This window comes from Actinomadura sp. 3N407 (assembly GCF_052245875.1).
Classification (GTDB): domain Bacteria; phylum Actinomycetota; class Actinomycetes; order Streptosporangiales; family Streptosporangiaceae; genus Spirillospora.
Map to the genome: position 1 here is coordinate 56,335 of NZ_JBQQBP010000007.1, position 115,343 is coordinate 171,677.

A 115,343-nucleotide genomic window follows, 5' to 3' on the forward strand; every position below is an offset into this window, starting at 1 on the left:
GATGGTGCCCGGCAGCCGCACCTACCTGTGCTGGAAGGACGGCCTGACCCCCACCGGGCAGATCATCCCGAACAACCCCGCCTGCGCGGCGGCGATCGCGCAGAGCGGCACCAGCTCGCTCTACAACTGGTTCGCGGTGCTGCGCTCGGACGGCGCCGGCCGCACCCGCGGCTTCATCCCGGACGGCGAGCTGTGCAGCGGCGGCGCGGTCGTCTACGACTTCAGCGGCTACGACCTGCCCCGCGACGACTGGCCGGTCACGCACCTCACGTCCGGCGCGAACCTGGAGTTCAGGTACAACAAGTGGGCGGCCCACCCGGGAACGTTCCGCACCTACATCACCAAGGACTCCTGGAGCCCGACGAGCCCGCTGTCCTGGGACGACCTGGAGGCGGAGCCGTTCTACAGCGCCACCGACCCGCCGAGCGTCGGGTCGCCAGGCAACGAGGACTCCTACTACCACTGGAACGCCCGGCTCCCGTCCGGCAAGAGCGGCCGCCACATCATCTACACCGTGTGGGAACGCTCTGACAGCGCCGAGACCTTCTACGGCTGCTCCGACGTCGTCTTCGACGGCGGCAACGGCGAGGTCACCGGGATCGGCGACGGAGACGGGGAACCGACGGACCCGCCCACCGATCCCCCCGGCGACCCGGGCATGGTCTGCACCGCCGCCTACCGCTCCGTCAACAGCTGGGACGGCGGCTACCAGGGCGAGATCACCGTCACCAACACCGGCACGCTGCCGATCAACGGCTGGATGGCCCACCTCACCTTCGCCAACGGCGAGACGATCGCGAGCCTCTGGAACGGCACCTACACCCAGTCCGGCCCCGACGTCACCGTCGGCAACGCCGCCTGGAACGGCGCGCTGGACGTGGGCGACACGGCCACGTTCGGGTTCACGGTGAACACGTCCGGTGCGGCGACCGATCTCGACCCGCACTGCATGACCTCATGACCTCATGACCTCATGACCTCCTGACACGGCACGGCTTCCGGAACGACATCCGACTGGAAGGCTCCCGACAACAGCTGAAGGCTCCCGACAACAGAACGTGGCCCGCGGCGTCCGGACAGGGGACGCCGCGGGCCGCTTCGTTTCCCACGAGTTCCTCCTCGGCGCCGGGTCGTCCCCGGACAGGGAGAGGCCCCGTGACCGGAGCGGATCACGGGGCCCTTTTCCCTTGTGGCCGGTTACCGGCTACCGGTATCGGTCACCGGTTACTGGACGGGCGGGTTGGCGTTCCGGAGCAGCTCCTGGAACTGGGCGGAGAACCAGTGGCCGGAGATCGGCGCGTCCGGCAGGGCACCGCTCGGGTTGCCGCCGTTGCGGGGGTTGCCGCCGTACGCAGGGTCGCACATCTCGTCGAAGCCCTTGCCCTCGTCGTTCGGGATCTCTTCGCTGGCCCCGTCCGACTCGCCCGGAGGCTTGATCCAGACATAGGCGTCGATGCCCGGCTCGGGGGCCGCCGTCGGCCGCTCGCCGAGACCCGCGCCCGACTGGTTGCACCAGTTGCCGAGGTGGATGCGCCGGTCGGTGCGGCCGCCGTCGACGTAGGCGTCCACGTCCGTCGTCGGGCCGGGGCCGGTCGGGCGGTCGGCACCGCCCCAGCCGTTGCGGCTGGTGTCGATGAGCATCCCGATGCCGTCGTCGAAACCGTTGCCGACGAGCTCCTGCCGGTACGCCTGCGCGTACGACAGCTCGTCGACGTAGCGGTTCCAGTCGACCCACGAGGACTGGCGGACGGACGTGCCGTTGACGGAGTCGTTGATGGAGAAGTACGGCTCCGTCAGCGCCCCGTAGTTGGCGGTGTTGGTGATGAAGCCGGTGATGTTGCCGAGCGAGCCGGACATCTGGGCGACCTCGGTGAGCAGGTCGGCGGACGAGGAGAAGTTGTCGTCCCAGCCGAGCCAGCCGTGGTGGCCGATGTCGATGTAGTTGTAGACGTTCGGGATGGCGCCGAGCTCCTGCAGCGCGTAGGCGATGCCCTCCTGGTAGTTGCCGTTCTCCAGCATCTCGTTGCAGTTCTCGGTGGCCACGTCCCCGTCGCCGACGTTGGTGATGAGGTTCGGCAGCGAGTCGATCTCGACGACCGTGACGATCCGCAGGCCGGCGTACTTCTCGTCGCCGAGGATGTCCGCGATCGGGTCGATGAACTCGGTCTTGTACCTGCCGATCTCGTCCGGGCCGAGCTCGCCGTTGGACGCGAGCGCCGCGCAGTCGCGTCCGGGCAGGTTGTAGACGACGACCTGGACCAGGTCGTCGCCCTGGTCGAGCGCGGTGTCGAGATGGTCGCGCAGGCCCATTTTGCCGTTCGCGCCCTCGATCGCGGCGATCCGGTCCATCCACACACCGGTCGGCTCGTCGGCGATCGCGCCGCCGCCGGGTTCGGCGGCGGCATTGGCCGCCCACTGGGGGTTCACGTACACCTCTGCCCCCGCGTACGGGTTATCGGCCCGGTCACCGGGCGGATCGGTCGGCGGGTCGGTGGTCGGCGGGTCGGTCGGTCCCGTGGACCCGGTGCAGAGGACCCCGTTCAGGGTGAACTCGGCGGGAGCCGCGTTGTCGCCCGAGTAGGTGGCCTGGAAGCCCGGGCTGACCGTCGCGTCGGTGCCGAGCGTGCTGCTCCAGCCCGGGTTCGTCACCGTGACGTGGCTGCCGGACTGCGAGAACGTCCCGCTCCAGCCCGAGGTCACCTGCTGGTTGCCGGCGAAGTCCCACTCCAGCGTCCAGCCGCCGGTGATCGGGTCGCCGAGGTTGGTGACCGAGACGGTGGCGGTGAAGCCGCTGTCCCACGAGTTGGCGGTGTAGTCGACCTTGCAGCCGGCGGCCGCGCTGGCCTGGGCCTGAGCCAGCGCGACCGTGCCTGAGGCGAGCAGGAGGGCGGCCGACGCGGCCGCCACGCCGCGGCGGGCGCCGCGTCTCCTGCGCACTGGGGGGTGTCTCATCCGGTGTTCCTCCTCTGGTTGGGGCGGATGTCTTTCCGGTGGGGGTCAGGGAGCGGACAGCAGGTGGTCGCGGAGCCCGGCGCCGTACGGGGTCGGCGTGCCGTCGTAGGAGCTGATCAGCGAGGGGCCGGCGGCGCAGTCCCAGGTGTTCCACGTCCAGCCGAGATAGGAAGCGCCGTGCGCGTCGAGCCACGCCATCAGGGTGTCGACGTAGCCGTGGGAGCAGGTGTCCTCGCCGAACTCGCCGGCGACGAGCGGGACCTGCGCGGCGACGGGCGCGATCTGCTCGTCCCAGCAGGACGCGTCGCTGCAGTAGTTGAAGTTGTAGGAGTGCCAGGAGGCGGCGAGGTTCCCGGTCGGGTCCGACGGCTTCATCGCGAGCCACCGGCTGAGGTCGTTGGAGTAGCTGTTGCCGCCGACCATGACGACGTTCGCGGCGCCGGTTCCCCGGACGGCGTCGAGAAGGTCCTGCATCCCGGCCGCCTCGTAGGTCAGGCCCGTGCAGGCCGGGCCGCCGTCACGCCAGCACTGCCAGGACCGGTCGTAGTCCATGACTTCGAGGTTGTTCGGGTACGGCTCGTTGAACAGGTCGAAGACGACCGCCGTGTCGTTCTTGAACGCGTCGGCCATCTGCCTCCAGAACTCGGGCGCGTACTCGGCGTCCGGCATGGGCTTCAGGCATTCGGCGTCGGCCGTCTCGCAGTGGCTGTCGTGACCGGTCCACAGTCCGTGGCTCCAGTGCAGTTCCAGGATCGGCGTGATGCCGTTCTCTTCGAGCAGGGCGACGTAGTCCTTGACCGCGTTCTGGTACGCGGTGCCGCGGTAGGCGGGTTCGACGTTGTCCAGGCCCAGCCAGCAGTCGGAGTTGAGCGGCACCCGGACGGCGTTGGCGTTCCAGCTCCTGATGGCCGCGACGGACGCGGCGTCCATCGGGCCGTCCCAGATCCCGTTGCCCTGGACGCAGGCGAACTCACCGCCGGACCTGTTCACCCCGCGCAGCCGGACGGCGTCGCCGTCGGCGTCCACCAGGGTGTTCCCCGAGACCTTCAGCTCGGGAGCCGTCCCGCCGGGCGGGGGAGTGGTGGGCGGGTCGGTCGGTTCGTCGCCGTCGCAGGCCGTCCCGTTCACGGCGAAGCCGGCGGGGGCCGCGTTGGCGCCGCTGTAGGTGAACTGCGCACCCACGTTGACCTCCGCGCCCGTGGCCAGGGACCCGTTCCAGTTCTCGTTGACGACCGTGATCGTGCTTCCGGACTGGGACCACCGCCCGTTCCATCCGTTCGTGAGGCGCTGGTTCCCGGCGTAGGAGTACGTCAGCGTCCAGCCGTCCATCGCCGATCCCCGGTTGGTGATCGTGATGGCGGCGGTGAAGCCCGTGCCCCAGTCGTTCGTGGAGTAGTCGACCTGGCAGCCGACGGCGGCGTGGGCGGCGGGCGTGCCGAGTGCGTCGCCGGCGGTGACGAGCGAGCCCGCGAGGCAGAGGGCTCCGGTCAGCGCGGCCACCGCGGCGGTGCGCGGGGTGGGCGATCTCATGCGATCTCCGCTTTCACTGATTCCGCTTTCACTTCGGTGCGTTCGGCTTGGGAGCGCTCCCACTCCTGGACTGACGGTGAACGTAGAACGCCCCGGCGTAGAGGGAGAAGCCTTGTTTCATTACTTTCACGAATTTTCACCGCCCCTCGCGCGCGCGGTGAGGGGACTCGGGAGCCGGGTCGAATCGGTCGCCCGGCGACCCTTGACACGGCACGCGTCCGAACGGATTCTTGGGAGCGCTCCCACTACTCCCCGACCCGGCCTACCCCCCGCACGGCCGGGAACCCCCGAAGGGAGTGCCTAGCGTGACCGTCACCCACCCCCCAGAAGACCCCGTCCTCCCAGAAGACCCAGTCCTTTCCGGAGAATCAGCCCTCCCCAGCCGCCGCCCCCCCACCCTCGCGCACGTCGCGCAGCTCGCCGGAGTCTCCCCGGCGACCGCGTCCCGCGTCCTGAACGGCTCCGCCCGGGTGAGCCGGACCGCCCGGCTCCAGGTCGAGGCCGCCGTCGAACGGCTCGGCTACGTCCGCCGCCGGACCGGCTCCCCCGACCGCGTCTCGTCCGGGACCATCGCCGCCGTCATGTGCGAGGACGGCTGCCGCGTCCTCGGCGACCCGTACTTCGCGCGCCTGCTGTGGGGCGTGCGGCGGGAACTCGCCGGCCGCGCGCCGCTCGTCGTCCTGATGGCCGGCCGCGCGGAGGAGTGGCGGGCCACCACCGGCTACCTGCGCGGCGGGCAGGCCGAGGGCGTCCTGCTCGTCGGCGCCCGCCGCGCCCACCTCGCGCCGCTGGTGCAGGCGGCCGCCGGCGCCCCGGTCGTGCTGGCCGGACGGCCCCTGGAGGAGGTGGCGCTGCCGTACGTCGACGTCGACAACCTCGGCGGGGCGCAGGCCGCCGTCCGGCACCTGCTCGCCTCCGGGCGCCGCCGCATCGGCACCATCGCCGGCCCCGCCGACATGGGCGCCGGCGTCGACCGGCTGGCCGGCTACCGGCTCGCCGTGCAGGAGGCCGGGATGGGCGTCAACGGGCTGGTCTGCCAGGGCGACTTCGGGCGGCTGTCCGGTGAGCGGGCGATGCGCCGGCTGCTGGAACGCCGCCCGGACCTCGACGCCGTCCTCGCCGCGTCCGACCAGATGGCCGTGGGCGCCCTCAGCGCGCTGCGCCGCGCCGGGCGCCGCGTCCCCGACGACGTCGCCGTCGTCGGCTTCGACGACGCGCCGGTCGCCCGGCAGGTCCGCCCCCGGCTGACGACCGTCCAGCAGCCGGCCGAGGACCTCGGCGCCCGGCTGGCCCGCGAACTGCGGGCCTGCACCGGCGGCCGGCCCGCCGGCGATCGCGCCGTCGTGCTCCGCACCAAGTTGATCATCCGAGAGTCCGGCTGACACTCCCCGGACCAGCGCGCCCGCCCCGGGCGCGGCCACCCGAACGCCATCGCCGGACTCCGCCGGTGGTGGAGCCCGGTATGCCCGGACTCGGGCACGCTAGGAAGGAACGAAGGTGTGAGAAGACGGCAACGATGGCGCGCGTTCACCGCCGTGAGCGCCATGCTGACCCTGCTCTGCGGCGGCCTGGGGGCCGTGGTGCCCGCGCAGGCCGCCGCGGCGTCCTGCAAGGTCGTCTACGAAAAGAACGACTGGGGCAGCGGCTTCACGGCGAACATCGGCATCACCAACCAGGGCGACCCGGTCGACTCCTGGGAGCTGGTCTATTCCTATTCCGGGAACCAGCGGCTGACCAGTGGCTGGTCGGGCAGGTGGTCACAGTCCGGCTCCGAGGTCACCGTCCAGAACGAGAGCTGGAACGGGTCCCTGGCCACGGGCGCGACGATCAGCGTGGGCGCGCAGTTCACCTACAGCGGGACGAACACCGACCCCACCTCGTTCACCCTCAACGGCACGCCCTGCAACGAGAGCACGCCCGCCCCGACGGTCGTGCTGACCAGCCCGTCCGCCGGTGCGACGTACTCGGTGGGCGCCTCGGTGCCGCTGGCGGCCACCGCGGAGGCCGCGGACGGGGCGTCCATCACCGAGGTCGAGTTCTACGACCAGGACGGGCCGCTCGCGGACGGCGACACCACCGCCCCCTACAGCCTGGACTGGACGCCCTCGGAGGCGGGTGACTACTCCGTCTACGCCAGGGCGACCGACAGCAACGGCGCGACCGCCCAGTCCACGCCGGTCGGCATCACCGTCACCGCGGAGGCGAGCGTCGTGGCGAGCCCGGCGGCGCTGACCGTCGCGCAGGGCGCCACCGCCACGTACGGCGTGAAGCTCACCGAGGCGCCGTCCGCGAACGTGACCGTGACGACCACCCGCACCGCGGGCAACAGCGGCCTGTCCGTCACCGGCGGCGGGACGCTCACGTTCACGCCGCAGAACTGGTCCGCCGCGCAGGACGTGGAGATCACCGCGAACGACACCGGCACCGGCACGGCGACGTTCACCTCGACCGCGCCCGGCTACGCGGACGCCGAGGTGACCGCGACGCAGGTGGAGACCGGCGGCACCTACACCCAGCGTTTCCTCGACCAGTACAACAAGATCAAGGATCCGGCGAACGGGTACTTCAGCCCCGAGGGCATCCCGTACCACTCGGTCGAGACGTTCCTGGTCGAGGCCCCGGACCACGGGCACGAGACCACGTCGGAGGCCTACAGCTACCTCATCTGGCTGGAGGCCATGTACGGCAGGGTCACGCAGAACTGGGAGCCGTTCAACGACTCCTGGGCGCTGATGGAGAGGTACATGATCCCGACGAGCGAGGATCAGCCGACCAACTCCTTCTACGATCCGTCCGCGCCCGCCACCTACGCCGCCGAGCACCCCGAGCCGAGCGACTACCCGTCGGCGATCGACGACGGCGTCCCCGTCGGGCAGGACCCGATCGCGGCCGAGCTCGAGTCCGCGTACGGGACCGACGACATCTACGGCATGCACTGGCTGCAGGACGTGGACAACGTCTACGGCTACGGCAACACGCCGGGCGGCGGCTGCGAAGAGGGGCCCGGCGCCGACGGTCCCTCGTACATCAACACCTACCAGCGCGGCTCCCAGGAGTCGGTGTTCGAGACCGTCCCGCAGCCGACGTGCGACAGGTTCGAGTACGGCGGCACGAACGGGTTCCTCGACCTGTTCATCGACGACGACTCCTACGCCGAGCAGTGGAAGTTCACCAACGCGCCGGACGCCGACGCGCGCGCCATCCAGGCCGCGTACTGGGCGAACGTCTGGGCCGAGGACCAGGGCAAGACCGGTGAGATCTCGGCCACCGTCGCGAAGGCGGGCAAGATGGGCGACTATCTGCGCTACGCCTTCTTCGACAAGTACTTCAAGCAGATCGGCGACTGCCATCCGGCCTCGTCCTGCCCTGGCGCGTCGGGCAAGGGCAGCGCGCACTACCTGCTGTCCTGGTACTACGCGTGGGGCGGCGCCCTGGACACCAGCGCCGGCTGGGCCTGGCGCATCGGCGACGGCGCCTCGCACTTCGGCTACCAGAACCCCCTCGCCGCGTGGGCGCTGGTGAACGATCCGGCCCTCGCACCGGACGGCGCGACGGCCAAGGCCGACTGGGAGACCAGCCTCACCCGGCAGCTGCAGCTCTACAAGTGGCTGCAGTCCGCCGAGGGCGCGATCGCCGGCGGGGTCACCAACAGCTGGGAGGGCAGCTACAGCACACCGCCCTCCGACCTGACGAAGTTCTTCGGCATGGCCTACGACTGGCAGCCCGTCTACCACGACCCGCCGAGCAACCAGTGGTTCGGGTTCCAGGCGTGGTCGATGGAACGCGTCGCCGAGCTGTACCAGGTCACCGGTAACGCCGACGCCGAGGCGATCCTCGACAAGTGGGTCGGCTGGGCGCTGTCGGAGACGACGGTCGACCCGTCCACGGGCAGCATCCAGATCCCGTCCACGATGACGTGGTCCGGGGCTCCGGACGCGAACTGGTCGTCCTCGACGGGCATGCCGCCGGCAAACACCGGCCTGCACGTCACCGTGGAGGAGTACACCAACGACGTCGGCGTCACCGCCGCGTACGCCAGGACCCTGGCGTACTACGCCGCCAGGTCCGGCGACGAAGCCGCCAAGCAGACCGCCAAGGACCTCCTCGACGCTCTGTGGCGGCACACCGACGCCAAGGGCATCGCGGTCGAGGAGACCAGGGCCGACTACGACCGCGTCAACGACCCGGTCTACATCCCGCCCGGCTGGACCGGGACCATGCCGAACGGCGACCCGATCAACTCCGAGTCGACGTTCATGTCCATCCGCTCCTTCTACGAAGACGACCCCGACTTCGAGCGGGTCTGGGCCTACGCCAACGGCACCAGCTCCACCCCGCCGGTGTTCACCTACCACCGGTTCTGGGCGCAGGCCGACATCGCACTCGCGATGGCGGACTACGGCCGCCTCTTCAACGAGTGACCCTTCGGGGCCTGTGGCGGGCGATCCCCGCCGCAGGCCCCGCCGGGGCCGCGAACCCGGAAAGGGCATCGGCGAGCAGCGCCGGATCCTCCAGCATCGCCATATGCCCCTGACCGGGAAGGACGGCGACGTCCGCGCCTGCACGGAGCCGCTCCATCACCTCCGGTGAGGCGACCTCGCCGAAGACCCTGAACCCGATGACGCTGCCGTCCCCGGACTCCACATGCCGGCTCCCGTCATACCGGACCTCGTCCATTCCGGGAGCGTACAGCGACACACGGCGGCGACTATGCGAACATATGTTCGTGTCCGGAAGCGCCACGATCCTGCACGCCGACCTGGACGCGTTCTACGCGTCGGTCGAGCAGCGCGACGATCCCGGTCTGCGGGGACGGCCGGTGATCGTCGGGGCGGGCGTGGTGCTGGCGGCCAGCTACGAGGCCAAGGCGCACGGGGTCCGCACCGCGATGAGCGGCGGGCAGGCCCGGCGGCTCTGCCCGCGCGCGATCGTCGTCCGGCCCCGCATGAGCGCCTACACCGAGGCGAGCAAGGCGGTGTTCGCCGTCTTCCGCGCCACGACGCCGCTGGTGGAGGGCCTGTCGATCGACGAGGCGTTCCTCGACGTGGACGGGCTGCACCGGCCGCCCGCGGGCGTCGCCGCGCGGCTGCGCCGGGAGATCGCCGAGGAGATCGGGCTGCCGATCACGGTCGGCGTGGCGCGCACCAAGTTCCTCGCCAAGGTCGCCAGCGGCGTCGCCAAGCCCGACGGGCTGCTGGTGGTGCCGCCCGACGGTGAGGCGGAATTCCTGCGCCCCCTCCCGGTGCGGCGGCTGTGGGGGGTCGGCCGGGCCACCGCCGCCAAGCTCGCCGGGTACGGCGTCACGACCGTCGGGGACGTGGCGGACATGCCGGAGGCGACGCTGGTGTCGCTGCTCGGCCCCGGCGCCGGCCGCCACCTGCACGCCCTGGCGCGCAACCGCGACCCGCGCCCGGTGCGCACCGGCGTCCGGCGCCGCTCGATGGGCGCGCAGCGGGCGCTGGGACGCCGCCGGCGGTCCCCCGAGGAACTGGACGCGATGCTCGTCGGCCTCGCCGACCGCCTCGGGGGCAGGCTGCGGGGCGCCGGGCGGGTGTGCCGGACGGTCACGCTCCGGCTCCGGTTCGGCGACTTCGCCCGCGCCACCCGCTCGCACACCCTGCCGCAGGCCACCGCCGAGACCCCGCGGATCCTCGCCGCGGCGAGGGCCCTGCTCGCGGCCGCCGCGCCGGTGATCGAGAGCCGTGGCCTGACCCTGATCGGCGTCTCGCTCGGCAACCTGCACGACGACCGGGCCGTCCAGCTCGCGCTCCCGTTCGAGCAGGCGCCGTTCGAGGGGGGCGGGGCCGTCGACGAGGCGGTCGACGGCGTCCGCGGCCGCTTCGGCTCGGCCGCGATCACCCGCGCCGTCCTGCTCGGCCGCGACCAGGGGACGTCCGTCCCGATGCTCCCCGACTGAGCGCGGTCCGCGCGTGCCCTGGTGCTCCGTGCTTGCTCCCGTGCTTGCTTCCGTGCTTGCTCCCGTGGTTCCTGCCGTGGTTCCTGCCGTGGTCGCGGTCGGCGAGAATGATGGGCCGGTACGGGGAATCGCGAACGACCGGGGGTTCGGCCGAAGGATGAGGAGAACCGGGTGAGTTCCGCGAGGAAGCTGGACCGGACCAGGGAGAGCAAGGTCGAGTTCTGCTACGGGCTGCTGCGGTCGCGCATCCTGGAGGGCACTTACGTGCCCGGGTACCGGCTGGTCATCAACCAGCTCGCCCAGGAGACCGGGGTCAGCACGATCCCGCTGCGCGAGGCGCTGCGCCGCCTGCAGTCCGACGGGCTCGTGGAACTGGTGCGCAACGTCGGCGCCCGCGTCGCCGTGTTCGACGCCGCGCAGGTGGAGCACACCCTGCAGCTCCTGGCCCGGATTGAGGGCTACGCCACCGCGATCTCCGCCCCGTGCATGACGGCCGCGGCGGTCGGCCGCTCCCGCGCGATCAACGACCGCATGATCGAGGCGCTGGAGGCGTTCGACCCCACCGCGTTCACCGCGCTCAACCGCGAGTTCCACTTCTCGATCTACGAGCACTGCCCGGACGCGCACCTGCGGTCCCTGCTGGAGGCCGAGTGGACGCGCCTGGACCACATGCGGCGCCCCGCGTCCGGCTACGTCCCCGGCCGGGCCCGCCGCTCGGTGGCCGAGCACGGGCGGATCCTCGACCTCATCGCCGGGCGCGCCCGCCCCGACGAGATCGAGCGCGTCGCCTGCGCCCACAAGAACGCCACCGCCGGCGCCGTGCACGGCGCCCCGGCCGTGTCGGACAAGTGATCCGCCGGGCCCGGCGGTGCCGATTTGCGCTCCATGAGACGATCGTTTCTCCGGGGACGAGTGGAGTCACGATGGCTGATGAGGAGTGGTCGCCCGCCGGCGTCGACCTGACGACGCCCAACACGGCGCGGATCTACGACTATCTTCTCGGCGGCAAGGACAATTACGCCGCCGACCGCGAGGTGGCCGAACAGCTGATCGAGGTCATCCCGGAGGCGCGGATGGCGGCGCGGGAGAACCACGCCTTCATCGGGCGCGCGGTCCGCTTCCTCGCCGGTGAGGGCGTCCGCCAGTTCATCGACATCGGCACCAAGCTTCCCGCGCGCGGGAACGTCCACGAGATCGCCGCCGAGGTCGCACCGGACGCGACGGTCGTGTTCGCCGACGGCGACCCCGTCGTCCTGGTGCACGCCCGGGCCCTGCTCGCCGGGACGCCGCGCACGGCCGCCGTCCGGTGCGACCCGCACCGCCCCGAGGCCGTCACCGCCGACCCGGAGGTCCGCGAGCTCATCGACTTCGAGCAGCCGGTGGCGTGCGTGCTGGACCGGGTCCTGCACTTCATCGGCGACCCCGCCGAGGCGGCCGCCGCCGTCCGGCGCCTGCACGAGGCCCTGCCGGCGGGCAGCCACCTGGTGTTCACGCACATCACCCACGACCCGGAACCGGAGTCGGGCGGCGACGTCGGCGAGGTGTTCAAGCCGACCAGCGGTCACTTCTGGGGCCGGAGCCGCGCCGAGATCCTCGACATCGTCGGGTCCTTCGAGCTCGTCGAACCGGGCCTGACCTACACCTCGCTGTGGCGGCCCGTCCCGTCCCGCCCGGCCGTCGCGCACCCGGAGCGCACCTTCACCCTGGCGGGCGTCGGCCGCCGCCGCTGACGGGCGCGCTCACACGGCGAGCCTGTTCAGCAGCCGTCTCGTCCTGGCGGCCAGCCCCGGGGACGCGTCCGGCCCCGCGGGGGCGAGGGCGGCGGTGGCGTCGTGGACCCAGCCCTGGTGCGCGCGGCCGGTGACCCGCAGCTGCACGAGCGGGGCGTAGGAGTCCGCCCGGATGCCCTCGTAGCCGTGCCGCACGATGGAGTGGTAGATGTCGTCGGACACCACCAGCACCAGCGGCGCGCCGGTACGCCGCAGCGCGCTCTTCGCCGCCGGCGAGTCCAGCAGCCGGAAGGCGACGTCGAGGGCCTCGCCGAAATTGCCGCGGCCGTCATTGTGCACCTCTCCGGCGTGCACGACGACGCGAATGCGAATTCGCCGGTCGCCGCCCGCAGCGATCACCGGCTCCGAATTGTATTCGGCCATCAGGGCGGACAGGATCGGCACGACCGGGTACAGCAGCAGCGTTTTGGGGACCTCGTCGAAAGGATGGACGAGAACGAGCATCCCGTCGCCGCGGTCGACATACGCCTCCCGGTAGCGCTCCTCGATTCCGGCGCGGTTGAACGCCTCTTCCAGCAGCCGGTACAGCACCTGCCGCAGCTCGGCCTTCACCGCGTCGGTGCGGGTGGTGGAGCTCTCGATGTCCACCGCCAGGATGGTGCGGTAGCGCGGCCGGAGCCGGGCCGGGTCCACGACCGGGAGCCTCGGGCCGGACGCGTCGACGAGCACGGGCCGCCGGGCCGCCGCCCGCGTCCATCCCGGCCCCGCGTCCGGTGCCGTGCCCTCTGCCGTGCTCGGTGCGGTGCCCTCTGCCGTGTTCGGTCCCGCCTGCGGTGCCGTGTCCGGCTCGGCGCCCGGCCGCGGGCCCGTCCACGCGGCCGTCTCTCGGTTCATTTCCCCCGTGCCCCTTTCCCGGGAAGTCCCCCACCATCGCCGAAACGATCCTCGCAGTGCGGGGCCGAAACGGCAATCCAGATGTTCCCGGTGGCGGACCCAGGGTTTTCCCGGTGAATGTGAATTCCTTTCACTGGACGGCGAAAGGGCCGAATGGAGCCCTCCACGGATTCGGTCCCCGTGTCAAGGGCGGCGCGTCCCGGATGAGCCCGGTCGCGCGGGGCGTCCGTCCCGCATGATCGGGACGGAGACGCCCCGGGAGGGGCCGCATCGATCGGATAACGCCACTACAGGTCCGCGGCGCGGTCCGGGAAACTTCCCGTGCGCCCGGCGCGGCCGGCCGCGCGGCGGCGCCGCGTCCGGGAAAGCACGGACCGCCGCCCCGTGGGTTTCCGGTGGCAGGACGTGTCCGCAGGTCCGAGCATGGAGAGGGTGGCCGTGGTGATTTCCGCCCCGCGGCGGCGCAGGTCGCCGCCGTGGTTCGGCGCGGAGACGAGGCGCGCCCTCGCGGCCGGGCTCGCGGTGGCGGGGCTGGCGCTCCTCGCGGGCTGGCCGTACTGGCGCGACCACCCGGCCGCCGCCGCGATCACGCTGGTGAGCTGCGCCGCGATCGCGGTGGTGGGCGTCCTGCTGGCGACCGGCGGGCGGACCCGGCGCACCGGGCTGCTGTTCGTGACCGCGTCGGTGTGCTGGGCGGCCAACTGGGCGGCGAGCTGGGACGCCGGCATCGGGCCGATGATGTCGCCGTACGCGCAGGCCGAGTTCTACCTCGCGCTCGCCGTGGGCGTCCTGCTGTACCCGAGCGGACGGCTGGAGTACCTGGCCGACCGGATCTGGACGGTCATGGCGTGCGTCATCCTGCTGGGCTGCCCGACGGCGCTGTGGATGACCTCGGAGCCGGAGTGGGCCGCGTTCCGGGGCGAGTCGGTCTGGTGGCCCGCGCCGTTCCCCGACTTCGGCGTGTTCCAGGTCGTCCTGACGGTCTCCGCGGCGCTGTACCTCCTGCTCGCCCTGTCGTTCGCCGTCGTGCTGCTGCTCCGGCTGCCGCGGATGGACCGGCTGCGGCGGCTGCTCACCCTCCCGGTGACCGGCGCGCTGGCCTTCGTCGGGATCTCCGCCGCGCTGACCCAGAAGCCGATCATGGAGACCTCGATCCCGCTGGACGACCTTCTGGAGGTGTACGTCGTCCAGGGCGCGGTCGTCGTCCTCGTGCCGCTGACGCTGCTGGCGTCGGGGCTGCGGGTCCGCATCAGCGAGCTGGCCGTCGCCGGCCGGATGCTCCGGCTCACCGCGCCGGTGTCGGTGGAGCGGGTCCGCGACGCCCTGCGGGACGTCCTGCACGACCCGACCCTGGAGCTGTGGTTCTGGGCGCCGATGGAGGAGACCTACGTCGACACCGCCGGACGTCCCGTCGACATCGATCCCGTCGGGGACACCGGCGCGGGGGAGCGGGCCGGGGGCGAGGGACGGTGGCGGCACCGGGTGCTCAGCGCGTCCGGCGACCCGCTCGCCGTCGTGGAGCTCGGCGGCGCGCTCCGCGACCACGGGTCCCTGGTCGAGGCCGCGCTGGCCGCGGGCGGCCGGGCGCTGGAGACCGCGCGGCTGCAGGCCGGCGTGCACGCGGGCCTCGAACAGGTCCGCTCCGCCTACCGCCGCCTCGTCCGGGCCGAGACCGTCGAACGCGAGCGTCTCGCCCGCGACCTGCACGACGGCGCGCAGCAGCGGCTGCTGGCGCTCGGAGCGATGCTCGGGACGCTGGAGGCGGTGACCGCCGACCAGGTGGTGAAGGAGCACGCCCGGACGTGCCGCGCCGAGCTGATGGAGGCCCTCGCGGAACTGCGGGCGCTCGCCCGCGAGGTCCAGCCGGCGCTGCTCGTCCAGGACGGTCTCGGGCCGGCGCTGGAGGTCGTCGCGGAGCGGCTCGGTACCCGCGTCAAGCTCGACGTCACCCCGCGGCGGTTCTCCCGGGAGATCGAGTCCACGCTTTACTCCGTGCTTTGCGAGACGTTGTCGTACGCTGTCGAACGCGCGCGTGCGACAGAGGTGTCCGTGCGGGTCGGCGCCGAGGACGGCCGGCTCGTCGCGGAGGTGAGCGAAAGCGGCGGCCCCGGCGATCCGGCCGCCGATCCCGCCGCCGATCTGGCCGGGCTGTCCGGCCGGATCAGGGCGCTGCGCGGCAACGTGGACGTCGGCGGCGGTCCCGGACGGGGCACGACGGTGAGGATGGATCTGCCATGCGAGTAGCCGTGGCGGAGGACAGCGGGATCTTCCGGCAGGCGCTGGTCACCCTGCTCACCACGGTCGGCATCGAGGTCGTCGTGTCCGCCGGCTCCGGTGAGGAGCTCCTCGCCCGCGTCGCCGGCGACCCGCCCGACGTGGCGATCGTCGACCTGCACATGCCCCCGACGTACAGCACCGAGGGCGTCGTCGCGGCGCGCCGTCTTCTGGAGCGCCATCCCGGCCTCGGCGTGCTCGTCCTGTCGGCCTACAACGAGACGCCGCAGGCGATGGAGCTGTTCCGCGACCGGCCGCGCGGCGTCGGCTACCTGCTGAAGGACCACGTCACGGACGTGGAGAACCTGCGGTCCGCGCTGGAGCGCGTCATGCGGGGCGAGGTCGTCATCGACCCGGACGTGGTGAGCAGGCTCGTGGAGGCCCGGCACCGGGAGCACGAGCTGGCCCGGCTGTCGGCGCGCGAGCGGGAGGTGCTGGCGCTGATGGCCGAGGGCCACTCCAACGCGGGGATCGGCAAGCGGCTGCACCTGTCCGCCCGGACCGTCGAGGACCATGTGCGGGCGATCTTCACCAAGCTCAGGATCACCTCGTCGGGAGGGCCGCCGGGGCCGCAGGACAGCAACAAGCGCGTCCTCGCCGTCCTCACCTGGCTGCGGGCCGCCGAGGCCCGCTGAGGCCCGCCGAACTCCGCCGGCCGGTTCCGCCCGCGCCTCCGCGCCTCCGCGTTCAGTCAGGCCCGCGCATCAATCGGATAACGGGCCCTCGCGCCCGGCCCACCCGGTGAGGAAAACTGACCGGATCGGTCGGGTCGCGTCAGGTGGCCCGGTGGTGGCCCCCGCACGCCACCGCCGCATTCACATCGGTCCCGGGCCCCGGGACCGCGCCCGGCCCGCTCCATGCTCCCGGTGCCGTCTCCCTCGCACATCCGGGAAAACCCCGTTCCCGGCCCCAGGTCGCCCGGGACGACACGGAAGGGACACCGGTGAGCCCCGTGCCCTGGCGGCCGCCCCTGTGGCTCGGCGCGCCGGTCCGCCGCGCCCTGTGCGCGGGCGCCGCCGTCGCCGCGGGCGCGCTGGCGTGCGGCTGGCCGTACTGGCGCGCGCAGCCCGCCGCCGCCGCGGTCACCCTCGCCTGCTGCGGCGGGTTCGCGGCCGCGGGCGGGCTGCTGGCCGCGGGACGGCGCGGCCGCCGGACGGGCGCGGCGTTCATCGTCGCCGCGGCCGCGTGGGCGGCGACCTGGGCGGCGGCCTGGAACGCCGGCGCGGGCCCGCTCGTCTCGGTGTTCGCCCAGTCGGTGTTCTTCACCGCGATCGGCATCGGCGTCCTGCTGTACCCGGGAGGACGCCTGGACGGTCCGGCCGCCCGGCTGTGGACGGCCGCCGCCGTCGTGATCATGGTCGGCGGGCAGGCCGTCCTGTGCGCCGTCTCGCGGCCCCGGTGGAACGGTTTCGCCGCCACCGCGGCGTGGCCGGCGCTGCACCCCGGCCATGAGGCGTTCGAGGCCGTCCAGCGCGTGATGACGGCCCTGATGATGGCCCTGGCCGGCGCCCTGGTGATCATCCTTCTGGCGCGGCTGCCGCGGATCGGGCGGCTGGACCGGACGCTCACCGTCCCGGTCGCGGTCACGGTGACGATCGGCGTCGCCGGGGCCCTGGCGATCCAGGGCACGCTCCTGCGCGCCGGGGTGGAGCTGGACGACGTCCTGCGCGTCTACCTCGTCCAGGGGATCTTCGCCACGATGGTGCCGCTCGCCTTCCTCGGCACCGCGCTGCGCACCCGGCTGGCCGAGCTGACCGTCGCCGAGCGGATGCAGCGCCTCACCGACCCCGTCTCCGTGGAGAAGGTCCGCGACGCCCTGCGCAGCGTCCTGCGCGACGACACCCTCGACCTGTGGCTGTGGGCCGGCGGCGGCTATGTCGACGTGGCCGGGCGGCCGGTGGACGCCTGCCTCGACGACACCGCGCCGGGCGACGCCCCGGGACGCTGGCGGCACGAGGTCAGGACGTCCGGCGGCGAACCCCTCGCCACCGTGGACGCCGCCGCCGTGCTCCGCGACCACGAGCCGCTCGTCGAGGCCGCGCTCGTCGCCGGGGGCCGCGCGCTGGAGACCGCCCGGCTGGAGGCGGCGGCCCAGGGCAACCTCGAACGGGCCCGCGACGCACGGGAGCTTCTCGTCCGCGTCCAGGCGGCCGAGCGCGAGCGGCTGGCCGCCGACCTGCAGCACAGCGCCCAGCAGCGGCTGCGCGCACTGGAGGGGATGCTCGCGGAACTGGAGTCCGCGGCCGCGGACCCGCGGGCACGGGAACAGGCCCGGACCTGCCGCCGCGAGCTGGCCGAGGCGGTCTCCGAACTGGACGGCCTCGCCCGCGGGGTGCATCCCGCGATCCTCGCCGACGCCGGCCTGGCCCCGGCCATGGGGCTGGTCGCCGCGCGCGCCGCCGTCCCCGTCCGGCTCGACCTGCCCGCCCGCCGCTTTCCGCCCGAGTTCGAGTCGACGCTCTACTTCGCTCTCTGCGAGGCCCTCACCAACGCCGTCAAGCACGCGCGGGCCGGCTCCATCGAGCTGAGCGTCCGCCCCGGCGCCGGCGGGATCGTCGCCGAGGTCCGCGACGACGGCGTCGGAGGCGTCGCACCGTCCGCCGGCGGCGGCCTCGCCGGCCTCACCGACCGCGTCCGCGCCCTCCGCGGCGACGTCACCGTGGACAGCCCGCCCGGCGAAGGCACCACCCTCAGGATCACACTCCCGGACCCGGGCTAGCGGCGGTGCAGGTGCGAGAGCGCGGCGCCGGCGGACGCCGCTGAAACGCAGGCGATGGCCAGCCAGGCCGACCACGCCAGGTGCTCGCCCAGCAGGACGAGCCCGGCGGCGGCGCCCGCGGCGGGTTCGAGGCTGACCATCACGGCGACCACGCGATCGGGGAGCCGTCGGAGCGCCGCCAGATCCAGCGACCACGGGACGACGGCGGAGAGCAGGGCGACACCGAGCCCGGCGAGGAGGACGTCCGGCCTCAGCAGCGCCCGGCCCGCCGCCGGCGCGAGGAGAAGGACGAGCAGCGCCGCGAACGCCGCGGCCCAGGCGAGCGGTGCGCCGTCCGTGGTTCCGGCGCGCTTGTTCAGGACGAGATAGGCCGCCATGCAGGCGCCCGAGGCGAGGGCGAACGCGATCCCGGCCGGTGGCAGCGCGGCGCCGGACGGGCGGGAGAGCAGCAGGACGCCGATGCCCGCCAGCGCGGCCCACAGCAGATCGGCCCACCGCCGCGCCCTCACGAGAGCGAGCGCGAGGGGGCCGAGGAACTGGAGCGTGGAGGCGACGCCCACCGGCAGCCGCTCCATCGCCGGGTAGATGAGGTGCATCCCGGCGATCGCCGCGCCCAGGCCGGCGATCAGGCCCAGCGAGTCGCGGCGCGGCAGGCGTGGACGGCGGACGAGGAGCATCACGAGTGCCGCGAACGTCAGCCGGAGCACGATCACGCCCGATGCCCCGGCCATCCCGAACATCGCCTTGCCGCACGCCTGGCCCGCCTGGATCGAGACGACGCTGCCGAGCACCAGCAGCGGAGCGGGGACCCGCCCGGCCGCCCCGGTGTCCGCGCGCTCCATGGCGCGGCGGTCCGTCCTGATCGCCATGCGGCCAGTCTGCGAGGCGGCGATCGTGCGGGTCCATCGAAAGATTCCGCACATCATCATGTTGAATGGCCATATGATCGACCATCGCCTGCAGACGCTCCGGGTGCTGCGGGAGCGGGGCACGGTGACCGCCGCCGCCGAGGCGCTGCACCTGACGCCGTCGACGGTGTCGCAGCAGCTCCGGCAGCTCTCCCGCGAACTCGGCGTCGACCTGCTGGAGGCGCAGGGACGGCGGGTGCGGCTCACCGCCGCCGCGCACACGGTCCTGCGCCACGCCGACGTCCTGTCCGCCCAGTGGGAGCTCGCCCGCGCCGACCTCGCCGGCCACCGGGCCGGGACGGCGGGGCACGTCCGTTTCTGCAGCGTGTCCAGCGCCCTCGCCGCGCTGGTCGCCCCGGCGGCCGCGCTGCTGCGCGAGGAACACCCGCGCCTCACCGTGCACATGAGCGAGAAGGAGAGCGACGACACCGCCCACCTGCTCCTCGCCCGGCACTGCGACATCGCCGTGGTCATCCCCACCGGGGCGACCCCCGCGCCGGACGACGCGCGGTTCGCCCAGTGGCCGCTGCTCGACGAGCCGCAGGACCTGCTCGTCCCGGCCGGGCACCCGCTGGCGGCGCGCGGGACGGCGCTGCTGTCGGACGCGGCGGCCGAGCCGTGGATCGGCTCGCCGGATCGCTCCGACCAGCACCAGCTGATGCTCGCCTCCTGCGCGGCGGCCGGCTACGCGCCCCGCATCGCGCACGAGGCCAACGAGTGGTTCGCGGTCTCGGCGCTCGTGGCGCGCGGGTTCGGCGTCGGCCTGGTGCCCCGGCTCGCCCCGCTGCCGCCCGAGGACCAGGTGGTCAGGGTCCCCCTGCGCGGCGCGGTGGTGCCGACGCGGCGCATCGTCGCCTGCGTCCGGCGGGGCAGTGACGGGCAGCGGCCCATCGCCCGGGGCCTGGAGGCGCTGCGCGAGGCGGCGCGGAACCGCGGTTAGCCGCGGGCGTCAGCCCCGCGGGTTGCCGACCATGGGGAGGAGGTAGCGGCGCGCGAAGTCGCGGGCGCCCTCGTCGTCGAGCGGGATGTGGCCTTCGGGGGTCAGCATCAGGGAATGGGTGAGGCGGATGAGGATCTCGGCGACGACCTCGGGGTCGACGTGCGGCGGGGCGGCCCCGAGGCGCTGCGCGGTGCGCAGCCGCCCGGCGAGGTAGCCGCGGGCGGCGGCCAGCAGCGGCCCGGCCTTGACCGTGGCGTGCGGGAGGGCCAGCTCGGGCTCGACGACCATCAGGCGGGTCATCAGGCGCTGCTCGCGGCTGATCCGCAGCGTGACGGCGAACCCCTCGACCAGGCGCTCCTCCAGGGTGGGCAGCGCCGCGACGGCGTCGTCCAGCTCGGCGAAGAACCGCCGCGCCTCCCGTAGCAGGACGCCTGTGACCAGGTCGCCCTTGGTGGGGAACCGGCGGTAGATGGTGGCGCGGCCGAGCCCGGACTCGCGGGCGACGTCGTCCATGGTGGTGCGGCGCGGCCCGTAGGTCTCGAACGACCTGAGGGCGGCGTCCAGGATCCGGTCGGTCTGGGGTTCGCTCTCCGCGCCGCCGGTGAGCAGGCTGCGCAGGAGTTCGTCGTCGCTCGTCGGTTCGTCGCTCGTCATGGTGCCGCCGACTCTAGTCCGGTGCCCGCCGCGCGGAGCGCATGGCGCGGGCGGCGATGGGGGACAGGAGCAGCCGGTCGGGCGTCACGGCGCCGGCGGCGCGCACGGTCCGCGCGAACAGCTCGAAGCGGAGCCGGTCGGCCGCCGTCCAGCGCAGCCCGAACCGCTCCCGCAGGACGGGCGGGAGCGTGGCGATGCCCGTCTCGCGCAGCAGCCGGGTCGGCGGGAGCGCGAGGCCCGTCCAGGCCGCCTTCGGCAGCGGCCACTTCGGGGGCGGCGGCAGCGGCGTGCGGTCGAGCCGGATGAGCAGTTCCACGGTCTCGTTGCCCTCGAGGCGGTTCTCGACCATGTCGTCGAAGTAGTCGCGGAAGGCGGCGGGACCGGACGGCAGGTGGCGCTCGGTGACGCCGAGAGCGAGCGCGAGGTCGCGCCACTCCCGGAAGAGGGCCTTCTCCTCGGCGGGGCCGATGGCGCGGCCGAACACGCGTTGCGTGTGCACCATGCCGTGGAAGAGCGTCGCGTGCACCCAGAGGTACGCCTCGGGGTTCAGCGCGTGGTACCGGCGGCCTTCGGCGTCCACGCCCTTGATGTCCCTGTGGATCTCGCGGAGCCGGGCCGCCTCGTCACGGCCGCGTCCCTCGCCGCGGTAGCCGAGGAAGTCGTTCGCCGACTCCAGGGTGCGTCGCAGGCGCCCCCAGCGGTCCTCCACGAATTCGGAGTGGTCGGCGACGCCCGCGCCGACCATGGGGTGCGCGACCTGCAGCAGCAGCGTCGACCGGCCGGTGAACACGCCGCGCCAGTCGCCCGCGTACCGCCAGGTGAGCGAGGACGGCCCCGGGATGGCGCCCGCCGGGCGGTGCGCGGCGCCGGGCGCCGGCCGGCCGTGGTCAGCGTGGTCGGCGTCGTCGCCAGGGTCGCCAGGGGCGCCAGGGTCGGCGTGGTCGGCGTGGTCGGCGTGGTCGGCGTGGGAGGTGCGGGTGTCGAGGCGTTCCATGGGAACCTCACCCTCATGAGACGTTAATACGGAATGCGTATCATCATCTGGGTGAGGCGGCAAGCGGCCCCGGCCCCTCAGGGCTCGGTCAGGGCGGCGATGGCCTTCTCCCGTGTCGGGTGGGCGATCAGATGGCGGTCCAGGCCGCTGCGCTCGATGATGGTGCGGAACCGCCGCTCCGGGCGGGCGAGGACGAACTCGCCGCCGGCCCTGTGCGCGTTCTTCCAGATGACGATCAGGGCGTTGAGGCCCGAGGAGTCGCAGAAGTCGACCTCGCCGACGTCCAGCACGACCCGCGGCGGCCCGCCGAGGCCGCGCATGTCCGCCAGGACGTGTTCGCGCAGCTGGTCGGCCGTGAGGATCGTGAGTTCCCCCTCCGCCTCCACGACCAGGCAGGCGTCGCGGACACGGCTGCGGATCCGCAGCGGCTCGCGTGGGACCCTGTCCGGCGGCCCGTCCGCTCCGAGAGACATGCCGATCACCTTCCGTCATCGCAGGCACCTCGCGTACCCGCGAACGGGCAGGTCATTCCACTTGTCCACGGAGAGGGCCCGTCGACGGAGAAGGCCTGTCCACGGAGAAGGCCTGTCCACGGAGAGGGCGGGAGGGATCAGCCCAGCCGGACGAACTCGATGGCCTCGTCGGCGAGGCGCCGGGCGGGAGCCCGGTAGCGGTCGCGCAGCTCCATCAGGACCTGCTGCCCCCGGACGGCGGGCCAGCCCGCCGGCAGGTGCTCGACGGGAAGCCGGGGATCGGCGCGGACGAGCTGCAGCCACTCGGTGGTCATCCACAGGTAGCGGGCGAGGTCGTCGGGGGCGTGGGGCAGCGGGTCCGGGCGGTCCCAGCGGTCGAGGAACGCGCGGTAGCCGCCCGCCAGGCCGTCCAGGTCGAACGCCTCCCGCAGCATGCCGGCGACGTCCGTCGGCTGCTCGGCCCGGCCGGCGAAGACCTTGAGGTGGCCGTTCAGGCCGAGGCCCGCGACGATCGGGCGGACGTCCACCCGGGACGGCGCGATCCACGTGCCGTTGCCGAGGGACCCGAAGCCGGCCCAGGTGAGCCGTGCGCGCAGGTCGTGCCGGACGCGCTGCCACGACTCGGGCATGGAGAACGCGAGCACGGTCCAGTCGCCGTCCCAGTCGGTGTTGAGCACGCCGCGGCGCCAGACGCGGTCGTCGCCGTCGCGCAGGATGCCCTCCGACCGCTGGGTCAGCCCGAAGTGCATGCGGCGGCCCTCCCGGTGCCGCTCCAGCAGGCCGCGGCCGACCATGCGGGTGAGCGTCGACCGGACGGCGTGCTCGCCGACGCCGAGCCGGGCGAAGGTGTCGATGAAGCTGCCGGAGAACACGGCGATGTCGCGGCCGAGCACGTAGTTGCCGAGATAGGTCAGCATCAGCGACTGTGGCCGGAGCCTCGGGGACGGCTCACCGGCCGCAGTCGGCCCGGCAGCGCTCTGTGCGTTCACCTGTTCGGCCACCCGTTCGGCTCCCGTCATCCCGTCAGCGTAACGACGGCGCGGGCGCCGCCCGGCCCCACCGCCCGGCCCCACCGCCGTGGCTGCCGCCACAGCTCTGGTGACACGACCCCGGCGCCACGTCGATGTTCGGCAAATCATTGACCACTGTGGAGAATACGCCTAACTTCGGCCGTACGCCCACCCCGGGAGAGGACAGCCCCGAATGCGCAACGAAGGACTCGGGTCATGGCCGGCGCGCCGCGCCCGCAAGACCCCTCGGGCGGCCGCCCTGGTCCACGACGGACGGACGCTCACCTACGCCGCCCTGCTCGGCCGCGTCTCGCGCCTCGCGCACGCTCTGCGCGGCCTCGGGATCCGGCCCGGCGACAGGGTCGCCTACCTCGGCCCCAACCATCCGTCCTTCCTGGAGACGCTGTTCGCCACCGGAATGCTCGGCGGCGTGTTCGTCCCGCTCAACACCCGGCTCACCGGCCCCGAGATCGCCTACCAGCTGGACGACTCGGGCGCCTCGGTGCTGGTGCACGGGCCGTCCCACGCCGGGCTGGTGGACGGCATCCGCGGCAGCACCCCGGTCCGGGAGCACGTCGCGCTCGACGACCCGGGGGAGCGCGGGTACGAGGCGCTTCTCACCGCCGCGGACGACGCCCCGCTCGACGTGCCCGTCGCTCTCGACGACCCCTGCATGATCATGTACACGTCCGGGACGACCGGTGTGCCGAAGGGTGCCACGCTCACCCACGGCAACATCACCTGGAACGCGATCAACGTCCTCATCGACCACGATCTGGTGGCGGGCGAGGTGGCGCTCGTGTCCGCGCCGCTGTTCCACACCGCCGGGCTCAACATGCTCACGCTGCCGGTGCTGCTCAAGGGCGGGACATGCGTGCTCGTCGCCGCGTTCGACCCCGCCGCGACCCTCGATATGATCGCCGAGCACAGGGTCACGTTCATGTTCGGGGTGCCGACGATGTTCCAGCGGGTCGCGCGGGAACCGGGCTGGGCCGGCGCCGACCTGTCCTCGCTGCGCATCCTCACCTGCGGCGGCGCCCCGGTGCCGCCGTCACTGATCGAGACCTACCAGAAGCGGGGCCTGACGTTCCTGCAGGGCTACGGGATGACAGAGGCCGCCCCCGGCGTCCTGTTCCTCGACGCCTCCCGCGCGGTGTCCAAGGTGGGCTCGGCCGGGGTGCCGCACTTCTTCAGCGACGTGCGCGTCGTCGGCCCCGACATGGCGGACGTGGCGCCCGGCGAGACCGGTGAGGTCGTCGTCCAGGGCCCGCACGTCATGCGCGGCTACTGGGGACGTCCCGACGACACCGCCGCGGTGCTCGCCGACGGCTGGTTCCACAGCGGCGACGCGGCGCGCCTCGACGAGGACGGCTACGCCTTCATCGTCGACCGGATCAAGGATGTGATCATCTCCGGCGGCGAGAACGTGTACCCGGCCGAGGTGGAGAACGCGATCCTCGCCGATCCCGACGTGCTGGAATGCGCGGTCATCGGCGTCCCGGACGACACGTGGGGCGAGGTCGGCCGCGCCGTCCTGGTCCCGCGGCCGGGCGCGGACGTGGACCCCGGCAAGGTCCTGGACGCGCTGTCGGGGCGGCTCGCCCGCTACAAGATCCCCAAGTCGGCGGTGCTGGCCGACGAGATCCCGCGCAACGCCGCCGGCAAGATCCTCAAGACGCGGCTGCGGGAGGAGCACGGCATGCCATGACGGCGTCCGACCGGCCGGCGTCCGGCAAGGCGGCGTCCAGCGGGCCCAGCGGGCCCACCGGCGGCGGCGGGGGGCGGCCCACCGTCACCAGCCGCGTCCTGGACATCCTCGAGGCGTTCTCCGCCGAGCGCACCGCGCTGAACATCACCCAGATCAGCCGGCACGCCGGCCTGCCGCTGTCCACCGCGCACCGGCTGGTCGGCGAGCTGACCCACTGGGGCGCCCTCGAACGCGAGCCCGGCGGCATGTACCGGATCGGGCTGCGGCTCTTCGAGGTCGCCGCGCTCGCACCCCGCGGGCCCGTGCTGCGCGACGCCGCGATGCCGTTCCTGGAGGACCTCTACGAGGCGACGCACGAGAACGTCCACCTCGCCGTGCTGGACGGCCTGGAGGTCGTCTACATCGAGCGGATCTCCGCCCGCGACGCCGTGCACGTCCTGTCCCGCGTCGGGGGACGCTGGCCCGCCCACGCGACGGGCGTCGGCCTCGCGATGCTCGCGCACGCCGACACCGAACTCCAGGAACGCGCCATCGCGGGACCCCTCCGCCGCTTCACCGACAAGACGATCGCGTCCGGTCCCGAACTGCGCCGCGTCCTCGCCGAGGTCCGCCGGACCGGCGTGGCGATCAGCGACGGCCAGGTCGAGACGTTCGCGCTGTCGGTCGGCGCGCCGGTCTTCGGCCCGGACGACGCCGTCGTCGCCGCCGTCGCGATCGTCGTCCCGTCCGACGGCTGGGAGGCGCGGACGCTCATCCCCGTCGTCCGCGCCAGCGCGCGCGGCATCTCCCGGGCGCTCGGCGCGCCCCGTGCCCTGCGTCCTCCGGAGACCGCGCTGCACAGCCGCTGACGAGCGCGTTCTTCCGTTGGACGGAATGGGTGTGGCCCACCTCACCGGAACGTCGAGATGGTCGACGGGACCCGTCGTCCACTCATCGTTCACCGGAGGAACGGCCTCATGGTCTTCGCACGCAACCAGTGGTACGTAGCCGCCTACAGCCAGGAGGTGGGCGACGACCTGCTCGCCCGGACCATCTGCGGCGAACCCCTCGTCATGTACCGGACGCAGGCCGGGGAGGCGGTCGCCCTCACCGACCGCTGTGTGCACAGGCGCTTCCCCCTGTCGGAGAGCAACCGCGACGGTGACCGCATCGTCTGCGGCTACCACGGCTTCACCTATGCGCCCGACGGGGTGTGCGTCGCCGTGCCGGGGCAGACCCGGATCCCGCGCACCGCCCGCGTCCCCGCCTTCCAGGTCGTCGAGCAGGACTCGCTCGTCTGGGTGTGGATCGGGGACGGGGAGGGCGAAGCCACCGCGATCCCGCGCGCCCCCTGGCTGGACGCGCCCGGTTATATGACCGTCCGCGGCATGGAGCCCCTCGCAGCACGCTACGAGCTGCTCGTCGACAACCTCCTCGACCTGTCCCACGAGACGTACCTGCACGCCGGCTACATCGGCACCCCGGAGGTGGCGCAGACGCCCATCACCACGGAGGTGGACGACGAGGCGGGCGTCGTGTACGTCAGCCGCCGCATGAAGGACGTCGAGTGCCCGTCCTTTTACGCCGAGTCCACCGGCATCGAGGGCCGTATCGACCGCTGGCAGGACATCGAGTACCACCCGCCGTGCCTCTACCTCCTGCACAGCCGCATCGCCCCCACCGGCGTCGAGCCCGGCCCGGACGGCGACGACTCCAGGGCCTGCCACGCCGAGATCGTCTATGCCATCACCCCCGAGACGGAGACGACCACGCACGACTTCTGGATGGTCGCCCGCGACTTCGCCCTGGACGACGAGAACGTCTCGGCGTTCCTCGCCGAGAGCAACCGCACGGTCGTCCTCCAGGATGTGGAGGCGCTGAACACCCTCGAGAAGGTCATAGCCACCGAACCCGAGGGCTACCAGGAACTGTCCATCAACATCGACACCGGCGGCCTCGCCGCCCGCCGCATCCTCCAGCGGCAGACCACCCGATGAGCCCACCCCGCCCGAGCAGCACGGCGCCACCGAGCAGCCCACCCCGCCCGAGCAGCGCGGCGCCCCCGAGCAGCGCGGCGCTCCCGAGCAGTACGGACCGTCCGGTGACCGCAGGCCGCCTGCGCGTTGAATGGTCACCGGGCTCCGACCGCCTCACCGGCATCTGCCACTGCGGCGCCCAGCACACCGCCGAGGATCCGGCCGAGATCTGGACGTGGCTGCTGGCGCATCCCGACCACGCGGCCGGGCTTCACCAAGGTTGTTAGCTTAGGCTAGCCTCATATTGTGTTGTCCCCCGCGCGGATACGGCCGCTGAGACCCCCGGCGCAGGCGGACGAACCGCGCGGTGCAGGCCGCCGTGCCGGTCGTCGAGCCCACCGGTGGTGGCTGGCACTGCTGGCCGGGGCGCTGCTGGCGACGGTCGTGGCCAGCCTCGCGATCGGTGCCGGGGACGTCCCGCTCGGGCGGGTGCTGCCCGGCGTGTTGTCCCCGGACGACGAGTCGCGGGCCGAGTTGATCGTGCATGAGCTGCGGCTGCCGCGCACGCTCCTCGGGATCGTGGTCGGGATGGCGCTCGGGCTCGCCGGCGCGGTGATGCAGGCGCTCACCCGCAACCCCCTCGCCGAGCCGGGGCTGCTCGGCGTGAACGGCGGGGCGGCGCTCGCGGTGGTCATCGTCATCGGCGCGTTCCAGGTGGACGACCCGCTCGTCTACGTCTGGGCGGCGTTCGCCGGCGCGGCGGGCGCGGCGGCGGTCGTCTACATGATCGGCGCGCGGGGGCGGGGCGGCGCGTCGCCCGCGCGGCTGGTGCTCGCCGGCGCCGCGGTCAACGCCGTGTTCAGCGCCCTGACGGCCGGTCTGATGCTGCTCAGCCCGCACAGCTTCAACGGCTTCCGGTTCTGGCAGGTCGGTTCCCTCGGCGGACGCGAGATATCGGTCTTCGTCCGGATCCTCCCGTTCGTCGTCGCCGGCATCGTGCTGGCGCTGCTGCTCGCCCGCCCGCTGAACGCTCTCGCCATGGGCGACGACGCGGGCCGGGCCCTCGGCTCGCGTCCGGGGCGGACCCGGGCGCTCGGGGCCCTCGCGATCGTGGTGCTGTGCGGCGCCGCGACGGCGTCGGCGGGGCCGATCGCGTTCCTCGGGCTGGCCGTCCCGTTCATCGTCCGGACGCTGGTCGGGCCCGACCTGCGGCTCGTCCTGCCCTACTCGCTGCTGCTCGCGCCCGTCCTGCTGCTCGGCGCCGACATCATCGGCCGCATCATCACCCCCGGCGAGCTGGAGACCGGCATCGTCACCGCGTTCCTCGGCGCGCCGCTGTTCGCGGTGATGGTCCGGCGGGGGAGGACGCGCGACCTGTGAAGAGCATGCGGGTGAGAGTCCTGCGGACGGGCGCGCTCTCGGTCCGGTGGGAGCCGCGCGCCGCGGCGGTGTGCGGCGTGCTGTCGGCGGTCGCCGTCGGCGCCGCGGTCCTCGTCGTCGGCTCCGGGGAGTTCCCCATCTCGCCGCCGGAGGTGGTGCGGGCCCTCCTCGGGCAGGGCGACCGCGCCACCGAGTTCATCGTCACGACCCTGCGGCTGCCGCGCGCCGTCACCGGGCTGCTCGCGGGCCTGGCCCTCGGGCTCAGCGGCGCGATCTTCCAGAGCATCTCCCGCAACCCGCTCGGCAGCCCCGACATCATCGGTTTCACCACCGGTTCGGCGACCGGCGCGCTGCTGCAGATCCTGGTGTTCGGCGGCGGCGCCGTCGCCATCACGACCAGCTCCGTGGCGGGCGCCTTCCTCACCGCGCTGGGCGTCTACCTGGTCGCCTACCGCCGCGGCGGCGGCGTCCACGGCGTCCGCCTCGTGCTGATCGGCGTCGCCGCGGCGGCGATGCTGCAGGCGCTGAACTTCTACCTCATCACCCGCGCGGAGCTGCGCGAAGGATACGAGGCCGCGTTCTGGCTGACCGGCAGCCTGAACGGGCGGGACTGGGACCAGGCCGTCCCGCTTGCCCTCGCGCTGGCCGTGCTGGTCCCGGCGGCGCTGCTGCTCGCCCGGCCCCTCGGCATGGGGGAACTGGGCGACGACGCCGCGCAGGCGCTCGGCGTCCCCGTCCAGAGGACCCGGGCGCTGCTCACGGTCGCCGGGGTCGGTCTCGTCGCCTCCGCGACCGCGGCGGTCGGGCCGGTCCCGTTCGTCGCGCTCGCCGCGCCGCAGCTCGCCCGGCGGCTGACCCGGCGGCCCGGCGCGCAGTTGCTGCCCGCCGCGCTGACCGGGGCCGCGCTCCTGACCACGGCCGATCTCATCTCGCTTCACATGCCGGTCGCGATGCCGGTGGGCGTCGTCACCGGCGTCCTCGGCGGCGTGTACCTGGCATGGCTGCTGTCCACCACCGCACGGAAGGGGACGACGTGACGAATTTGCGCGCGGAAGGTCTCACGCTGGCGTACGAGAAACGCGTCGTCGCCGAACGGCTCGGGGTGCGGATCCCGGACGAGTCCTTCACCGTCATCGTCGGGCCCAACGCGTGCGGGAAGTCGACGCTGCTGCGCGCTCTCGCCCGCCTGCTGCGTCCCAGGGAGGGAACCGTCCTCCTGGACGGCGACGCGATCGGCGCCCTGCCCGCCAAGCGCCTCGCGCGGCGGCTCGGGCTGCTGCCCCAGTCGCCGCTCACCCCGGAGGGAATCACGGTCGGCGACCTCGTCGCGCGCGGCCGGTACCCGTACCAGGGGCTGCTGCGGCAGTGGTCGCGGGAGGACGAGGCCGCGGTCGAGGCCGCGATGGCCGCCGTCGGCGTCACCGACCTCGCGAGCCGCGTCGTGGACGAGCTGTCCGGGGGGCAGCGCCAGCGGGTCTGGCTCGCGCTCGTGCTGGCCCAGCAGACCGGCATCATGCTGCTGGACGAGCCGACGACGTTCCTGGACATCGCGCACCAGATCGAGGTGCTCGACCTGTGCGCGCGCCTCCACGAGGAGGGGCGCACCCTCGTCGCGGTCCTGCACGACCTCAACCACGCCTGCCGGTACGCCACGCACCTGATCGCGATGCGCGGCGGCGAGGTGCTCGCCGCGGGCGCGCCCGCCGACATCGTCACCGCCGATCTCGTGGAGCGCGTGTTCGGCCTGCCGTGCCGCGTCATCCCCGACCCGGAGACCGACACGCCGCTGATCGTCCCGGCCGACCGGCGGCGGGCGTTGACGGCGAAAACCGTCTGAATTAGGTTAGCCTTACCTAACTTGAGGGGAGTGGCGTGTCCGATTCAGGGCTGACCTGGGAAGATCTGCACACCGCACTGGCCGAGGTGCTGGGCGAGCCCGCGGCGGCGGACGACAACCTCATCGAGCTCGGAATGGACTCGATCCGCCTCATGCAGCTGACCGGCCGGCTGCGCCGCCGCGGCGTCGAGATCCGCTTCGCCGAGCTGGCCGAACGCCCCACGCTCGCCGGCTGGTGGGACCTCCTCGCGGAGAAGGGCCAGGTCGAGGCGACCCTGGGCCCCGGCGCCGGTGGCACCCCGGCGGACCTCGGCCCGGCCGACCTCGACCCGGCCGACCTCGACCCGGCGGACATCGAGCCGGACGGGCCGTTCGCGCTGGCGCTGATGCAGCACGCGTACTGGATCGGCCGCGACTCCGGCCAGTCGCTCGGCTCCGTCGCCGCGCACCTGTACGTCGAGCTGGACGGCCGCGCGATCGACCCCGACCGGTTCGAGCGGGCCGTCCGGGCCCTGGCGAAGCGGCACCCCATGCTGCGCGTCGCGGTGTCCGACGACGGCGCGCAGCGCATCCTGCCCGAACGTCCCGAGCCCGCGGTGACCGTCCATGACCTGCGCGGTGTCGCCGACGCGGAAACCGAGCTGGAGGCGATCCGCGCGGAGATGTCGGTGCAGCGGCTCCCGATCGAGGACGGCCGCGTCTTCGACGCCCGGCTCAGCCTGCTTCCGGCCGGGACCGCCCGCCTCCACCTGGACGTCGACATGGTCGCCGCCGACGCGATGAGCTACCGCGTCATGCTGGCCGACCTCGCCGCGCTGTACGAGGGCGAGACCCTCGCGCCGATCCGCTACGGTTACGCCCGCTACCTCGCCGACGACCCCCGCGCGGAGGCCCGCGAGCAGGACCGGCGGTGGTGGGCCGAGCGGCTCGCCGCCCTGCCCGGCCCGCCCGAGCTGCCGGTCGTCCCCGAGCCCGGAGACCGCGTCGAGCGCATGCACCACTGGCTGCCGCCGGACGACAAGGACCGGCTCCTCGCCCGAGCCCACGCCGAAGGCGTCACCCCGGCCATGGCCCTCGCGGCGGTGTTCGCCGAGGTGATCGGCGCCTGGTCGGCGACACCCCGCTTCCTGCTCAACCTGCCGCTGTTCCACCGCGAGCCCGTCCACCCAGACGTGGACCACGTCGTCGGCGACTTCACCGGATCCATCATGCTGGAGGCCGACCTCACCACCGACCTCCCGTTCGTCGAGCGCGCCCGCGCCGTCCAGGCGAACCTGCACACCGCCGGCGCGCACAGCGACTACTCCGGCCTGGAGGTGCTGCGCGACCTGTCCAGGCTGCGCGGCGAGCAGGTCCTCGCCCCGATCGTCTACACCAGTGCGCTCAACCTCGGCGAACTGTTCGGCGGTGCCGTCGGCGAACGCTTCGGCGAACCGGAGTGGATCATCTCGCAGGGCCCGCAGGTGCTGCTCGACGCGCAGGTGACCGAGGTGTCCGGCGGGCTGCTGCTGAACTGGGACGTCCGCCGCCCCGCGTTCCCGGAGGGCGTCGCCGAGGCGATGTTCGACGCCTACACGGCCGCCATCACGCGTCTCGGGGCGCCCGGCGCCGACTGGGACGTGCCGCTCGGCATCGCCGCGACGCCGTCCCAGCTCCGCGTCCGGCACCGGCTCAACGCCACCCCGGCACCGCCGCCCCGCACCCTGACCGAGGGATTCTTCGACCACGCCCGCCGCCGCCCGGACGCCCCCGCCCTGCACTGGGGCGACGACGGGACGCTGACCTACGGCGAGCTGGCCGAACGCGCCCTGCGCATCGCGTCCGCCCTCGCCGCCGGAGGCGTCCGGCCGGGCGACCGCGTATCGATCGAGATCCCGAAAGGCCCGGACCAGGCCGCCGCGGCGCTCGGCGTCCTCGCCGCCGGCGCCGCCTACGTCCCGATCGGCCCCGAGCAGCCCGAGGCCCGCCGCACCAAGATCCGCGGCGCGGCCGAAGTGGCGGCGTCCCTCACCCCGGACGGGATCGTCGACGCCGAGCCTCGGGGCGGGCAGCTGGGCGAGCCGCCGGCCGGGCCGCCGGGCGGGCCGCTGGGCGGGCCGGTGAGTGAGCCGTTGGGCGGGCCGGTCGGGGTGCGTCCCGACCAGGTGGCGTACGTGTTGTTCACGTCCGGATCGACGGGTGAGCCCAAGGGCGTCGAGGTGTCGCACGGCGCGGCGATGAACACCATCGGCGACCTGGTCGAGCGGTTCGAGATCGGCCCGGGCGACGTCACGTTCGGGATATCGGCGCTCGACTTCGACCTGTCGGTGTTCGACCTGTTCGCCCCCTGGTCGGCGGGCGGCGCGATCGTCCTTCCCAGCGAGGACGAGCGGCGTGACGCCGCCCGCTGGGGGGAACTGGTCCGGCGCCGGTCGGTGACCGTGCTGAACTGCGTCCCGTCCGTGCTGGAGATGCTGCTGCGGACGGGCCCGGCGGAGAGCCTGCGGCTGGTCCTGCTCGGCGGCGACTGGGTCGGCACGCACCTGCCCGCGCTGCTGGAGGAACGCGCGCCCGGATGCCGCTTCGTGGCCCTCGGCGGGACGACCGAGACCGCGATCCACTCCACCGTGCAGGAGGTCGCGGGGGAGGTGCCGTCCGACTGGCACGCCGTCCCGTACGGGGTGCCGCTGCGCGGCGTCGCGTGCCGGGTCGTGGACGAACTGGGCCGCGACCGCCCCGACTGGGTGACGGGCGAGCTGTGGATCGGCGGCGGAGGCGTCGCCGACGGCTACGCCGCGGACGCCGCCCGCACCGCGGACCGGTTCGTCGTCCGCGACGGCACCCGCTGGTACCGGACCGGCGACCTGGCCCGCTACCGGCCGGACGGAACGCTGGAGTTCCTCGGCCGCCGCGACCACCAGGTCAAGGTGCGCGGCTTCCGGATCGAGCTCGGCGAGGTCGAGGCCGCGCTGCGGGAGCATCCCGCCGTCGGACGTGCCGTCGCGCTGCTCGCGAACGGCCGCCTGGCCGCCGTCGCCGTCGCGTCCCCGGATCTGGACCGGGACGCGGTGCTCGCGCACGTCCGCGACCTCCTGCCGCCGCACATGGTGCCCGAACTGCTCGTCCGCGTGGACGAGCTGCCGCTCACCGCCAACGGCAAGGTCGACCGCAAGGCGCTCACCGCCCTGGCCGCCGCCGAGGCCGGAGACGCGGCCGACGCCTATGTCGAGCCGAGGACGTCGCTGGAGAAGGTGCTGGCCCGGATCGTCGCCGGGGTGCTCGGGAAGGAGCGCGTCGGCGCGGACGCCGACTTCTTCGCGCTCGGCGGCGACTCCGTCCTCGCCACCACCGTGATCGCGCGGCTGCGCGAGGCGCTCGACACCACCGCGCTGCCGGTCAGGGTGCTGTTCGCCGAGCGGACCGTCGCGCGCGTCTCCCAGCGCTTCACCGAGCTGGAGGAGGCGCCGGGACGGCTGGAGGCCGTCGCCGAGATCTGGCTGGAGGTCGAGTCCATGACCGAGGACGAACTGGCCGCCCGCCTCGGATGACGGCCGCACGAGCCGGAGCCGGGATCAGCTCGGTTCCGGCCGTGGCGCCGTCTCCGGCTCGGGCTTCGTTTCGGGTCCCGGTTCGGGCTTCGTTTCGGGTCCTGGTTCGGGCTTCGATTCTGGGCTCGGTTCGGATTTCTTTTGGGGTTTCGGCCGGATGGTCGCGGTGCGCAGCCCGGTGAGGGTCAGCGCCAGCACGAGCGCGAGAGCGGCGCTGACCGCCCCGTAGACCACGATGGCCGCGCCCGGCGCCAGGTAACGGCCGAGAGCCCCGGCACCCAGCGACCCGATGGCGCCGCCGCCCGTTTCCTGCGCGGCCCACAGCGCGTTGACACGTCCCAGGTGCGAGTCGGGCGTGTGCGACTGGATCAGCCCGTACCGCAGGATCTCCTCGACCGACTCGACGAACCCGTACGCGAACAGGATCGCGACGGCGAGCGCGGGGTGACGGGCAAAGCCCAGGCAGGCGAGCGCCGTGAAGCCCGTGACGGACGCGACGAGCAGCGCGAGCCCCGGCCGCTGGAACGACCCGGCCCAGCCGCTGGTCACGGACGCCAGAACCGCCCCGCAGGCCGGCGCGGCGAACAGCAGCCCGACCGTGGTGGGCCCGCCGTCCAGGCTGTGCGTCGCGAACGCGGGCATCAGAACCGGAATTCCGCCCGCGACCATGAACAGCAGGCCGAGAAGCATGAGGGAACCGACCACACGATGCGAGGCGACGAAGCGGAAACCGTCCCCGATGGCCTTCAGCGGATTCGTCTCCGGCTCGTCGTCGACGGCCGGCTTGAGCGGCGGCAGCCCGACCAGCAGGGCGATCGTGCCGAGGGTCCCGGCCGCCGCGGCGGCGTAGTTCCACCCGACGCCGAACGCCGACACGACGAGCCCGCCGAGCGCGGGCGACGCCATCGACCCGAGCCGGACGGTCAGCGCGTTCAGCGCCCCCGCCGCCACCAGCTTGTCCGGCGCCACCAGGGACGGCGTCGCGGCCAGCAGGGCGGTGACGCTGACACCGGTCGCGAGGCCGTCCCACGCCGCCAGCACGTACAGGGCGGCGAGCGACGGGGACGGCAGGAAGGCGTTGACCGCCAGCAGGACGAATCCCACACCGGCGGCCGTCCGGGCGCGCAGCATCAGCCGCCGCCGGTCGTACCGGTCCGCCAGCACCCCGCCCCACAGGAAACCCGCGAGAAGCGCGAAACCCTCGGCGGCGGCCACCGCGCCGACGTGCACGGTCGACCCCGTCAGCGCATAGACCTGCACCGGCAGCGCGACCGCCAGCATGCCGATCCCGAAGACCGAGACGGTGCGGGCGATGAACACATTGCGGAACGGCCTGCTGTCGCGCAACGGACCGATGTCCATCACCAGTCGCCGGAGCATCGTCGGGGGTTCTCCTCTGCCGCGGTGTAGCTAAGTGCCGGGGGAAGTAGCTAAGGTAAGCCTAGCCTTAGTTGGTCTTGAGGAAGAGGGCGAACCGGTGCAGCGGATGCTGATGAACGGAAAGATCCACCGTGCGACCGTGACCCAGGCGGACCTGCATTACGTGGGCTCCCTGACGATCGACGCGGACCTGATGGAGGCCGCGGACATCGTCGAGGGCGAACAGGTCCATGTCGTCGACATCACCAACGGCTCCCGTCTCGTCACCTACGCCATCACCGGCGAGGCGGGCAGCGGCGTCATCGGAATCAACGGCGCGGCGGCCCGCCAGGTCCAGCCCGGCGACATGGTCATCATCATCACCTACACGTCCGTGGACGACGCCGCCCGGGACCGCCACGAGCCCCGCGTCGTCCACGTCGACGCCGCCAACCGCATCGTCGCACTCGGCTCCGACCCGGCCGAACCGGTCCCCGGCGCCCCGGCCCAGCTCGCCGGGCGGTGACCGTGGACGGCTTCACTCCCTGGCCAGAGGAACTGGAAGCGCGCTACAAGGCCGAGGGCTACTGGACCGACCGCCTCCTGGGCGACGTCCTGCGCGGCGACCCGGACCGGACCGCCCTGATCGCCGGCGACGACCGCCTCACCTACGCAGAACTCGACGACCGCGCCTCCCGCACCGCCGCCGGCTTCCTCCGGCTCGGCCTTCGCCGCGGCGACCGAATCGTCGTCCAGATCCCGAACACCACGGGCTTCGTCGTCGCGTTCCTCGCCCTGGTGCGGATCGGCGCCGCGCCCGTCCTCGCCCTCCCCGCCCACCGTGAGAGCGAGATCCGCTACCTGTGCGAGCTGTCCGAGGCGCGCGCCTACATCTGCGCCGACCGCGACGGCGACTTCGACTACCGCACGATGGCCCGCACCCTCCCCGTCGAGCATGTGATCGTGGACGGCGACGCAGCGGAGTTCACCGCGCTCGCCTCGATCGATGCCGACCCGGTGGAGGTCGACGGTCCCGCCCCGTCCGACATCGGCGTCTTCCTGCTGTCCGGTGGCACCACGGGCCTTCCGAAGCTCATCCCGCGGACGCACCGCGACTACGTCTACAACCTGGAGGCCAGCGCGGGCGTCTGCGGCTTCACGCGCGACACCGTCTACCTGGTCGTCCTCCCCGCCGCCCACAACTTCGCCCTGGCCTGCCCCGGCATCCTCGGCGTCTTCGCCAACGGCGGCACGGTCGTCCTGTCCCCGTCCGGCTCCCCGGACGAGGCCTTCCCGCTCATCGAACGCGAACGGGCGACGGTGTGTGCGATGGTCCCGCCGATCGCCCTCCTCTGGCTGGACGCCGTGACATGGTCGGAAGAGGACGTGTCCTCGCTCGAACTGCTCCAGGTCGGCGGCGCCAAGTTCGCCGCCGAACGCGCCGCCGAGGTGCCGGAGGTCCTCGGCTGCCAGGTCCAGCAGGTCTTCGGCATGGCCGAGGGCCTGCTCAACTACACCCGCCTGGACGACCCCCGCGACCTCGTGGAACGAACCCAGGGCCGCCCGCTGTCCCCGGCCGACGAGATCCGCGTGGTGGACGCCGACGGCAAGCAGGTCGCGCCCGGTGAAGTGGGGGAACTCCTCACCCGTGGCCCGTACACCCTCCGCGGCTACTACCGCGCGCCCGAGCACAACGCCCGCTCGTTCACCCCGGACGGCTTCTACCGCACCGGCGACCTCGTCCGCGAACTCCCGTCCGGCCACCTGATCGTCGAGGGCCGCGAGAAGGACCAGATCAACCGCGGCGGCGACAAGATCTCCGCCGAGGAGCTCGAGAATCATCTCCTGGCCCACTCCGCGATCCACGACGCCGCGGTGGTCGGGCTGCCCGACCCGATGATGGGCGAACGCACTTGCGCGTTCCTCATCATCAGGGAGGGCGGTAAGGCCCCCGCCCTTCGGGAGATCAAGGACTTCCTACGCGAGCGAGGCGTCGCCGCGTACAAGTTCCCGGATCGTATTGAGCTGGTGGATTCCTTCCCGCGCACGCCGGTCGGCAAGATCAGCAAGAAGGTGCTCGGCGCGAGTGTCGGCTGAGATTGTTCAGTGGAGTCTTCGTCGCGCGGGAATGGCTGTTGATCGGGGCGATAGCTGGTCATCAGCTGATCGCTAATCGGTTGCTGAGCGGTCGCTAGTCGGTTGCTAGTCGGTTGCTGAGCGGTTGCTGATCTTGCTGATCGGTTGCTGGCTGGTTGCTCAGTCGTCGTTCCGTTTGGTGTTTCGAGAATTGGTTATTCGGCGGTGGGGGCGGCGCAGCGTACGGGGCAGGCTACGCCTGCCCCGCCTGGTCGCGCCGCCCCCACCGCCCAGCCACGGACCGCCAAGTCATGGGCCGCCAAGTCATGGATCGCCAAGTCATGGGCCGGTCGGTTAGAACTGGCGAGGGGGAATGGTCTATTTGTGCTTTATGGCCGCTTCCCGGCGTCCCGCCGACTATCTGTTTGGTGACAAAAATCCAACCCTGATCCAGGTCGTCAGGCCGTATCGTGATGCTGGGATGCGCTATCATTCGTACATGTGTTCGATGACGATCGGCCTCGATGAAGCGTCCACCATGGAATTGGTGGACGCCCTTTCGAAGATCGCCACCGAACTCGCCGGGCGTGCCGCACCCGAATCCGCGGCGGCGTGCCTGGAACTCACCGAAACTCTCGCCGCCGCCACCGACAAGCAGGAGGCCGCCCTCGCCGGATTCATCGGCGTGGTGGACAACGGCGGCGAAGTCCGGCGATGGGGATACCCGTCAACGCAGTCTTGGCTGCGCAACCGGCTCGGCATGCGCGACTCCCGCGCCAAGGAACGTCTCACCCTGGCCCGCCAACGGCACCGCCTGGCCGAGATGACCGGCCGGTGGGCATCGGGGTCGCTGTCCTTCGGGTACGCCGCCACCATCGCCGGTGCGGTCGCCCGCCTGGACGAGACCGACTCCGCCGCCGCCGAAGAGATCCTGCTCGGCATGGTCGATCAGGACTTCTCCGCGGGAAAGGTCGCCTCGTTCGGACGCCGTATCCGTGACGTCATCGCCGAACGCGACGGTACAGAGACTCCCGATGCCGACTCCCGGCACGGGTATGAGCGGTCCTGGATCGACTCCACCCGGTCGCTGGACGGCGGCCGATACATCAAGGGCTGGCTGAACGCCGAAGACACCGCGATCTGGGACGGCACCCTCGGCCCGCTGGCCAAGCCGGCCGGTTCCGACGACCGCCGTGACCTGTCGGAACGCATGGCGGCCGCGCTGTCGAGTGTGCTGTCGGGCGGGCACAAGGCCACCAAGGTCACCGTCGTCTGCGATCTGGACACCCTCACCGGCGGTCAGGCGCCCGGGCGGCTCACCGACGGGACGCCCATTCCCGCCGTCCAGGCCCGCCGTATCGCGCTCAGCGCCGGGGTCTCGCCGCTGCTGCTGGGACGCGGCCACCTGCCGCTCTACCTCGGGCACCGGGAACGGTTCGCCACCTCGGGCCAGCGCCGCGTCCTGGAAGCCCTCTACCCCACCTGTGCGGTCCAGGGCTGCGAAGTCCCCGGCACATTGTGCGAGGTCGATCATGTGCACGGCTGGGCGCTCGGCAACAGCCCCACCGACATCGACCAGCTCGCCCTGACCTGCGGCTGGCACAACCGCTGGAAGGCTGGCAACCCAGCTCAAGTCACCATTACCAAGAACTTGGACGGCCGCTACAGCTACCGCGTCCTGCCTCCCGACGGCGCGGGCCTCACCCCTCAGCCGGTTTGGCCGTCGGCCGACGCTCCCCGGCCCGTTGCGTCACACGCCCCATCGGACAGTTCACCGGACGCCGGGCAGAGCACCCCGAACCTGTGGGACCAGCCGCCAATATCGACTACAGCCCGCGCACCCCACCGGGATCGGCTCCGTCGTCGGTACGCGCACACCAGGGGCGGGCCCACCCGCCAGCGACGGCTCCGCGGACAACGTGAAACCGGTGGTCCCTGACCAGCCCAATCCCTTTGGACCGCACCCACCACTCGCCGGCGCGGAGCCCCTGTTGATAACGGCGCCCGGTCGGTAGCGGCGCCCTGCCCAGGTCTCGGCATCCGGTGCTGTCGCCCGTGATGTTGTTCAGCCGTTGGGCTGATCGGCGACCTCGGCTACTAGCGACACGACGTCGGGGAGGTGATCCGAAGTGGTCAGGTGGCCCATGGCGGGGAAGACCCGCAGGTCGAGGTCCATGGTCCGGCGCAGTGCCGGTGCGAGCCGCCGAGGTGGGAGGAACCGGTCATGCTCTCCCGCCCCGACAACGCAGGGCTGGTCGGCGCGGCGGGCCGGCAGTTCGGCCGGCAGGGGCGGCGGGGCCAGGGTGGTGCGGCAACTGGCGGCCATGAGGGTCATCCATTTCACTTCGGTCTCAGGCGGGTCCTCACCGGGGGCGACGAACAACCGGAGCATGCGGCGGGTGTGTTCGGCCGTGGGACGCAGCAGCCACCGGGCGGAAGCCAACGCCAGTGTCGGGTCCACCGTGAGACGGATGAAACCGGCGAAAGAGACGAGCGCCCGCGCCGCGATCCGGGGTGAGTCGGCGGCCAGGGCCACCGCCGCTCCCAGCGAGTTGCCCACCAGCACAACCCGGTCCAGGTCCGCGACCTCCAGGACCTCGTCCAGGACCCGGCCGTACCAGGCCAACCGGCCGCGCCGAGGCCGGTATGGGTCGCTGAGCCCGGGCTGACCGGGCAGATCCACCACCGTGGTCGCCCAGCGCGCCGGCAGCGCCCGGAGCCACGGCAAGGCCACCGCGGCGTTGAAGCCCGTGCCGGGCACCACGACGATCCGCGGCTCTCCGCGTCCGGCCGACGCTGGTGTCCACCGTCGCAGTCGTGAGTGGGAAGTCGGCCCGCGCCAACGCGTCCGAACACCACTGCCGTACCGCGAGTCGGCCGCTCGAACTCTTGTACACGCTGGGCACTGCGCCAGCGTGCCCGACGCCACAGGGTCCGTCCAGCCTCCCGACTCCACCAGTGATGCCGGATCTCCGAGGACCGTCCACGTGTGGATCGAAGGCGCATATCCGCAAGTCGTCCCCCCGGAACCGTTGCCGACTGCGGCGGCGCCCGACCTTGCCGGGACGGAGACTCTGCCCCCGCCTTGGCGTCGGACGCAACGGCCGCCGCTGACGATGACCCGGCCGGGCCGGACGACCGCTCTCCAAGGGACGGCCCCCGGCATCTCCGGCTTCCTCGCCGCCTACGGTCTTCGGGCGCATCCGGTCGGCCGGATGCGCCCGAAGCTTGGCGTCGCGCCGACGCGCCGGGTATGGCCAGGGCGCGGGTCAGCCCCTCCTGCTGTCTTCGAGTCTTTCGAGTACTGCGAGTACTGCGAGTACTTCGACAAGGCTTCATCGGCCGTCCGGTGGCCTCGCCGCCCGACATCGCGTTGTCATCGAATGCAACGTCGGCGTCCGGGGAGGCGGCATCCAGCGGCCGGTTCGCTTAGATGAGGGGGACTACGTGGGGGGCGATGCTGGAGAATTTCTCGCAGGTTTCCTCGTATTCGCGGTCCGGGGTCGAGGCGCTGACTATGCCGGCGCCTGCGCGGAGCCAGGCGCGGCCGTCTTCGTTGTAGAGGGCGCGTAGGACGAGTGCCGAGTCGAGGGCGCCGTTGTGGGAGACGGTGACGACGGCGCCCGAATAGAGGCCGCGGCGTTCCTCCAGGCGGGTGATGGCCTCGATCGCCTCGGGCTTCGGGATGCCGGACGCGGTGACGCCGGGGAACAGGGCGTCCAGGACGTCCCACGCTGTGCGGCCGGGGGCGAGGACGCCGCTGACGCTGGAACCGAGGTGCTGGACGCTGCCCCGTTCCTTCACGGTCATGAAGCCGGTGACCTGGACGGTTCCGGGGTCGCAGACCCGGTACAGCTCGTCCTGTGAGGTGCGGACGGAGACGGCGTGCTCGTAGATTTCCTTGGGGTCGGTTTCCAGGTCGTGGCGGGTGCGCGCGTCGGCGTCGGTGCCGAGGCCGAACGCGCGGGTGCCGGCGAGTGGCTGCGTCATGACGCGGCCTTCGGCGTCGACGCTCGCGAGGACTTCGGGGCTGAAACCGGTGGCCTGGAAGCCGCGGAGGTCGAGCAGGAACGAGCGCGCCGGGGTGTTCGCGCGGCGGCCGCGCACGTAGGTCGACACGACGTCGACGGGGTAAGAGATGTCCAGCCTCCGGGACACAATGACCTTCTGGTAGCGGCCCGCGTTGATATCGGCCACCGCTTCGGCGACCCGTGCGCGGTAACGGTCGCCGTCGACTCGGACGTCGACCGGGGACGGGACGCCCGCGGGTGGTGCGTCGGCATCGGTCAGCAGCTTGGCGACCTGTTCCGTCTCGGCCGTGTCGATGCCGGTGATGGTGGCGCGGCCGTCCTGGGCCCGGACCTCGGTGCGGGGGACGATCAGGTGCGCGAGGCGCCCGGCGGGACGGGACGCGGCGAACTCGAACGCGAGCCAGCCGTAGGCGGTCCAGGTGGGGAGCGGTGCTTCGGCGAAGGTGTCGCGGAGCGCGTCGGCGGGCCGTCCCGTCCAGGAGCGGCTGGTGGGGGGCTGGTCCGGCCAGTGGGCGTGGACGGTTTCGGTGTCGAGGACGACCTCGCCGAGCGTGCCGCCCGCGAACGTCCACGAGCCGGGTCTCTCGTATACGACGTAGTCGTCGAACAGCCCGGATCCGGCCAGCCGGGACATGAGCGTGAGCGGGTCCGAGGTGTACTCGACCACCAGCTCGGTGAGTGTCGCATCAGTGCGCAGGCCATCGGTGTGCAGGCCATCAGCGCGCAGAGCAGAGGACAAGGCAGCCAACTCCCTTTCGCGGGCCGGGACGTCCCAAACTTAGGTAAGGCTAACCTTGTGTGATTTTCATAGGCAAGGCTAACCTAACCGGCGGTGGCGAAGCCGACGAACGAAAGAGTTGAGCGTGCAGGAGCAGACGACGACGGCACGGCGACGCGAACTGATGCGGCGGATGATGGCCGAGGCGGGTCTCGGCCCGGACACCGCCGGGCTCACCCCACGAAGGTCCGGCGGGCCGGCGCCCCTGTCGTACGCACAGCAGAGCATGTGGCTGCACCACCGCACGTTCCCGGACAGTCCCGCCTACAACGTGTGCCTGCTCGTCCGCATGTCGGGGCCGCTCGACACGGGCGCGTTCCGTGAGGCTCTGCGCGGGCTGATCCGGCGCCACGCCGTCCTCCGGACGACCTACGCGGATCGGGAGGACGCCGGTCCCGTGCAGGTCGTCGGTGAGGACGATTCGCTGGACCTGACGCCGGTCGAGTGCTCGGACGCCGGCGGGCGGGCGGGGGAACTGGCGGCGATGCCGTTCGACCTGCGGAACGAGCGGCCCATCCGGCTTGAGCTGCTCCGGCTCGGCGAGGACGAGCACGCGCTCGTTCTCGTGGTGCATCACATCGCGTGGGACGGCATGACGTGGGGTTCGCTGTCGCGTGACCTGTCGGCGCTCTACCGCGCGGCCGTGACGGGGGAGCCGGACGGGCTGCCTGAGCTGGACGTCCAGTACGCCGACTACGCCGAGTGGGAGCAGCGGCGGCCGGTCGACGAGGACGCACTCGCGTACTGGCGCGCCCGTCTCGATCCGCCGCCCGCGCCTCTCGACCTGCCCGCCGACCATCCGCGCGGCGCCGGGGTCTCCGAGCGGGGCGGACGCCGGGCGCGGCTCTTCGACGACGCCGTGACGGAGGGGATGAAGAAGCTCGCCGCCGAGGAGAACATCACCCCGTTCACGGTGATGCTCGCCGCCTACGCCGTCCTCCTGCACCGCTACACCGGCGCCGACGACGTGGCGATCGGGTCGGCGGTGATGAACCGGGAGCACGCCGGGATCGAGCGGCTCGTCGGCAACTTCGGCAACACGCTCGTGATGCGGACGGACCTCTCGGGCGCGCCGACGTTCCGGGAGGCCCTGCGCCGCACCAGCCGGACGTGCGCGGAAGGCTTCGCGCACCAGGCGCTGCCCTACGACCGCATCGTTCAGGAGTTGCGGCCGGCTCGCGGGAGGGGGCGTTCCGCGTTCTTCGACACCATGCTGCTGTTCCTCGCCCAGGAGATCGGCGAGCTCGACCTGCCCGGTGTCACGTCGAGCTGGACGCACGTCCACAACGGCACCACGCACTTCGACCTGTCGCTGGAGGCGTTCGTCAGGCCGCAGGGCATGACGGTCGAGGCGACGTTCCGCCGCGAGTTGTTCGACGACGAGCGCATCGACGCGCTGCTCGGGCACCTGGAGACGCTCCTGAACGACGCGCTCGCCGATCCCGACCGTCCGATCGGCGCGCTGGAGATCATGGACGCCGGTGAGCGCGCACTGATCGAGGACGCGAACGCCACCGGCCGTCCCGTTCCGGACACGAACGTGGTCGCGTTGTTCGAGGAGCAGGTGGCGCGCGCACCGGATGTGACGGCGATCGAAGCGGGAGAGGAGTCGCTCACCTACGCCGAGCTCGATGTGCGGTCGTCGGCGCTCGCGGCGGAACTCCGCGCGCGGGGCGCCGGGCCGGAGAGCGTGGTCGCGCTCGCTCTGCCGCGCACGCCCGATCTGCCGGTGGCCCTGCTCGGCGTCCTGAAGGCGGGTGCCGCGTACCTGCCGCTCGACCTGGACCATCCCGCCGACCGGCTCGCCTACATGCTGGACGACGCCGGGCCTCTGTGCGCGGTCGTCACCAGCGAGACCGCGAACCTGCTGCCAGAGGGGACCGGCCTCCTCGTTCTCGATGGTGATCGACATGACGCGCCGGCGGTGCCGTCCGCCGAACCGCGCGGGGACGACCTCGCCTACGTCATCTACACCTCCGGGTCGACCGGGCGTCCCAAGGGTGTCGCCATCCCGCACGGTGCACTGACCAACTTCCTGCTGACGACGCGCTCGCAAGTGAACCTCGGCGAGGGCGACCGGCTCGTCGCGGTGACGACGATCGCGTTCGACATCGCCGCCCTGGAGCTGTTCGCTCCGCTCATCAGCGACGCGACGGTCGTCCTCGCCGGGCGGAAGGCCGTCCGTGACCCCGCCGCGCTCGCCGTCCTGCTGGAGGACGCCACCGTCGTGCAGGGCACCCCGTCGCTGCTCGGCACGCTCGACCCCGCCGCGCTGAAGGGGCTGCGGGTGCTGGTCGGCGGTGAGGCGCTGCCCGCCGCGCTCGCCGGGTCCCTTGAGGCGTCGGCGTCGCTCGCGACCAACATGTACGGGCCGACGGAGGCGACGATCTGGGCGACGTCCGCCGACCTGCCCGCGTCCGGCATCGGCGGCCCGTTCTGGAACACCCGGGCGCACGTCCTGGACGCGTCGCTTCGTCCCGTCCCGCCCGGTGTGCCCGGCGAGCTGTATCTGGCGGGCGCGCAGCTCGCCCGCGGCTACGTCGGCCGCCCCGACCTGACGGCGGAACGGTTCGTCGCCGACCCGTTCGGCCCGCCCGGCTCCCGCATGTACCGGACGGGCGACCTGGCGCGGCGCGGCCGGGACGGGACCATCGAGTACCTCGGCCGCACCGACGACCAGGTGAAGATCCGCGGGTTCCGGATCGAGCCCGCCGAGGCGCAGGCCGTCCTGGCCGCGCGGCCGGGCGTCGCGCAGGCCGCCGTCGTCGTGCGCGAGGACCGCCCCGGCGAACCCCGGCTCGTGGGCTACTACGTCCCCGAAGGCGACCCGGACGCGGCCGGACTGCGGGACGCGCTCGCCGAGGCGCTTCCCGAGTACATGGTGCCGTCCGCCCTCGTCGCCCTGGAGGCGCTGCCTCGGACGGTCAACGGCAAGCTCGACCGCGCCGCGCTCCCCGCCCCCGAGGCCCTGCGGTCAGCAAGCGCGGCCTCCCGGGCGCCGCGCGACGCCCGGGAGGCCGCGCTCTGCGCGATCTTCGCGGAGCTGCTCGGGGTCGAGGGGATCGGCGTCGACGACGACTTCTTCGCCCTCGGCGGGCACTCGCTGCTCGCCACCCGCGTCGCGGCCAAGGCCCGCGCCGTCCTGGGCGGGTCGCTGTCCATCGCGGACGTGTTCGAGGCGCCGACCGTCGCCGCGCTGGCCCCGAGGCTGGTCGCGGCCGACGGGGTACGCGTCCGCGACGTCGAACGGCCGGAGATCGTCCCCGCGTCGGCCGCGCAGCGGGGGCTGTGGCTGGAGGAACGCCTCCGCGGCCCCTCCGCCTCGTACGCGCTGCCGCTCGGGCTTCGCCTCCGCGGCCCCGTGGACGAGGCCGCGCTGGACGCCGCGTTCGCCGATGTCGTCGCCCGTCATGAGGCGCTGCGCACGCTGCTCGTCGAAGGGCCGGACGGGCTGCCCGTCCAGCGCGTCCTTGAACCGGACATTCCCGTACACCTCGCGGTCCTCGACGTGCGGGCCGAGACGCCGCGGCGGCGCGCGGCCATCGAGAGGGACGCCACCGCGCACGTCTTCGACATCGGCCGGGACCTGCCGGTCCGGGGCACCCTCGTCCGGACGGCCGACGCCGAATGGTCACTGATCCTGCTGCTGCACCACGCCGCAGCCGACGAATGGTCGTTCACACCGCTGCTGGCCGATCTGGCACGCGCCTACGAGGCCCGGCGGGACGGCCGCGAACCCGGCTGGGAGCCGCTGCCCGTCCAGTACGCCGACTACGCGGCCTGGCAGCGGGAGGCGGCGCCCGACACGTCCTCCCAGCTCGACTACTGGGAGGAGACCCTCGCCGGGCTGCCGGAGGAGACCGTCCTCCCGTTCGACCGGCCGCGTCCCGCCGAGGCGAGCCACCGGGGCGGGCTCGTGCCGTTCCGGCTCCCCGCCGCCGGGGCGCGGCGGCTGGCGCGCGACACCGGCACCAGCGTCTTCATGGTCCTGCACGCCGCCGTCGCGGCGCTGCTCCAGCGGTCCGGCGCGGGCGACGACGTGGCGCTCGGGTCGCCGATCGCGGGACGCGCCGACGAGGACCTCGCCGACCTGGTCGGCGTCTTCGTCAACCCCCTCGTCCTGCGCACCGACCTGTCCGGCGACCCCACCTTCGCCGAGCTGCTCGACCGGGTGCGCCGCGCCGACCTCGCCGCGTTCTCCCACGCCGACGTCCCGTTCGAGCGGGTCGTGGACCGGCTCGCCCCCGAACGTTCGCTGGCCCGCAGCCCGCTGTTCCAGGTGATGATCGTCCACCAGCGGCTGGACGACGTGCGGCTCGCTCTGCCGGGCGTGCGCGCCGAGCCGTTCCTGCCGGAGACCGGCGGCGTGAAGTTCGACCTCGACCTGTACTTCGCCGAGGGCCCCGTCGGTGACGGGAGCGGGGAAGGCGGGGAAGGCGGGGAAGCCGGGGAAGCCGGGGAGGTCGGGGAAGCCGGGGAGGTCGAGGGGTTCGCCGCGTTCGCCGCCGACCTCTTCGACGCCGCGACCGTCGAGCGGCTCCTCCACGGATTGGGCGAGCTGCTCGCCCAGGTCACCGCCGACCCGGGGCGGAGGCTGTCGACGCTCGGCTCCGCCGTCGAGCACCCCGACACCGCCCGCGACTTCCCCGTGCGGACGGTCGCCGCCCTCGTCGAGGAGCAGGTCGCGCGCACACCCGGCAAGACCGCGGTGGTGTTCGGCGACACCGCGCTGACCTACGCCGAACTCGACCGCCGCGCCGAGGTGCTCGCCGACCGGCTCACCGCCGCCGGTGCCGGTCCCGAGCAGGTCGTCGCGCTCGCCCTGCCGCGCTCGGACGAGTTCGCCGTGGCGCTGCTCGCCGTGCTGAAGACGGGCGCGGCCTACCTGCCGGTCGACCTGGCGTACCCGCCCGCCCGGGTGGAGACGATGCTGGACGCCGTCCGGCCGCTGCTGGTCCTCGGCCGGGACGAGCCGCCACGGGACGCGCCGCGCCGCGCACGGCCGGACATCCGTCCCGACCACCCGTCCTACGTCATCTTCACGTCCGGGTCGACCGGGACGCCCAAGGCAGTCGCCGGCACCCAGCGGGCCCTCGCCAACCGGCTGGCCTGGGGCGCGGACCTCGCCGCGCCCGGCGTTCGCGTCGCCAAGAGTTCGCCCGCGTTCATCGACGGCACGACCGAGCTGCTCGGCGGCCTCGTCGCGGGCGACACCGTCGTCATCGCCGACGACGCGACCGCCGCCGACGCCGTCGCGCTGGCCGCCTTCATCGAACGGCACGGCGCCGGGTTCGTCACCCTCGTCCCGAGCCTGCTGTCGGCGCTGGTGGACAACGGCCTGCCCGCGTCGGTCACCACCTGGGTCAGCAGTGGCGAGGCGCTGCCCGCCGCGCTCGCCGGCCAGGTCCCGGCCCGGCTGGTCAACCTGTACGGGTGCTCGGAGGCCGCCGGTGACAGCCTGATCGCCCTGCCCGGCGAGGCGGCCGGGGGAGACGAGGGGGCCGGGGGACTGGTCCCCATCGCGAACACCCGCGCACACGTCCTGGACTCCTCGCTCCGCGAGGTCCCCGTCGGGGAGCTGTACCTCGCGGGTGACGGGCTGGCCCGCGGCTACCTCGGCGACCCGGCGCGCACCGCCGAGCGGTTCGTCGCGAACCCGTTCGGCCCGCCCGGCTCCCGCCTCTACCGCACCGGCGACCGGGTGCGGCGCCGCCCCGACGGCGGGCTCGACTTCCTCGGCCGCGCCGACGCCCAGATCAAGATCCGCGGCTTCCGGATCGAGCCGGGAGAGGTCGAGGCGGTGCTCGCCGCCCAGCCCGGCGTCCGGCGCGCCGCCGTCGCCGCGCACTGCGTCCGGCTCGTCGGGTACGTCGTGGGCGACATCGACACAGAGGCGCTGGACGACCGGCTCCGCGGACTGCTGCCCGGCTACCTCGTCCCGGACGAGCTGATCGTCCTGGACGAGCTTCCCCTCAACCCGAACGGCAAGGTCGACCGGCGCGCACTGCCCGAGCCGGGACGGCCCGCCGCCGGGCGGGCCCCCGCCACCGGACCGGAACGCGTCCTCGCCCGGCTCGCCGCGACCGTCCTCGGCCGCGCCGGCGCGGAAGAAGTCGGCGTCGGCGCCGACGACGACTTCTTCCGCATGGGCGGGGACAGCATCAGCGCGGCGCTCCTCGTCGCCCGCGCCCGCCGCGCCGGGCTGTCGTTCACCGTCCGGGACGTCTTCCGGCTGCGGACGGTCGAGGCCCTCGCCGCGGCGGCCGCCCCCGCCTCGGCCCCCGGACGCGCCGCCCCGGAGACCGGCACCCCCGGCGAACTGCCGCTCTCACCGCTCCAGGAGGGGCTGCTCTTCCACCTGATGCTGGCCGGTGAGGGCCGCGACATCTACGTGCAGCAGGCCGTGGTGACGCTGTCAGGGCCGGTCGACCCGGACCGGATGGCGGACGCGGTGCGCGCCGTCCTGGACAAGTTCCCCAACCTGCGGGCCGGGTTCCGGACGGACGGCGACCGCGCGGTGCAGTTCGTCCCGGACCACTTCGAGGTCCCGTGGACGCACGCCGAGGTGGCCCCGGGCGAGCTGGAGGCGTTCGTCGACGCGCAGCGCGCCGAGCCGTTCGACCCGGGTGAACCGCCGCTGATCCGGTTCGCCCTGGCGAGCCTCGGGGCGGACGACCACCGGCTGGTCCTGACCTCCGAGCTGATCCTGCTGGACGGCTGGTCGGGCGGCCTCCTCGTCACCTCGCTGCTCGACGCCTACACCGACGCCGCCGCCGAGGCCGCCCGTCCCGTCCCGCCGTTCCGCGCGTTCCTCGACTGGGTGAACGGACGCGACAAGGCCGCCGCCGTGGAGGCGTGGCGCCGCGCCCTCGACGGCTTCGACGAACCCGCCCTGGTCCGCCCGGGCCTCGTCGACCGGCCCGCCGACCTCACGACGGCGGGGGAGGTGCACCGTGCGCTGCCGCCGGGGCTCGCGGAACGCCTCGGCGCCGTCGCCCGCGACCTGGGCGTCACGCCCGGCACGCTGTTCGAGACCGCGTGGGGCCTGGTCCTGATGGGCCTGACCGGACGCGACGACGTCGTCTTCGGCGCCTCCGTGTCCGGCCGCCACCCGGACGTGGACGGCGTCGAATCCATGGTCGGCCTGCTGTTCAACACCATCCCCGTCCGGGTGCAGGCCGGTCCGGCGGACGCGCTCACCGCCGTGCTCGACCGCGTCCAGGCGGCCCGGTCGGAGCTGTTCGACCACTCGTTCGTCGCGCTCGCCGACGTCCAGCGCGCCACCGGCCTCGGCACGCTCTTCGACACGCTGTTCGTCTTCCAGAACTTCCCGGGCATGCCCACCGACCGCGGGTTCGGCCCGGACGGCGACCTCCGCGTCCTCGGACGCGAGGTCCGCGACGCCACCCACTACCCGATCACCATGGTGGTCGAGCCGGGCGCGGCGCTGCGCGTCATGTACCGGGGCGACGCGTTCACCGAGGCCGAGGCCGACCGCGTCACCGACCGGTACGTGCGGGTGCTCCAGGCGCTGGCGGAGTCGCCCGGGACGCCGTGGCACCGCCTCGACCTGCTCGTCCCCGAGGAACACGACCGCCTGCGGCGCGAGTGGGGCGAGGCGCGGCGCCCCGTCCCGGAACTGACGGTCGCCGAACTGCTCGCCGAACGCGCGGCGGAACAGCCGCACGACCCGGCCCTCGTGTCCCTCCCCGACGTCCGCCTCACCTACGGGGAGCTGAACGCCGAGGTCAACCGCCTCGCCCGTCTCCTGCTCGCGCACGGCGCCGGACCCGAACGGGTCGTCGCGCTCGCGCTGCCCCGGTCGGCGCAGATGGTCGTCGCGCTGTTCGCCGTCCTGCGCACGGGCGCCGCCTACCTGCCGCTGGAACTCGACTACCCGGCCGACCGGCTCGACTACACGCTCCGGGACGCGGCCCCGGCCTGCCTCGTCTCGCACCGCGACATCGCCGCCGGCCTCACCCACTCCGGCGCCACGCTCGCCCTGGACGACCCGGACGTCGCCCAGGCCCTCGCGGACCTGCCCGGCACCGACCCCGCCCCGGGCGAACTGCCCGGCTTCGCGCCCGGTACCCCGGGGCGCCTCGACCACCCCGCCTACGTCATCTACACGTCGGGCTCCACGGGACGTCCGAAGGGCGTGGTGACGCCCTACCGCGGCCTCACGAACATGCAGTTCAACCACCGCGCCAACATCTTCGACCCGGTGGTGGAATCGGCGGGGCGCCGGCTGCGGATCGCCCACACGGTGTCGTTCTCGTTCGACATGTCGTGGGAAGAGCTGCTCTGGCTCATCGAAGGACACGAGGTGCACGTCTGCGACGAGGAGCTGCGCCGCGACGCCGAAGCGCTCACCGCCTACCTCCGGCGGCACCGCATCGACGTCATCAACGTGACGCCGACGTACGCGCAGCAGCTCCTGGACGAGGGGCTCCTCGACGGGGGGCACCGGCCGCCGCTCGTCCTGCTCGGCGGCGAGGCCGTCCCCGCGTCGGTGTGGGACCGGCTCGCGCGGGCCGACGGCGTCCTCGGCTACAACCTGTACGGCCCGACCGAGTACACCATCAACACGCTCGGCGGCGGCACCGCGGACAGCGCCACCCCGACCGTCGGCAAGCCGATCTGGAACACCCGCGGGTACGTCCTCGACGGCCGGCTGCGTCCCGTCCCGCCCGGCGCGCCCGGCGAGCTGTACATCGCGGGCGCCGGCCTGGCCCGCGGCTACCTCGGCCGCGCCGACCTGACCGCCGAACGCTTCGTCGCCGACCCGTCCGGCTCGCCCGGTTCACGCATGTACCGGACCGGCGACCTCGTGCGGGTCCGCGACGACGGCAACATCGACTTCCTCGGCCGCACCGACGACCAGGTCAAGATCCGCGGCTACCGCGTCGAGCTGGAGGAGGTCGAGACCGCGCTCGCCGCCGAACCGGGCGTCGGGCAGGCCGCCGTCGTCGCCGCCGACACCGGGGTCGCCGGGGTGAAACGCCTGGTCGGCTACATCGTCCCGGACGGGACGCGGGAGGGCGCCGCCGACGAGCAGCTCGCCGAATGGCGGCAGATCTACGACGCCGAGTACACCGAGGTCGGCACCGTCGTCCACCAGGAGGAGTTCGCGGGCTGGGACAGCAGCTACGACGGTGCCCCGATCCCGCTGGACGACATGCGCGAATGGCGGGAGACGACCGTCGAGCGCATCCGTGCCCTGCGGCCCCGCCGCGTCCTGGAGATCGGCGTGGGCGCGGGCCTCATCCTCACCCGCCTCGCCCCCGAGAGCGAGGAGTACTGGGGGACCGACTTCTCCGAGCCCGTCATCGCCAAGCTCCGCCGAGATCTCGGCGGAGCCGCCGGGGGGCCGTCCCCCGAGGGATGGCACGACCTCGGCCCGGACTCGGCGGTGCGGCTGAGCCACCGTCCCGCCCACGACACCGGCGGCCTGCCCGAGGGGCACTTCGACACGATCGTCATCAACTCGGTGGCGCAGTACTTCCCGGGCGCCGGCTACCTCCGGGACGTCATCGGCAAGGCGATGACGCTCCTCGCACCGGGCGGGGCGCTGTTCCTCGGCGACGTCCGTGACCTGCGGACCGTCCGCTGCCTGCACGCGGCGATCCAGCTCGGACGCGGCGGCGGCGACCTCGGCGCGGTAGAGCGCGCCGTCCGGATGGAGAAGGAACTGCTGCTCGACCCCGCCTTCTTCACCGCCGTGGACGGTCCCGCACGCGTCGATGTGCTCACCAAGCGCGGCACCCGCCACAACGAGCTGACCCGGCACCGCTACGACGTCGTCCTCTGGAAGTCCGTGCCGCCCGCTCCGGAGACACCGGTCGTCGGCTGGACCACTCTCGACGACCTGGAGGCAAGGCCGCCGGGCCCATTGCGGGTCCGGGGGATTCCGGACCCCAGGCTCTCCGGTGAGGTCGCCGCCCTGCGAACCCTGCGCGACGGCGGAACCCCCGACGAGGCCCGCGAGGCGCTGTCCGCGTCACCGGAAGGCATCGAACCGGAGACGCTGCACGCGCTGTACCCGGACGCGGTCCTCACGCCGTCCGACCGGATCGGGTACTACGACGCCGTGTTCGGCGGGGGAGCGGCCGGCCTGCCGGCCGAACCCGGACGTGCGCCCGCGTCCTACGCCAACGACCCGGTCGCCGCACGCGACCACGGGATCCTTTCCGGACGGGTCCGCGAGGCGCTCAAGGGGCGGCTGCCCGGCTACATGGTGCCGAGCGCCATCATGACCCTGGACGCGCTGCCGCTGACGGTGAACGGCAAGCTCGACCGCCGCGCACTCCCCGACCCGGGGCGGGACAGGCCGCGCCGGGAGGGACGCGGCCGCGCGCCCCGCACACCCGTCGAACGGCTCCTGTGCACGCTGTTCGCCGAGGTCCTGGACGCCCCCGGCGCCGGCGTCGACGACGACTTCTTCGACCTCGGCGGCCACTCCCTGCTGGCGACCCGCCTCGTCGGCCGGGCGCGCAAGGTCCTCGGCGCCGAACTGGCGATCCGCGACCTGTTCGAGGCGCCGACCGTCGCGGAACTGGCCGGACGCGTCCACCGCAACGCCGGCCTCGAAGCGGACGCGGCGGCCCGGCCCGTCCTGGAACCGAGGGAACGCCCCGAACGCATCCCGCTGTCGTCCGCCCAGCGCCGCCTGTGGATGCTCGACCAGCTCCTCCGCGAGGACGACGGGCCGCGCGGCGCCTACCATCTGCCGCTCGCCGTCCGGCTCCGCGGCGACCTCGACCTCGCGGCCCTCGAAACCGCGATCGCCGACGTCACCGCCCGGCACGAGAGCCTGCGGACGATCTTCGCCGAGCATGACGGCGTCCCTCATCAGCGGATCCTCGATCCGGAGGAGGCGCGTCCCGTCCTGGAGGTCGCGACGTGCGCGCCCGAGGACGTCATCGCCAGGCCGTTCGACCTCGGCAAGGAGATCCCGCTGCGGGTCGCGGTGTTCCCCGAGGGCGAGCGCGAGCATCTGCTGCTCGCCGTGTTCCACCACATCGCGTTCGACGAGTGGTCGTTCGGGCCGTTCGCCCGCGACGTCGCCGAGGCGTACACGGCCCGGCTGGACGGGGCGCCGCCCGCGTGGGAGCCGCCTCCCGTCCAGTACGCCGACCACGCGCTGTGGCAGCGGGAGCTGCTCGGCGACCCGCTCGACCCCGCCAGCGTCCACGCCCGGCAGCTCGACCACTGGGCGCGCGCCCTGGCGGGCGTCCCCGAGGAGATCCCGCTGCCGGTGGACCGGCCGCGTCCCGGGACCGTCGGGCAGCGCGGCGGGACCCTGACCGCCGGCCTGCCGCCCGGCCTGGCGCGGCGGCTGCGCGGCGTCGCGCGGGACGCCGGCGCCAGCATGTTCATGGTCTGCCAGGCGGCCGTCGCGGCCCTCCTGCACCGCATGGGGGCCGGAGACGACATCCCCCTCGGCAGCCCCGTCGCGGGACGCACCGAGGAGGCCGCGCGGGACCTCGTGGGCTTCTTCGTCAACACGCTCGTCCTGCGCGCCGACGTGTCCGGCGACCCGGCGTTCACCGAGCTGCTCGCCCGCGTCCGGGAGGCCGACCTCGCGGGCCTCGCCAATCAGGACCTGCCGTTCGAGGCCGTCGTCGAGGCGCTGCGCCCGCGCCGTGTGCCCGGCCGCAACCCGCTGTTCCAGGTGATGGTCGGGTACGAGAACCAGGGCGTCGGCGATGTCCGGTTCCCCGGGCTCGAGCAGCGGGAGGCGCTGTTCGGGCCGGGCGCGGCGAAGTTCGACCTCGACTTCATCTTCCGGGAGGGGACGGACGTGCGCGACGGGACGGACACGCTCGGGCTGATCGTCGACTACTCCGCCGACCTGTTCGACCGGGACACGATCGCCGCGATGGCCGACGGCCTGATCGCCCTGCTGGGGGCGGTCGCGGCCGATCCGGGCATCAAGGTCGGCGCGCTTCCGTCCGTGCTGGCCGCACGTGCCGTGACCGCCGAGGCGGCCTCGCCCGCGTCCGCGGCCGCGACGGAGGCGGGGCGCGGCGGGGAGCTGGAGGCCCTCCTGTGCCGGATCTTCGCCGAGGAGCTCGGTGTGCCCGAGGCCGGCCCGGACGACGACTTCTTCGACCTCGGCGGCCATTCGCTGCTCGCCATGAAACTCGTCCGGCGGATCAGGAGGGAGCCCGGATGCGAATCCCTGAAGATCGCGACCTTGATGGAGGCGCCCACCGTGGCGGGGCTCCTCGCCCGGTTGCAGTGAGCGGCCCTGCAGTGGGTGCCCCTGTAGCGGGTCGCCCCGTAGTGGCCCTGCTGCAGTGAGGCGGCTCATACCCTCGCACCCATTGCATGGTTAGGTGAGGCTAACCTAAGATCTCGGTCGAAAACCCCTGTATTCCTGGCTCCCCTGAGAGATGTGGAAGGACACCGGTCCTCTATGCGCACCATGATGCGGCGTGTGGCCGTCACGGCGGCACTCGTCCTGAGCCTGGGCATGGTCGCCGCCTGCGGCGACGACGAACCCGCGGGCGGCGCCTCCGGCGGCGGGTCCGCCGGGGCGTTCCCCGTCACGATCACCCACAAGCTCGGCACCGCCACGATCGAGTCCCAGCCGAAGCGGATCGTCGCGCTCGGCGAGGTCGACCAGGACGCGCTGCTCGCCCTCGGTGTCACGCCCGTCGGCATGGCGGAGCTGACCGGCGTCCAGCCAGACGGCCTCGCCCCCTGGAGCGCGCCCAAGATCACCGGTGAGAAGCCCAAGCTGCTCAAGGCCGGCGAGGCCGGGTTCAACCTGGAGGAGATCGCCGCCCTGCGCCCCGACCTCATCCTCGCCGCCGGCGACTTCTACATCGACAAGGAGTACGAGAAGCTCTCCAAGCTCGCCCCGACCGTCGCGTACCAGACCGGCCCCGCCGAGGACGCCTGGCAGCAGATCACCCTGCAGGCCGCCACGGCCATCGGCCGCCCCGAGGACGGAAAGGCCCTGGTCGGCAAGGTGGACGGCCAGATCGCCCAGGTGAAAGAGAAGCACCCCGAGCTGAAGGGCAGGACGTTCGCGTTCACCAGCGTCTTCCCGAACGGGAACATCGGCGTGATGAAGTCCGAGGGGGACACCAGCGTCAAGCTGCTCAGCCAGTTCGGCATGGTGCTGCCCGAGTCGCTGAAGAAGCTTCCGGGTGAGGGCTTCGCCGCCGAGCTCAGCATGGAGAAGGTCTCGGTGCTGGACGTGGACGTGCTCATCAGCCACTACAACAACGACCCGGCCACGCAGAAGAAGGTCGAGGGCAACAAGCTGTTCTCCGGCCTCGCCGCCGTCGAGCGCGGCTCCTACGTGCCGGTCGACCTGAAGGCGTTCTGGCCGCTGCGCACCCCCACCCCCCTGGCGGTCCCCTACGTCATCGACCAGGTCGTCCCGAAGATCGCCGAGGCCGCGGCCAAGGCCAAGTCCGCCTGATGCCGGAGGTGCGCGTGCAGACCCCCGTCCATGACGTGGTGGGCATCGGGTTCGGCCCGTCCAACCTCGCCCTCGCCGTCGCGCTCGACGAAGAGCACGGCGCGGGGCGCGGACCGGGCGCGGACGCGGTGTTCTTCGAGAGGCAGCCGGAGTTCGGCTGGCACCGGGGCATGCTGATCGACGGCGCCACCATGCAGGTCCACTTCCTCAAGGACCTGGTGACACTGCGCAACCCCGCGAGCCGGTACTCGTTCCTGTCCTACCTGCACGCCAGGGGCCGGCTGGTCGACTTCGTCAACCACAAGACGATGTTCCCCACCCGGATCGAGTTCCACGACTACCTCGAATGGACCGCCGCCGCGTTCGCCGACCGCGTCCGGTACCGGTCCGAGGTGGTCGCGCTGCGGCCGCACGACGACGAGACCCTCGAAGTCGTCGTGCGCCGCGACGACGAACTGGAGACGCACCTGACCCGCAACGTGGTCGTCGGCGCCGGGCTCGAACCCGTCCTGCCCGAGGGCGTCCGTCCGGGCGAGCGGATCTGGCACACCGAGGACCTCCTCACCCGGCTGGGCGAACGGCCGGGCTGGACCCCGAAGCGGCTCGTGGTCGTGGGGGCGGGGCAGAGCGCCGCCGAGGCCGTCGAGTATCTGCACCGCACCTTCACCGAGGCCGAGATCTGCGCGGTCTTCTCCCGGTACGGGTACTCGCCCGCCGACGACAGCGCGTTCGCCAACCGCATCTTCGACCCGGAGGCCGTCGACCACTACTACGCGGCCTCCGGCGACGTGAAGCAGATGCTGTTCGAGTACTCGCGCAACACCAACTACTCGGTGGTGGACCTCGACCTCATCGACGAGCTCTACCGGCGCTCCTACGCCGAGAAGGTGGCGGGCGCCGAACGGCTCCGCATCCTCAACGTCTCCCGCGTCATGGACGTCCAGGACGACGCCGGGGGTCTGCGGGTGCGGGTGGGGTTCCTGCCCACCGGCGAGGCGGCGGACCTGGACGCCGACGCCCTCGTCTACGCCACCGGCTACCGCGAACGCGATCCGTTCGACCTGCTCGGCGAGGCGGGCGCGCACTGCCTGGCCGGGCCGGACGGACGCCCGGTGATGGAACGCGACTACCGCATCGCCACCGAGCCCGGCCGGGAGTGGGGCGTCTACCTCCAGGGCGCCACCGAGCACAGCCACGGCATCGCGTCGTCGCTGCTGTCCATGACCGCCGTGCGCACCGGGGAGATCGTTCGCTCCATCGCCCGCCGCTCCGCCCGCGTCGCCTCCGGCGTCCTTCAGAAAGGGGCATGATGACCAACCCGTTCGACGACGCCGACGGGACGTTCCTGGTCCTCGTCAACGACGAGGGCCAGCACTCCCTGTGGCCGGCGTTCGCCGACGTCCCGCCGGGCTGGACGACGGCGTTCGGCCCCGCGTCCCGGCCCGACTGCCTGGACCACATCACGCGGAACTGGACGGACCTGCGTCCCCGGAGCCTGACGGCCTGACGCGTGACGGCCTGACGTGCGGCGGCCCGACGCGTGGCGGGCGGCGTGCCGCCGCGCCGCCCGTCAGGTCCCCTTCGGCAGCGAGGGGCGCGCGGTGAAGAACTCCGCTATCAGCTCGCTGGCGTAGCCGGGCCATTCGTGACCGCCCTGCTGTTCCGTGCAGAGCGCGACGAGCAGAGGCCCCGGGCCGGTGCCGACGCAGCCGTCCGGTCCGCCGGGCACCGGCCACGACAGCGCGGGCAGCTTGTTCATCCACCGCCAGAACTCCATGGTGACCTGGACGGAGAAGAACGGGAAGTCGACGTCCGCGTCCATGTTCCCGCCGCCGTGGTAGGGGACGGACGGATCCCATGTGCCGTGGAACGCCAGGACGGACGTGGGATGTCCGGGCGTGCAGCCGATGGCGAGCGCGCCCGACACCACGGCGATCCCGGCGACCTTCGCCGAGCGCTCGCACGCGTACCGGTAGGCCATGCCGCCGCCGTTGGAGAAGCCGGTCACGAAGACCCGGCGCGGATCGGCGATGCCCTGCTCCACCAGCGTGCCGATCAGCTTGTCGAGGAACGCGACGTCGTCGACGCCCGCCCAGCGGGCGAACCAGCAGCACGCTCCCGCGTTCCATGTGCCGAGGAGGCCCTCGGGGTAGGCGACGACGTAGCCGGCGTCGTCGGCGACCTCGTCGAGCCCGCTCTGCTCGCGGACGTATTCGGGATCGTTCAGGCCGCCGTGCAGCGCCACGATGAGCGGCAGCGGCCGGCCGGGCCGGTGTTCCGGCGGGACGTGCAGGAGGTAGGGGCGATCCCAGTCGCCCATGGTGATGGTGTGCTCGGAGGTTCCTGGGGCGTCGTCGGACGCCCCGGCGGGCAGGGGGTGGGCGATGAGCGTCGCGAGGAGGGTCACGACGACCATCGCCGCCCGCGCGGCGATCTTCATAGCGCAGATCCAACGCCCGGGGCCGCCTCCCGGCAATACGTCCGGGCGCGAAAAGATCGGCGCGTTTTGGTGGCCGGACGCACACCGGGTGAACGTTCTGCGAATCTTGTCCAGGTCCGCCCCGCTCTATGTCCGTATCGACGCGCCCGGGGGTTCGGCCGAGACGCTGGACCCGGAAACCGGAGTCGGCGCATATGCCCTGGTGGACCATGTGTACTCACTGGTAACGGTCGGGTGGGTGACACATCACGGCGTGTAGGCGCTGTACATGGTGAGAGCCGGATCGCGATGGTGCCGACGGGCCGTGTGCAGGAGGGGGGCCCGCGCGTCAGCCGTACGCGCCGGCGACCTGCCGGCGGGCTGGACGGTCCCGCGGTGCCGGGGCGGACGCCGCGGGGCCGTCCCGCTCGCCGGCCGGGATCGCTCCCGGCCCACGAGCAGCTTCATCCCGGGCATTGCATACCAACTGGTCGGTATGTTGTCATCGTGCCGTTCACGGAAAAGTCGTCGTACGGAGGTCACGACCGCATGCGGACGTTCAGCGGAGTCGACGAGTTCGAGAAGGCCGTCGGAAGCCACCTCGGCCACAGCGAGTGGCACACGATCACGCAGGAGCAGGTCGGCCTGTTCGCCGACGCGACCGGCGACCATCAGTGGATCCACGTCGACCCGGAACGGGCGGCGAGCGGCCCGTTCGGCGGGACGATCGCGCACGGCTACCTCACCCTGTCGCTGCTGCCCATGCTCGCCGCGGAGATCTACCGGGTCGAGGGCCTGAAGATGGGCGTGAACTACGGCGCCGACAAGGTGCGGTTCCCGGCGCCGGTGCCGGTGGGCTCGCGGATCCGCGCCGGAGCCGAACTGCTGTCGCTGGAACGCGGCCCCTCCGGCGCGCGGGCCGCGGTGCGCGTCACGATCGAACGCGAGGGCGGCGACAAGCCGGTCTGCGTCGCCGAGACCCTCTCCGTCCTCGTCGGCTGACCGGCGGACCGGCGGACGGAGACTGTTGACCCGCACATTGACGGGTGCGCGGCGTTGAAATTAGTGTGAACCGACCGGTCGGTATGTGCGATTGCCAATGCCGCCGGTCTTTCCCCCGGCGCGGTCTTCTCGGAGAATTGCCATGATCCCCAGCACGATGCAGGACTTCCCGCTGTCGGTCGCCGCGATCCTGCGGCACGGCGCGCGTGTGTACGGCCGCAGCGAATGCGTGACCTGGACGGGCGGCGGGACACCGAGGCGGGCCACGTTCGCGCGGATCGCCGAGAACGCCGAGCGCCTCGCGTCCGCGCTGGCCAGGCTCGGCGTCCGGCGCGGCGACCGGGTGGCGACCTTCTGCTGGAACGGCCAGGAGCACCTGGAGGCGTACTTCGCTGTGCCGGCCATGGGCGCGGTGCTGCACACGCTGAACATCCGGCTGTTCCCCGAGCAGCTCTCGCACATCATCAACCACGCCGACGACCAGGTCGTCATCGTCGACGACTCCCTCGTCCCGCTGCTGGCCGGGGTCGTGCACGAACTGCCCGCCGTCGAGGCGTTCGTGGTCGTCGGCGACGGCGACGCCGCACCGCTGCGCGACAACGGCAACGGCGCCCCCGTCCTGCGCTACCACGAACTGCTCGCCGCGGAGGAGCCCGGCTACGACTGGCCCGAGGTGGACGAGCGGGCCGCCGCGTCGATGTGCTACACCAGCGGCACCACGGGCGACCCCAAGGGCGTCGTGTACTCCCACCGCTCGACGTTCCTGCACGCGATGGCCGTGCAGTCGGCGTCGCTGATCGGCATCACCGAGGCGGACCGGGTGCTGACCATCGTCCCCATGTTCCACGTCAACGCCTGGGGCCTGCCGTACGGGGCCTTCCTGTCGGGCGCGACGCTGCACATGCCCGGCCCGTTCATGCAGCCGGAGCACCTCACGGCGTTCATCGCCGAAGAACGCAGCACGCTGGCGTCCGCCGTCCCCACCATCTGGAACGCGATCCTCGCCTACGGGGAGCGGCACGAACTCGACCTCTCCTCCCTCCGGGCGGGCACCTCGGGCGGCGCCGCCGCACCACGCGTCCTTCTCGAGCGGTTCGAGGAGCGCTACGGGCTGCGCATCGTCCAGGGCTGGGGGATGACGGAGACCAGCCCGCTCGGCGGCATGGCGTTCCCGCCGCCGGGCGTCGCGCCCGGCACCGCGGAGGACCTGGACTGGCGGCTGAAGTCCGGCCGTGTCGCCGCCGGCGTCGAGATGCGCATCGTGGACGAGTCGGGCGCGGAACTCCCGTGGGACGGCCGGGCCGTCGGCGAGATCGAGGTCCGCGGCCCGTGGATCACCGGCGCCTACCACCGGGACCCCGCTCCGGACAAGTTCGACGGCGGCTGGCTGCGCACCGGCGACATCGGCACCATCGACGACCGCGGCTTCTTCCAGATCACCGACCGCGCGAAGGACGTCATCAAGTCGGGCGGCGAATGGATCTCCTCGGTCGAGCTGGAGAACCACCTCATGGCGCATCCGGCGGTGGCGGAGGCGGCCGTCATCGGCATTCCCGACGCACGGTGGGACGAGCGTCCGCTGGCCTGCGTCGTCCTCCGCCCGGACGCCGACGCCACGGCCGCCGGCCTCGCGTCCTTCCTCGCCGGCAAGGTGGCGCGCTGGCAGGTCCCCGAGTACTGGACGTTCCTGGACGAGATCCCGAAGACCACCGTCGGCAAGTTCGACAAGAAGCCCCTCCGCGCCCGCCACCGGGACGCCGCCCTCAAGGTCGAGCACGTGGAGAAGGCGAGCCCGGCCCGCTAGGTCTTCAGCCCGTTCAGGAAGAGGTCCACGTAGTGCTCGCTGATGGCGGCCGGTTCCAGGCGGCCGCCGGGGCGGTACCAGGTGCCGATCTGGTGGACGGTGCCGAAGAAGAAGTGGACGGCGATGTCGGCGGGGGCGCGGTCGCGGAACGCGCCTTCGCGCTGGCCTTCCTCGACCAGGCCGCGGAAGCGTTCGTGGTAGCGGCGGCGCTCGGCGCGGACGGCCTCGCGGCGGTCGCGGGGAAGCAGATGGGTGGAGCGGAAGAAGACGGTGAAGTCGTCCAGGTAGCGGAACGAGGTGTCGAGGACGTCGACGGCGGCGGCGCGGAGCCGTTCCTCGGCGCCGCCCGGGCCGTCCGCGATCTGCTCCAGGCATGACATCTGCAGGCCGATGAGCCGGTGGTAGATCTCGTAGAGAAGGTCGTCCTTCGAGCCGAAGTAGTGGTACATGGCGCCTTTGGTGACGCCGGCGGCGTTGACGATCTCCTGGACGGAGGTGTTCTCGAAGCCCTTGTCGGCGAACATGCGCGTCGCGACGGCCAGCAGCCGGTCGGGGAGGGAGAGGGGGCCGGCCGCCCGGCCCGCGGGCGCCTGCGTCATCGCTCCACCTCCGTCCGGGATCGGCCGGAGTGTCCCGCCGCCCCGGCGCGGCGCCCGTCAGCCTACCGGGCCGGGCGCCGACCCGACGAAGCCGACCCGACGAAGCCGCGCCGCCGTCAGGCGCGGACGATCTCGGGGCCCTCGGCGGCGAGGTCGGCGGCGAGATCGGTGTCCAGGCCGGTGTCGGTGATGAGCACGTCGATGTCGGACAGGCCGCCGAACCGCACCAGATGGTCGTGCCCGATCTTGGTGCGGTCGGTGAGCAGCACCCGCCGCCGCGACGAGGCGATCATCGCCCGCTTCACCGCGGCCTCGGCCTGGTCGGAGGTGGTCAGCCCGCGCTCGACCGAGCAGCCGTTGGTCGCCATGAACGCCACGTCCACCCACAGGTCGGCCAGCGGGCGCAGCACCCAGTCGTCCACGGTGGCCAGGGTCCGGCCGCGCACCCGCCCGCCCAGGATGATCACGGTCAGGTTGGGGCGGGTGGCCAGCACCGAGGCGTGCGGCGGCGAGTTCACGATCACGGTCAGCTCGCGGTCGGACGGCAGCAGCTGGACGAACCGGGCGGTGGTCGTCCCGGCGTCCACGATGATCGAGCCGTCGGCGGGCAGCTCCTCCAGCGCCGCCTTGGCGATGCGCTGCTTCTCCTCGGTCATCACCGCGTCCCGCGCCGCCAGCTCGGGCTCGAAGCCGAGCCGCTCGACCGGCATCGCGCCGCCGTGAACGCGGCGGATCGTCCCGGCCCGTTCGAGGACGGTCAGGTCGCGGCGGATCGTCTCGGTGGTGACCGAGAACTCCTCGGCCAGCGCGACGACGTCCACCCGGCCCTTCGAGCGCGCCAGCGCGAGGATCGCCTGCTGTCGTTCTTCGGCGTACATGACCGTCGTCTCACCCGTCCCGCGTCCGCTCCGGTTCATCCCCATTGTGGTGCGTGCGGGCGAGGGCGCGGGCCTCCGCCGGGCCATCGGCGGCCGGCCCGCGTTCGGCCAGGTCCGCGCACGCGGCGCCGATGTTCACCATCAGGTCGACCGGGCGCCCGCCGGCGGTGCGGCCGGGCGCCGCGGGCACCGCCGCCTCGGCCGGGCCCGCCGCCGTGCCCGGGCTGACGCCGAGGCCGCGCAGCTCGGATACGGGCGGGTCAGACATGGTCGGGTTCCTCGGCGTCCAGGTCGCCGGCGAGCAGCTCGGCCAGCTCGTCCAGCGCGGCGGCCGCCCCGTCGCCGTCGGCGGACAGGATCACCTCCGTGCCCTGGGCCGCGCCGAGGGACAGCACGCCGAGGATGCTGCTCGCCGGGACCGCGGCGCGGTCACCGACCCGGATGGACACCGGGACGGGCTGCCGCGCGGCCATGTGCACGAAGATCTTCGCGGGGCGGGCGTGCAGCCCCTGCGCCGAGCCGATGATGACGGTGCGTTCGGGCACGGCTGCCTCCTTCGAATCAGGGTTCGGCTCGGGTCAGGGTTCGATCGTGACCTTGATCGCCGCGCCCCGGGTGACGAGGTCGAGGGCGGCGTGCAGGTCGTCCAGGGGAAGGCGGTGGGTGATGAGGTCCTCGACGGGCACCCGCCCGGAGCCGATCAGGTCCAGCGCGCGGGCGTTGTGGGCGGGGCTGGACCCGTTCGCGCCGACCAGGGACAGCTCCCGGTAGTGCACGCGGTTGGCGTCGACGGAGATGACCGGGTCGTCCTTGGGCAGCCCGCCGAACAGGCTGACCCTGCCGCCGGGCGCGACGAGCCGCTGCGCCTGTTCCTGCGCGGCGCCCGACGCGGCCGCGGTGATCGCGACGTCGGCGCCGCGGCCGCCGGTGCGCTGGAGGATCTCCTCGACGACGTCGGTGACGCTCGCGTCGATCGCGGCGTCCGGCTTCACGATCGCCGCCGCCTGGCCGAGCCGCTCGGCGTTGACCTCCACGAGGAACACGCGGGCGGCGCCGCGTGCGCGGGCGACCCGCACATGCAGGCAGCCCACCGGCCCGGAGCCGAACACCACGACGTCGTCGCCCTCGCCGACGCCCGCCAGCTCCTGGCCGTTCAGGACGCAGGCGAGCGGCTCGGCCACCGACGCCTCGGCGAACGAGACGCCGTCCGGGATCCGGTTCACCCCCTCCACCGCCAGCACCTTCGCCGGGACGATCATGTATTCGGCGAACGCGCCGTCGTAGTGGTATCCCATCGACTCCTGAGCGGTGCAGACCGTCATCCGGCCGCGGCGGCACTCGGCGCACTTCCCGTCCGGGATGGCGGCGATGACCTGGACGCGGTCGCCCGCCGTCCAGTCCCCGGCGCCCGCGCCGGCCTCGGTGACCTCGCCGGCGATCTCGTGACCCATCACGCGCGGCGGGACGATGTGGTGGTGCCCGAACCTGGAGATCTTGACGTCGGTGCCGCACGTCGAGCAGTTGCGGACGCGGATCTTCAGCTCGCCGGGGCCGGGCGCCGGCTCCGGAGCGTCCTCCAGGCGGATGTCGCCGGGTGCGTAGAAACGGGCGACCTTCATACGGAGTGTCCCTGTCCTGTCTGTAGCGGATCTGTCGGTTCTTCGGTCTGCGGGTCGAGGAGGGCGAGGATCCGGTGCGGATCGGCGGCCTCGCGCAGCTCGCGGGCCTTGTCCGGGTCCATGAGCGTCTGGGCCAGCTCGGCGAGGATCTCCATGTGCCCGTCGCCGCGCGCCGCGATCGCGATGCAGACGGTGACGGGGCTGCCGTTCCAGTCCGTCCCCTCGGGGAACCTGACGAAGGCGAGCGCGTCCCGGTGGATGAGGTCGCGGCCCTCGGACGTGCCGTGCGGGATCGCCACCCCTTCGCCGAGGTAGGTGGAGATCGACCGCTCCCGCTCCAGCATCGCGTCGACGTAGCCGGGTTCGACGGCGCCGACGTCCACCAGCACCTGCCCGCAGACGCGGACGGCGCCGTCGCGGCCGCCGGCCCGGGCGTCCAGCCGGATCGCCTCGGGGGCGAGCAGGCCGGCGGCCCGGTCAGGCACCGATCTCACCGCCGTCCTTGATCGCCTTGACCAGCCGGTCGACGGCGGGGTCGCCGAGGTAGACCTCGAACGCGATCACGGGTGCGTCGCCGGCGCCGCGCCGGGCGCGGCCGGCGAGGCCGGTGTGGCAGACGACCACGTCGGCGTCGCCGGGGATGGAGTCGACGGGCGTGTGCTCGACCGTCACGTCGTTCTTCTTCAGCGCCTTGCGGAGCTGCCCGGCGAGCATGACGCTGCTGCCCATGCCGGCGTCGCAGGCGATGACGAGTTTGCGGATGTCCTTGCCGTTCATCGTGGTGTGCCTTTCGGACGGGTGGTCGGGACGGGTGGTCTGGTGCCCGATCAGTGGGCGCTGGTCTCCTTGGCGGTGCCGCCGGCGGCGTCCTCGCCCTCCGCGGCCTTCTCCTCGCCCTCCGCGCCGGCCTTCTCTTCGGCGTCGTCGCCGTCCTTGGCGGCGGGCTCGGCGAGCTTGCCGAAGCCGAGGAGGGCGGCGCCGACGCCGAAGGACACGGCCGCGGAGGCGAGCATGCCGGTGTAGACGCCGATCCAGTTGCCCACGCCGCGCGGCGTCTGCGCGAGGTAGGCGAAGATGCTGCCGGGCGAGGGGGTCGCGACGAGGCCGGTGCCCGACACCGTGAAGATCGCGACGCCGGTCATGCCGCCCGCGATCGCGGCGAGGATCATCCGCGGCTTCATCAGGATGTAGGGGAAGTAGATCTCGTGGATGCCGCCGAAGAAGTGGATGATCGCGGCGGCCGGGACGCTCGGGCGCAGCCGCCTCGGGCCGAAGAACCAGTAGGCGAGCAGGACGCCGAGGCCGGGCCCGGGGTTGGACTCCAGCATGAACAGCACGGACTTGCCGGTCTCGGCGGCCTGCTGCACGCCGAGCGGGCCGAGCACGCCGTGGTTGATGGCGTTGTTGAGGAAGAGCACCTTCGCGGGCTCGATGAGCAGGGACGTGAGCAGCAGCACGTCGTGGTCGACCAGCCAGCCGACGCCGTCGCCGGCCCACTCGGTGAAGGTGTTCATGACCGGGCCGATGCCGCGGTTGCCCGCGACCGCCATGGCGCCGCCGATGATCCCGGCGGAGAAGTTGTCGACGAGCATCTCGAACCCGGTCCGGACGCGCTCCTGGACGAGGTCGTCGAACAGCTTCAGCAGGTACGCGGTGAGCGGCCCGATGATCATCGCGCCGAGGAACATCGGCACGTCGGAGCCGACGATGATACCGACGGTGGCGACCGCGCCGACGACCGCGCCGCGCTGGCCGTGCACCATCCGGCCGCCGGTGTAGCCGATCAGCAGCGGCAGCAGGAACTTGATCATCGGGTCGACCAGCTCGGCCAGGTCCTCGTTGGGCAGCCAGCCGGTGGGGATGAACAGCGCGGTGATCAGGCCCCAGGCGATGAACGCGCCGATGTTCGGCATGACCATCCCGGCCAGTTTGCCGCCGAACCGCTGGACCTGCGCTCGGAGCCCGCTGCCCGCGGGCTCTGGGGTGTAGTCGGTGGCCATCTCGGGCCTCCTGTCGATCGGGGTGGGTGCTAACAGGGGGGTTGGTGACCGGGGCTAGGTGACGAGGGGCCGGGTGAGGTCCGGCCGGGGATGGATGCGGACGATGTCGCGCCGGACGTCGGCGGCGCCCGGCATCCGGCTGGCGGGCATCCGGACGGCCGCGGCGCCCCAGGCGAGCGCCTCGGTGAGGGCGCCGGGGCCGCGGGCGCCCGCGGCGAGGAACCCGGCGAGCAGGGCGTCGCCGGCGCCGACCGTGCTGCGGGGCCGGGAGACGGGCGCCTCGCCGGTGAGGACGCCGTCGTCGTCGACGAGCACGGCCCCCTCGGCGCCGAGGCTGACCAGGACGGAGCGTGCCCCGCGCGCCCGCAGTTCGCCGGCGGCCTCGACGGCGTCGGCGACGGTGCCGACCGGGCCGCCGACGGCCTCGGCGAGCTCCTCCCGGTTCGGCTTGATCAGGTCGGGCCCGGCGGGGACGGCGGCGCGCAGCGCCGCGCCGCTGGAGTCGACCGCGACGCGGATGCCGTCGGGCCCGAACCTGCGGCACAGCTCGGCGTAGGTGCCGTCCGGGACGCCGGGGGGCAGGCTGCCGCAGCCGACCACCCAGGTCGCGCCGGCGGCCGCGGCCTCCACGACGGCGCCGATCTCGTCCAGTTCGCCGGGCGCCAGCGGGCCGCCGGGCTCGTTCAGCTTGGTGACGACGCCGTCCGGCTCGACGATCGTCACGTTGGACCGGGTGCGGCCCGCGACGCGGACGGCGCGGACCCGCATGCCCTCCGCCTCCAGCAGCCGCCGCAGCTGGTCGCCGTCGTCGCCGCCGACCGCGACGACGGCGGCGGACGCGACGCCGTTGGCCAGCAGCGCCCGGGAGACGTTGACGCCCTTGCCGCCCGGGTCCAGCCGTGCCGACCGCGCCCGGATGACCGCGCCGCGGGTCAGCGCGTCCACCTCGATCGTCCGGTCGAGGCTCGGATTGAGCGTCACCGTGACGATCATGCGTGCGCCGTTCCCCGATGCATGTGGTTTCCCTCCCGTTTATCTTTGTTTCCCTCGTATTTATGCCCGTTTGTCGCCTGAGGTCAAGGGGTTCGAGGGAGTTTTCCCAGGAAAAACCGCGTCGGCCTCCGGCGTCCGTGGTGGCGCATGTGGGAATGCAGGTCTCAGAGGACGTCCGCGGGCCCGGTGCGTGAAGGCGGCCCCTGTGCCCGCCGGTGTCGCGATCGTGCCGCGAAGCCGGTGCCGGCCTTGCGGGAAACAGATCGATCGTGGGGATGATGATCGGGAGGGCGGCGCGTTGTACGAGGACGCGGGAGGGCGTGGTGAGCCGGTCCGAAGCGGTCGCGGCCGGGATGCGGGAGGCGGACTGGGGACGGGTCGCGCCGGCGGTGCCGGCCGTGCACCCGGTGGTCACCCGCCTCTTCACCGGCGCGTTCACCGGCGCGCGAAGGGTCGGTGACACGCACGGGCGGGCTCTGCTCGACCTGGAGCGGTGGGCGTTCCTCGACGCCGAGCGCCCGCCCGCGGGCGGCGGCGCGCGGACCGGAACGCCCTGATGGCGTGGTCGGTCGCGTTCAGCCTGCTCGCCGCGTTCCTGTTCGCCGGGGCCGCCGCCCTGCAGTACCGCGCCGCCAGGCGCGCCGCGCACGGCGGCATGGACGCCACGGCCGCGCACGGGCTGATCCGCAAGCTGCTCCGCGACCCGGTGTGGCTCACCGGATGGGGCGTGAACATGACCGGGTTCTTCACCCAGGCCGCCGCCCTGCACTTCGGCTCGACCGCCATCGTCCAGCCGCTGCTGGTCACCCAGCTCGTCTTCACCATCCTGCTCGGCACCATCGGCACGGGACGCCGCCCCGCCCGGATGGACGTGCTCGGCGGCATCGCCGTCTCGGCGGGCCTCGCCGTCCTGTTCACGGTTCCGGGCGCGATCCCGCCCGCGGGCGAGCCGTCCCGGCCGCGGCTGCTGCTCGCCGGGCTGGTCGCCGCGCCGCTCATCATCGTCCTGTCCCGGGCCGCGTGGCTGCGCAGGGGACCGGTCCGGGCCGCGCTGCTCGGCGTCTGCGCCGGCCTGTGCTTCGCGGCGACCGCGGTGCTGATCAAGCTCACCACCGCGAGCCTCGTCGACCACGGCGTCGCGGCCACCGCCGCGGACTGGCCGGGCTACACCCTGGCGGGCAGCACGCTCCTCGGGCTCGTGCTGGAGCAGCGGGCGTTCGCCGCCGGGTCGCTGCCCGCCGCGATGACCGCGATGACGATGACCAACCCCATCGCCTCGTACATGGTGGCCGTCCTCGCCTTCCACACGCTGCCGCCCCGGACGGCGGCCGCGTTCGCCGCCGTCTCGGTCAGCGCCGTGCTCCTCACCGCCGGGGTGGCCCTGCTGTCGCGCTCCGCGGCCGCCGCCCGGGGCGACGGACCGTCCGACACGCTCCCGTCGGAGAGGACCTCCACCTGATCACCAGGGTGCTCGCGCACCGCCCGGCGCGACCGGAAATGTCGGTGGTACCAGGCAAGATGGCCTCATGACCGAGACACCGGCCCGTACCGACATCGGCGACCAGGGCGCCTACGCCGCCGCCGTCCAGACCGCGGTCTCCGCCTCCGCCGCCTACTACGGCGAGGGCGACTCGCCGCTCGACGACGACGCCTTCGACCGGCTGGTGCGCGGCATCGCCGCCTACGAGGCCGAGCACCCGGAGCACGTGCTGCCCGACTCCCCGACGGGCAAGGTCGCCGGGGGAGCGGTCGCCGGGGACGTCCCGCACACCGTCCCGATGCTGAGCCTCGACAACGTGTTCTCCGCCGAGGGCCTGGAGGCGTGGGCCGCGGGCCTGCTCCGCAGGCTCGGCCGCGAGGTCGCCTCCTGGAGCGTGGAGCCGAAACTGGACGGCCTGGCGATCTCGGCGCGCTACTCGGGCGGGCGTCTGGTCCAGCTGGTGACGCGCGGCGACGGCGCCGCCGGCGAGGACGTCTCCCGCGGCATCGGCATGATCACCGGCCTGCCCGGGCGGCTCGCCGAACCGGTCACCGTCGAGCTGCGCGGCGAGGTGCTGATGACCCGCGCGCAGTTCGAGGACGCCAACACCGCCCGCACGGCCGCCGGGGGAGCGCCCTTCGCCAACCCGCGCAGCGCCGCCGCCGGGTCGCTGCGCACCAAGGACCGCGCCTACCGGGTGGAGATGACGTTCTTCGCCTACGGCGCCCTCCCGCTCGACGGCACCGACGAGGGGACGGCCGCGCGGCTGCGGGAGCTGCCGCACAGCGGGATCATGGAGCTCGTCGCCGGCCTCGGCGCGCACACCACCGCGGCGACGCCGGTGCCCGCGATCACCGCGACCACGATGGAGCGGGTCCGCGAGCGGGTCGAGGAGATCGCGGCGCTGCGCGCCGAGCTGGACTTCGGCATCGACGGCATCGTGATCAAGGCGGACGCCGCGGCCGACCAGGCCGACGCCGGGATCTCCTCCCGCGCGCCCCGCTGGGCCATCGCCTACAAGCTGCCCGCCGTCGAGAAGATCACCCGGCTGCTGGACGTCGAGTGGAACGTCGGCCGCACCGGGGTCATCGCGCCGCGCGCCGTGCTGGAGCCCGTCGAGGTGGACGGCTCGGTCGTCACCTACGCGACCCTGCACAACGCCGCCGACATCGAACGTCGCGGGCTGCGGATCGGCGACCACGTCACCGTCTACAAGGCCGGTGACGTGATCCCCCGCGTGGAGGCCCCGGTGGTGCATCTGCGCACCGGCGAGGAGCGGCCGATCGGCGTGCCGTCGGCGTGCCCCCGCTGCGGCGACGAGATCGACGCGTCCCAGCAGCGCTGGCGGTGCGTGCGCGGCCGGTCCTGCCACGCCGTCGCGTCCGTCCGGTACGCCGTCGGCCGCGACCAGCTCGACATCGAGGGCCTCGGCGAGAACCGCATCGACCAGCTCATCGACGCCGGGCTGATCACCGACTTCGCCGACCTGTTCGTCCTGACCCACGAGCAGGTCATCGCCCTGGACCGGATGGGCGAGACGAGCACCGCCGCGCTCCTCGCCGCGATCGGGGCGGCGAAGGCCAAACCGCTGAACAAGGTGTTCTGCGCGCTCGGCGTGCGCGGCACCGGCCGGTCCATGTCGCGCCGCATCTCCCGCCACTTCGGCGCGATGGACGCGATCCGCGCCGCCGACGCCGAGGCGTTCCAGGAGGTCGAGGGCGTCGGCCCGGAGCGCGCCACGGTGCTGGTCGCCGAGATCGCCGAGCTGGCCCCGCTGATCGACAAGCTCGTCGCCGCGGGCGTGACCATGACCGAGCCGGGCGCCACCGGCCCCGGCGAGCCCGCCCCGGACGCGGAGGCCGGGGAGGCGGGCGCGTCCGGCCTGCCGCTGAGCGGCCTGTCCGTCGTCGCGACCGGAGCGATGTCCGGGCCGCTCGCCGGGCTGTCCCGCAACGAGGTGAACGAGCTGATCGAACGCGCCGGCGGCCGGGCGTCCTCGTCGGTCTCGGCCCGCACGTCCCTCCTCGTCGCCGGGGGCAAGGCGGGCTCCAAGAAGGACAAGGCCGAAAAGCTCGGCGTCGAGATCGTCACGCCCGAGGAGTTCGCCGGCCGCGTCGCCGCGTTCCTGTAAGGGCCGGCGGCCGGCGCGGAGTGCGGCCCGGCTACTCCGCCTGCTCGGCGCGGGCGGACCGCACCAGCCAGCTGAGCATCAGCATCATGTCGAGCCGGCCGTCCAGTTCGGTGAACCGCCCGTCGGTCAGCTCGGCGATGCGGCGCAGCCGGTACCGGACGGTCTGCTCGTGGATGTGGAGCCGTTCCGCCGCGATCACCGCGTTGTCGCCGCACTGGAGATAGGTCAGCAGGGTCTCGGCGAGCGGCCGGCGGCGCGCCGGGGCCAGGTCGAGCAGCGGCCCGAGGACGGCGGAGGCGGTCGCGTCGACCAGCTCGTCCGCCGCCAGCGTCGCCAGCGACGCGATGTGGTCCACGCACCGGACCGGGGCACCGCCGGGCAGCAGCCCCCGGTCCACCAGCGTCAGGGCGTGCCGGGCCCAGCGCAGCGAGACGCCGCCCCGCCCGAGCGGGACGGCCGGCCCGATCGCCGCCGTCCCGAGCCTGCGCAGCGCCGGCCACAGCCGGTCCTGGCCGGGGCCCTCCGGGTCGGGCACCACGAGGAACGGGATCGGCGCCTCCCAGTCGGCCAGCACCCCGGGCGGCAGGATCCGCGCCCCGGCGGGCGCCCCCGCGGGCAGCGCGACCAGGCCGATGCTCTTCGGCAGGTCCCAGCGGGCCGCCACCGCCAGCTCGGAGATCGCCTCGTGCGCGGGCGGCGGCTCGGCGATCAGCAGGTCCCGCAGCCGGTCCCGGCGGCGCTCCCGCTCGGTCGCGAGCTGCCCCTGCTCGCGCGCGTATCCCTGCGCGGCGGCGTCGGCGACCCGTGCCAGAAGCATGAACAGGGAGTCGGTCAGGCGGCCCAGCGTCTCGCGCGACCAGCCGAGCCGGTAGGCGTCCTTGATGAAGCGGCGGCACGCGATCTGGCTGCTCACCCGCATCGCGTTCTGCAGCGCGTCCAGGCTCCGGCCCTGCCTGGCCTCCTGCTCGCCGAGCTGCATGTACAGCTCGGTGAGCTTGCGCGCGTCGGCGTTGGGGTGATCGACGGAGTCGACGAAGAACGCGACGGTGTCGCTGACCGTCCGCTCCACCCGCTGGGCGTACTCGCCGCCGTCGTCGCCCGCGTACTCGGGGACCTGGTCGCGGATCTCCCGCTCCATCTCGGCGACGGCGGACTGCAGGTGCTGGCGCAGCAGCTCGGGCAACTCGGCGGGCATGGGCCCTTGTGTCATCCGCTATCCGTTCCGCCGGGAGGCTCGCTGGGGGTGAATCCGGCCTCACCATAAGCAAGAAGGGGAAACGCTGTCATCACCCTCCGGCCGCCGCGCCCGGCGGCGCTCAGGTCCGGGCGGGCCGGGGTGCGGTGCCGCTCGGCGACGCCCGCCGGTCGGTCAGGCGGCGCCCGAGGCGCTGGGCCGGGCGCTCGACGTACCGGTGCGCCAGCGCGGCGGAGCCGAGCACGGCCGTGACCAGCACGACCCCCCAGCCCAGCCGCACGAGGGCGGGAAGTTCGCCCGGGTCGCGTCCGGCGGCGTACCAGACCCCCTGGACGACCAGCGGATGCAGCAGGTAGACCGAGTAGCTGACCAGCCCGGACCACACCAGGACCCGGGGCATCGGGCGGTGGCGCAGCGCGAGGCCGCCCAGGAACGTCAGCCACGCGGCGCCGACGGCGATGGACCAGTCCGGGCCGAGGGGGTTCGGGTTGGCGTGCAGGGCCCACGTGGTCGGTGTGCGCATGCCCGCCGCCAGCGTGAAGACGGGGACGACCGCGATCATCGCGACGGCGGGCCAGGTGCGCAGCCGCCCGTCCTGGACGCCCCGGACGGCCGTTCCCGCGAACATCGTCGCGATGATGCACAGGCTCTCGATGGCGCCGATGCGGCTGTTGAGGAGGAGCAGGGAGAGCGCCAGCGTCGCCACGACCGCCACCCCCGCCCGGCGCACCCCGCGCCGGCCGCTGATCATCGCCGTGAGCCCGCCGGCCAGGAACAGCACGGTGACCAGGACCGTCCCGTCCGGCCAGCGGGAGGCCAGCAGCCCGGACGGCAGCGCCACGCCCAGCATCGCGGCGCCCACCCCGAACCCCAGCGCCACCCGCGCGCTGGAGCGGTGGACGCCGGCGACGAACATCGCCGTCACCAGCAGGTAGAAGACCATCTCGTAGGAGAGCGTCCAGAAGACGTTGAGGACGTTCGGCACGCCCATGAGGTCCTGAAGCATGGTCATGTGCGCGATGGCGGCCGCCCAGGGGCGGTCGCCGAGCGCGGCCGGCAGTCCGTAGGACGCACCGGCCGTGCTGAGCGCCAGCGTGAGGGCGACCGCCACGAGCCAGGCCGGATACAGCCGGAAGAACCGCCCGGCCCAGAACTGCCGGACGCTTCCGCGCCGCTCCAGGGAGAACGGGACGACGTAGCCGCTGACGAGGAAGAACACGAACACCCCGTAGCGGCCGAAGTCGAACCACGGGCTGGCCGTCCGGCGCACCTCCGGCAGCAGCACGTCCAGGGAATGCTCGAACACGACCACGAGGGCGGCGAGGCCGCGCAGGGCGTCGAGCCAGCCCATCCGTGGGGCCTTCTCCGCGCGGGAGCCGATCTGTGTGCGCGATGGGGTCAGGGTGTTCGCCGCCATCCGCGCCACCATAGGTGCCGACGGTTCGCGTCCTCCAACGGGCGAATGAGATGCGTCTTAACGCGATGTTCCGGCGGCTGACTCAGCGTGACGGCCGCGGAATGCCTCGCGACCAGCGGGAGCGGTGCTCCGGCGAGGTGGACGGCGGTGCACGGACGGTGCCCGGCGCCGGACTCGCTGTGACCAACCCCACACTCGCTGACCGTCCCCGGCGGGCCCGCCGGGGACGGTCAGCGGACGGCCACGGCGCCGTACATGATCGGCTCGTGGCCCGGCCGGGTCATCCCGCACGGGCGCCCGCGGGGGAGCGGCACCAGGCCGGGGGGCAGCGGGCGGAACGGTCCGAGGAGCCGCGCGATCTCGCCCGCGCCGCGCGGGAACAGCGGGGCGCCGCTCGCCTCCCGGTAGCGCCGCGCGGCCTCGGCGAACGCGGACGGGGCGAAGTCGGCGGTGGCGTGGGAGACGACGACGGCGCTGCCGGGAGGGGCCGTTCCGGCGAGGGCGGCGACGAGGTCGGCCGCGCCCGGCAGGAAGTGCAGGACGGAGGAGAACACCAGCGCGACCGGCTCGGCCGGGTCGATGAGGCGGCGGACCTCCGGGCTGCCCAGGATCGAGGCCGGGTCGCGGATGTCGGCGTGCAGCGCGGCGATGTTGCCGCCGTCGACCAGCAGTGCGCGGGCGTGCGCGATGACGAGCGGGTCGTCGTCGACGTAGACGACGCGGGTGCCGGTGGTGTGCCGGGCGGCGATCTGGTGCAGGTTGTCGGCCTTGGGCAGCCCGCAGCCGAGATCGAGGAACTGCCGGACGCCGAGGCCGGCGAGCAGCCGGACGGCGCGGGCGAGGTAGCCGCGGGCGGCGCGGGCCGCGTCCGCCGACTGCGGCAGGACCTCGAGGATCCGGTGGGCGAGGTCGCGGTCCGGGGCGTAGTTGTCCTTGCCGCCGAGGAGATAGTCCTGGATCCGGGCCGGGCCGGGCCTGTGCAGGACAAGCCGCGCCTCCGGTGCGCGCGTCGCGGCCGTCGTCATGTCGCTTCACCTGTCGCCTTCACCAGAGGGAGCGGTGTGGTGACTCACCTTCGACGGTAGGCGGGCGGAGGCGGTGAGGGGAAAGCGTGTTCGGTGGTCCGTCCGAAAGCCGTCCGCCGCGTGGCCGCATCGGGCCAATCGCGTTTGGCGGCGTCCCGCCGGTTCCGGATTCGCCGGTGGCGGGCAGCAGGAACGCGGCGGGACCGCCGATGGCCGCCGGACGCGCACCGGACGCTTGACATCCTCGAATGCGTGGCCGCATCCGGCCATGACACGGCCTTAACCACCTGGCCGTAACCGCTGTCGGAAAGGATCAGGGGCCTTCTCCGGGCGCCCGCCACATGAGCCAGACCGGCGGGCAGCCCCTGCCCGGCAGAGCGAGCTCCCGCGTCACCTCGAACCCGAACCGCTCGTAATAGGGGACGTTCCGCTCCTTGGACGACTCCAGGTACGCGGGGATCCCCTCGGCGTCGCAGCGGTCGAGGCGGGACCGCAGCAGCGCGCCGCCCAGCCCGTTGCCCTGCGCCGGGGGATCGGTGCCGAGCACCGCCAGGTACCAGTGCGGCTCACGAGGATGGTGCTTCTCGATCGCGCCGAGCGTGCGCAGCGTGGCGGGCACCCTCGTGCCGAGAACCCGCAGCAGCGGCACCGCCTGGGCCGCCTGCGCGCGGACGGGCACACGCCACCGCCCGGGCGGATCCCACAGGGCCGCCGCCTCGGCCGTTCCGTCCCGTCCCGTGGCCTCCGTGGCGCCGTGCGGAAGGTGCACCCGGCGGAGCATGATGTCGAACAGGCCGGTCAGCCGCCGTACGCGGGACGCGTCGTCGGGCAGCAGCCACCGCCAGACGGGGTCGTCGTCGAAGGCGCGGCCGAGAAGGGCGGCGATCGCCGCGGTGTCGGCGGCCGTCGCCGGGTGGACGCGCGCCCTCCCGGGCGGTGACGGCTGGGGCTGGGACGTCATGGCGCGGCCTCCTGGGGACGCGCCGATCCTCACCGGGCGGGCCGCGCCGCGTCAAGCGGCCGTCTCAGCGGCGGGTGCAGCGCTCGTCGCGGGCCCGGCCGAGCTCCTCCAGGACGAGGGCGGTGCCGATGCCGACGAGCCAGGAGTCCTTGGCGAGCCCGATGCCCTGCTGGGTGGGACGCAGCCCGCCGGGCTCCCGCATGCCGGGGGTCCGCAGGTACAGACCGGTCAGCCCGCCGGAGAACGCGGTGAGCGCCGCGCCCGCGAGCACCGAGGGGACCAGCGGCACCATCAGCGCGCTGCCGAGCGCGAGCTCGAACGTGCCGAGCATGCGGGTGAACTCCTGCGCATTCCGCGACTCCAGGACCGGATAGGCGGTCTTGGCCATGGCATGTGTCTGCTCGGCCGCCTCGTCGCCGCCCTTGAGCTTCGACATGCCGGAGTTCACGATGAACGCCCCGACGATCATCCGGACGGGCATCTGGTGAGCGCGAGCAAGAAAACGCATCGTTCCCCATAAGGATCGGGTGAGATCGGCCGCCCGGATCATTCCCGTCGTGCGTCCACTACACCTGATGGCGGGGTCAAGTCTCGGCATCGCCGGGGCCTACCGCGGGGGAGCAGCCGTCCGGTACGGGGACGCTCCGCCGGAAGCCCGCCCGGTGCCGGCGTGCCATGCCCTCACTTGCGCATGTAGACGCGGATCGCGGTGCCGCCCGGGCCCGTGTGGACGCGGACGAGATCGGCCAGGTGGTTGACCATGAGGATGCCGCGGCCGCCGTTGGGGCTCATGTCGGCGGGGCGGCGTCCGGCGAGCGGGTCGGTGATCGTCCCGGCGTCCAGGACCTCGCAGAGGACATGGCCGTCCTCCGACCACAGCCGCGCGGTGCCCGACCCGCCGCCGTGCAGGCAGGAGTTGGCGGCCAGCTCGCTGACGGCGAGCTCCATGTCGCCCACCGCGTCGGGGCCGAGGCCGAGGCGGGCCGCCCACCGGCAGGCGAACTCGCGGACGAGGGGCAGCGAGTCGAGGTCGAAGCTCATCGAGACCGCGCCGTGCGGCTCCGGCAGCGGCCGGTTGTAGGCGTGGATGACGCGGTGGGGCGCGTAGTCGCCGCTCCTGTGCTCGCCCCGCCGGTCGATCAGCACCGGGTGGGTGGCGCGGGCGTCGGCGATCGCGACGGGGTCCAGGCCGGTCACGTCATAGGGGCACAGGATCGACACGTCGCGTCCCTCGAACGCCAGGTTGATCAGTGCCTCGTGCTGGGCGCAGGCCGGATACTCGGCGGCCGACCGGCCGGGCCACACCGGCTCGCCGATGATCCGCACCCGGCCGGCGGTGTGCCGGTCGGCGAACGCGCGCAGCACGGCCGGGATGATGCGGCCGGGGTTGCGTCCCGCCTCCGACATGTCGAGCCACGTCACGTCGGCCTCCGCCGGGCCCAGCGCCTTGCGCAGCACGGCCAGGCGCGCGTGCGGCACCGCGACGGCGACGGGTTCGCCCGACCCGTGGCCCTCCAGGATGAACGGTACGGTGCCGGCGAGATACTCCTCGTCGTCCCGGTAGAAGAGGGCGGGGTGTACGAACGTGCCACGCGGCACCGTGCCCGGCCCCCCGGGCATGAGGCTCATCGCGTGGTCACTCCGTTCGGGACGACGGTCGCATGCACGTGCATCGGGTCGAGCGTACGCGGCGGGAGAAGGTCGCGCGAGACGGACCCATGCTCATATCCCCCGAGGTCAAATGATCACACCGTCCTGAGAACGGCCAACTGAACGACTACCCGTTGATGACCACCGAAAAACGGGCGAAGACCGTAAAATCACATCCTGGGATCATCGAATCGCTTCCGCGGGCCGTCGGATCGCTTCCGCCGCGATCACCGATCCCGCAGTATCGCGGCGTCGACCACATCGGTCAGCCGGCCGCGCCTGCGGTAGGCGCCGCGCTGCCGCTCCGCGCCGGTCCCGCCCGTCAGGAGGCGGCGGACGCCGCGGACGACTGCGGCGAGGTCCCCGCTGTCGCGCAGCGCGGGCAGCACGTGCGCCAGCAGGTCCCCGGCCAGCTCCCGGAACCCGGCGGGGCGGCCCGTGCACACGTCCACCCCGGTCCCGGCCAGGCCGTCCCGCGCGGCCAGCCAGTACGCGGCGCGCAGCATCTCCTGCGGCGGGTCCGGCGCCCGCTCGCCCGCGTCCACCGCGGCGGCCGAGACCTGCACCAGCGCCCGGATCAGCGCGGCGAACACGGCGGCGTCCCCGGCGGTCGGGGCGACGTCCGCGAGCCGGATCTCCACGGTGGGCAGCCGCGCCGACGGCCGCACGTCCCAGAAGATCGTGCCGGTGTCCATCAGGGCGCCGCAGTCCAGCAGCGTCCCGACGAGATCGTCGTAGTGCGCCGCCGACTCGAAGAACGGCGGCGGCCCCGCAACCGGCCACCGCGCCCAGGCCATCACCCGCCAGCAGGCGTGCCCGGTGTCCCGGCCCGCCCAGTACGGCGAGTTCGCCGCCAGGGCCACCAGCGTCGGCAGCCATGGACGCAGATGGTTGCCGACCTGGATCGCGCGCTCGCGGTCGGGCATCTCGACGTGGACGTGGCAGGAGCAGATGCTCTGCTCGTCGTCCAGGCCCCGGTACACCGCGAGGCTCTCGGCGTAGCGGGCGCCCGCGCTGATGGGGGCGGGGATCACCTCGCCCAGCACGGGCGTCCCGGTGGCGGCGAGCCGGACGCCCTCGGCCGCGGCGGCGGCCGCCATCGCCGACCGCATCGACCGGATCTGCTCGGCGAGCTTGTCGAGGTCGTCGCACGGCGGCGTCTTGGCCTCGGCGAGGAAGTCGACCAGCTCGGTGGAGGTGCGCTCGCCCAGCGCCGCGGTGGCCCGCCGCACCACGGCCGCGGCGCGGGGAACGACCTCCCGGGAGACGGGATCGACGACGAAGTACTCCTCCTCGATTCCGAATCGCAGGGCCATCCCACCACCTCTGGCTCGGGGGCGACGCAGGCGGCCACATCTCTTCGACCGTACGTCGCCGCCGTCCCGTTCGCACGCGCCGGACGGGCGTGGAGCGGTCCCCGGGGATCTTCTTGACGCTCTTTTGACCCGCCTTTCAGCGGGCAGTCTCCGGGGAGAGACGCCGCACAAGAAATGCACAAGAAATGAAGGTGATTCCCGTGTCCGGGTCGGCTCTCATCGGCGCGCTCGCGATCCTGGCCGCCGTCGGGATCTTCGTCCTCGTGGGGCTGTTCTACCTGGGCGACAAGCGGGAGGACCCGCCGAACCGCGAGGATCGAGGCGGCTAGGCGGCCCCGGCGCGCGATCCGAGGCCAGGCCCTATTCGAAGAAGTACGGCGACAGCGCGATGAGGTGGGTGACCACGACCACGCCGAGGCTGAAGAAGAACAGCATCTTGGCGGGGGCGTGCGGGAACACGGAGCCCGGCTTGAGAGGCCCGCGTTCACGCTGCCGTGCGGCGATCCGCTCCTCGATGGGGGGACGGCCGAACACTCGCTACTGCCGCGGCTCGTCGACGACGACGTCGGTCATGATGTCCACGGCCAGCGCGAAGACGCCGCCGATCGCGACCAGCGCCGCGCCGACCCCGAACACGATCCAGTCCGGACCCATGACGATGCCCACGCCGCCGACGACGAAGCCGATGAAGATGATGGTCACGGCGACCCAGGACTTCGGGCGCCCGGCGTGGCTGCCTGTCGACATGCGTTCGTCTTCCTCACGGGTTCCGTTGGGGGCTACGACGCCGAACTCTAGCAACGCCCCTCGCCAGGTGCCCGTCCGGGGTATGCCGCGGGCGTCCCGGACGGAGCCGTCAGACGAACGCGCCGAGCCCCGTCGCGGCGCGCCCGACGATCAGCGTGTTGATCTCCCGGGTGCCCTCGTAGGAGTAGAGCGCCTCGGCGTCGGCGACGAACCGGCCGATGCCGTAGTCGAGCACGATCCCGTTGCCGGCCATGAGCTCGCGCGCCCAGCCGACCACCTCCCGCATCCGGGTGGTGCAGTACGCCTTGGCGAGCGCCGAGTGCTCGTCGCGGTAGAGGCCGTCGTCCTGGAGCTGGGCGAGCCGCACCACCATGCCGAGCGAGGCGGTGGCGTTCCCGAGCATCTTGACCAGCAGGTCCTGGACGAGCTGGAAACGGGCGATCGGCCGGCCGAACTGCTCGCGCTCCACCGCGTAGTCGCGGGCGATCTCGTAGGCGGCGAGCATGACCCCGACGGCCTGCCAGGCGACGCCGCTGCGCGTCCGGCGCAGGATCGCCGCCGTGTCCCTGAAGCCGTCGGCGCCCGCGAGCCGGTCGGCCTCCGGGACGCGGCAGTCCGAAAGCACGATGTCGGCGTTCTCCACGGTCCGCAGCGCGATCTTGTTCTCGATCCGGGTGGCGGTGAAGCCCGGCGTGTCCTTGGCGACGACGAAGCCCTTCACCTGGTCGTCCGCCTCGTCCCTGGCCCAGACGACGGTGTGGTCGGCGAACGTCGCGTTGCCGATCCAGCGTTTGGCTCCGTTCAGCACCCATGTGTCGCCGTCCCGGCGCGCGGTGGTGCGCAGTCCGAGAGCCACGTCCGACCCGCCCTCCGGCTCGGTGAGCGCGAACGCGCCGATCTTCTCCATCCGCCCCATCGCGGGCAGCCACCGCTCGCGCTGCTCGGGCGACCCGCACCGGCCGATGCTGCCCATGGCGAGGCCCGTGTGCACACCGAAGAACGTGGCCATGGACGGGTCCACGCGGGCCATGTCCATCGCCAGGAACCCGCTGAGCAGGCTGCTCGGCTTCTCACCCGGGCACTCGTCGTGGGCGAGGCCGGCGATGCCGAGCTCCCCGTACTGGGGGATCAGGTCGAACGGGAACCGGGCCCGCGCCCAGCAGTCGTTCGCGATCGGAGCGACCTTCGACTCCAGGAAGGCGCGCACCCGTCCGACGATCTCCTTCTCGTGCTCGTCGAGGAGTTCCTGCATGTGGTAGAGGTCACCGGGGAGGGAATCCAAGGTCATGGACTCCCCCTTCCCGCCCGCCGCACCGTTAACCGGTGCCTCCGGTCCGGCGCGGCGGTTCTGGTCAGCGGGACCCGCTTTAGAGCCGGATTCGGTCGCTCGCCTACGATCCAGGGCATGACGGTGCCGCCTGAGGAACTCGAACTGGCAGCCGCCTTCCCCCCGGCCGAACGCGACCGGTGGCGGGAGATGGTGAAGGGGGTGCTGCGCAAGTCCGGCGCGGCGGCGGAGGACGCCCCCCTCGACGAGATCGAGGGTCTGCTGACCCGCGAGTCCTACGACGGGGTGCCGATCGCCGCGCTCTACACGCGCGACGACGCCCCGCCGGGACGCCCCGGCCTCGCCCCGTACGTCCGCGAGGTGCGGCCGGACGGCGAGGGCATCGCCGGATGGGACGTCCGGCAGCGGCACGCGCACCCCGACCCTGCGGTCACCCGGGAGGCGATCCTCGCCGACCTGGAGAACGGCGCCACCTCCGTGTGGCTGCGGCTCGGCGGCGGCGGGCTGCCGGTCACCGGGCTCCCCGAGGCGCTGCGCGGCGTCCTGCTGGACCTCGCGCCGATCGTGCTGGACGCGGGAGAGCAGACCGCCGAGGCCGCGGACGTGTTCCTCTCCCTGGCCGCCGAGCGCGGCAACGCCGCCGACGCGTCCGGCAACCTCGGCGCCGACCCGCTCGGTCTCGCGGCGCGCACCGGCACGCCCGGTTCCCTGGACGACGCCGCCGCGCTCGCCGTCCGCTGCGTCCGCGAGTTCCCGAAGCTGCGCGCCCTCGTCGCCGACGGGACCCCGTACCACGACGCGGGCGGCGGCGACGCCGAGGAACTGGGCGCGGCCGTCGCGGCGGGCGTCGCCTACCTGCGCGCGCTGACCGGTGCGGGGCTGAGCGTGGACGAGGCGTTCGGGCAGATCGAGTTCCGCGTCGCCGTGAACGCCGACCAGTTCGCCTCGATCGCCAAGCTCCGCGCCGTCCGCCGCCTGTGGGCGCGGGTCGCGGAGGTCAGCGGGGCCGCCGAGGGGACGGCCGCGCGCGTCCACGCCGTGACGTCGTCGGCGATGATGACGCGGCGCGACCCGTGGGTGAACATGCTCCGCACCACCATCGCGACGTTCGCCGCCGGGACCGGCGGCGCCGACGCGGTCACCGTCCAGCCGTTCGACGCCCGGTTCGGGCTGCCGGACGACTTCGCCCGCCGCATCGCCCGCAACACCCAGACGCTGCTGCTGGAGGAGTCGAGCCTCGCCCGCGTCGTCGACCCGGCCGGCGGCTCCTGGTACGCCGAGAACCTCACCGAGGGACTCGCCCACGCCGCCTGGGCCCGGTTCACCGAGATCGAGAGGGCGGGGGGCCTCGCCGCCGCCCTCGAATCGGGGCTCGTCGCCGACCGGCTCGCCGCGACGTGGGCGCGGCGCCGCGCGGACATCGCCCGGCGCAGGGCCCCGCTCACCGGCGTCAGCGAGTTCCCCAACCTCGCCGAGGCCCTCCCCGAGCGGGCCCCCGCGCCCCGGGAACCGCGCGGCGGGCTTCCCGTCGTCACGTACGCGCAGGACTTCGAGGCCCTCCGCGACCGCTCCGACGCCCACGCCGAGGCGACCGGCACCCGTCCCCGGGTGTTCCTCGCCACGCTCGGGCCCATCGCCGTCCACACGGCGCGCGCGTCGTTCGCCGCCAACCTCTTCCAGGCGGGCGGGATCGAGACGGTCACCGGCGCGCCCGAGGAGTTCGGGACGTCCGGGACGACCGTCGCCTGCATCTGCTCCAGCGACGGGCTGTACGGGGAGGCGGGTTCGGACGGTGCGACGAGCAGAGCGGCGGAGGCGGCGCGGGTTCTGCGCGAAGCGGGTGCAGTGAAGGTCTGGCTCGCGGGTAAGGGAACGTATGAGGGGGTCGACGCCGGCGTGTACGCGGGATGCGACGCGATCGAGGTGCTGGAGACCACCCTCCACGATCTGGGAGTGAACGAATGATCCCCGACTTCACCGAGATCGAGCTCGGGACGGCGCCCCCGGCCGACGAGGCCGCCAAGCGGTGGCGCGCCGCGGTCGCCGACACGACCGGCGCGGACCCCGAAGCCCAGACCTGGGACACCCCGGAGGGCATCGGCGTCCGTCCCCTCTACACCGGCGACGACCTGGCCGGGCTCGACTTCCTCGACACCTACCCGGGCATCGCGCCGTACCTGCGCGGCCCCTACCCGGCGATGTACGCGACGCAGCCGTGGACGATCCGGCAGTACGCCGGCTTCTCCACCGCCGAGGAGTCCAACGCCTTCTACCGGCGCAACCTCGCGGCCGGGCAGAAGGGACTGTCGGTCGCGTTCGACCTGGCCACCCACCGCGGCTACGACTCCGATCACCCGCGCGTCTCCGGCGACGTCGGCATGGCCGGCGTGGCGATCGACTCGATCTACGACATGCGGCAGCTCTTCGACGGCATCCCGCTGGACGAGATGAGCGTGTCGATGACCATGAACGGCGCCGTCCTGCCCGTCCTCGCGCTCTACATCGCCGCCGCGCAGGAGCAGGGGGTGAAACCGGAGGCGCTCGCCGGGACCATCCAGAACGACATCCTCAAGGAGTTCATGGTCCGCAACACCTACATCTACCCGCCGCAGCCGTCGATGCGGATCATCTCCGACATCTTCGCGTTCACCTCGCAGCGGATGCCGAAGTACAACTCCATCTCGATCTCCGGCTACCACATCCAGGAGGCCGGGGCCACGGCCGACCTGGAGCTGGCCTACACCCTCGCCGACGGCGTCGAGTACATCCGCGCCGGACGCGACGCGGGCCTGGACATCGACGCGTTCGCGCCCCGCCTGTCGTTCTTCTGGGCGATCGGGATGAACTTCTTCATGGAGGTCGCCAAGCTCCGCGCCGCCCGCCTGCTGTGGGCGCGGCTGGTGAAGACGTTCGGCCCGCGGAACCCCAAGTCGCTGTCGCTGCGGACGCACTGCCAGACGTCAGGCTGGTCCCTCACCGCGCAGGACGTCTACAACAACGTCGCCCGCACCTGCATCGAGGCCATGGCCGCCACTCAGGGCCACACCCAGTCGCTGCACACCAACGCGCTGGACGAGGCCCTCGCGCTGCCGACCGACTTCTCGGCCCGCATCGCCCGCAACACCCAGCTGGTCCTCCAGCAGGAGTCCGGGACGACCCGGACCATCGACCCGTGGGGCGGCAGCGCCTACGTCGAGCGGCTCACCTACGACCTCGCCCGCCGAGCCTGGGGCCACATCACCGAGGTCGAGGAGGCCGGCGGCATGGCCAAGGCGATCGACGAGGGGCTGCCCAAGCTCCGCATCGAGGAGGCCGCCGCCCGCACGCAGGCCCGCATCGACTCCGGCCGGCAGCCCGTCGTCGGCGTCAACAAGTACCGCCCGGACACCGAGCAGGAGATCGAGGTCCTCAAGGTCGACAACGCCTCCGTCCGCGCGCAGCAGATCGACAAGCTGCGCCGGCTGCGCGAGGAGCGCGACGAGACCGCGACGCTGTCGGCGCTGGAGGCCCTGACCCGCGCGGCCGGCGCCGCCGAGAAGGGGACCCGGGAGCCCGGCCTGGAGCACAACCTCCTGGCCCTCGCGATCGGCGCCGCCCGCGCCAAGGCGACCGTCGGGGAGATCTCGGACGCGCTGGAGAAGGCGTACGGGCGGCACGCCGCGCAGATCCGTACGATCTCCGGGGTGTACAGGGAGGAAGCGGGTCAGGTGACGGCGATCGAGAAGGCCCGCGCGGCCGCCGCGGCGTTCGAGGAGGCCGAGGGGCGCCGCCCCCGCATCCTCGTCGCCAAGATGGGCCAGGACGGCCACGACCGCGGTCAGAAGGTGATCGCGACGGGGTTCGCCGACCTCGGCTTCGACGTCGACGTGGGCCCGCTGTTCCAGACCCCGGGCGAGGTCGCCCGGCAGGCCGTCGAGGCCGACGTGCACATCGTCGGCGTCAACTCCCTCGCCGCCGGCCACCTCACGCTCGTGCCGGCGCTGCGCGAGGAGCTGTCCGCGCTCGGCCGCGACGACATCATGATCGTCGTCGGCGGGGTCATCCCGCCGGGCGACTTCGACGAGCTGCGCGCCGCGGGCGCCGCGGCGATCTTCCCGCCCGGCACCGTCCTGGCGGACGCGGCGACCGGCCTGCTGGACGAGCTGACCGCCTCGCTGGGCCACGCGGACCAGTGAAGCCGGGCCTCGACGACTACGCGGCCGGGGTCCTCGACGGGTCGCGGGCGTGGATCGCGCGGGCGATCACGCTCGTGGAGTCGAGCCGGCCCGACCACCGGGACCTCGGGCAGAAGCTGCTGGTCGAGCTGACCCCGCACGCGGGCGGCGCCCGCCGCGTCGGGATCACCGGGGTGCCGGGCGTCGGCAAGTCCACGTTCATCGACGCGCTCGGCACCCGCCTGACGGGCGAGGGCCACAAGGTCGCGGTGCTCGCCGTGGACCCGTCCTCGACCCGGACGGGCGGCAGCATCCTCGGCGACAAGACCCGCATGCAGCGCCTCGCCGTCGACCCGGACGCGTTCATCCGCCCCTCGCCCACCGCCGGGACCCTCGGCGGCGTCGCCAAGGCCACCCGCGAGGCCATGGTCGTCATGGAGGCCGCCGGGTACGACGTCGTCCTCGTCGAGACCGTCGGCGTCGGCCAGTCCGAGACCGCCGTCGCCGACATGGTCGACTCGTTCCTGTTCCTCACCCTCGCCCGCACCGGCGACCAGCTGCAGGGCATCAAGAGGGGCGTCCTGGAGCTGGCCGACGTCATCGCCGTCAACAAGGCCGACGGCGAGCACAGGATGGAGGCCGAGCGCGCCGCCCGCGAGCTGTCGGGCGCGCTGCGGCTGCTGCGCAGCGACGAGCGGATCCGCGACACCGCCGTCCTGACCTGCAGCGCCAAGGAGGGCACCGGGCTGGACGAGGTGTGGGGCAAGCTCGTCGAGCACCAGGAGCGGCTGCGCGAGTCCGGCGAGCTGGAGACCAGGCGGCGGCGGCAGCAGGTCGGCTGGACGTGGGCGATGGTCCGCGAGCGGCTCCTCACCGAACTGCACGCGCACCCCGACGTCCGGAGGCTGGCGCCGCAACTGGAACGCGAGGTGGCCGACGGCGCCCTCACCCCCGCCCTCGCGGCCGAACGCATTCTGGAGGCGTTCTCGCGCGGCTGCTGAGCGCCGTTCCCGCCGACCGAAACCCCGGGTTGCCGAGGGTCCCGGTCACGCCGCGCGACGATCAGGTACAACAGTCGGATGGACGTCATCGCGATCGATGATCCGACGGACGCGCAGATCCGGGAGTGGCACGGCGTGCTCACGGCCGTCCACGCCGCCGATCCGGCAGCGGAGCCCGACCCCGACCCGGAACGGACGGCGCGGCTGCTGCTCGGCGCGGAGCCCGGGGCGCGGCGGCGGCTGTGGGCCGTGACCGACGGCGCCCGCCTCGCCGCGGTGGCCGCGCTCCGGCTGCCGGGCGAGCCCGGCACCGGCCGTCCCGGCGAGATCGACATCCGGGTCCGCCCCGGGCACCGCCGCCGCGGCCTCGGCGGCCGGCTCCTCGCCGTCGCCGCCGGGGGGCTGCGCGCCGACGGGCGCACCAGCGTGATCGCGCAGGTGCTCGCGGGCACCCCGGCCGTCCCGTTCCTGGAGTCGCACGGCTTCGAATGCGTCCTGACCCTGCGCGGCATGCTGCTGCGGCTGGACGACGTCCCGGCCGGGCACGTCGCCCGGCTCCTGGCCGAGGAACACCCCGGGTACGACCTCGTCCGCTGGCGGGGCGCGGTCCCGGACGAGCACGCCACAGCGCTCGCCCGCGCCAAGCACGCCATGGCGGACTTCGCCGAGTACGAGGGGACGCCCTGGGACGCGCACCGTGTCCGCGAGATGGCCGAGGTCGTCGCCAAGCGCGGCGACGACCTGTACACCGTCGCCGCCCTGTCCGGCGGCGTCATCGCGGGGTTCACCGAGGTCGTCGTCCCGCACGGCTGTACCGGCCGCGCCGCCCAGTACGACACCGCCGTCGTCCCCGAGCACCGCGGCCGGCGTCTGGGCATCTGGGTGAAGGCGGCCATGCTCGAATGGCTGGCCGGGGCGTGCCCCGGCGTCCGCGAGATCGAGACCGACAACGCCGGCGACAACGTCCACATGCTCGCCGTCAACGAGGAACTCGGCTTCCGGATGGAGCGCGAGTCCATGGAATACCAGGCCGCCGTCACCGCCCTCCCCGCCGCGCTCTGAGCGCCCTGAACGGCCGCCCCGGCCGCCGCGGCGGCCGCGGGCCGAAAACACGTTGCCTCAGTGACCGCCGTATCGGCACTCTTATGGAGGCTTCCGGGAATGCCCGGAAGCCTCAGAATTGCCGGAGCATTCCCTTGTAGTTCAACGGCAGAACGCCGCACCGTTAATGCGGATATGCAGGTTCGAATCCTGGCGGGGGAGCGGCACAGGTGTTGGGAGGTGACCCGGTGAACGTGCTCGTCCTGAACGCGTCGTACGAGCCCTTACAAAGGGTGGACCTGCGGCACGCCATCCGCATGCTGGTGCGCGAGGTGGCGGTCGTCGAGGAGGCCGAGGAGGGCGCGACCTTCGGCCGGTTCCCGGTGCCGCGGGTCCTGCGGCTCGTCCGGTACGTGGCGATGCGCTGGCGGCACGGCAGGCGCCCGCCGTGGAGCAAGCGCGGCGTGTACCTGCGCGACCGGGGCCGGTGCTGCTACTGCGGCAAGCGCGGCAACACCATCGACCACGTCCACCCGCAGTCGCGCGGCGGCGGCGACACCTGGGAGAACACCGTCCTGGCCTGTGGCAGGTGCAACAACCGCAAGGGGGACCGGACGGTCGCCGAGGCGGGCCTGCGGCTGCTGTCCCGGCCGCGGATCCCGCGCTGGGAGGAGCTCGTCGGGCCGTGACCGGGGAGCGCCGGGGGCCTCCCCGGCGACGCCGGAGCAGGGGCCGGACCGCCGTACGGCGGCCCGGCCCCTCGGTCTCGTACGGTGTGGCCCTTCGGTAGCCCACGGGTGACTCTATGTGTTTCTTGAAGCTTCTGAGGCTAAATGGGTGATTGTGGTAGCGTGCCGCCAATCTTGAGCTTTGTTATCTAGGAGTGATCTGTGGCGGCCCTCGATCCCCCCGGCAGGACCGCTCGCGCGACGGGCGGGCGCAGAACGTCGCGGCGCCTGGCGGCGCTGGCCCTCGCGGCGGGCGTCACGGTGGCGCTGCCCCCGGCCTCGGGGACCGCCGCGAGCGCCGCGAGCCTCCCGCAGGCGCCGGACGACCTTGAGAAGAAGTACGCCAAACTCAAGGTCGAGTCCGAGAAGCTGTCGAAGGAGTACCGCGGCGAGCTCGTCACGCTGGAGGCGGCGAAGAAGGCCGCCGAGCGCGCCGGCGCGGACGCCGAACGCGTCGACCGGGAGTACGACGCCGCGCGCGCCGACGTCGCCCGCCTCGCCTCCACCTCCTACATGACCGGCCGGCTCGACGTGATCCCGATCATCTCCTCGGCCGAGCCCGGCGCGGCCGTCCACGACGCCGCCGTCATCGAGCACATCAGCCGCAACAACGGCCGCCGCCTGGAGAACCTGCGGACCCTCACGGCCAAGGCGGAGCAGTCGAACGAGACGGCCCGCAAGAAGCTCGACGCGGTCGAGAAGGAGATCAAGGACCTGAAGAGCCAGCGCACCCGCGTCAAGAAGCTGCTGGCCAAGTACAAGCCCCAGGTGACGCAGACGCAGGCGCCCACGGGTGGCGGCGGGAGCGGCCGTCCCGACGGGGCGAGCGGCACCAAGTCCCCGATCGTCGGGAACTCCATGACCGCGCGCATGCGGAGCGTCCTCGTGGAGATCGACGGCAAGTTCGGCGCGTTCCCCTCGATCGGCTGCGCGCGTCCCGGCGACCCGCAGGACCACGGCTCGGGTACGGCCTGCGACTTCATGGAGAGCACGGGCGGCCGGATGCCGAGCGCCTCCGCCCAGGCGCACGGCGACAACGTCTCCCAGTACCTGATCGGCAACGCCTCCAGGCTCGGCCTCAAGTACATCATCTGGAAGCAGCGCATCTACGACTTCCGCAGCAGCGGCGGCTGGCGCCAGATGGAGAACCGCGGCAGCATCACCGCGAACCACTACGACCACATCCACGTCTCCGTCCTCTGATCCCCGGCCGGGATCCTGGCGGCCCGCCGCACGCACTGAGACCCTCGCGTCATGCCTTATGACATCGAGCAGCCGTACGGCCCGCAGATCGAGACCACGGTCCGGGTCGCCACCTGGAACGTCTGGGACCGCCACGGTCCCTGGCGCGAACGCGAACCGGCGATCATCGCGACCCTCCGGGACGCCGCGCCCGACGTCGTCGTCCTGATCGAGGCGTGGGAGGACGACGACGAGGCGCAGGCCGGCCGGTTCGCGGAGGCGCTCGGCCTGCCGCACACCGTGTTCCGCGGCTCCCCGTCCGCCGTCGGGGGCAGGTCGGGCATCGCCCTGCTGTCCCGCTGGCCCCTCGGCCAGGTGGGGCGCCAGCAACTCGGCTTCCAGCAGGACGAATCCGACTCCGGCCACGCGGTGCACGCCAGGGCGGACGGGCCGCGCGGCCCCCTCCACGTCTTCGGGACCGTCCTCGGCTGGAAGCTCGGCCACAGCGCGCAGCGCCAGGAGCAGGTCCGCGCCCTCGGCGGCTTCGTCCGCCAGGCGGCCGGAACCGACGCGCCGGTCGTGGTGTGCGGGGACTTCAACGCGGCGCCGGACTCCGACGAGATCCGCATGCTGACCGGGCGCGCCGCCGCCGCGGCACCCGGCGTGGTCTTCTACGACGCCTGGGAGATGGCGGGCGGCGGCACCGCCGGGCACACCTGGAGCCGAACCAACCACTGGACGGCGCCCGTCCTGTGGCCCGACCGCCGTATCGACTACGTCTTCTCGGCGTGGCCGCGGGCGGGCGGCGCCGGCCATCCCGTGCACTGCGAGCTGATCGGCGACCGGCCGGTGGACGGCGTCGTCCCGTCCGACCACTACGGGGTGCTGGCCGACCTGCGCTACTGATCGCCGAGCGCGACGACGGTGTGCTCGCCGGCCGAGCGGGCCGCGGCCTCGATGACCTCCAGGCCGGTGACCGCGTCGGCGAGGGTCACCGGAGGGGGAGCGTCGTCGCGGAGGGTGCGGACGACGCTCCCGTAGAACTCGTGGTAGGCGCCGGGGTCGGTGGGTTCGGCGGTCCCCTCGCCGGGGACGCCGAGCATGCCGTGCGATTCCGGTGACGCGATGCCGTAGCCGGGGTCCTTGGGAGTGAGGCCCTCGCGGAGCTGCTCCTCCTGCCGGTCCATGCCGGACACCGTGTAGGACGCGCCGCTCCCGAGCACCCGGAACCGCGGGCCGAACTGCGCGGCCGTCGCGCTCATCCACAGGTGGGAGCGGGTTCCGCCCGGGTGGGCCAGGGCCACGAACACGTCGTCGGGGGTGCCCGCGCCGCTGCGGCGCGTGTCGATCTCGGCGTACACCCGTTCCGGGCGGCCGAACAGCGTGACCGCCTGGTCGATGAGGTGGGAGCCGAGGTCGAACAGGATGCCGCCCGCGTCGCGGGGGTCGGTGCTCTCCTTCCAGCCCGCCTTGACGCCGGGACGCCAGCGTTCGAACCGCGACTCGAACCGCTGGACGTCGCCGAGGGCGCCGGAGCCGATCAGCCGCCGGGCGGTCCGGTAGTCGCCGTCCCAGCGCCGGTTGTGGAACGGGAACACCGGCAGACCCCGCACGGCGCTCAGCGCGGCCAGCGAACGGGCGTCGGCGGCCGAGGCCGCCACCGGCTTGTCCACCACGACCGGGACGCCGGAGGTCAGCGCCGTCCGGGCCAGCGGGACGTGCTGCCGGTTCGGCGCCGTGACCACGACCAGGTCATAGCCTTCCGGTGCGCTCCAGAGGCGGTCGGCGCTGCCGAACACCTCCGCCTCCGGGTACCGCTCCCGGACGGCCTCCTGCCGGCCCGGGTTCCCCGTCACGACCGCCGCCAGCCGCATTCCCGGCACCGAGGAGATCAGCGGGGCGTGGAACACCGAGCCGCCGGTGCCGTATCCGATCAGCGCAACACGCAGGTCCATGCCACCGATGATGACCGATGGCGCGGCGCCGCCCCGCCCCCGGGGGCGCCGAAGGGACGTAGGCTTTCATCCGGGTTGTACGGAAACGAGGGAGTCGCGTTGTCCAAGCCGGTGCTTCTGACGGTCGACGACGACCCGGGCGTGTCCCGGGCCGTGGCGCGTGACCTGCGCCGCAGGTACGCCGAGTCGTACCGGGTCGTGCGCGCCGAGTCCGGCCGGCAGGCCCTGGACGCGCTGAGCGAGCTGCGGCTGCGCGGCGACGACACGGCCGTGATGCTCGCCGACCACCGGATGCCCGAGATGAACGGCGTGGAGTTCCTGGAACGCGCCATGGACCTGTTCCCGTACGCCCGGCGGGTCCTGCTCACCGCCTACGCCGACACCGACGCCGCGATCCGCGCGATCAACGTCGTCGACCTCGACCACTATCTGCTCAAGCCGTGGGACCCGCCGGAGGAGAAGTTCTACCCGGTGATCGACGCCCAGATCGACGCGTGGGCGCGCACCGACCGGCGCCCGCCGGGCGAGCTGCGCGTCGTCGGGCACCGCTGGTCGGCCCGCTGCTACGAGGTCCGCGACTTCCTCGCCCGCCACCAGGTGCCCTACACCTGGCTGATGGACGGCGACCCGGAGGGCGCGGAGCTGGTCGCCGCGGCCGGCGCCCCGGAGCTGCCGCTGATCGTGACCACGGACGGGGCGGCGCTGTCCGCGCCGTCCGACGCGGAGCTGGCGTCCGCGATCGGGCTGGCCGGCACCCCGTCCACCGGGTTCTACGACCTGATCGTCGTCGGCGGCGGGCCGTCCGGGCTCGGCGCGGCCGTGTACGGCGCGTCCGAGGGGCTGCGGACGGTCGTCGTGGAGCGGCGCGCCCTCGGCGGCCAGGCCGGGCAGAGTTCCCGCATCGAGAACTACCTCGGCTTCCCCGACGGGGTGAGCGGGGCACAGCTCGCCGACCGGGCCCGCCGGCAGGCCGACCGGTTCGGCGCCGAGCTGCTGCGGACCGGGGAGGTCACCGGCCTGGAGTCGCACGGCACCGCCCGGGTGGCGCGGCTGGCGGACGGTACGGAGATCGCCGCACACGCCGTCATCCTGTCGACCGGCGTCTCGTACCGCCGCCTCAACGCCGAGGGCGTGGACGACTTCGTCGGCCGCGGCGTGTTCTACGGCGCCGCGCTCACCGAGGCCCCGGCCTGCGCGGGCGAGGAGGTCGCCGTCGTCGGCGGCGCCAACTCCGCCGGTCAGGCCGCGGTGCACCTCGCGAGGTACGCCGGGAAGGTGCACCTCGTCGTCCGGGCGGACGGCCTGGACAAGTCGATGTCGCACTACCTGATCCAGCAGATCGCCGAGACGCCCAACATCGAGGTCCACACCGGCAAGACCGTCTGCGCCGCCGAGGGCGTCGGCCGGCTGGAGCGGCTCACGTTCGCGTGGCCGGGCGGCAAGAAGACGATCGACGCGCACTGGCTGTTCGTGTTCATCGGCGCCGAGCCCGGCACGGGATGGCTCGACGGGTTCGTCGAGCGCGACGCGCGCGGCTACGTCCTGACGGGCCCCGACCTCGTCGCCGGGGGCCGCCGCCCCGCCGGGTGGCCGCTCGCCCGCCAGCCCTACCATCTGGAGACCAGCGTCCCCGGCGTGTTCGCCGCGGGCGACGTCCGCGCGGAGTCGATGAAGCGCGTCGCCTCCGCGGTCGGCGACGGCGCGATGGCCGTCGCTCTCGTCCACCGGTATCTGGAGCAGGCATGAGCGGCACGGTGTCACCGGAGGTCCTGCGCGGGCTGTTCCTCTTCGAGGACCTCGACGACGAGAAGCTCGGCTGGCTGTCGGCGTGCGGGCACGTCGTGGAGTACCCCGAGGACGGTGTGATCTGCGCGCAGGGCGATCCCGCCGAGTTCCTGTACGTGCTGCTGGACGGCGAGATGGTGATGACCCAGAACGTCCGGGACCACCTTGTGGAGGTCAGCCGGACGGACCGCCCCGGTACCTACGGCGGCGCCGTGCAGGCGTACCTGGGCGACAAGATCGAGCAGAGGTACCAGCACACGCTGCGGGCGACGCGTCCCGCGCGGGTGTTCGCGATTCCGGCCCGCAAGTTCGCCACGGCGGTCCGCAAGTGGTTCCCGATGGCCACCCACCTGCTGGAGGGCGTGTTCTTCGGGATGACCAACAGCCGGCGGGTCGTCGACCAGGTCGAGCGTCTCACCGCGCTCGGCACGATCACCGCCGGGCTGACCCACGAGCTGAACAACCCGGCCGCGGCGGCGGCGCGGGCCAGCGCCGAGCTCGGCGAGCGGCTGCTCGGCGCGCAGGCGAGGCTGGCCGACCTCGCGGCCGAAGGCGTCGACTGCACGCGGCTGAGCGCGCTCGCGTCGCTGCGTCCGGCGCCCGCCCGCCCGGGAACCCGGCGGAGCCCCCTGGAGGTCAGCGACGCCGAGGACGAGCTGGGCGACTGGCTGGAGGAGCACGGCGTCGCGGACGCCTGGGACCTCGCGCCGGGCCTGGTCGCCGCCGGGATCGGGACCGGGCAGGCCGGGGAGGTCGCGCGGGCGGCGGGCGACCACCTGCCGGCGGCGGTGCGCTGGCTCGCCGAGGTGCTGGAGGTCACGCAGCTCCAGGCGGAGATCTCCGACGCGATGGGCCGCATCACCGCGCTGCTGGACTCGGCGCGCCAGTACTCCCAGCTCGACCGTGCCGCCTACCTGCGCGCCGACCTGCGCGAGCTGCTCGACAGCACGCTCACCATGCTGAGACGCAAGATCGGCCCGGACGTGACGGTGAAGACCGACTACGACCCGGGCCTGCCGCCCGTCCCGGTCTACGCGGCCGAGCTGAACCAGGTCTGGACGAACCTGATCGTCAACGCGCTGTACGCGATGCAGGGGTCGGGGACCCTCTCGATCCGCACCGCGCGCGACAACGACCACGCGCTCGTGGAGATCGGCGACACCGGGACGGGCATCGCCGAGGAGGACCTCGACCGGATCTTCACCCCGTTCTTCACCACGAAGCCGGTCGGGCAGGGCACCGGCCTCGGGCTCGACATCTCTTGGCGCATCGTCGCCGGCCGGCACGGCGGCGACATCCGCGTCGAGTCGCTTCCGGGCGACACCCGGTTCCGGGTGCTGCTGCCCCTCAACGAGCGCTGAACGTCCGCGGCCTACTCGAACAGGTCGGGCTGCTCCCGGGTGATCTGGTCGTAGAGGGGCTGGTAGTTGATCCAGCCGACCAGGTCGTTGCCGATCTGCTCGTGGGTCACCACGGCGTTGTCGTGTTCGATGGGGACGACCTCCCCGGCGGCCTTGGCGAGGAGCTGCACCTGGCACGAGCGTTCCATGGTGATGAACCACCAGGCGGCGGCGTCCACGGTGTCGCCGACGGTGAGCAGGCCGTGGTTGCGGAGGATGACGGCCTTGGTGTCGCCGAGGGCGGCGGCGATGCGCTTGCCCTCCTCCAGGTCGGTGACGACGCCGGTGTAGTCGTCGAACAGCCCGTGGTCCTGGTAGAACGCGCAGACGTCCTGCGTGATCGGCTCCAGCTTCCGGCCGAGCGCGGAGATCGCCCGCCCGTACGTGGAGTGGCTGTGCGCGGCGGCCACGACGTCCGGCCGGGCCTGGTGCACCTGCGAGTGGATCGCGAACGCCGCCTCGTTGACGGGGTAGCGGCCCTCGACGACCTGGCCCTGGTGGTTCACCAGGATGAGGTCGCTGACCTTGATGTGCTTGAACGACATGCCGAACGGGTTGACCCAGAAGTGGTCGGTGCGCTCCGGGTCGCGGGCGGTGACGTGGCCGGCCACGCCCTCCTCGAACCCGAACCTGCCGAAGATGCGCAGCGCGGCGGCCAGGCGCTCCTTGCGGTGCCGGCGCTCGTCCTCGACGTCGTCGAACGAGGGCGGCAGCCGGAAGATCAGGTCGGTCGGCAGCTTCTCCAGGAACTCGTCGCCATCGGACATCGGTGCACTCCTCGCAATCGTCTGGCACCACCGAACACCATCGCCGGCCGTCCGGCTAGATCGGGGCCGTCCAACCGCCGCGGGGCGGGTTGTCCGTCCGGGACAACGAGGGCGCAGAATGGGGGGATGAACACCAGCGCGGGCGACCGGTTCCTGCGGCTGCTGTCCGATCACACCGACGACCCGGCGGTGATCGAGTCGACCGTGCGCGCCGCCCGGAGCAAGTCGGAGCTGGTGGCCGCGCTGCCCGAGGAGGAGACCCGCCGGCACACCCGCGCGCTCGTGCGGGGCGTGCTCACCGCGGTGCGGAGCGGCGGGCCCGGCGAGGACGTCCTGGCCGCGGCGGAGCGGCTCGGCTCCGACCGGGCGCGGCAGGGCGTGCCGGTCGCGGCGTTCCTGGACGGCTTCCAGGCGGGCCGCGCCCACCTCGTCCGGACGCTCATCGCCGACGGCCGCCGGACCGGCGTGCCGGACGCCGTGCTGCTCGACGGCGTCACCCGCATCGACGAGATCACGACCGCGCTCGTCCACCGGATGGTCCACGCGCACCGGGTCGCGGAGCTGGAGATGGCCCGCACCGTGCGGGAGGGCCGCGTGCAGATGCTCCGGCAGCTCCTGCACGGCGAGTCCGTTCCCGTGCTCGCCCCGCTCGACCCGTCCGGCGACTACCACTGCGTGGTCTCCGACGTCAGCGACCCGGCGGTGGCGGCGCGGCTGGAGGCGGAGCTTCTCGCCGGAGGGCCGGGGCTGTGCGGGCTGGTCGACGGGAGGCTCGCGGCGCTGGTCGCGCGGCTCCCGGATCCGCAGGGCGTGATCAGCAGGTCGGCCGGTCCGCTGCTGGTGGCCGCGCCGCCCGCCCGTCCCGCCGCCATCGCGCCGATGTACGCGCTGGGGCGGCGGGCGCTGCGCGCCGGCGCCTCCGCCGGGCTCACCGGGATGCGGGAGCTCACCGACCTCGCGCTGCTCACCGCCACCGACGCGGAGCCGGAGCTCGGCGGGCTGCTCGCCGCCGTGCTGCCCGGCGGTCTCGACGCCGACGACCCGTTCCACGTCGAGCTGGCCGAGACCGGGCTCGCCTACCTCGACCACGGCGGGCGGATCGAGCCGACGGCCGCCGCGCTGCACGTCCACGGCAACACGGTCAAGTACCGGATCCGGCGCCTGCAGGAGCTGACCGGGCGCCCGCTGCTGGACCCGTCGTCGGGGGCCGCGGTGTCCCGCGCCGCGAACTGGTGGTGGGCGCTGCACCGCTGGCTCGCGCGGGCCCGGTCGTGATCTATTTGGGGGTCGTGATCCGTCTGGGGGACGTCCCGGACCGTACGGGAGAGCGGAGGGACCGGTGACGAGCACACCGACGATCGGCACCGTGATGTGGCCGATGCGGTCCTGGCCTGAGGCCGGGGACCTGTGGCGGCGCGCCGAGGACCTGGGGTTCCGGCACGCCTGGGTGTACGACCATCTCGCGTGGCGCGGCGAGACGCCCTGGTACGACGCCTACACGACGCTGGCCGCGGCCGCCGCGGTCACCTCCCGGGTGCGGCTCGGCACGCTGGTCACCTCGCCGAACTTCCGCCATCCCGTCCCCACCGCGCACGCGATCAAGACGATCGACCATGTGAGCGGCGGACGGGTGTCGATCGGCATCGGGTCGGGCGGCACCCGCCGCGCCTCCGACGCCGGCGTGCTCGGCGGGGACGCGTGGACGCCGCACGAGCGCGCCTCCCGCTTCGCCGAGTGGGTCGAGCTGCTCGACCTGCTGCTGCGCGGACCGGAGACGACGTTCGAGGGGACGTACTACACCGCCCGCGAGGTCGTCACGGAGCCGGGCTGCGTCCAGCGTCCGCGGGTGCCGCTCGTGATCGCCGGGGACGGGCCCCGAGGGATGCATGTGGCCGCGAAGTACGGCACAGGATGGGTCACGAGCGCGAACGCCGGGGGCAGGGCCCCGCAGGACATCGTCCGCTCCCGGCTGGCGGCGCTCGACGCGGCCTGCGAGGCCGAGGGCCGCACGATCGACGACCGCATCCTGATGACGGGGTTCAGCGGGGAGCCATGGCTGGAATCGCCCGGCTCGTTCGCCGACCTCGCGGGCCGCTACGCCGAGCTCGGCATCACCGAGATCGCGCTGCACTGGCCGCGTCCCGGAACGCGGTTCGAGGCCGACATGAAGGTCTTCGAGGCGGTCGCCGCAGAGCACGGGGAGGGCCGGTGACGCTCGGCGGCGGAGTGCGCCACGGGGGTCACATCCGGTAGACGGCGCCCTCGACGCCCCATTCGCCGAACGGCGGCGGCTCGCCGCGTCCCCCCGGCGGGGGCCGGACGAGGACGAGCCGGGACACGCCGAGCCGCCGCACCGCCCGCGCCGTCGCCTCCAGCGCCGGTCCGCCGGGCGGTCCGCCGGCGAACATGAGGTCGGCGCCCCGCGCCCAGCCGGGCGGCTCGGAGAACTCCGGCGCCCACACGCACACCCGGTGCCCGGCGGCGATCCGGTAGCCGTGCATCGCACCGCCGGGATGCGGGACCGGCAGCGGCTCGATGTGCAGCGTCCCGTACCGGAACGGCGCGCGGACCGGCTCGGGCATGCCGCACTCGCGGGCGATCCGGCCGAGGGCGGGCTGGAGCGGGCCGTGCTCGTCGCGGACGAGCCATGCCCGCGAGATCTCCGGCGGCTCGGACCCGGGGCCTCCGTCCAGCCCGACGTGCGCGTGCCCGTACTCGACCAGCAGCCCGGCCGGGGCGTGCCGCGACGAGCGGGCCAGTCCGGTACCGAGCAGGATCAGGCGCGGCATGTCCCGATCGTCACCCCGCCCGGGGGCCGCGTCCACCCCCCGGCGCCGGTCAGGCGGGCTCGGCGAGGGTGGTGACGCGCTGCTGTTCCAGCTGCCCGCCGATGAGCTCGGTGGGGGTGCACCCCGAGAGCGCGCGGAATTCGCGGTTGAGGTGGGCCTGGTCGTAGTAGCCGCAGGCCAGCGCGGCCTCCGCGAACCCGGTGCCGCCTGTCAGCAGCTCGACGGCGCGCCGGAAGCGCAGCACCCGCCCCATCACCTTGGGCGGCAGGCCGGCCTGCTCACGGAACCGGTTCGTCAGATGCTTGCGGCTCCAGCCGACGTCGGCGGCGATGTCGGCGACGGTCACCGTGGGGTCGCCGTTCAGCAGCCGCCACGTCCGGGTGACCTCCGGGTCGGGCACGGGACCGATCTCCAGGCGGCGCAGCAGGAAGCCGTCGACGATGTCGAACCGCTCACCCCAGGACGCGGCGGCGGCGAGCCGCTCGACGAGCGTGTGCGCGCCGCGGCCGAGCAGGTCGGGCAGGTCGGCGGCGGCGTTGGTGAGCCGGGCCATCGGCACGCCGAACAGCGTGTACGCGCCGAGCGGGGTCACGTCGAGCTGGATGCCGCGCTGCCCGCCGGGGCTGACGTACATGCCGTGCCCGTCGTGCATCCCGGCGACGAACGACCCGTACTCGCGCCCGCGGACGCCGGAGTCGGGGACCATCAGGTACAGCGGCGGCCCCAGGTTGATGATCACGATGGTGGTGCGGGTCGGGAGGGTGCGCATCCGGGTCGGGACGGCGGCGGTCTCCCAGTAGCCGTCGTAGGAGCGCAGGAACGGGCGCAGCGCGGGATGCGGCCGCGCCCGCGCCAGCCACCAGCCGTCCCGGTCGCTGAACTGGACCGACCTGTCGCTCATGCTCCCAGTCCTACCAGACGGGACCGACGGATCCGGCTACTCGTACATCTGGCCGCACACCGCGATGCGGGCCAGGTCGTCCCACGTCATCGTGGTGATCGTGCGGACGTAGGAGCGGGCCGGCGGCTCCCCGGGCCCGGTGGGCAGCGGGACGCGGGCGCCGTCGGCGGCGTCCCAGCCGCCGAGGCTGCCCGCGACGGCGCATTCCAGGTAGGTCGCGGGGTCGAAGTTGTACCAGCGGGCCGGGGTGGCGCGGGCGCCGGAGCCGGGCGGGCGGGGCGCGTCCACGCCGAACCTGGCCTGCGGGCCCGGGGGAGCGGTGAGGAAGTCCTCCAGGTCGGCGATCTGGGAGAGCAGCACGCGCTCCCAGTCGGCGTACCCGTCCGGCTCGTCGCCGGGCAGGGAGAGGTCCTTGACGCTCCACGCCGGGTCGAAGCCGGCGGGCGGGGTGGTGGACGCCGCGGCGAACATCGCCGCCACGTCGTCGGGTTCCAGCCGCGGCCGGTCGCCGAGCGGGGCGCTGACCTTCCAGAGCGCCCGCAGGAACCCCGACAGCGACCACGACGCCGCCCTGGCCTCCTGCCCGAGCTCCAGGAACACCAGGTACAGGTCGCGGTTGGTCCGGACGGCGGGCCCCGGCGGGCCCTCGACCCAGTACGTCTGCCTGTGCCGGACGCCGCTCTCGAAGACCAGGACCTGGGCGAGCGCCGAGATCCGCGAGTCGTGCGTGGCCACGTGGAACGTGTTGCCAATGTCGTCCTGGCGCATGACGTCCCAGGTCTGCATCCGGGCCTCCACGGTCGGCGGTGCGGTCACGACCCCCGCCCCAGAAAGTGTGCCATTCCGGTGGCCGACCGCCAGTAGTGGCCATGTCACTTTCCGGCCTCGAAGTCGTGACCTCTCGCAGATGCCGTACGCGGCGGAACGGGGTAGGGGCCCGGCCTCTCGCCGCCGGGCCCCGTCCGCGTGGGCCGCTCAGTGCTTGGAGCGGTGGACGACCTGCATCTCGGTGAACCCGTACAGGCCCCACGGGCCGTTCTCGACGCCGATGCCGCTCCACTTGAACCCGCCGAACGGCTGGTTCGGGGCGAGCGCCAGGTGCGTGTTGACCCAGGCGGTGCCGCACTCCAGCCGCCCGGCGATCTCGGCGGCCCGGTCGGCGTCGGCGCCCCACACCGAGCCGGACAGCCCGAAGTGGGTGCCGTTGGCGCGGGCGAGGGCCTCCTCGACGTCGGTGTACCTGACGATCGGCAGCGCGGGGCCGAACTGCTCCTCGTCCACGATCCGGGCGCCGTCCTCGATGTCGGCGAGGATCGTGGGCTCGAAGAAGTAGCCCGGCCCGTCGATGGGCCCGCCGCCCGCCGCCGCGCGGGCGCCGCCCGCGAGCGCGTCGGCGACCAGCTCGCTCACCCGCTCGAACTGCGCCCTGTTGTTGATCGGCCCGTACTGGACGCCCTCCTCCATGCCGTTGCCGACCTTCGCCGCCTTCGCCCGCTCGGCGAGGGCGTCCACCACGTCGCCGTAGAGGGCGTCCGGGACGTACACGCGCTTGATCGCCGAGCAGACCTGGCCGTTGTTCTGGAACGCGCCGCCGAAGACCCTGTCGGCGATGGCGGCCGGGTCGGCGTCGTCCAGCACGATCGCCGGGTCGTTGCCGCCGAGCTCCAGCGTGACGCGCTTGAGGTCGGGCGCCGCGGCCGCGGCGACCCGCTTGCCGGTGGCGACGCTGCCGGTGAAGCTGATCTTGCGTGGGACGTCGTGCGAGGTCATCCAGGCGCCGAGCTCGTCGCCGCCGGTGACGACGTTCAGCACCCCGGGCGGCAGGACGTCCCGGAGCACCTCACCGAGCTTGAGGCTGGACAGCGGGGTGAACGGGGACGGCTTGAGCACCATCGTGTTGCCCGCGAGCAGCGCCGGGGCGAGCTTCCAGATCGCGAGGAGCAGCGGGTAGTTCCACGGGGTGATCGCCGCGACGACGCCCATCGGGCGCCGGACGACCTCGACGAGCGCGTTGGCGTCGTCCTGGATGACCTCGCGGGGCAGTTCGAGGTCGGCGAAGTACTTCAGCCACACACCGGCCCCGACGACCTCCATGGTCGCGTCGGACAGCGGCTTGCCCTGCTCCAGGGTCAGGATGCGGCCGATCTCCTCCGACTTGGCGAACATGAGGTCGGCCGCCGCCAGCAGCGCCTTGCGCCGCGCGGACTCGTCGCCGCGCCACTCCGCGTAGGCGGCCCGCGCCGACGCCATCGCCGCGTCCAGCTGCTCCCGGGAGGCGTCGGGCGCCTGCTCGGCCACCTCGCCTGTCGCCGGATCGATCACGCCGAAGGTCGCGGGCGCGTCCACCGCCTGGCCGTCGATGGTCATGGAGAACTTCTCGGACACCGTTGATCCTCCGCTCACGGGGTTACCGAACGGCATTCAGTATTCACCCTCGCCGCCCGTTTTGACGAGACGGCCCGCGCGACGAGAAGCCCGCACGATGAGCCCGGCCGGTGGAGGGCGCCGCGCACTCCATCCAGAACCGGGAGCGCGGCACGCAGGGCCGCGAAGCGGTGTACGAGTTCCTGGACGGCTGATGCCGGACGGCGATGGGCGCCCCCGCGAGAGGCGGGGGCGCCCATCGCCGTCGCTCAGGCGGCTCGCCGTCGCTCAGGCGGCGAAGATGCGGTCCAGGAGGTCCCGGTAGCCGCGCAGCGCCAGCCGGAGCCGCTCGGTGTCGGCGCGCTCCTGGTTCTTCAGCTCTTCGGAGAGCGCCCGCCGGTGCTCGGCGATCGCGTGCCCGAGGGCGTCGACGGCCTCGGACGCGAGGTCGTCCGCCTTGCGCACGGACCGGCCGGGATCGTCGACGAACGCGGACTGCACCTCGCGCCAGCGTTCCCTGAACCGCTCGGACTCCGCCGGATCGAGCAGCTTCGCCGGTGTTCCCGGTGTTCCGGGTGTTCCCGGTGTTGCCGGGGTCTTCGGGGTCCCGGCGGGGGACGGGTTCGGGAAGGCGGTGGCGGCCTCCCCGCGGTCACCGCCCACCGCGGGGATCGGGTCGGGTGCGGTGTCGGGGACGGGCGGGTCCATGGCCGGGGGGCCCGGTGCGGGCCCGGCGACGTGGGTGTCGCCGGCCACGCCCCGGTCGGCCGTCCCGGCGGCCCGGGCGCGCTCGTCGGCGCTGAGCCCGCCGTCGGTGCCCGGCGTCCTGTCGCCGGGTCGCCTGTGCTCCATCGGGGTCAGCTCCTCGGGGCCCGGTCGTCGCGGTCTCCGGCCTGCCCGGCGGCCGCCGCGGGCGCGGCGGGGCCCGTCTCGCCGGCGGGCGCCTCCTCGCCGGGGGCGGACAGCAGCTCGTCGAACAGGGCCCGGTAGTGCACCATGGCCTGCCGCAGGTCCTCGGTGGAGGCCTCCCTGTTCGCCGCCCGGCCGCTGATCGCGTGGGCGCTCCGGTAGTGGTCCATCGTGCGGCCGTGGTCCACCGACAGGTGGGCGACCTTGTCCTCGAAGCCGTGCGTCGGGTAGCCGCGCTCGCCCATCACCACGGTGACGAGGCCGTCGGCCTGCTCGACCGCCGCCTCCGGGGTGTCGACGAAGCGCTCCTGAACGCGGACCCACTGCTCGCGGTACTGCTCGCGCCGCCGTGGGTCGAGGTCGCGCAGTTCGAGCTCGTCGTGCCGCTGCTCGCGGGAGCGCAGCTCCCGCTCGGCGGCCGCGCGGCCGCCCTCGCTCTCCAGGGCCCGGTCGTATTCGGGGCCGAACCGCCGCCTGAGCCGCCGCGTCCGGGCCACGCTCCGGGCCAGGTACACGGCCGCGATCAGCGCGGCGACGACGGCAACGGCGATGACGACCCATATCGCGGTCGACATTGTTTCCTCCAACGTGCGTCGGATCGAATGGAACGCCGATGCCCGCAGAAAGGCGTTCAAAACGAATCACCACAAAACAACCAAGCGATGGCCGGCGGCCCGGACCGTGCCCTCGCCGGAAGATCGCGACTCCCGGTCATCGGCACGGATTTACTGCGCTATGCCCGATGTGCATGTTCTGATTGAGGCGCTACGGAACCTCCCGCGCCCGGTGGGCGCGTGCGAATGGATGTGATGCGCGGTGCGCCATGCGTTCGGCTTCGTCCTCGGCGTCCTGCTGACACCCGCGCTGGTGTACGGCGCCGCCTGGGGATACGTCCAGGCCGGCCAGTCCTTCGACGGCACCGGGCAGGAGATCACCGATCGCACCCGCATCTACGGGGCGTTCGCCCTCCTGGCCGCCGTGGGCCTGGTGATGGGAGTGATCATCGTCGCCCGGTGGGCGTCGCCGCTGGTCTCGCTCATCCCGGCGCTGGCGCTGCTCGGCTTCTCGGCCTACTTCCTGATCGACCCGGACCGCGTCCTCGACCTGCCGGGCGAGGTGCCGCCGGCCGGCGACATGGACTTCGGGCTGCGCATGCTGCTCGGCTCCGGCGTGTTCGGCATGATGGGCGTCGCGCTGCTGATGCCGACATGGGCACCGCGCCGCTGGAGTTCCCGGCGCGACGAGGACACCGCCGACATGGACTTCTACTCCGCCATGGAACGCCGGCCCTCGGGAAACGGGCCCTGACTCCCCGGAACCCGGCCTAGGGCGCGACCGGGCGGCCCGGGGGCCGGTACTCGTGCTCGCCCCGGTAGAGGCCGGCGAGGACGTCCTCGATGCCGGCCTCCCGCAGCGAGATGTCGCGGATCTCGTGGCTCCGCGCCAGTTCTGCCACGGCCGCCGCCGCGTTCACCGCATTCGGCAGCCGCAGCCACTGCCGCGGCCCCTCCACCCGCTCCGCCTCGATCCCGTTCAGCCTGATCGGCGGGCCCGGCCGCGCCAGCTCGACGACCAGCAGCCGGTCGGCGTCCACGGTCCGGCGCAGCTCGTCCAGCCCGCCGTCGTAGGCCAGCCGGCCATGGTCGATGATCATGACGCGGCGGCAGAGCCGCTCGATGTCGCCGAGATCGTGCGTGGTCAGCAGGATCGTCGTGCCCCGCTCGGCGTTGACGCGCTCCAGGAAGTCGCGGACGGTCGCCTTGCTCACCACGTCCAGTCCGATCGTCGGCTCGTCCAGCACGAGCAGCTCGGGATCGTGCAGGAGGGCCGCGGCCAGGTCGCCGCGCATCCGCTGGCCGAGGCTGAGCTGGCGGACCGGGATGTCCAGGAACGGCTCCAGCTCCAGCAGCGCGGTCAGCTCGGCGAGCCGCACCCGGTGCGCGGCCGCCTCGACCCGGTAGAGCCGCCGGACGAGCGCCAGGCTGTCGCGCAGCGGCAGGTCCCACCACAGCGTCGTCCGCTGCCCGAACACGACCCCGATCCGGCGCGCGAGCGACGTGCGCCGCCGCGACGGGTCCAGCCCGCACACCCGCAGCTCGCCGGACGACGCGGTGAGGATGCCGGTCAGCATCTTGATCGTCGTGGACTTCCCCGCGCCGTTCGGGCCGAGGTAGCCGACGAACTCGCCCGGCTCGACGGTGAACGACACCCCGTCCACCGCGCGCAGGGTCGTGCGCGACCGCCGCAGGACGCCCGCCCGTTTCCGGACGGTGAAGGACTTGACGATGTTCCCGGCCTCGATCATCGGCACCCGGCATCAGCTCCCCGTCGATCGGTAGCGCCGCATCCCCGCCCGCCACGCCAGCGCCGCGACCGCGCACAGCACGGCCGCCACCGCCGGGGACGCGAACCGCGCCGCGTCCGGCAGCCCGAGCGGATCGGGACGGTCGAGGACGTACAGCGCGGGCTGCCAGTTGACGAACGCCAGCGGCACGACGAACGTCACCCCGCGGACGAAGTCCCGCCCGAACATGGTCATGGGGTACTGCGTCAGGAACGCGCCCCCGTAGGTGACGGACTTGCTCGCGCCGTGGCTGTCGATCAGCACGAACTGCACCGCGCCCGCCAGCACCCACAGCGCCGCGAAGATCACCGTCCCGGACAGCACCATGACCGGGATCATCGCCGCCCGGCCCGGCGTCCAGGCCACCTCCAGCCGGCTCAGCGCGAACGCCAGCACCGCCACCGCGGGGACGAGCTTGCCGAAGCGCCGCGGCGAGAAGTCCTCCGTCGCGACCTGGACGAGCGGGCTCACCGGACGCACCAGCATCGCGTCCAGCGTCCCCTGCCGCACATGCTGGCCGAGCCGCTCGGTGGTGCCGAGCACGATGTCGGAGACCCCGAACGACAGCGCCGACGTCCCGTACAGGAACAGGACCTCCGAGACGCCGAACCCGGCGATGCGCGGGGCGCGCGAGAACAGCAGCCCGATCGCGGCGGCGTCCAGCCCGGTGACGACCGCCGTGGCGAGCGCCAGCAGCACCATCGACACCGGGTACTGCGCCGCCGCCCGCATCCACGTCCAGGCGAGCAGCCCGTACATGCGCACGGCGCCGGCCGGCGTGTCACCCACCGTGCACCACCAGCTTCCGCCGCGCCGCCCGCGTCAGCAGCGCGCCGGCCCCGAGCAGCACGGCCGCCCATACCGCCTGGAAGCCGAGTGCGCCGATCAGCCCGGTACCGGTGTGGCGGCCGAGGAACACGTCCGCGGGCACCTGGATCTGCGCCGACCACGGCAGCGCCCGCGCGACCGTGCCGAGCGCTCCGGGGAACACGACCAGCGGCAGGATCATCCCGGAGAAGAACAGCGACATCACCAGCATGACGGCGTGCAGGCCGCGGTCGTCGTGCAGCCAGAACATCCCCATCGCGACCAGGTAGCGCAGCCCGAAGCCCACCGTCGCGGCCAGGGGAAGGGCGACAGCGAACGCGGCGAGGCCCGCCGGCCCCGGCCAGCGGAACGGGAAGACCAGCGCCCCGGCCAGCAGCGGCGGACCGGCGCGCAGCACCAGCGAGGCGGCCGCGCGGCCGAGGTCGTCGGCCAGCCACCAGCCCTGCAGCCCGGCCGGCCGGTGCAGGTCGATCGCCACGTCGCCGTTGCGGATGCGTTCGGTGAGGTCCAGCCCGCCGAAGATCTGGACGGGGCCGATCAGCGCCTGGGTGATGAAGCAGAAGGTGACGGCGTCGGCCTCGTCGTACCCGCCGAGCGAGGGACGCGCCTCCCAGAGCGCGATAAGAACATACGCGCGCATGAAGCCGAAGGCGGTGTTGGTCAGCGACTCTGTGAGGGAACCGAGCGGATACGCCGTGTGGCGGCGGAAGCCGTACCACCACACCCATGGAAGAACGCCCACTTGCCGAGAGCCTAAGTACGTGGTCGCCGCCTCACCACGTAATTTCGCACAGAACCCGCACCCCGGCGGAGATGCCGGGGCCCGGGTCCATGGGCGGCCTTGACGGGAGGTGGGCTTGATGAGTGAGGCGGAATGGGGGAGGGCGGGGTGCGTGCGGACGCCAGAAGGCCCCCGCGGGTGTAGGGACGCGGGGGCCTCCGGGGTCCGGGGGATCAGACCGGAAGGTGGGGGTGGCTCAGTGGAACTGGCCCTCTTCCGTCGAACCCTTCAGCGCCGTGGTGGACGAGTCCGGGCTGATCGCTGTGCTGACCATGTCGAAGTAGCCGGTGCCGGCCTCGCGCTGGTGCTTGACCGCGGTGAAGCCCTTCTCGGCCGCCGCGAACTCGCGCTCCTGCAGGTCGACGTAGGCGGTCATGCCGTCGCGGGCGTAGCCGTGGGCCAGGTCGAACATGCCGTAGTTGAGCGCGTGGAAACCGGCCAGGGTGATGAACTGGAACTTGAAGCCCATGTGGCCGAGCTCGCGCTGGAACTTGGCGATGGTCGCGTCGTCCAGGTGCGCCTTCCAGTTGAAGGAGGGCGAGCAGTTGTAGGCCAGCATCTGGTCCGGGTACTCGGACTTGACGGCCTCGGCGAACTTGCGGGCCAGCTCCAGGTCCGGGGTGCCGGTCTCCATCCAGATCAGGTCGGAGTGCGGCGCGTAGGCCTTGGCGCGGGCGATGCAGGGCTCGATGCCGTTGCGGACCCGGTAGAAGCCCTCGGCGGTGCGCTCGCCGGTGATGAACTCGCGGTCGCGCTCGTCCACGTCCGTCGTGATCAGTGTCGCGGCCTCGGCGTCGGTCCGCGCGATGATCAGGGACGGCACGTTGGAGATGTCCGCGGCGAGGCGGGCGGTGTTGAGGGTCTTGATGTGCTGCGAGGTCGGGATGAGGACCTTGCCGCCGAGGTGGCCGCACTTCTTCTCGGAGGCCAGCTGGTCCTCCCAGTGCACGCCCGCGGCACCCGCGGCGATCATGCCCTTCATCAGCTCGAATGCGTTCAGCACGCCGCCGAAGCCGGCCTCGGCGTCGGCCACGATCGGGGCGAGGAAGTGCGTGTCGCCCTGGCCCTCGGCCCACTGGACCTGGTCGGCGCGCAGCAGCGCGTTGTTGATCCGGCGGACGACGGCCGGGACCGAGTTCGCCGGGTAGATGCTCTGGTCCGGGTAGGTCTGGCCCGCCAGGTTGGCGTCGGCCGCGACCTGCCAGCCGGACAGGTAGATGGCCTTGAGGCCGGCCTTCACCTGCTGGACGGCCTGCAGCCCGGTCAGCGCACCGAGGGAGTGGACGTAGTCCTCCTCGTGCAGGAGCTTCCACAGGCGCTCGGCGCCGAGGCGCGCGAGGGTGTGCTCCTCCTGGACCGAACCGCGGATCCGCACGACGTCCTCGGCCGTGTAGGTCCGCTCGATGCCCTTCCAGCGCGGGTCGGTCTCCCACTGTCGCTGCAGCTCTTCGGCTGCGCCCTTGAGGCGACTATCGCTCATCGTCTCGCCCTTCCGTGTCGTCCCCTGGGTGCTTGGCTCGACTATGCCCCGGCCGCAACCCCTTAATGAACTCGCTGGTAACAGAAGAACTGCGAAATTTCCGGTACCATGAAGCCGTGACGACCTTGCGGCCAGAAGAACCCCTCAACTTGACGAGTGACGTAGATCTCGTGACCTTCGGGCAGCGGCTCCGCCATCTGCGGCGCGGCCGCGGCATGACGCTGTCGGAGCTCGGCGAGCGCGTCGGCCGCGCCCCGTCCCAGCTGTCCCTGCTGGAGAACGGCCGGCGCGAGCCCAAGCTGTCGCTGCTGCAGGCCCTCGCCGCCGCGCTGGAGTGCCCGGTGGAGGAACTGCTGCGGCGCCAGCCGCCCAGCCGCCGCGCCCAGCTGGAGATCCAGCTGGAGGAGGCGCAGCGCGACCCGCTCTACCGGACGCTCGGGCTGTCGCACCTCAAGGTCGGCAAGCGGATGCCGAACGAGGTGATCGAGCACATCCTCGCGCTGTACGGGGAGCTGAAGCGCAGCCGGACCAAGCCGACCGCGAGCCCCGAGGAGGCGCGCAAGGCCAACGCCGAGCTGCGCCGCCAGATGCACGAGCGCGGCAACCACTTCGCCGACATCGAGTCGATCGCCTCGCAGACCCTCGACTCCGTCGGCTACCGGCGCGGCGCCGTGTCGCAGGGGCTGCTGATGACGCTCGTCGGCCACTTCGGCTTCAGCCTGCAGTACGTCCAGGACCTGCCGCGCTCCGTCCGGTCCATCACCGACCTGCGCAACCGGCGGATCTACCTGGAGCGCGAGCAGCTCGGCATGCACACGCCGCGGACGATCCTGCTGCAGACCCTCGGGCACATCGCGCTCGACCACGACCAGCCCCGCGACTTCGCCGACTTCCTGCGCCAGCGCGTCGAGGCCAACTACTTCGGCGCCGCGATCCTGATGCCCGAGCGCAGCGTCGTCCCGTTCCTGCAGGAGGCGAAGGCGGCGCGGGAGCTGTCGGTGGAGGACCTCGCGGACGTCTTCTCCGTCTCCTACGAGATGGCCGCGCACCGCTTCACCAACGTCGCGACCCACCATCTGGACCTGCAGCTCCACTTCACCAAGAACGACGAGAACGGCACCATCTACAAGGCGTACGCCAACGACGGCCTCGCGTTCCCCCAGGACGAGGACGGCGCGATCGAGGGTCAGCGGATGTGCCGCGAATGGGCCGGGCGGCACGTGTTCGGCGCCGAGGACCGCTTCTCGGTCTACTACCAGTACACCGACACCCCGAAGGGCACGTACTGGTGCCTGTCCCACATCGACCCCAGCCATGAGCGCGACTTCGCGATCACGCTGGGCGTCCGGTTCGAGGACTCGCGCTGGTTCCGCGGCCGGGAGACGACCCGGCGCCGCAAGTCGTCCTGCCCGGACGGCGACTGCTGCCAGCGGCCCCCGAAGGCGCTGTCGGACCGGTGGGAGGGGATGGCCTGGCCGTCCGCCCGCGCGCACTCGCACGTCCTGTCCGTGCTCCCGCCCGGAGCGTTCCCCGGCGTCGACGACGCCGACGTTTACGAGTTCCTGGACAAGTACGCCGCCGAATGACCGGCGTGTTGTGCTCGTGTTAACTCTTCGGGTCGGTCCGCCCTGTCCCGTGCCAACGGTGAATGATCTGGGAGGATCTGGCGTTCCTATAGGTGAGGGGGACGCCCGGTCCGGGACGTCTCGTCCGGACGCCCGTCCGGGACGGTCCGCACGGAGGGGAGAGCGCGTGCTGCCGGAGGTCGCTTCGTGGTTGCGCCGCCGCACGAGCGCGGCGGAGGACTGGCCGCCGCGCTCGCTGCTCGCCGCCAAGGGCGACGCCCGGATCAGCGTCGTGCTGCCCGCGCGCGACGAGGAGGCGACGGTCGGCGCCATCGTGGCGGCCATCCGCACCGACCTGGTCGAGCGGATCCCGCTGGTGGACGAGATCGTGGTGGTCGACTCCCGCTCCGGCGACCGGACCGCCGCCGTGGCCGCCGCGGCGGGCGCCGAGGTGGTCGCCCAGGACGCCGTCCTCCCCGGGCAGGGCCGCATGTCCGGCAAGGGCGAGGCGCTGTGGAAGTCCCTGGCCGCGACGTCCGGCGACCTGATCGTGTTCGTCGACGCCGACCTGCGCGAGTTCGCCTCGTCCTATGTGACCGGTCTGCTCGGGCCGCTGCTGACCGACCCGTCCGTCGGCTACGTCAAGGGCTGCTACGACCGCCCGCTGGTCGAGGGGGAGCGGCGCGTCGAGGGCGGCGGGGGCCGGGTGACCGAGCTGGTCGCGCGCCCGCTGATCAACCTGCACTGGCCGATGCTCGCCGGCGTCATGCAGCCGCTCGGCGGCGAGTACGCGGGACGCCGCGCGCTGCTGGAGCGGCTGCCGTTCGTCACCGGCTACGGCGTGGAGCTCGGCCTGCTGCTGGACGTCTACCAGGACTCCGGGCTGGACGCGATCGCGCAGGTCGATCTCGGCCGGCGGGTGCACGCGCACCAGTCGACCGAGGCGCTCGGCGCGATGTCGGGCCAGATCATGCTGACCGCCTGGTCGCGGCTGGAGCGGCACGGCCGGATGATGCCGCTGGAGGCCCCGGCGACCGCGCTGACCCGGTTCCGCCGCGGAACGGACGGGCACGACGCCCGGACCACCGACGTCGCGGTGGGGGAGCGGCCCCCGATGATCGAGGTCCCCGGCTACGCCGCCGCGCGGTCGTTCTCGCCCGGCCGCAGGTAGCGCGGACCCCTCGCTGTGACTCCCGCCACGGTGTTACCCACGGTAACCCCAGATGGTGCTACCGTTGGTAACAGCGATATTGGAGAGAGGGTCTATTAATCATGACGAGCGCGGAGCCGACACCGTTCTCGCTGGAGCCCAGTGAGGACGTTCGCCAGGTCAGGGACTGGGTGCACGAGTTCGCCAGGGACGTCATCCGTCCCGCGGCCGAGGAGTGGGACGAACGCGAGGAGACGCCCTGGCCGCTGGTCCAGGAGGCGTCCAAGGTCGGCCTCTACTCACTCGACTTCTTCGCCACCCAGTGGCTGGAGCCGACCGGGCTCGGCATCCCGGTGGCCTTCGAGGAGATCTTCTGGGGCGACGCGGGCATCGGGCTCTCCATCGTCGGCACCGGTCTCGCCGCCGCGTCCGTCGCCGCCGTCGGCACCCAGGACCAGGTCGCCGAGTGGGTGCCGCAGATGTTCGGCACCCCCGACGACGTCAAGCTCGGCGCGTTCTGCGCCTCCGAGCCCGACGCCGGCAGCGACGTCGGCGCCATCCGCGCCCGCGCCGTCTACGACGAGGCGAAGGACGAGTGGGTGCTGAACGGCACCAAGACCTGGGCCACCAACGGCGGCATCGCCGACGTCCACATCATCGTGGCGTCCGTGCACCCCGACCTCGGCAGCCGCGGCCAGGGCAGCTTCATCGTCCCGCCGAACACCCCGGGGCTGCGTCAGGGCCAGAAGTTCAAGAAGCACGGCATCCGCGCCTCGCACACCGCCGAGGTGATCCTGGAGGACGTGCGCATCCCGAGCCACCTGATCGTCGGCGGCAAGGACAAGTTCGACGAGCGCATCGCGCGGACCCGCGCCGGCAAGCGCGCCAAGGGCCAGGCCGCGATGAAGACGTTCGAGACCACCCGCCCGTCGGTCGGCGCGATGGCGCTCGGCGTCGGCCGCGCCGCCTACGACTACGCCCTGCAGTACGCGCGGGAACGCGAGCAGTTCGGCAAGAGGATCGGCGACTTCCAGGCCATCGCGTTCAAGCTCGCCGACATGAAGTGCCGGCTCGACGCCGCCCGCCTGATGGTGTGGCGGGCCGCGTGGATGGCGCGCACCGGCAAGGACTTCGACAACGCCGAGGGCTCGATGGCCAAGCTCATGGCCAGCGAGATGGCGGTGAACGTCACCGAGGAGGCCATCCAGATCCTCGGCGGCAACGGCTACACCCGCGAGTACCCGGTCGAGCGGATGCACCGGGACGCCAAGATCTTCACGATCTTCGAAGGCACCTCAGAAATCCAGCGCCTCGTCATAGGCCGCACCGTAACCGGCCTCCCCGTCCGCTAGCGTCCCCGCAGGTCAGCGGCTCCGCCATCACGACCCCGCCCCGCCGATGGGCGGCGGACCGCGGCCTGCGGCCACCATCCCCGAGTGCCCGTCGAACCCGATCGTTTCCCGTTGTTTACCCAGCCCCGTGCTGAGTTCGTGCTGATACCTAACGGTTGGCTATCGCAGGAATGGGCGGGCGGTGGTCTTACTCCCGCGACAGGAACCGTGCTCTTCCTCATCGCGCTGGCCACGGGCATGTACACCAGGGCCGACACCAACGCCTTCGTCGCCATGATGCTCCACCCCTTGGCGCTGCTGATGGTGCTGCCCATCGCGGCGTTCATCGGCGCCTTCGCGATCGGGGCGATCCGCCGCCGCTGAGGGCTGTCCGGCGCCCGCCCCGCTACATCCAGCGGCCGTCCTCGGCGTTTGGGACGAACAGCTTGTGCTTGGCGTAGCCGGGCAGGGCGGACCCGTGGCCGACGAGACCGGTTTCGCCGCCGGCGACGAACGCCAGGCACCAGCCAGTGACGAACGTCAGGCTTCCGCCGCCGAACGCGACCGACAGCACGAGGAGACTGCTCGGGTCCAGCGCGATCAGACCGAACAGGGGTACTGTGGCGATCAGGCAGGCAAGGGCCGCGAACCAGCGGCGGGCACGCCTTCGCCGCGTGGCCGCGAGGCTGTGCACGGCGTAGGTCAGCGTTTTCCCGCACACCGAACACTCGACACGGCAGTGACGGGCTGGTTCTCCGTCCTCGGGCCGTTCGACCAACCAGGTCCGGCCGTGGTAGTCCCAGGCAACGGTGCCGTATGACACCGAGCGCCCCACGAAGTTCTGGCGATGGGCAAGCATCGTGCGCTGGTCTCGCTCGATCGCCAGCGCCACGCTGTGACTCCTCGAATCGCCCTCTTCATCCGATGCCTCCCCGCATCCTGGCCAGAGCCCCACCCGAGGTCAAGCGCGCCCGCGCCATCGCTTCTGAGCTGCTTTCCAGGTGCGTGCGGTCCACATCCAGAACCGGCAGGGTGCCCCTCCAAAGGCCCGCACCTGACCGTCGGCCTCGCCCTCCTGTCGCACCTGGCCGAGGCTGCTATCTGTCAAGCCGCTGGTCGGAGCTCCTCCGCGAGCTTTGTAACCCCCGACGACACTGATCCGGGATGAATGATTTAGGAATGACCCGGTCTTCACCGGACCCCGGCCTTTGTGGCGCTGTCGGAGCCGCCTTGCTGATGCGGGCACCGTCCGGTGGAGTGCGAGGTGGCGGCGAAGTCGGTCAGTGCGCTGCAGAACCCGGGGGAGTCGATGCCGCCGCGCCGGGTTCTCGGTGGAGAGCCATGACCCGCCCCTGCGCAACCGGCCGGCGAGACAGGCGGGTCTCGCTGCCGGGCGAGGGGGTTCGCCTTCCGGGAGGGTGCGGGCCGGGCCCTGGGGCGGCGTACATCGAAGGAAACCCGGCCGACCACCCGCTGCCGCAGCAGAAGGCGAGAACAGCGGACGGCGCCGCTGCCGAATGTCATCGACATTCCCGCGCGGAACGGAACGATACATTCCGTTGGGAGGTTGGAGTGAAAGGGGTAGAGCTGGGCATTTAGGGAGCGTTTGCGCTTTGTGGGGCTTATCGGGTGAGCACGGGTTGGTAGGGCTCCTGACACAGGCGGAGAGGGTCGGCGCAGGCGTCGCGGGCCACCGCGTAACTCGGAGGGGACCGCCATGACCGAAAACACTTCCTTCCCGGCACCACGGCGTGATCTGTGCGGAGCCATGCAGGTCCACCGGCGGCTGCTGAACGAGAGCATGACCTACCGCGCGCAGCGTGCGCGAATCGAAAGTCGGGCGCTCCAGTACGAGACCGGACGGCGCAGCTCCGTCCGCAGGAAGGTGCTCACCCTCCCCGTCGTCGTCCACGTCGTGCACAATCCGAACAGCCCGGGCCAGAACATCGACGGTGAGCAGATCAACAGCCAGATCGACGTCCTCAACAAGGACTTCCGGGCCACCAACCCGGACGTGTCGCAGGTACCGGACGTGTGGCGGTCACTGATCGCGGACGCCCAGATCGAGTTCGCCCTCGCGACGGTGGATCCGTTCGGCGGCCCGACCGACGGGATCGTCCGGGTTGAGACCGACCAGACCGACTTCGACGTCGACGACGGGGTGAAGTCCACTGCCACCGGTGGCTCCGATCCCTGGCCGGCCGACCAGTACCTCAATATGTGGGTCTGCCAGCTGGGCGGCGGCCTGCTGGGCTACGCGCAGTTCCCCGGCGGCCCACCGCAGACCGACGGCGTGGTCATCCTGCACTCGGCCTTCGGGACGACCGGCACCGCCGCGGCCCCGTACGACGGGGGCCGCACCGCGACTCACGAGATCGGCCACTGGCTCGACCTGTTCCATATCTGGGGGGACGACGACGGTGCGTGCAGCAACGACGATCGGGTGGCCGACACGCCGGTCCAGGCGAACTGCAACGTCGGAAAGCCATCCTTCCCGCGCATCACGTGTGACAACGCGCCGAACGGTGACATGTTCATGAACTACATGGACTACGTCGACGACGACTGCATGTTCATGTTCACCGAGGGCCAGCGCGAGCGGATCAACGCCTGCCTGGAGGGGGCACGGGCATCGTTCCTGGTCGCGCGCCAGCCCGCACTCGCCGGGCAGGCCGCGTCCGCCGGGCAGGCCGTGACGGCCGGTGCGGCCGGTCCCGCGGCGCACAACGGCGACGTCGAACGGCTCCTCCACGACTCCGAGCGGCTGACCAGGGAGGTCCTCGCCGACATCCAGAACGTGCTCGGCCTCGTCGGCCACCGCTCCGGCGAATGAGCGGCCGGGGATGCCAGGAGGTCGCATGAACGGTGCACCGCCCGATGTCACGGGCGCCTGGGTCCACGCCTTCGAGGAGGACACCCCCGCCACGGCGGTGTACCGGCCGGCCGACCAGCCGGTCCGTCCCGCGCGGCGCCCGCGGCGTCGCATCGAGTTCCGCTCGGACGGCACGTTCGCCGAGCGGCGTCCCGGACCCGACGACCGCCTGTACGAGGTGCGGGGCCGCTGGGAGAGGCGGGGAGCGGACCGGATCGACGTCACCTTTCCCGACGGGCGCGGCGCGTCCTTCGGCATCACCGTCATCTCCCGGACCGGTGACAGACTGACGATCGCGAAATGAGGACGGCGAGGGCATGCCATGAGAACAGGTATCGCGCACCTGTCCGATGACCGGGACCAGGTGTGCATCGCGGCGCCAGGACTGGACTGGGTCCGGCTTGACGACGCGGTGCTGTACTGGGCCGAGGACGGGGTGCCCTGGGACGCCGCCCGCGACCGCGCCCGCTCGGCCGGCATCGCGCTGGAGGAGGGCGGTGCGCCCGGCCCGGCCGCGGACCTGCGGCTGGTGACCCAGGTCGGACGGGTGTTCCAGCGGGAACACCCCGACGTCTCAGTGCTGGTCGACAAGGGCCGTTACCTCGTGGTCGCCCTCGACGAGGAGTACCGCGCACGGCTCCGCCCGCACGCGGAGGTCTGCTACCGGGTGGAGCCGCTGCCTCCGGGCGAGGTGGTCTTCCAGAGCGTGGCGCCGTCCGCCCGTGAACCCGACCCGGAGATCAGGAGCCTGGTGGACGAGGTGTCGAAGGAGGCCTACCGGGACCTGCTCGTACGGCTGGTGGAGCTCGGCACCCGCCATTCGCTGAGCACCGGGTTCCGCGACGCGGCGGCAGCGGCGGGGCAGCGGCTGCGAGACCTCGGTTACATCGTCACGGAGATGCCGATCGACGTCGGGCCGGGGCGCAGCGCCAACATCGTCGCCGAACAGCTCGCGCCTTCCCGCCCGCCCCGCGACGTCGTCGTCGTCACCGCGCACCTGGACTCGATCAACCTGGAGGGCGGGCCCGCCGCACCCGCGCCGGGCGCCGACGACAACGGCAGCGGCGCGGCCGGGCTGCTGGAGATCGCCCGCGTGCTGGCGACGCGCGAGACCAGGCACGACCTGCGGCTGATCCTGTTCGGCGGCGAGGAGGAGGGCCTGTTCGGCAGCACTCAGTACGTGGCGTCCCTGGACCCGGGCCAGCTCGGCGGCATCAGCGCGGTCGTCAACATGGACATGATCGCGACGCTCAACACGACGGCGCCGACCGTCCTGCTGGAGGGCGGTGAGATCTCCCGGGGGCTGATCGACGAGCTGGCCGCGGCCGCGGGGACCTACACCTCGCTCGGGGTGCAGACGTCGCTGCGCCCCTTCAACAGCGACCACGTGCCGTTCATCGACGCGTTGGTCCCGGCGGTCCTCACGATCGAGGGCGCGGACGGCGCCAACCAGAACGTCCACACCGCGGGCGACACGCTCGACGCCATCGACGGCGAGCTCGCGCACGGGATCGTCCGGATGAACCTCGCGACCGTCGCAGCCGCCCTGATGGCGGACGCATAGGCCCCGGTCCGGCCGCCGGACTCAGGGTTCGAGGGAGTCGAAGCGCAGGCCGCTCGTTCCTTCGCCGCCGCCTTAATAGAAACTCTCCCTGATACCGCGCGTCGGCCTCGGATTTGATCTGCTCGATGTCGGGGGACGGAATGCTGATCGAATCGATCCAGGCGCCGATGAGGTCGGCGGTCTGGATCGCCGCCTCCGCCTTCCGGGCGACCGGTCACGGCCGCAAGACCGACCAGGCCGATGCCTTGTCGGTCGGCGTTGCCGCCCAGACCGCCCCCGGACTGCCGGCCGGCGCGCTGCCCGTTCGAAACCCCGGCGGCCGGGCCGCCCACCGGCCGTTGGCTCCATTCGGGCCCTCGTCCTTGGCCTGGTGCGGGAGAACCCGAGTCGGGGGTGCCGGCGGGTGCACGGTGAGTTGCTGGTGCTCGGTGTCAAGGGTGGCCGCCTCGACCGTCGGGGGGATCCTCAAGGGCGCCGGGATCGATCCGGCACCCGAGCGTTCCGCGGCCGCGTGGGCCGGGTTTGTGCGCTCGCGGGCCGAGGCGCTTTGGGGTGTGACTTCATGGAGACCGTCACGCTCACGGGTGCGCGGATGTACGTGCTGGCGGTGATCGAACACCACACCCGCCGGATTCGGGTCCTGGGCGCAACCGCCCATCCGACCGCGTCGCGGGTGGCGCAGGCGGCCCGCAACCTGGTCATGGACTTGGAGGACACGGCTTGCCGGGCACGGTTCCTGATCCGCTGACCGCGACGGCAAGTTCCCCGAGGCGTTCGACGCCGTCCTGGCCGATGCCGGCATCGAGTACGGATCGCCGGGGGATCGGGGCGGAGCTCAGGCGGC

General features: G+C 72.9%; 96 protein-coding genes and 1 tRNA gene (1 of these 97 running past the window's edge). 52 read left to right on the forward strand and 45 right to left on the reverse strand.

Features of this window, described 5'->3' with window-relative positions; translation table 11 throughout:
- Nucleotides 1-961, forward strand: partial view of a lytic polysaccharide monooxygenase auxiliary activity family 9 protein gene (locus ACTWPP_RS19080; protein WP_443105633.1) — the 3' portion only. It extends 137 nt beyond the left edge of the window; 961 of the gene's 1,098 nt are visible here — the last part of the coding sequence; its start codon lies beyond the left edge, outside the window; it ends in the stop codon at nt 959-961.
- A gap of 263 nt (nt 962-1,224) precedes the next feature.
- Here the strand turns inward: ACTWPP_RS19080 and ACTWPP_RS19085 are convergent, their stop codons facing one another.
- Together ACTWPP_RS19085 and ACTWPP_RS19090 are read right to left on the reverse strand one after the other, a co-directional pair.
- Nucleotides 1,225-2,952 (reverse strand): glycoside hydrolase family 6 protein, encoded by a 1,728-nt coding sequence (locus ACTWPP_RS19085; protein WP_443105634.1) that lies wholly within the window; start codon nt 2,950-2,952, stop codon nt 1,225-1,227.
- 45 nt (nt 2,953-2,997) lie between these two features.
- Nucleotides 2,998-4,482 (reverse strand): cellulase family glycosylhydrolase, encoded by a 1,485-nt coding sequence (locus tag ACTWPP_RS19090; protein WP_443105635.1) that lies wholly within the window; start codon nt 4,480-4,482, stop codon nt 2,998-3,000.
- A 305-nt stretch (nt 4,483-4,787) separates the two neighbouring features.
- Here ACTWPP_RS19090 and ACTWPP_RS19095 point away from each other — a divergent pair, with 305 nt between their 5' ends.
- Nucleotides 4,788-5,864: a LacI family DNA-binding transcriptional regulator gene (locus ACTWPP_RS19095; RefSeq protein ID WP_443105636.1), complete on the forward strand. Its 1,077-nt coding sequence runs from the start codon at nt 4,788-4,790 to the stop codon at nt 5,862-5,864.
- 117 nt (nt 5,865-5,981) lie between these two features.
- A complete protein-coding gene (locus ACTWPP_RS19100; protein ID WP_443105637.1) occupies nt 5,982-8,903 on the forward strand; it encodes a glycoside hydrolase family 48 protein in 2,922 nt (973 codons plus the stop codon).
- Here the strand turns inward: ACTWPP_RS19100 and ACTWPP_RS19105 are convergent.
- Nucleotides 8,893-9,159, reverse strand: coding sequence for an alpha/beta fold hydrolase (locus tag ACTWPP_RS19105; protein WP_443105638.1), 267 nt, complete (start codon nt 9,157-9,159; stop codon nt 8,893-8,895). The two genes, ACTWPP_RS19100 and ACTWPP_RS19105, sit on opposite strands and share 11 nt — an antisense overlap.
- 49 nt (nt 9,160-9,208) lie before the next feature.
- On the opposite strand from ACTWPP_RS19105, the gene dinB reads away from it, so the two are divergent.
- The 3 genes from dinB (at nt 9,209) to ACTWPP_RS19120 (ending at nt 12,129) form a co-directional block, all read left to right on the forward strand.
- Complete coding sequence (dinB, locus tag ACTWPP_RS19110; protein WP_443105639.1) at nt 9,209-10,399, forward strand: DNA polymerase IV; 1,191 nt, start codon at nt 9,209-9,211, stop codon at nt 10,397-10,399.
- Between the two features lie 171 nt (nt 10,400-10,570).
- On the forward strand, nt 10,571-11,251 hold the full coding sequence (locus ACTWPP_RS19115) for a GntR family transcriptional regulator (protein ID WP_443105640.1): 681 nt from the start codon (nt 10,571-10,573) through the stop codon (nt 11,249-11,251).
- Nucleotides 11,252-11,322: 71 nt separating this feature from the next.
- A complete protein-coding gene (locus ACTWPP_RS19120) occupies nt 11,323-12,129 on the forward strand; it encodes an SAM-dependent methyltransferase (RefSeq protein WP_443105641.1) in 807 nt (268 codons plus the stop codon).
- A gap of 9 nt (nt 12,130-12,138) precedes the next feature.
- Here ACTWPP_RS19120 and ACTWPP_RS19125 read toward each other — a convergent pair whose 3' ends face one another.
- On the reverse strand, nt 12,139-13,023 hold the full coding sequence (locus ACTWPP_RS19125; protein WP_443105642.1) for a hypothetical protein: 885 nt from the start codon (nt 13,021-13,023) through the stop codon (nt 12,139-12,141).
- Between the two features lie 423 nt (nt 13,024-13,446).
- Here ACTWPP_RS19125 and ACTWPP_RS19130 point away from each other — a divergent pair, with 423 nt between their 5' ends.
- The 3 genes from ACTWPP_RS19130 (at nt 13,447) to ACTWPP_RS19140 (ending at nt 18,016) form a co-directional block, all read left to right on the forward strand.
- Entirely contained in the window at nt 13,447-15,267 is a 1,821-nt protein-coding gene (locus ACTWPP_RS19130; RefSeq protein ID WP_443105643.1) for a sensor histidine kinase, read from the forward strand.
- Nucleotides 15,258-15,932: a response regulator transcription factor gene (locus ACTWPP_RS19135; protein WP_443105644.1), complete on the forward strand. Its 675-nt coding sequence runs from the start codon at nt 15,258-15,260 to the stop codon at nt 15,930-15,932. Before ACTWPP_RS19130 ends, ACTWPP_RS19135 begins: the two co-directional genes overlap by 10 nt.
- A gap of 308 nt (nt 15,933-16,240) precedes the next feature.
- A complete protein-coding gene (locus ACTWPP_RS19140) occupies nt 16,241-18,016 on the forward strand; it encodes a sensor histidine kinase (protein WP_443105645.1) in 1,776 nt (591 codons plus the stop codon).
- Here ACTWPP_RS19140 and ACTWPP_RS19145 read toward each other — a convergent pair.
- Nucleotides 18,013-18,885 (reverse strand): EamA family transporter, encoded by an 873-nt coding sequence (locus tag ACTWPP_RS19145; protein WP_443105646.1) that lies wholly within the window; start codon nt 18,883-18,885, stop codon nt 18,013-18,015. The genes ACTWPP_RS19140 and ACTWPP_RS19145 overlap by 4 nt on opposite strands.
- Before the next feature lie 73 nt (nt 18,886-18,958).
- On the opposite strand from ACTWPP_RS19145, the gene ACTWPP_RS19150 reads away from it, so the two are divergent.
- The gene (locus tag ACTWPP_RS19150; protein ID WP_443105647.1) at nt 18,959-19,864 is read left to right on the forward strand and encodes a LysR family transcriptional regulator; all 906 of its coding nucleotides are present in this window, start codon (nt 18,959-18,961) and stop codon (nt 19,862-19,864) included.
- Between the two features lie 9 nt (nt 19,865-19,873).
- On the opposite strand, the gene ACTWPP_RS19155 is transcribed toward ACTWPP_RS19150, so the two are convergent.
- The 4 genes from ACTWPP_RS19155 to ACTWPP_RS19170 all read right to left on the reverse strand — a co-directional run bounded on the left by ACTWPP_RS19155 (nt 19,874) and on the right by ACTWPP_RS19170 (nt 23,004).
- Nucleotides 19,874-20,518: a TetR/AcrR family transcriptional regulator gene (locus tag ACTWPP_RS19155; RefSeq protein ID WP_443105648.1), complete on the reverse strand. Its 645-nt coding sequence runs from the start codon at nt 20,516-20,518 to the stop codon at nt 19,874-19,876.
- A 13-nt stretch (nt 20,519-20,531) separates the two neighbouring features.
- Nucleotides 20,532-21,512 carry an oxygenase MpaB family protein gene (locus ACTWPP_RS19160; RefSeq protein ID WP_443105649.1) on the reverse strand — a complete coding sequence of 327 codons (981 nt, stop codon included), beginning with the start codon at nt 21,510-21,512 and terminating at the stop codon, nt 20,532-20,534.
- A gap of 77 nt (nt 21,513-21,589) precedes the next feature.
- Entirely contained in the window at nt 21,590-21,985 is a 396-nt protein-coding gene (locus tag ACTWPP_RS19165; protein ID WP_443105650.1) for an STAS domain-containing protein, read from the reverse strand.
- A 137-nt stretch (nt 21,986-22,122) separates the two neighbouring features.
- Complete coding sequence (locus tag ACTWPP_RS19170) at nt 22,123-23,004, reverse strand: PaaX family transcriptional regulator (protein ID WP_443105651.1); 882 nt, start codon at nt 23,002-23,004, stop codon at nt 22,123-22,125.
- A gap of 184 nt (nt 23,005-23,188) precedes the next feature.
- Between ACTWPP_RS19170 and ACTWPP_RS19175 the strand changes: the two genes are divergently transcribed.
- The 8 genes from ACTWPP_RS19175 (at nt 23,189) to ACTWPP_RS19210 (ending at nt 33,402) form a co-directional block, all read left to right on the forward strand.
- Nucleotides 23,189-24,703 carry an acyl-CoA synthetase gene (locus ACTWPP_RS19175; protein ID WP_443105652.1) on the forward strand — a complete coding sequence of 505 codons (1,515 nt, stop codon included), beginning with the start codon at nt 23,189-23,191 and terminating at the stop codon, nt 24,701-24,703.
- Complete coding sequence (locus ACTWPP_RS19180) at nt 24,700-25,551, forward strand: IclR family transcriptional regulator (protein WP_443105653.1); 852 nt, start codon at nt 24,700-24,702, stop codon at nt 25,549-25,551. The genes ACTWPP_RS19175 and ACTWPP_RS19180 overlap by 4 nt, the downstream gene beginning before the upstream one ends.
- A 108-nt stretch (nt 25,552-25,659) precedes the next feature.
- Nucleotides 25,660-26,679, forward strand: a complete 1,020-nt coding sequence (locus ACTWPP_RS19185) for an aromatic ring-hydroxylating dioxygenase subunit alpha (protein ID WP_443105654.1) — start codon at nt 25,660-25,662, stop codon at nt 26,677-26,679.
- Nucleotides 26,680-26,783: 104 nt separating this feature from the next.
- Nucleotides 26,784-26,945, forward strand: a complete 162-nt coding sequence (locus ACTWPP_RS19190; protein WP_443105655.1) for a hypothetical protein — start codon at nt 26,784-26,786, stop codon at nt 26,943-26,945.
- Between the two features lie 19 nt (nt 26,946-26,964).
- Nucleotides 26,965-28,038 carry a FecCD family ABC transporter permease gene (locus ACTWPP_RS19195; protein ID WP_443105656.1) on the forward strand — a complete coding sequence of 358 codons (1,074 nt, stop codon included), beginning with the start codon at nt 26,965-26,967 and terminating at the stop codon, nt 28,036-28,038.
- Nucleotides 28,039-28,043: 5 nt separating this feature from the next.
- Complete coding sequence (locus ACTWPP_RS19200) at nt 28,044-29,075, forward strand: FecCD family ABC transporter permease (protein WP_443105657.1); 1,032 nt, start codon at nt 28,044-28,046, stop codon at nt 29,073-29,075.
- Entirely contained in the window at nt 29,036-29,875 is an 840-nt protein-coding gene (locus ACTWPP_RS19205; RefSeq protein WP_443105658.1) for an ABC transporter ATP-binding protein, read from the forward strand. The genes ACTWPP_RS19200 and ACTWPP_RS19205 overlap by 40 nt, the downstream gene beginning before the upstream one ends.
- Before the next feature lie 35 nt (nt 29,876-29,910).
- Entirely contained in the window at nt 29,911-33,402 is a 3,492-nt protein-coding gene (locus ACTWPP_RS19210; RefSeq protein WP_443105659.1) for a non-ribosomal peptide synthetase, read from the forward strand.
- A 24-nt stretch (nt 33,403-33,426) separates the two neighbouring features.
- Here ACTWPP_RS19210 and entS read toward each other — a convergent pair whose 3' ends face one another.
- Nucleotides 33,427-34,782 carry an enterobactin transporter EntS gene (gene entS, locus ACTWPP_RS19215; protein ID WP_443105660.1) on the reverse strand — a complete coding sequence of 452 codons (1,356 nt, stop codon included), beginning with the start codon at nt 34,780-34,782 and terminating at the stop codon, nt 33,427-33,429.
- 97 nt (nt 34,783-34,879) lie between these two features.
- Between entS and panD the strand changes: the two genes are divergently transcribed.
- The 3 genes from panD (at nt 34,880) to ACTWPP_RS19230 (ending at nt 38,776) form a co-directional block, all read left to right on the forward strand.
- Nucleotides 34,880-35,287: an aspartate 1-decarboxylase gene (gene panD / locus ACTWPP_RS19220; RefSeq protein WP_443105661.1), complete on the forward strand. Its 408-nt coding sequence runs from the start codon at nt 34,880-34,882 to the stop codon at nt 35,285-35,287.
- Nucleotides 35,288-35,289: 2 nt separating this feature from the next.
- A complete protein-coding gene (locus ACTWPP_RS19225) occupies nt 35,290-36,858 on the forward strand; it encodes a (2,3-dihydroxybenzoyl)adenylate synthase (protein ID WP_443105662.1) in 1,569 nt (522 codons plus the stop codon).
- A 478-nt stretch (nt 36,859-37,336) separates the two neighbouring features.
- Entirely contained in the window at nt 37,337-38,776 is a 1,440-nt protein-coding gene (locus ACTWPP_RS19230; RefSeq protein ID WP_443105663.1) for a DUF222 domain-containing protein, read from the forward strand.
- A gap of 126 nt (nt 38,777-38,902) precedes the next feature.
- Here ACTWPP_RS19230 and ACTWPP_RS19235 read toward each other — a convergent pair whose 3' ends face one another.
- A complete protein-coding gene (locus tag ACTWPP_RS19235; protein WP_443105664.1) occupies nt 38,903-39,601 on the reverse strand; it encodes an alpha/beta fold hydrolase in 699 nt (232 codons plus the stop codon).
- Nucleotides 39,602-40,266: 665 nt separating this feature from the next.
- The gene (locus ACTWPP_RS19240) at nt 40,267-41,607 is read right to left on the reverse strand and encodes a salicylate synthase (protein WP_443105665.1); all 1,341 of its coding nucleotides are present in this window, start codon (nt 41,605-41,607) and stop codon (nt 40,267-40,269) included.
- Between the two features lie 124 nt (nt 41,608-41,731).
- Between ACTWPP_RS19240 and ACTWPP_RS19245 the strand changes: the two genes are divergently transcribed.
- The 4 genes from ACTWPP_RS19245 to ACTWPP_RS19260 all read left to right on the forward strand — a co-directional run bounded on the left by ACTWPP_RS19245 (nt 41,732) and on the right by ACTWPP_RS19260 (nt 56,591).
- Nucleotides 41,732-53,893: an amino acid adenylation domain-containing protein gene (locus ACTWPP_RS19245; RefSeq protein WP_443105666.1), complete on the forward strand. Its 12,162-nt coding sequence runs from the start codon at nt 41,732-41,734 to the stop codon at nt 53,891-53,893.
- Between the two features lie 174 nt (nt 53,894-54,067).
- Nucleotides 54,068-55,084 (forward strand): iron-siderophore ABC transporter substrate-binding protein, encoded by a 1,017-nt coding sequence (locus ACTWPP_RS19250; RefSeq protein WP_443105667.1) that lies wholly within the window; start codon nt 54,068-54,070, stop codon nt 55,082-55,084.
- Nucleotides 55,084-56,394 carry a lysine N(6)-hydroxylase/L-ornithine N(5)-oxygenase family protein gene (locus ACTWPP_RS19255; protein WP_443105668.1) on the forward strand — a complete coding sequence of 437 codons (1,311 nt, stop codon included), beginning with the start codon at nt 55,084-55,086 and terminating at the stop codon, nt 56,392-56,394. The genes ACTWPP_RS19250 and ACTWPP_RS19255 overlap by 1 nt, the downstream gene beginning before the upstream one ends.
- Nucleotides 56,394-56,591 carry an MbtH family protein gene (locus tag ACTWPP_RS19260; protein WP_443105977.1) on the forward strand — a complete coding sequence of 66 codons (198 nt, stop codon included), beginning with the start codon at nt 56,394-56,396 and terminating at the stop codon, nt 56,589-56,591. Before ACTWPP_RS19255 ends, ACTWPP_RS19260 begins: the two co-directional genes overlap by 1 nt.
- Before the next feature lie 63 nt (nt 56,592-56,654).
- Here ACTWPP_RS19260 and ACTWPP_RS19265 read toward each other — a convergent pair whose 3' ends face one another.
- A complete protein-coding gene (locus tag ACTWPP_RS19265) occupies nt 56,655-57,524 on the reverse strand; it encodes an alpha/beta hydrolase family esterase (protein ID WP_443105669.1) in 870 nt (289 codons plus the stop codon).
- Between the two features lie 528 nt (nt 57,525-58,052).
- On the opposite strand from ACTWPP_RS19265, the gene ACTWPP_RS19270 reads away from it, so the two are divergent.
- The gene (locus ACTWPP_RS19270; RefSeq protein ID WP_443105978.1) at nt 58,053-58,505 is read left to right on the forward strand and encodes a MaoC family dehydratase; all 453 of its coding nucleotides are present in this window, start codon (nt 58,053-58,055) and stop codon (nt 58,503-58,505) included.
- A 142-nt stretch (nt 58,506-58,647) separates the two neighbouring features.
- Nucleotides 58,648-60,309: a long-chain fatty acid--CoA ligase gene (locus ACTWPP_RS19275; RefSeq protein WP_443105670.1), complete on the forward strand. Its 1,662-nt coding sequence runs from the start codon at nt 58,648-58,650 to the stop codon at nt 60,307-60,309.
- On the opposite strand, the gene ACTWPP_RS19280 is transcribed toward ACTWPP_RS19275, so the two are convergent.
- The 9 genes from ACTWPP_RS19280 to pfkB form a co-directional block, all read right to left on the reverse strand.
- Nucleotides 60,306-60,908 (reverse strand): TetR/AcrR family transcriptional regulator, encoded by a 603-nt coding sequence (locus ACTWPP_RS19280; protein WP_443105671.1) that lies wholly within the window; start codon nt 60,906-60,908, stop codon nt 60,306-60,308. The genes ACTWPP_RS19275 and ACTWPP_RS19280 overlap by 4 nt on opposite strands.
- Nucleotides 60,909-61,024: 116 nt before the next feature.
- Nucleotides 61,025-61,786 (reverse strand): DeoR/GlpR family DNA-binding transcription regulator, encoded by a 762-nt coding sequence (locus ACTWPP_RS19285; protein ID WP_443105979.1) that lies wholly within the window; start codon nt 61,784-61,786, stop codon nt 61,025-61,027.
- A gap of 10 nt (nt 61,787-61,796) precedes the next feature.
- Nucleotides 61,797-62,054, reverse strand: a complete 258-nt coding sequence (locus ACTWPP_RS19290; protein WP_443105672.1) for a hypothetical protein — start codon at nt 62,052-62,054, stop codon at nt 61,797-61,799.
- Nucleotides 62,047-62,331, reverse strand: a complete 285-nt coding sequence (locus tag ACTWPP_RS19295) for an HPr family phosphocarrier protein (protein ID WP_443105673.1) — start codon at nt 62,329-62,331, stop codon at nt 62,047-62,049. The genes ACTWPP_RS19290 and ACTWPP_RS19295 overlap by 8 nt, the downstream gene beginning before the upstream one ends.
- Nucleotides 62,332-62,364: 33 nt before the next feature.
- Nucleotides 62,365-63,405, reverse strand: coding sequence for a zinc-dependent dehydrogenase (locus ACTWPP_RS19300; protein WP_443105674.1), 1,041 nt, complete (start codon nt 63,403-63,405; stop codon nt 62,365-62,367).
- Nucleotides 63,402-63,899, reverse strand: a complete 498-nt coding sequence (locus ACTWPP_RS19305) for a PTS sugar transporter subunit IIA (RefSeq protein WP_443105675.1) — start codon at nt 63,897-63,899, stop codon at nt 63,402-63,404. Before ACTWPP_RS19305 ends, ACTWPP_RS19300 begins: the two co-directional genes overlap by 4 nt.
- The gene (locus ACTWPP_RS19310; RefSeq protein WP_443105676.1) at nt 63,883-64,182 is read right to left on the reverse strand and encodes a PTS lactose transporter subunit IIB; all 300 of its coding nucleotides are present in this window, start codon (nt 64,180-64,182) and stop codon (nt 63,883-63,885) included. Before ACTWPP_RS19310 ends, ACTWPP_RS19305 begins: the two co-directional genes overlap by 17 nt.
- Before the next feature lie 50 nt (nt 64,183-64,232).
- Nucleotides 64,233-65,405, reverse strand: coding sequence for a mannitol-specific PTS transporter subunit IIC (mtlA, locus tag ACTWPP_RS19315; protein WP_443105677.1), 1,173 nt, complete (start codon nt 65,403-65,405; stop codon nt 64,233-64,235).
- A gap of 54 nt (nt 65,406-65,459) precedes the next feature.
- A complete protein-coding gene (pfkB, locus tag ACTWPP_RS19320; RefSeq protein ID WP_443105678.1) occupies nt 65,460-66,386 on the reverse strand; it encodes a 1-phosphofructokinase in 927 nt (308 codons plus the stop codon).
- 335 nt (nt 66,387-66,721) lie between these two features.
- Here pfkB and ACTWPP_RS19325 point away from each other — a divergent pair, with 335 nt between their 5' ends.
- From ACTWPP_RS19325 to ligA, 3 genes are all read left to right on the forward strand, one after another.
- The gene (locus tag ACTWPP_RS19325; protein WP_443105679.1) at nt 66,722-66,955 is read left to right on the forward strand and encodes a hypothetical protein; all 234 of its coding nucleotides are present in this window, start codon (nt 66,722-66,724) and stop codon (nt 66,953-66,955) included.
- Nucleotides 66,955-67,857, forward strand: coding sequence for a DMT family transporter (locus ACTWPP_RS19330; protein ID WP_443105680.1), 903 nt, complete (start codon nt 66,955-66,957; stop codon nt 67,855-67,857). Before ACTWPP_RS19325 ends, ACTWPP_RS19330 begins: the two co-directional genes overlap by 1 nt.
- A gap of 67 nt (nt 67,858-67,924) precedes the next feature.
- Nucleotides 67,925-70,009, forward strand: a complete 2,085-nt coding sequence (gene ligA / locus ACTWPP_RS19335) for an NAD-dependent DNA ligase LigA (RefSeq protein ID WP_443105681.1) — start codon at nt 67,925-67,927, stop codon at nt 70,007-70,009.
- A gap of 31 nt (nt 70,010-70,040) precedes the next feature.
- Here ligA and ACTWPP_RS19340 read toward each other — a convergent pair whose 3' ends face one another.
- The 7 genes from ACTWPP_RS19340 to ACTWPP_RS19370 all read right to left on the reverse strand — a co-directional run bounded on the left by ACTWPP_RS19340 (nt 70,041) and on the right by ACTWPP_RS19370 (nt 77,573).
- Nucleotides 70,041-71,219 (reverse strand): helix-turn-helix domain-containing protein, encoded by a 1,179-nt coding sequence (locus ACTWPP_RS19340; RefSeq protein WP_443105682.1) that lies wholly within the window; start codon nt 71,217-71,219, stop codon nt 70,041-70,043.
- Nucleotides 71,220-71,325: 106 nt separating this feature from the next.
- Nucleotides 71,326-72,621, reverse strand: coding sequence for an acyltransferase family protein (locus ACTWPP_RS19345; RefSeq protein ID WP_443105683.1), 1,296 nt, complete (start codon nt 72,619-72,621; stop codon nt 71,326-71,328).
- Nucleotides 72,622-72,851: 230 nt separating this feature from the next.
- Nucleotides 72,852-73,646 carry an SAM-dependent methyltransferase gene (locus ACTWPP_RS19350; protein WP_443105684.1) on the reverse strand — a complete coding sequence of 265 codons (795 nt, stop codon included), beginning with the start codon at nt 73,644-73,646 and terminating at the stop codon, nt 72,852-72,854.
- 313 nt (nt 73,647-73,959) lie between these two features.
- Entirely contained in the window at nt 73,960-74,607 is a 648-nt protein-coding gene (locus ACTWPP_RS19355; protein ID WP_443105685.1) for a GNAT family N-acetyltransferase, read from the reverse strand.
- Between the two features lie 64 nt (nt 74,608-74,671).
- Nucleotides 74,672-75,115, reverse strand: coding sequence for a hypothetical protein (locus tag ACTWPP_RS19360; protein WP_443105686.1), 444 nt, complete (start codon nt 75,113-75,115; stop codon nt 74,672-74,674).
- A gap of 173 nt (nt 75,116-75,288) precedes the next feature.
- Nucleotides 75,289-76,236: an anti-sigma factor RsbA family regulatory protein gene (locus ACTWPP_RS19365; RefSeq protein WP_443105687.1), complete on the reverse strand. Its 948-nt coding sequence runs from the start codon at nt 76,234-76,236 to the stop codon at nt 75,289-75,291.
- A 248-nt stretch (nt 76,237-76,484) separates the two neighbouring features.
- Nucleotides 76,485-77,573: a carboxylate-amine ligase gene (locus tag ACTWPP_RS19370; protein ID WP_443105688.1), complete on the reverse strand. Its 1,089-nt coding sequence runs from the start codon at nt 77,571-77,573 to the stop codon at nt 76,485-76,487.
- Between the two features lie 200 nt (nt 77,574-77,773).
- On the opposite strand from ACTWPP_RS19370, the gene ACTWPP_RS19375 reads away from it, so the two are divergent.
- Complete coding sequence (locus tag ACTWPP_RS19375) at nt 77,774-77,902, forward strand: hypothetical protein (RefSeq protein ID WP_443105689.1); 129 nt, start codon at nt 77,774-77,776, stop codon at nt 77,900-77,902.
- Nucleotides 77,903-77,933: 31 nt separating this feature from the next.
- Here the strand turns inward: ACTWPP_RS19375 and ACTWPP_RS19380 are convergent, their stop codons facing one another.
- From ACTWPP_RS19380 to ACTWPP_RS19390, 3 genes are all read right to left on the reverse strand, one after another.
- Nucleotides 77,934-78,107 carry a hypothetical protein gene (locus tag ACTWPP_RS19380; RefSeq protein WP_443105690.1) on the reverse strand — a complete coding sequence of 58 codons (174 nt, stop codon included), beginning with the start codon at nt 78,105-78,107 and terminating at the stop codon, nt 77,934-77,936.
- Between the two features lie 3 nt (nt 78,108-78,110).
- Nucleotides 78,111-78,320: an HGxxPAAW family protein gene (locus ACTWPP_RS19385; RefSeq protein ID WP_443105691.1), complete on the reverse strand. Its 210-nt coding sequence runs from the start codon at nt 78,318-78,320 to the stop codon at nt 78,111-78,113.
- A 109-nt stretch (nt 78,321-78,429) separates the two neighbouring features.
- The gene (locus ACTWPP_RS19390) at nt 78,430-79,608 is read right to left on the reverse strand and encodes an acyl-CoA dehydrogenase family protein (protein ID WP_443105692.1); all 1,179 of its coding nucleotides are present in this window, start codon (nt 79,606-79,608) and stop codon (nt 78,430-78,432) included.
- A gap of 117 nt (nt 79,609-79,725) precedes the next feature.
- On the opposite strand from ACTWPP_RS19390, the gene ACTWPP_RS19395 reads away from it, so the two are divergent.
- The 8 genes from ACTWPP_RS19395 to ACTWPP_RS19430 all read left to right on the forward strand — a co-directional run bounded on the left by ACTWPP_RS19395 (nt 79,726) and on the right by ACTWPP_RS19430 (nt 88,620).
- The gene (locus tag ACTWPP_RS19395; RefSeq protein ID WP_443105693.1) at nt 79,726-81,573 is read left to right on the forward strand and encodes a methylmalonyl-CoA mutase family protein; all 1,848 of its coding nucleotides are present in this window, start codon (nt 79,726-79,728) and stop codon (nt 81,571-81,573) included.
- Nucleotides 81,570-83,783: a methylmalonyl-CoA mutase gene (gene scpA, locus ACTWPP_RS19400; RefSeq protein WP_443105694.1), complete on the forward strand. Its 2,214-nt coding sequence runs from the start codon at nt 81,570-81,572 to the stop codon at nt 83,781-83,783. Before ACTWPP_RS19395 ends, scpA begins: the two co-directional genes overlap by 4 nt.
- Nucleotides 83,780-84,763 carry a methylmalonyl Co-A mutase-associated GTPase MeaB gene (gene meaB / locus ACTWPP_RS19405; RefSeq protein WP_443105695.1) on the forward strand — a complete coding sequence of 328 codons (984 nt, stop codon included), beginning with the start codon at nt 83,780-83,782 and terminating at the stop codon, nt 84,761-84,763. The genes scpA and meaB overlap by 4 nt, the downstream gene beginning before the upstream one ends.
- A gap of 78 nt (nt 84,764-84,841) precedes the next feature.
- Nucleotides 84,842-85,825: a GNAT family N-acetyltransferase gene (locus ACTWPP_RS19410; protein WP_443105696.1), complete on the forward strand. Its 984-nt coding sequence runs from the start codon at nt 84,842-84,844 to the stop codon at nt 85,823-85,825.
- A gap of 130 nt (nt 85,826-85,955) precedes the next feature.
- Nucleotides 85,956-86,026, forward strand: a tRNA-Asn gene (locus ACTWPP_RS19415).
- A 26-nt stretch (nt 86,027-86,052) separates the two neighbouring features.
- Complete coding sequence (locus ACTWPP_RS19420) at nt 86,053-86,493, forward strand: HNH endonuclease (protein ID WP_443105697.1); 441 nt, start codon at nt 86,053-86,055, stop codon at nt 86,491-86,493.
- A gap of 201 nt (nt 86,494-86,694) precedes the next feature.
- Nucleotides 86,695-87,735 (forward strand): coiled-coil domain-containing protein, encoded by a 1,041-nt coding sequence (locus ACTWPP_RS19425; protein WP_443105698.1) that lies wholly within the window; start codon nt 86,695-86,697, stop codon nt 87,733-87,735.
- Nucleotides 87,736-87,786: 51 nt separating this feature from the next.
- Nucleotides 87,787-88,620: an endonuclease/exonuclease/phosphatase family protein gene (locus ACTWPP_RS19430; protein WP_443105699.1), complete on the forward strand. Its 834-nt coding sequence runs from the start codon at nt 87,787-87,789 to the stop codon at nt 88,618-88,620.
- Here ACTWPP_RS19430 and ACTWPP_RS19435 read toward each other — a convergent pair.
- Nucleotides 88,614-89,669, reverse strand: coding sequence for a Gfo/Idh/MocA family protein (locus ACTWPP_RS19435; protein WP_443105700.1), 1,056 nt, complete (start codon nt 89,667-89,669; stop codon nt 88,614-88,616). The two genes, ACTWPP_RS19430 and ACTWPP_RS19435, sit on opposite strands and share 7 nt — an antisense overlap.
- 99 nt (nt 89,670-89,768) lie before the next feature.
- Here ACTWPP_RS19435 and ACTWPP_RS19440 point away from each other — a divergent pair, with 99 nt between their 5' ends.
- Both ACTWPP_RS19440 and ACTWPP_RS19445 read left to right on the forward strand, forming a co-directional pair.
- Complete coding sequence (locus ACTWPP_RS19440; RefSeq protein WP_443105701.1) at nt 89,769-91,415, forward strand: FAD-dependent oxidoreductase; 1,647 nt, start codon at nt 89,769-89,771, stop codon at nt 91,413-91,415.
- Nucleotides 91,412-92,815: an ATP-binding protein gene (locus ACTWPP_RS19445; protein ID WP_443105702.1), complete on the forward strand. Its 1,404-nt coding sequence runs from the start codon at nt 91,412-91,414 to the stop codon at nt 92,813-92,815. The genes ACTWPP_RS19440 and ACTWPP_RS19445 overlap by 4 nt, the downstream gene beginning before the upstream one ends.
- Before the next feature lie 11 nt (nt 92,816-92,826).
- On the opposite strand, the gene ACTWPP_RS19450 is transcribed toward ACTWPP_RS19445, so the two are convergent.
- Nucleotides 92,827-93,621, reverse strand: coding sequence for a class II aldolase/adducin family protein (locus tag ACTWPP_RS19450; RefSeq protein ID WP_443105703.1), 795 nt, complete (start codon nt 93,619-93,621; stop codon nt 92,827-92,829).
- 126 nt (nt 93,622-93,747) lie between these two features.
- On the opposite strand from ACTWPP_RS19450, the gene ACTWPP_RS19455 reads away from it, so the two are divergent.
- Both ACTWPP_RS19455 and ACTWPP_RS19460 read left to right on the forward strand, forming a co-directional pair.
- Entirely contained in the window at nt 93,748-94,896 is a 1,149-nt protein-coding gene (locus ACTWPP_RS19455) for a PucR family transcriptional regulator (protein ID WP_443105704.1), read from the forward strand.
- A gap of 64 nt (nt 94,897-94,960) precedes the next feature.
- On the forward strand, nt 94,961-95,833 hold the full coding sequence (locus tag ACTWPP_RS19460; protein WP_443105705.1) for an LLM class flavin-dependent oxidoreductase: 873 nt from the start codon (nt 94,961-94,963) through the stop codon (nt 95,831-95,833).
- A gap of 28 nt (nt 95,834-95,861) precedes the next feature.
- Here the strand turns inward: ACTWPP_RS19460 and ACTWPP_RS19465 are convergent, their stop codons facing one another.
- The 6 genes from ACTWPP_RS19465 to ACTWPP_RS19490 form a co-directional block, all read right to left on the reverse strand.
- The gene (locus ACTWPP_RS19465) at nt 95,862-96,410 is read right to left on the reverse strand and encodes a hypothetical protein (protein WP_443105706.1); all 549 of its coding nucleotides are present in this window, start codon (nt 96,408-96,410) and stop codon (nt 95,862-95,864) included.
- A 49-nt stretch (nt 96,411-96,459) separates the two neighbouring features.
- A complete protein-coding gene (locus ACTWPP_RS19470; protein ID WP_443105707.1) occupies nt 96,460-97,311 on the reverse strand; it encodes a helix-turn-helix domain-containing protein in 852 nt (283 codons plus the stop codon).
- A 36-nt stretch (nt 97,312-97,347) separates the two neighbouring features.
- A complete protein-coding gene (locus ACTWPP_RS19475; RefSeq protein WP_443105708.1) occupies nt 97,348-98,127 on the reverse strand; it encodes a hypothetical protein in 780 nt (259 codons plus the stop codon).
- Nucleotides 98,128-98,286: 159 nt separating this feature from the next.
- Complete coding sequence (locus ACTWPP_RS19480; RefSeq protein ID WP_443105709.1) at nt 98,287-99,696, reverse strand: aldehyde dehydrogenase family protein; 1,410 nt, start codon at nt 99,694-99,696, stop codon at nt 98,287-98,289.
- A gap of 267 nt (nt 99,697-99,963) precedes the next feature.
- Nucleotides 99,964-100,527 (reverse strand): hypothetical protein, encoded by a 564-nt coding sequence (locus ACTWPP_RS19485; protein ID WP_443105710.1) that lies wholly within the window; start codon nt 100,525-100,527, stop codon nt 99,964-99,966.
- A 5-nt stretch (nt 100,528-100,532) separates the two neighbouring features.
- Entirely contained in the window at nt 100,533-101,159 is a 627-nt protein-coding gene (locus ACTWPP_RS19490; RefSeq protein ID WP_443105711.1) for a hypothetical protein, read from the reverse strand.
- A 241-nt stretch (nt 101,160-101,400) separates the two neighbouring features.
- Between ACTWPP_RS19490 and ACTWPP_RS19495 the strand changes: the two genes are divergently transcribed.
- Nucleotides 101,401-101,892, forward strand: a complete 492-nt coding sequence (locus tag ACTWPP_RS19495; RefSeq protein ID WP_443105712.1) for a hypothetical protein — start codon at nt 101,401-101,403, stop codon at nt 101,890-101,892.
- 16 nt (nt 101,893-101,908) lie between these two features.
- Here the strand turns inward: ACTWPP_RS19495 and ACTWPP_RS19500 are convergent, their stop codons facing one another.
- The 4 genes from ACTWPP_RS19500 to aceA form a co-directional block, all read right to left on the reverse strand.
- Complete coding sequence (locus ACTWPP_RS19500; protein ID WP_443105980.1) at nt 101,909-102,889, reverse strand: ABC transporter ATP-binding protein; 981 nt, start codon at nt 102,887-102,889, stop codon at nt 101,909-101,911.
- Between the two features lie 12 nt (nt 102,890-102,901).
- Nucleotides 102,902-103,687, reverse strand: coding sequence for an ABC transporter permease (locus tag ACTWPP_RS19505; protein WP_443105981.1), 786 nt, complete (start codon nt 103,685-103,687; stop codon nt 102,902-102,904).
- Nucleotides 103,688-103,709: 22 nt separating this feature from the next.
- Nucleotides 103,710-104,498 carry an ABC transporter permease gene (locus tag ACTWPP_RS19510; RefSeq protein WP_443105713.1) on the reverse strand — a complete coding sequence of 263 codons (789 nt, stop codon included), beginning with the start codon at nt 104,496-104,498 and terminating at the stop codon, nt 103,710-103,712.
- Between the two features lie 235 nt (nt 104,499-104,733).
- Nucleotides 104,734-106,017, reverse strand: a complete 1,284-nt coding sequence (aceA, locus tag ACTWPP_RS19515) for an isocitrate lyase (RefSeq protein ID WP_443105714.1) — start codon at nt 106,015-106,017, stop codon at nt 104,734-104,736.
- Between the two features lie 149 nt (nt 106,018-106,166).
- Between aceA and ACTWPP_RS19520 the strand changes: the two genes are divergently transcribed.
- The 4 genes from ACTWPP_RS19520 (at nt 106,167) to ACTWPP_RS19535 (ending at nt 110,447) form a co-directional block, all read left to right on the forward strand.
- A complete protein-coding gene (locus ACTWPP_RS19520; protein ID WP_443105715.1) occupies nt 106,167-107,603 on the forward strand; it encodes a helix-turn-helix domain-containing protein in 1,437 nt (478 codons plus the stop codon).
- A gap of 166 nt (nt 107,604-107,769) precedes the next feature.
- Nucleotides 107,770-108,753 (forward strand): glucosyl-3-phosphoglycerate synthase, encoded by a 984-nt coding sequence (locus ACTWPP_RS19525; RefSeq protein ID WP_443105716.1) that lies wholly within the window; start codon nt 107,770-107,772, stop codon nt 108,751-108,753.
- 101 nt (nt 108,754-108,854) lie between these two features.
- A complete protein-coding gene (locus tag ACTWPP_RS19530; RefSeq protein ID WP_443105717.1) occupies nt 108,855-110,084 on the forward strand; it encodes an acyl-CoA dehydrogenase family protein in 1,230 nt (409 codons plus the stop codon).
- 84 nt (nt 110,085-110,168) lie between these two features.
- Nucleotides 110,169-110,447, forward strand: coding sequence for a hypothetical protein (locus ACTWPP_RS19535; RefSeq protein ID WP_443105718.1), 279 nt, complete (start codon nt 110,169-110,171; stop codon nt 110,445-110,447).
- A gap of 22 nt (nt 110,448-110,469) precedes the next feature.
- Here ACTWPP_RS19535 and ACTWPP_RS19540 read toward each other — a convergent pair whose 3' ends face one another.
- Nucleotides 110,470-110,955 carry a hypothetical protein gene (locus ACTWPP_RS19540; RefSeq protein WP_443105719.1) on the reverse strand — a complete coding sequence of 162 codons (486 nt, stop codon included), beginning with the start codon at nt 110,953-110,955 and terminating at the stop codon, nt 110,470-110,472.
- An 825-nt stretch (nt 110,956-111,780) separates the two neighbouring features.
- Between ACTWPP_RS19540 and ACTWPP_RS19545 the strand changes: the two genes are divergently transcribed.
- From ACTWPP_RS19545 to ACTWPP_RS19560, 4 genes are all read left to right on the forward strand, one after another.
- On the forward strand, nt 111,781-112,896 hold the full coding sequence (locus ACTWPP_RS19545) for a zinc metalloprotease (RefSeq protein WP_443105720.1): 1,116 nt from the start codon (nt 111,781-111,783) through the stop codon (nt 112,894-112,896).
- 25 nt (nt 112,897-112,921) lie between these two features.
- The gene (locus ACTWPP_RS19550; RefSeq protein ID WP_443105721.1) at nt 112,922-113,239 is read left to right on the forward strand and encodes a hypothetical protein; all 318 of its coding nucleotides are present in this window, start codon (nt 112,922-112,924) and stop codon (nt 113,237-113,239) included.
- An 18-nt stretch (nt 113,240-113,257) separates the two neighbouring features.
- Complete coding sequence (locus ACTWPP_RS19555) at nt 113,258-114,499, forward strand: M28 family metallopeptidase (RefSeq protein WP_443105722.1); 1,242 nt, start codon at nt 113,258-113,260, stop codon at nt 114,497-114,499.
- Nucleotides 114,500-115,061: 562 nt separating this feature from the next.
- Complete coding sequence (locus ACTWPP_RS19560) at nt 115,062-115,247, forward strand: hypothetical protein (RefSeq protein ID WP_443105723.1); 186 nt, start codon at nt 115,062-115,064, stop codon at nt 115,245-115,247.
- Nucleotides 115,248-115,343: the final 96 nt, after the last annotated feature.

Coding starts and splice junctions, on each gene's coding strand:
- ACTWPP_RS19130 (WP_443105643.1), top strand. CDS start 13,447: ATGGAGAGGGTGGCCGTGGTGATTTCCGCCCCGCGGCGGCGCAGGTCG.
- ACTWPP_RS19085 (WP_443105634.1), bottom strand. CDS start 2,952: ATGAGACACCCCCCAGTGCGCAGGAGACGCGGCGCCCGCCGCGGCGTG.
- ACTWPP_RS19365 (WP_443105687.1), bottom strand. CDS start 76,236: ATGAGCCTCATGCCCGGGGGGCCGGGCACGGTGCCGCGTGGCACGTTC.
- ACTWPP_RS19185 (WP_443105654.1), top strand. CDS start 25,660: ATGGTCTTCGCACGCAACCAGTGGTACGTAGCCGCCTACAGCCAGGAG.
- ACTWPP_RS19345 (WP_443105683.1), bottom strand. CDS start 72,621: ATGGCGGCGAACACCCTGACCCCATCGCGCACACAGATCGGCTCCCGC.
- ACTWPP_RS19310 (WP_443105676.1), bottom strand. CDS start 64,182: ATGAACGGCAAGGACATCCGCAAACTCGTCATCGCCTGCGACGCCGGC.
- ACTWPP_RS19485 (WP_443105710.1), bottom strand. CDS start 100,527: ATGGAGCACAGGCGACCCGGCGACAGGACGCCGGGCACCGACGGCGGG.
- ACTWPP_RS19105 (WP_443105638.1), bottom strand. CDS start 9,159: ATGGACGAGGTCCGGTATGACGGGAGCCGGCATGTGGAGTCCGGGGAC.
- ACTWPP_RS19560 (WP_443105723.1), top strand. CDS start 115,062: ATGGAGACCGTCACGCTCACGGGTGCGCGGATGTACGTGCTGGCGGTG.
- ACTWPP_RS19410 (WP_443105696.1), top strand. CDS start 84,842: ATGGACGTCATCGCGATCGATGATCCGACGGACGCGCAGATCCGGGAG.
- ACTWPP_RS19205 (WP_443105658.1), top strand. CDS start 29,036: ATGGCTGCTGTCCACCACCGCACGGAAGGGGACGACGTGACGAATTTG.
- ACTWPP_RS19465 (WP_443105706.1), bottom strand. CDS start 96,410: ATGCCGCGCCTGATCCTGCTCGGTACCGGACTGGCCCGCTCGTCGCGG.
- ACTWPP_RS19430 (WP_443105699.1), top strand. CDS start 87,787: ATGCCTTATGACATCGAGCAGCCGTACGGCCCGCAGATCGAGACCACG.
- ACTWPP_RS19445 (WP_443105702.1), top strand. CDS start 91,412: ATGAGCGGCACGGTGTCACCGGAGGTCCTGCGCGGGCTGTTCCTCTTC.
- ACTWPP_RS19500 (WP_443105980.1), bottom strand. CDS start 102,889: ATGATCGAGGCCGGGAACATCGTCAAGTCCTTCACCGTCCGGAAACGG.
- ACTWPP_RS19155 (WP_443105648.1), bottom strand. CDS start 20,518: ATGACGAGCGACGAACCGACGAGCGACGACGAACTCCTGCGCAGCCTG.
- ACTWPP_RS19385 (WP_443105691.1), bottom strand. CDS start 78,320: ATGTCGACAGGCAGCCACGCCGGGCGCCCGAAGTCCTGGGTCGCCGTG.
- ACTWPP_RS19135 (WP_443105644.1), top strand. CDS start 15,258: ATGCGAGTAGCCGTGGCGGAGGACAGCGGGATCTTCCGGCAGGCGCTG.
- ACTWPP_RS19350 (WP_443105684.1), bottom strand. CDS start 73,646: ATGACGACGGCCGCGACGCGCGCACCGGAGGCGCGGCTTGTCCTGCAC.
- ACTWPP_RS19545 (WP_443105720.1), top strand. CDS start 111,781: ATGACCGAAAACACTTCCTTCCCGGCACCACGGCGTGATCTGTGCGGA.
- ACTWPP_RS19180 (WP_443105653.1), top strand. CDS start 24,700: ATGACGGCGTCCGACCGGCCGGCGTCCGGCAAGGCGGCGTCCAGCGGG.
- ACTWPP_RS19330 (WP_443105680.1), top strand. CDS start 66,955: ATGGCGTGGTCGGTCGCGTTCAGCCTGCTCGCCGCGTTCCTGTTCGCC.
- ACTWPP_RS19505 (WP_443105981.1), bottom strand. CDS start 103,687: ATGTACGGGCTGCTCGCCTGGACGTGGATGCGGGCGGCGGCGCAGTAC.
- aceA (WP_443105714.1), bottom strand. CDS start 106,017: ATGAGCGATAGTCGCCTCAAGGGCGCAGCCGAAGAGCTGCAGCGACAG.
- ACTWPP_RS19250 (WP_443105667.1), top strand. CDS start 54,068: ATGCGCACCATGATGCGGCGTGTGGCCGTCACGGCGGCACTCGTCCTG.
- ACTWPP_RS19555 (WP_443105722.1), top strand. CDS start 113,258: ATGAGAACAGGTATCGCGCACCTGTCCGATGACCGGGACCAGGTGTGC.
- ACTWPP_RS19300 (WP_443105674.1), bottom strand. CDS start 63,405: ATGAAGGTCGCCCGTTTCTACGCACCCGGCGACATCCGCCTGGAGGAC.
- ACTWPP_RS19230 (WP_443105663.1), top strand. CDS start 37,337: ATGTGTTCGATGACGATCGGCCTCGATGAAGCGTCCACCATGGAATTG.
- entS (WP_443105660.1), bottom strand. CDS start 34,782: ATGCTCCGGCGACTGGTGATGGACATCGGTCCGTTGCGCGACAGCAGG.
- ACTWPP_RS19450 (WP_443105703.1), bottom strand. CDS start 93,621: ATGTCCGATGGCGACGAGTTCCTGGAGAAGCTGCCGACCGACCTGATC.
- ACTWPP_RS19355 (WP_443105685.1), bottom strand. CDS start 74,607: ATGACGTCCCAGCCCCAGCCGTCACCGCCCGGGAGGGCGCGCGTCCAC.
- ACTWPP_RS19550 (WP_443105721.1), top strand. CDS start 112,922: ATGAACGGTGCACCGCCCGATGTCACGGGCGCCTGGGTCCACGCCTTC.
- ACTWPP_RS19285 (WP_443105979.1), bottom strand. CDS start 61,786: ATGTACGCCGAAGAACGACAGCAGGCGATCCTCGCGCTGGCGCGCTCG.
- ACTWPP_RS19165 (WP_443105650.1), bottom strand. CDS start 21,985: ATGTCTCTCGGAGCGGACGGGCCGCCGGACAGGGTCCCACGCGAGCCG.
- ACTWPP_RS19360 (WP_443105686.1), bottom strand. CDS start 75,115: ATGCGTTTTCTTGCTCGCGCTCACCAGATGCCCGTCCGGATGATCGTC.
- ACTWPP_RS19395 (WP_443105693.1), top strand. CDS start 79,726: ATGACGGTGCCGCCTGAGGAACTCGAACTGGCAGCCGCCTTCCCCCCG.
- ACTWPP_RS19120 (WP_443105641.1), top strand. CDS start 11,323: ATGGCTGATGAGGAGTGGTCGCCCGCCGGCGTCGACCTGACGACGCCC.
- ACTWPP_RS19160 (WP_443105649.1), bottom strand. CDS start 21,512: ATGGAACGCCTCGACACCCGCACCTCCCACGCCGACCACGCCGACCAC.
- ACTWPP_RS19270 (WP_443105978.1), top strand. CDS start 58,053: ATGCGGACGTTCAGCGGAGTCGACGAGTTCGAGAAGGCCGTCGGAAGC.
- ACTWPP_RS19530 (WP_443105717.1), top strand. CDS start 108,855: ATGACGAGCGCGGAGCCGACACCGTTCTCGCTGGAGCCCAGTGAGGAC.
- ACTWPP_RS19455 (WP_443105704.1), top strand. CDS start 93,748: ATGAACACCAGCGCGGGCGACCGGTTCCTGCGGCTGCTGTCCGATCAC.
- ACTWPP_RS19125 (WP_443105642.1), bottom strand. CDS start 13,023: ATGAACCGAGAGACGGCCGCGTGGACGGGCCCGCGGCCGGGCGCCGAG.
- ligA (WP_443105681.1), top strand. CDS start 67,925: ATGACCGAGACACCGGCCCGTACCGACATCGGCGACCAGGGCGCCTAC.
- ACTWPP_RS19370 (WP_443105688.1), bottom strand. CDS start 77,573: ATGGCCCTGCGATTCGGAATCGAGGAGGAGTACTTCGTCGTCGATCCC.
- mtlA (WP_443105677.1), bottom strand. CDS start 65,405: ATGGCCACCGACTACACCCCAGAGCCCGCGGGCAGCGGGCTCCGAGCG.
- ACTWPP_RS19200 (WP_443105657.1), top strand. CDS start 28,044: ATGCGGGTGAGAGTCCTGCGGACGGGCGCGCTCTCGGTCCGGTGGGAG.
- ACTWPP_RS19280 (WP_443105671.1), bottom strand. CDS start 60,908: ATGACGCAGGCGCCCGCGGGCCGGGCGGCCGGCCCCCTCTCCCTCCCC.
- ACTWPP_RS19255 (WP_443105668.1), top strand. CDS start 55,084: ATGCCGGAGGTGCGCGTGCAGACCCCCGTCCATGACGTGGTGGGCATC.
- scpA (WP_443105694.1), top strand. CDS start 81,570: ATGATCCCCGACTTCACCGAGATCGAGCTCGGGACGGCGCCCCCGGCC.
- ACTWPP_RS19090 (WP_443105635.1), bottom strand. CDS start 4,482: ATGAGATCGCCCACCCCGCGCACCGCCGCGGTGGCCGCGCTGACCGGA.
- ACTWPP_RS19150 (WP_443105647.1), top strand. CDS start 18,959: ATGATCGACCATCGCCTGCAGACGCTCCGGGTGCTGCGGGAGCGGGGC.
- ACTWPP_RS19145 (WP_443105646.1), bottom strand. CDS start 18,885: ATGGCGATCAGGACGGACCGCCGCGCCATGGAGCGCGCGGACACCGGG.
- ACTWPP_RS19390 (WP_443105692.1), bottom strand. CDS start 79,608: ATGACCTTGGATTCCCTCCCCGGTGACCTCTACCACATGCAGGAACTC.
- ACTWPP_RS19265 (WP_443105669.1), bottom strand. CDS start 57,524: ATGAAGATCGCCGCGCGGGCGGCGATGGTCGTCGTGACCCTCCTCGCG.
- ACTWPP_RS19340 (WP_443105682.1), bottom strand. CDS start 71,219: ATGACACAAGGGCCCATGCCCGCCGAGTTGCCCGAGCTGCTGCGCCAG.
- ACTWPP_RS19275 (WP_443105670.1), top strand. CDS start 58,648: ATGATCCCCAGCACGATGCAGGACTTCCCGCTGTCGGTCGCCGCGATC.
- ACTWPP_RS19260 (WP_443105977.1), top strand. CDS start 56,394: ATGACCAACCCGTTCGACGACGCCGACGGGACGTTCCTGGTCCTCGTC.
- ACTWPP_RS19290 (WP_443105672.1), bottom strand. CDS start 62,054: ATGTCTGACCCGCCCGTATCCGAGCTGCGCGGCCTCGGCGTCAGCCCG.
- ACTWPP_RS19175 (WP_443105652.1), top strand. CDS start 23,189: ATGCGCAACGAAGGACTCGGGTCATGGCCGGCGCGCCGCGCCCGCAAG.
- ACTWPP_RS19435 (WP_443105700.1), bottom strand. CDS start 89,669: ATGGACCTGCGTGTTGCGCTGATCGGATACGGCACCGGCGGCTCGGTG.
- ACTWPP_RS19170 (WP_443105651.1), bottom strand. CDS start 23,004: ATGACGGGAGCCGAACGGGTGGCCGAACAGGTGAACGCACAGAGCGCT.
- ACTWPP_RS19490 (WP_443105711.1), bottom strand. CDS start 101,159: ATGTCGACCGCGATATGGGTCGTCATCGCCGTTGCCGTCGTCGCCGCG.
- ACTWPP_RS19470 (WP_443105707.1), bottom strand. CDS start 97,311: ATGAGCGACAGGTCGGTCCAGTTCAGCGACCGGGACGGCTGGTGGCTG.